This is a genomic window from Streptomyces wedmorensis (assembly GCF_000716445.1).
Lineage (GTDB): Bacteria > Actinomycetota > Actinomycetes > Streptomycetales > Streptomycetaceae > Streptomyces > Streptomyces wedmorensis.
This window is the reverse complement of sequence record NZ_JNWK01000079.1, coordinates 1-108,904: the sequence shown is the minus strand read 5'-3', so window position 1 is coordinate 108,904 and position 108,904 is coordinate 1. Positions and strand designations below refer to the sequence as shown.

The 108,904-nt window shown below is 73.3% G+C and carries 98 protein-coding genes and 2 pseudogenes; 40 read left to right on the top strand and 60 right to left on the bottom strand.

From position 1 onward, the window contains the following. Positions 1 to 244: 244 nt before the first annotated feature. Positions 245 to 1,573: an MFS transporter gene (locus tag OO54_RS37520; RefSeq protein WP_033211447.1), complete on the bottom strand. Its 1,329-nt coding sequence runs from the start codon at positions 1,571 to 1,573 to the stop codon at positions 245 to 247. A 193-nt stretch (positions 1,574 to 1,766) separates the two neighbouring features. After that, complete coding sequence (locus OO54_RS37515; RefSeq protein WP_033211446.1) at positions 1,767 to 3,020, bottom strand: MFS transporter; 1,254 nt, start codon at positions 3,018 to 3,020, stop codon at positions 1,767 to 1,769. Between the two features lie 67 nt (positions 3,021 to 3,087). Here OO54_RS37515 and OO54_RS37510 point away from each other — a divergent pair, with 67 nt between their 5' ends. After that, a complete protein-coding gene (locus tag OO54_RS37510) occupies positions 3,088 to 4,089 on the top strand; it encodes a GlxA family transcriptional regulator (RefSeq protein WP_033211445.1) in 1,002 nt (333 codons plus the stop codon). Here the strand turns inward: OO54_RS37510 and OO54_RS37505 are convergent. The 3 genes from OO54_RS37505 to OO54_RS37495 all read right to left on the bottom strand — a co-directional run bounded on the left by OO54_RS37505 (position 4,044) and on the right by OO54_RS37495 (position 7,366). Beyond that, positions 4,044 to 5,270 carry an MFS transporter gene (locus OO54_RS37505; RefSeq protein WP_033211444.1) on the bottom strand — a complete coding sequence of 409 codons (1,227 nt, stop codon included), beginning with the start codon at positions 5,268 to 5,270 and terminating at the stop codon, positions 4,044 to 4,046. The genes OO54_RS37510 and OO54_RS37505 overlap by 46 nt on opposite strands. 117 nt (positions 5,271 to 5,387) lie before the next feature. Continuing rightward, positions 5,388 to 6,437: a Zn-dependent alcohol dehydrogenase gene (locus OO54_RS37500; protein ID WP_033211443.1), complete on the bottom strand. Its 1,050-nt coding sequence runs from the start codon at positions 6,435 to 6,437 to the stop codon at positions 5,388 to 5,390. Next, entirely contained in the window at positions 6,434 to 7,366 is a 933-nt protein-coding gene (locus OO54_RS37495) for an SDR family NAD(P)-dependent oxidoreductase (protein ID WP_033211442.1), read from the bottom strand. The genes OO54_RS37500 and OO54_RS37495 overlap by 4 nt, the downstream gene beginning before the upstream one ends. 101 nt (positions 7,367 to 7,467) lie before the next feature. Between OO54_RS37495 and OO54_RS37490 the strand changes: the two genes are divergently transcribed. Beyond that, positions 7,468 to 8,394: a cyclase family protein gene (locus OO54_RS37490; protein ID WP_033211441.1), complete on the top strand. Its 927-nt coding sequence runs from the start codon at positions 7,468 to 7,470 to the stop codon at positions 8,392 to 8,394. A gap of 166 nt (positions 8,395 to 8,560) precedes the next feature. On the opposite strand, the gene OO54_RS37485 is transcribed toward OO54_RS37490, so the two are convergent. The 4 genes from OO54_RS37485 to OO54_RS37470 all read right to left on the bottom strand — a co-directional run bounded on the left by OO54_RS37485 (position 8,561) and on the right by OO54_RS37470 (position 12,596). Next, positions 8,561 to 9,004: an ATP-binding protein gene (locus OO54_RS37485; protein ID WP_033211440.1), complete on the bottom strand. Its 444-nt coding sequence runs from the start codon at positions 9,002 to 9,004 to the stop codon at positions 8,561 to 8,563. 351 nt (positions 9,005 to 9,355) lie between these two features. Beyond that, positions 9,356 to 10,252 (bottom strand): acyl-CoA dehydrogenase family protein, encoded by an 897-nt coding sequence (locus OO54_RS37480; protein WP_033211467.1) that lies wholly within the window; start codon positions 10,250 to 10,252, stop codon positions 9,356 to 9,358. A 5-nt stretch (positions 10,253 to 10,257) separates the two neighbouring features. Next, positions 10,258 to 11,394 carry an acyl-CoA dehydrogenase gene (locus OO54_RS37475; RefSeq protein WP_017239413.1) on the bottom strand — a complete coding sequence of 379 codons (1,137 nt, stop codon included), beginning with the start codon at positions 11,392 to 11,394 and terminating at the stop codon, positions 10,258 to 10,260. Continuing rightward, on the bottom strand, positions 11,394 to 12,596 hold the full coding sequence (locus tag OO54_RS37470; RefSeq protein ID WP_033211439.1) for an amidohydrolase family protein: 1,203 nt from the start codon (positions 12,594 to 12,596) through the stop codon (positions 11,394 to 11,396). The genes OO54_RS37475 and OO54_RS37470 overlap by 1 nt, the downstream gene beginning before the upstream one ends. 158 nt (positions 12,597 to 12,754) lie before the next feature. On the opposite strand from OO54_RS37470, the gene OO54_RS37465 reads away from it, so the two are divergent. After that, a complete protein-coding gene (locus tag OO54_RS37465) occupies positions 12,755 to 14,266 on the top strand; it encodes a class I adenylate-forming enzyme family protein (protein WP_033211438.1) in 1,512 nt (503 codons plus the stop codon). On the opposite strand, the gene OO54_RS48930 is transcribed toward OO54_RS37465, so the two are convergent. Then, on the bottom strand, positions 14,235 to 14,750 hold the full coding sequence (locus tag OO54_RS48930) for an STAS domain-containing protein (protein ID WP_106970175.1): 516 nt from the start codon (positions 14,748 to 14,750) through the stop codon (positions 14,235 to 14,237). The two genes, OO54_RS37465 and OO54_RS48930, sit on opposite strands and share 32 nt — an antisense overlap. A 180-nt stretch (positions 14,751 to 14,930) precedes the next feature. On the opposite strand from OO54_RS48930, the gene OO54_RS37455 reads away from it, so the two are divergent. Further along, the gene (locus tag OO54_RS37455) at positions 14,931 to 15,512 is read left to right on the top strand and encodes a sigma-70 family RNA polymerase sigma factor (RefSeq protein WP_033211437.1); all 582 of its coding nucleotides are present in this window, start codon (positions 14,931 to 14,933) and stop codon (positions 15,510 to 15,512) included. Next, positions 15,509 to 16,807, top strand: a complete 1,299-nt coding sequence (locus OO54_RS37450; RefSeq protein ID WP_033211436.1) for a maleylpyruvate isomerase N-terminal domain-containing protein — start codon at positions 15,509 to 15,511, stop codon at positions 16,805 to 16,807. Before OO54_RS37455 ends, OO54_RS37450 begins: the two co-directional genes overlap by 4 nt. A 560-nt stretch (positions 16,808 to 17,367) precedes the next feature. Here the strand turns inward: OO54_RS37450 and purU are convergent. Both purU and OO54_RS37440 read right to left on the bottom strand, forming a co-directional pair. Then, positions 17,368 to 18,219: a formyltetrahydrofolate deformylase gene (gene purU / locus OO54_RS37445; protein ID WP_033211435.1), complete on the bottom strand. Its 852-nt coding sequence runs from the start codon at positions 18,217 to 18,219 to the stop codon at positions 17,368 to 17,370. Between the two features lie 126 nt (positions 18,220 to 18,345). Further along, positions 18,346 to 18,789 carry an SCO4402 family protein gene (locus OO54_RS37440; RefSeq protein ID WP_033211434.1) on the bottom strand — a complete coding sequence of 148 codons (444 nt, stop codon included), beginning with the start codon at positions 18,787 to 18,789 and terminating at the stop codon, positions 18,346 to 18,348. A gap of 203 nt (positions 18,790 to 18,992) precedes the next feature. On the opposite strand from OO54_RS37440, the gene OO54_RS37435 reads away from it, so the two are divergent. Further along, positions 18,993 to 20,291: an ABC transporter substrate-binding protein gene (locus OO54_RS37435; protein ID WP_033211465.1), complete on the top strand. Its 1,299-nt coding sequence runs from the start codon at positions 18,993 to 18,995 to the stop codon at positions 20,289 to 20,291. 57 nt (positions 20,292 to 20,348) lie between these two features. Here the strand turns inward: OO54_RS37435 and OO54_RS37430 are convergent, their stop codons facing one another. Continuing rightward, positions 20,349 to 21,821, bottom strand: coding sequence for a hypothetical protein (locus tag OO54_RS37430; RefSeq protein WP_033211433.1), 1,473 nt, complete (start codon positions 21,819 to 21,821; stop codon positions 20,349 to 20,351). A 155-nt stretch (positions 21,822 to 21,976) separates the two neighbouring features. Beyond that, positions 21,977 to 23,359 carry an NsdA family TPR-like regulatory protein gene (locus OO54_RS37425; protein WP_033211432.1) on the bottom strand — a complete coding sequence of 461 codons (1,383 nt, stop codon included), beginning with the start codon at positions 23,357 to 23,359 and terminating at the stop codon, positions 21,977 to 21,979. 269 nt (positions 23,360 to 23,628) lie between these two features. Here OO54_RS37425 and OO54_RS37420 point away from each other — a divergent pair, with 269 nt between their 5' ends. From OO54_RS37420 to OO54_RS37410, 3 genes are all read left to right on the top strand, one after another. Continuing rightward, complete coding sequence (locus OO54_RS37420; protein WP_033211431.1) at positions 23,629 to 24,315, top strand: bifunctional DNA primase/polymerase; 687 nt, start codon at positions 23,629 to 23,631, stop codon at positions 24,313 to 24,315. Between the two features lie 75 nt (positions 24,316 to 24,390). Continuing rightward, the gene (locus OO54_RS37415) at positions 24,391 to 25,290 is read left to right on the top strand and encodes an ABC transporter ATP-binding protein (protein WP_033211430.1); all 900 of its coding nucleotides are present in this window, start codon (positions 24,391 to 24,393) and stop codon (positions 25,288 to 25,290) included. Further along, positions 25,287 to 26,915, top strand: a complete 1,629-nt coding sequence (locus OO54_RS37410; protein ID WP_033211429.1) for a hypothetical protein — start codon at positions 25,287 to 25,289, stop codon at positions 26,913 to 26,915. The genes OO54_RS37415 and OO54_RS37410 overlap by 4 nt, the downstream gene beginning before the upstream one ends. A gap of 183 nt (positions 26,916 to 27,098) precedes the next feature. Here OO54_RS37410 and OO54_RS37405 read toward each other — a convergent pair whose 3' ends face one another. Together OO54_RS37405 and OO54_RS37400 are read right to left on the bottom strand one after the other, a co-directional pair. Next, positions 27,099 to 27,623: a hypothetical protein gene (locus OO54_RS37405; RefSeq protein WP_033211428.1), complete on the bottom strand. Its 525-nt coding sequence runs from the start codon at positions 27,621 to 27,623 to the stop codon at positions 27,099 to 27,101. A gap of 211 nt (positions 27,624 to 27,834) precedes the next feature. Beyond that, positions 27,835 to 28,716: an aminoglycoside phosphotransferase family protein gene (locus tag OO54_RS37400; RefSeq protein ID WP_033211427.1), complete on the bottom strand. Its 882-nt coding sequence runs from the start codon at positions 28,714 to 28,716 to the stop codon at positions 27,835 to 27,837. 307 nt (positions 28,717 to 29,023) lie between these two features. Here OO54_RS37400 and OO54_RS37395 point away from each other — a divergent pair, with 307 nt between their 5' ends. Further along, positions 29,024 to 29,611, top strand: coding sequence for a GNAT family N-acetyltransferase (locus tag OO54_RS37395; protein WP_051787711.1), 588 nt, complete (start codon positions 29,024 to 29,026; stop codon positions 29,609 to 29,611). Between the two features lie 112 nt (positions 29,612 to 29,723). Here the strand turns inward: OO54_RS37395 and OO54_RS37390 are convergent, their stop codons facing one another. Then, positions 29,724 to 30,377 carry a M15 family metallopeptidase gene (locus tag OO54_RS37390; RefSeq protein WP_033211426.1) on the bottom strand — a complete coding sequence of 218 codons (654 nt, stop codon included), beginning with the start codon at positions 30,375 to 30,377 and terminating at the stop codon, positions 29,724 to 29,726. Between the two features lie 76 nt (positions 30,378 to 30,453). Between OO54_RS37390 and OO54_RS42760 the strand changes: the two genes are divergently transcribed. Together OO54_RS42760 and OO54_RS37380 are read left to right on the top strand one after the other, a co-directional pair. Then, complete coding sequence (locus OO54_RS42760) at positions 30,454 to 31,371, top strand: hypothetical protein (RefSeq protein WP_051787709.1); 918 nt, start codon at positions 30,454 to 30,456, stop codon at positions 31,369 to 31,371. A gap of 83 nt (positions 31,372 to 31,454) precedes the next feature. Further along, positions 31,455 to 32,078 carry a histidine phosphatase family protein gene (locus tag OO54_RS37380; RefSeq protein WP_033211425.1) on the top strand — a complete coding sequence of 208 codons (624 nt, stop codon included), beginning with the start codon at positions 31,455 to 31,457 and terminating at the stop codon, positions 32,076 to 32,078. Positions 32,079 to 32,158: 80 nt separating this feature from the next. On the opposite strand, the gene OO54_RS37375 is transcribed toward OO54_RS37380, so the two are convergent. The 6 genes from OO54_RS37375 to OO54_RS37345 form a co-directional block, all read right to left on the bottom strand. Further along, on the bottom strand, positions 32,159 to 33,289 hold the full coding sequence (locus OO54_RS37375) for a Kelch repeat-containing protein (RefSeq protein WP_033211424.1): 1,131 nt from the start codon (positions 33,287 to 33,289) through the stop codon (positions 32,159 to 32,161). Between the two features lie 119 nt (positions 33,290 to 33,408). Further along, positions 33,409 to 34,446 (bottom strand): hypothetical protein, encoded by a 1,038-nt coding sequence (locus tag OO54_RS37370; RefSeq protein ID WP_033211423.1) that lies wholly within the window; start codon positions 34,444 to 34,446, stop codon positions 33,409 to 33,411. Between the two features lie 60 nt (positions 34,447 to 34,506). After that, positions 34,507 to 35,166: a hypothetical protein gene (locus tag OO54_RS37365; protein ID WP_033211422.1), complete on the bottom strand. Its 660-nt coding sequence runs from the start codon at positions 35,164 to 35,166 to the stop codon at positions 34,507 to 34,509. 194 nt (positions 35,167 to 35,360) lie between these two features. Continuing rightward, complete coding sequence (locus tag OO54_RS37360; protein ID WP_033211421.1) at positions 35,361 to 36,593, bottom strand: FG-GAP-like repeat-containing protein; 1,233 nt, start codon at positions 36,591 to 36,593, stop codon at positions 35,361 to 35,363. A gap of 512 nt (positions 36,594 to 37,105) precedes the next feature. Next, positions 37,106 to 37,957 carry an alpha/beta fold hydrolase gene (locus OO54_RS37350; protein WP_033211419.1) on the bottom strand — a complete coding sequence of 284 codons (852 nt, stop codon included), beginning with the start codon at positions 37,955 to 37,957 and terminating at the stop codon, positions 37,106 to 37,108. Positions 37,958 to 38,534: 577 nt separating this feature from the next. Further along, a complete protein-coding gene (locus tag OO54_RS37345; protein ID WP_017239389.1) occupies positions 38,535 to 39,224 on the bottom strand; it encodes an iron-dependent transcriptional repressor DtxR in 690 nt (229 codons plus the stop codon). Positions 39,225 to 39,374: 150 nt separating this feature from the next. Here OO54_RS37345 and OO54_RS37340 point away from each other — a divergent pair, with 150 nt between their 5' ends. Beyond that, positions 39,375 to 40,130, top strand: a complete 756-nt coding sequence (locus OO54_RS37340; RefSeq protein ID WP_033211418.1) for an SIS domain-containing protein — start codon at positions 39,375 to 39,377, stop codon at positions 40,128 to 40,130. 104 nt (positions 40,131 to 40,234) lie between these two features. On the opposite strand, the gene OO54_RS37335 is transcribed toward OO54_RS37340, so the two are convergent. Then, on the bottom strand, positions 40,235 to 41,110 hold the full coding sequence (locus OO54_RS37335; protein WP_455569920.1) for an NAD(P)-dependent oxidoreductase: 876 nt from the start codon (positions 41,108 to 41,110) through the stop codon (positions 40,235 to 40,237). A 123-nt stretch (positions 41,111 to 41,233) separates the two neighbouring features. Here OO54_RS37335 and OO54_RS37330 point away from each other — a divergent pair, with 123 nt between their 5' ends. Next, the gene (locus OO54_RS37330) at positions 41,234 to 41,584 is read left to right on the top strand and encodes a winged helix-turn-helix transcriptional regulator (RefSeq protein WP_033211416.1); all 351 of its coding nucleotides are present in this window, start codon (positions 41,234 to 41,236) and stop codon (positions 41,582 to 41,584) included. A gap of 105 nt (positions 41,585 to 41,689) precedes the next feature. On the opposite strand, the gene OO54_RS37325 is transcribed toward OO54_RS37330, so the two are convergent. Together OO54_RS37325 and pdxH are read right to left on the bottom strand one after the other, a co-directional pair. Continuing rightward, positions 41,690 to 43,015 (bottom strand): PAS domain-containing protein, encoded by a 1,326-nt coding sequence (locus OO54_RS37325; RefSeq protein WP_033211415.1) that lies wholly within the window; start codon positions 43,013 to 43,015, stop codon positions 41,690 to 41,692. A 360-nt stretch (positions 43,016 to 43,375) separates the two neighbouring features. Beyond that, on the bottom strand, positions 43,376 to 44,002 hold the full coding sequence (pdxH, locus tag OO54_RS37320; protein ID WP_033211462.1) for a pyridoxamine 5'-phosphate oxidase: 627 nt from the start codon (positions 44,000 to 44,002) through the stop codon (positions 43,376 to 43,378). 221 nt (positions 44,003 to 44,223) lie between these two features. On the opposite strand from pdxH, the gene OO54_RS37315 reads away from it, so the two are divergent. Continuing rightward, entirely contained in the window at positions 44,224 to 45,324 is a 1,101-nt protein-coding gene (locus OO54_RS37315) for a citrate synthase 2 (protein WP_033211414.1), read from the top strand. On the opposite strand, the gene OO54_RS37310 is transcribed toward OO54_RS37315, so the two are convergent. Beyond that, the gene (locus OO54_RS37310) at positions 45,303 to 46,346 is read right to left on the bottom strand and encodes an isopenicillin N synthase family dioxygenase (RefSeq protein ID WP_033211413.1); all 1,044 of its coding nucleotides are present in this window, start codon (positions 46,344 to 46,346) and stop codon (positions 45,303 to 45,305) included. The genes OO54_RS37315 and OO54_RS37310 overlap by 22 nt on opposite strands. A 367-nt stretch (positions 46,347 to 46,713) precedes the next feature. Between OO54_RS37310 and OO54_RS37305 the strand changes: the two genes are divergently transcribed. Next, on the top strand, positions 46,714 to 47,751 hold the full coding sequence (locus OO54_RS37305; RefSeq protein ID WP_033211412.1) for a M4 family metallopeptidase: 1,038 nt from the start codon (positions 46,714 to 46,716) through the stop codon (positions 47,749 to 47,751). A 23-nt stretch (positions 47,752 to 47,774) separates the two neighbouring features. Here OO54_RS37305 and OO54_RS37300 read toward each other — a convergent pair whose 3' ends face one another. From OO54_RS37300 to OO54_RS37250, 11 genes are all read right to left on the bottom strand, one after another. Next, positions 47,775 to 48,371: a TetR/AcrR family transcriptional regulator gene (locus OO54_RS37300; protein WP_033211411.1), complete on the bottom strand. Its 597-nt coding sequence runs from the start codon at positions 48,369 to 48,371 to the stop codon at positions 47,775 to 47,777. After that, the gene (locus OO54_RS37295; RefSeq protein ID WP_033211410.1) at positions 48,359 to 49,087 is read right to left on the bottom strand and encodes an enoyl-CoA hydratase family protein; all 729 of its coding nucleotides are present in this window, start codon (positions 49,085 to 49,087) and stop codon (positions 48,359 to 48,361) included. Before OO54_RS37295 ends, OO54_RS37300 begins: the two co-directional genes overlap by 13 nt. Next, on the bottom strand, positions 49,084 to 50,661 hold the full coding sequence (locus tag OO54_RS37290; RefSeq protein WP_033211409.1) for a 4-coumarate--CoA ligase family protein: 1,578 nt from the start codon (positions 50,659 to 50,661) through the stop codon (positions 49,084 to 49,086). The genes OO54_RS37295 and OO54_RS37290 overlap by 4 nt, the downstream gene beginning before the upstream one ends. Before the next feature lie 135 nt (positions 50,662 to 50,796). Continuing rightward, the gene (locus OO54_RS47915) at positions 50,797 to 51,414 is read right to left on the bottom strand and encodes an excalibur calcium-binding domain-containing protein (protein ID WP_051787707.1); all 618 of its coding nucleotides are present in this window, start codon (positions 51,412 to 51,414) and stop codon (positions 50,797 to 50,799) included. A gap of 63 nt (positions 51,415 to 51,477) precedes the next feature. After that, positions 51,478 to 51,942 (bottom strand): hypothetical protein, encoded by a 465-nt coding sequence (locus tag OO54_RS37280; RefSeq protein WP_051787705.1) that lies wholly within the window; start codon positions 51,940 to 51,942, stop codon positions 51,478 to 51,480. A gap of 163 nt (positions 51,943 to 52,105) precedes the next feature. Beyond that, the gene (locus OO54_RS37275) at positions 52,106 to 53,239 is read right to left on the bottom strand and encodes an acyl-CoA dehydrogenase family protein (protein ID WP_033211408.1); all 1,134 of its coding nucleotides are present in this window, start codon (positions 53,237 to 53,239) and stop codon (positions 52,106 to 52,108) included. Further along, positions 53,236 to 55,125 (bottom strand): acetyl/propionyl/methylcrotonyl-CoA carboxylase subunit alpha, encoded by a 1,890-nt coding sequence (locus OO54_RS37270; protein WP_033211407.1) that lies wholly within the window; start codon positions 55,123 to 55,125, stop codon positions 53,236 to 53,238. The genes OO54_RS37275 and OO54_RS37270 overlap by 4 nt, the downstream gene beginning before the upstream one ends. A gap of 49 nt (positions 55,126 to 55,174) precedes the next feature. Then, positions 55,175 to 56,773, bottom strand: a complete 1,599-nt coding sequence (locus OO54_RS37265; RefSeq protein ID WP_033211406.1) for an acyl-CoA carboxylase subunit beta — start codon at positions 56,771 to 56,773, stop codon at positions 55,175 to 55,177. Continuing rightward, the gene (locus tag OO54_RS37260; protein ID WP_234439239.1) at positions 56,770 to 58,593 is read right to left on the bottom strand and encodes an acyclic terpene utilization AtuA family protein; all 1,824 of its coding nucleotides are present in this window, start codon (positions 58,591 to 58,593) and stop codon (positions 56,770 to 56,772) included. Before OO54_RS37260 ends, OO54_RS37265 begins: the two co-directional genes overlap by 4 nt. 62 nt (positions 58,594 to 58,655) lie before the next feature. Next, positions 58,656 to 59,444 (bottom strand): TIGR03084 family metal-binding protein, encoded by a 789-nt coding sequence (locus OO54_RS37255; protein WP_033211405.1) that lies wholly within the window; start codon positions 59,442 to 59,444, stop codon positions 58,656 to 58,658. A 502-nt stretch (positions 59,445 to 59,946) separates the two neighbouring features. Further along, positions 59,947 to 60,132 carry a DUF1272 domain-containing protein gene (locus OO54_RS37250; RefSeq protein ID WP_033211404.1) on the bottom strand — a complete coding sequence of 62 codons (186 nt, stop codon included), beginning with the start codon at positions 60,130 to 60,132 and terminating at the stop codon, positions 59,947 to 59,949. A gap of 216 nt (positions 60,133 to 60,348) precedes the next feature. Between OO54_RS37250 and OO54_RS37245 the strand changes: the two genes are divergently transcribed. After that, positions 60,349 to 60,942 carry a VOC family protein gene (locus OO54_RS37245; protein WP_033211403.1) on the top strand — a complete coding sequence of 198 codons (594 nt, stop codon included), beginning with the start codon at positions 60,349 to 60,351 and terminating at the stop codon, positions 60,940 to 60,942. 78 nt (positions 60,943 to 61,020) lie between these two features. On the opposite strand, the gene OO54_RS37240 is transcribed toward OO54_RS37245, so the two are convergent. The 3 genes from OO54_RS37240 to OO54_RS37230 form a co-directional block, all read right to left on the bottom strand. Next, positions 61,021 to 61,569: a GNAT family N-acetyltransferase gene (locus tag OO54_RS37240; RefSeq protein ID WP_033211402.1), complete on the bottom strand. Its 549-nt coding sequence runs from the start codon at positions 61,567 to 61,569 to the stop codon at positions 61,021 to 61,023. 93 nt (positions 61,570 to 61,662) lie between these two features. After that, positions 61,663 to 62,040 carry a VOC family protein gene (locus OO54_RS37235; RefSeq protein ID WP_033211401.1) on the bottom strand — a complete coding sequence of 126 codons (378 nt, stop codon included), beginning with the start codon at positions 62,038 to 62,040 and terminating at the stop codon, positions 61,663 to 61,665. Beyond that, complete coding sequence (locus OO54_RS37230) at positions 62,037 to 62,939, bottom strand: EamA family transporter (protein WP_234439238.1); 903 nt, start codon at positions 62,937 to 62,939, stop codon at positions 62,037 to 62,039. Before OO54_RS37230 ends, OO54_RS37235 begins: the two co-directional genes overlap by 4 nt. A 427-nt stretch (positions 62,940 to 63,366) precedes the next feature. Here OO54_RS37230 and OO54_RS37225 point away from each other — a divergent pair, with 427 nt between their 5' ends. Beyond that, the gene (locus OO54_RS37225) at positions 63,367 to 64,224 is read left to right on the top strand and encodes a LysR family transcriptional regulator (protein WP_033211400.1); all 858 of its coding nucleotides are present in this window, start codon (positions 63,367 to 63,369) and stop codon (positions 64,222 to 64,224) included. A 9-nt stretch (positions 64,225 to 64,233) separates the two neighbouring features. Here OO54_RS37225 and OO54_RS37220 read toward each other — a convergent pair whose 3' ends face one another. Continuing rightward, complete coding sequence (locus OO54_RS37220; RefSeq protein WP_033211399.1) at positions 64,234 to 64,791, bottom strand: GNAT family N-acetyltransferase; 558 nt, start codon at positions 64,789 to 64,791, stop codon at positions 64,234 to 64,236. A gap of 117 nt (positions 64,792 to 64,908) precedes the next feature. Next, on the bottom strand, positions 64,909 to 67,869 hold the full coding sequence (locus tag OO54_RS37215) for an FAD-binding and (Fe-S)-binding domain-containing protein (RefSeq protein WP_033211398.1): 2,961 nt from the start codon (positions 67,867 to 67,869) through the stop codon (positions 64,909 to 64,911). Between the two features lie 51 nt (positions 67,870 to 67,920). Here OO54_RS37215 and serC point away from each other — a divergent pair, with 51 nt between their 5' ends. After that, positions 67,921 to 69,039 carry a phosphoserine transaminase gene (gene serC / locus OO54_RS37210; protein ID WP_033211397.1) on the top strand — a complete coding sequence of 373 codons (1,119 nt, stop codon included), beginning with the start codon at positions 67,921 to 67,923 and terminating at the stop codon, positions 69,037 to 69,039. A 77-nt stretch (positions 69,040 to 69,116) separates the two neighbouring features. On the opposite strand, the gene OO54_RS37205 is transcribed toward serC, so the two are convergent. Next, positions 69,117 to 70,106: an SdiA-regulated/phytase-like domain-containing protein gene (locus OO54_RS37205; RefSeq protein ID WP_033211396.1), complete on the bottom strand. Its 990-nt coding sequence runs from the start codon at positions 70,104 to 70,106 to the stop codon at positions 69,117 to 69,119. Between the two features lie 107 nt (positions 70,107 to 70,213). Between OO54_RS37205 and OO54_RS37200 the strand changes: the two genes are divergently transcribed. Continuing rightward, positions 70,214 to 71,065 carry an alpha/beta fold hydrolase gene (locus OO54_RS37200; protein ID WP_033211457.1) on the top strand — a complete coding sequence of 284 codons (852 nt, stop codon included), beginning with the start codon at positions 70,214 to 70,216 and terminating at the stop codon, positions 71,063 to 71,065. 59 nt (positions 71,066 to 71,124) lie between these two features. Further along, on the top strand, positions 71,125 to 71,814 hold the full coding sequence (locus OO54_RS37195) for a GDSL-type esterase/lipase family protein (protein ID WP_033211395.1): 690 nt from the start codon (positions 71,125 to 71,127) through the stop codon (positions 71,812 to 71,814). Between the two features lie 7 nt (positions 71,815 to 71,821). Here OO54_RS37195 and OO54_RS47910 read toward each other — a convergent pair whose 3' ends face one another. Continuing rightward, positions 71,822 to 72,019, bottom strand: a complete 198-nt coding sequence (locus OO54_RS47910) for a carboxymuconolactone decarboxylase family protein (RefSeq protein WP_324611636.1) — start codon at positions 72,017 to 72,019, stop codon at positions 71,822 to 71,824. Between OO54_RS47910 and OO54_RS37185 the strand changes: the two are divergent. Beyond that, positions 72,009 to 72,344 (top strand): annotated as a pseudogene (locus tag OO54_RS37185) (MarR family winged helix-turn-helix transcriptional regulator); the annotation flags it as partial. The gene OO54_RS47910 and the pseudogene OO54_RS37185 sit on opposite strands and share 11 nt — an antisense overlap. A 76-nt stretch (positions 72,345 to 72,420) precedes the next feature. Here the strand turns inward: OO54_RS37185 and OO54_RS37180 are convergent. Both OO54_RS37180 and thpR read right to left on the bottom strand, forming a co-directional pair. Beyond that, a complete protein-coding gene (locus OO54_RS37180; RefSeq protein ID WP_033211394.1) occupies positions 72,421 to 73,410 on the bottom strand; it encodes an aldo/keto reductase in 990 nt (329 codons plus the stop codon). Between the two features lie 172 nt (positions 73,411 to 73,582). Next, the gene (thpR, locus tag OO54_RS37175) at positions 73,583 to 74,194 is read right to left on the bottom strand and encodes an RNA 2',3'-cyclic phosphodiesterase (RefSeq protein WP_033211393.1); all 612 of its coding nucleotides are present in this window, start codon (positions 74,192 to 74,194) and stop codon (positions 73,583 to 73,585) included. 33 nt (positions 74,195 to 74,227) lie between these two features. Between thpR and OO54_RS37170 the strand changes: the two genes are divergently transcribed. Further along, a complete protein-coding gene (locus OO54_RS37170; RefSeq protein WP_033211392.1) occupies positions 74,228 to 74,728 on the top strand; it encodes a GNAT family N-acetyltransferase in 501 nt (166 codons plus the stop codon). Positions 74,729 to 74,789: 61 nt separating this feature from the next. On the opposite strand, the gene OO54_RS37165 is transcribed toward OO54_RS37170, so the two are convergent. Together OO54_RS37165 and OO54_RS37160 are read right to left on the bottom strand one after the other, a co-directional pair. Further along, a complete protein-coding gene (locus OO54_RS37165; RefSeq protein WP_033211391.1) occupies positions 74,790 to 76,145 on the bottom strand; it encodes an MFS transporter in 1,356 nt (451 codons plus the stop codon). Between the two features lie 53 nt (positions 76,146 to 76,198). Then, a complete protein-coding gene (locus OO54_RS37160) occupies positions 76,199 to 76,660 on the bottom strand; it encodes a MarR family winged helix-turn-helix transcriptional regulator (RefSeq protein ID WP_017239354.1) in 462 nt (153 codons plus the stop codon). 168 nt (positions 76,661 to 76,828) lie between these two features. On the opposite strand from OO54_RS37160, the gene OO54_RS37155 reads away from it, so the two are divergent. Continuing rightward, positions 76,829 to 77,056 (top strand): hypothetical protein, encoded by a 228-nt coding sequence (locus OO54_RS37155; protein WP_033211454.1) that lies wholly within the window; start codon positions 76,829 to 76,831, stop codon positions 77,054 to 77,056. Here OO54_RS37155 and OO54_RS37150 read toward each other — a convergent pair. Next, positions 77,026 to 78,480: an NCS2 family permease gene (locus OO54_RS37150; protein ID WP_033211390.1), complete on the bottom strand. Its 1,455-nt coding sequence runs from the start codon at positions 78,478 to 78,480 to the stop codon at positions 77,026 to 77,028. The two genes, OO54_RS37155 and OO54_RS37150, sit on opposite strands and share 31 nt — an antisense overlap. A gap of 156 nt (positions 78,481 to 78,636) precedes the next feature. Between OO54_RS37150 and OO54_RS37145 the strand changes: the two genes are divergently transcribed. From OO54_RS37145 to OO54_RS37135, 3 genes are all read left to right on the top strand, one after another. Further along, the gene (locus OO54_RS37145; protein ID WP_033211389.1) at positions 78,637 to 78,924 is read left to right on the top strand and encodes a DUF2530 domain-containing protein; all 288 of its coding nucleotides are present in this window, start codon (positions 78,637 to 78,639) and stop codon (positions 78,922 to 78,924) included. Positions 78,925 to 79,210: 286 nt separating this feature from the next. After that, positions 79,211 to 81,631: an HAD-IC family P-type ATPase gene (locus OO54_RS37140; RefSeq protein ID WP_033211388.1), complete on the top strand. Its 2,421-nt coding sequence runs from the start codon at positions 79,211 to 79,213 to the stop codon at positions 81,629 to 81,631. Positions 81,632 to 81,756: 125 nt separating this feature from the next. Further along, a complete protein-coding gene (locus OO54_RS37135; RefSeq protein ID WP_078905552.1) occupies positions 81,757 to 83,844 on the top strand; it encodes a protein kinase domain-containing protein in 2,088 nt (695 codons plus the stop codon). A gap of 13 nt (positions 83,845 to 83,857) precedes the next feature. Here the strand turns inward: OO54_RS37135 and OO54_RS42000 are convergent. Together OO54_RS42000 and OO54_RS37125 are read right to left on the bottom strand one after the other, a co-directional pair. Further along, positions 83,858 to 86,763, bottom strand: a pseudogene (locus tag OO54_RS42000) (sacsin N-terminal ATP-binding-like domain-containing protein). Positions 86,764 to 87,099: 336 nt separating this feature from the next. Continuing rightward, positions 87,100 to 88,029 carry a DUF3027 domain-containing protein gene (locus OO54_RS37125; RefSeq protein ID WP_078905551.1) on the bottom strand — a complete coding sequence of 310 codons (930 nt, stop codon included), beginning with the start codon at positions 88,027 to 88,029 and terminating at the stop codon, positions 87,100 to 87,102. 610 nt (positions 88,030 to 88,639) lie between these two features. On the opposite strand from OO54_RS37125, the gene OO54_RS37120 reads away from it, so the two are divergent. From OO54_RS37120 to OO54_RS37105, 4 genes are all read left to right on the top strand, one after another. Next, positions 88,640 to 90,016 (top strand): MFS transporter, encoded by a 1,377-nt coding sequence (locus OO54_RS37120; RefSeq protein ID WP_033211387.1) that lies wholly within the window; start codon positions 88,640 to 88,642, stop codon positions 90,014 to 90,016. Positions 90,017 to 90,105: 89 nt separating this feature from the next. Beyond that, positions 90,106 to 90,585, top strand: coding sequence for a hypothetical protein (locus OO54_RS37115; RefSeq protein ID WP_026058241.1), 480 nt, complete (start codon positions 90,106 to 90,108; stop codon positions 90,583 to 90,585). Between the two features lie 7 nt (positions 90,586 to 90,592). Continuing rightward, positions 90,593 to 91,342 (top strand): futalosine hydrolase, encoded by a 750-nt coding sequence (locus OO54_RS37110; RefSeq protein ID WP_033211386.1) that lies wholly within the window; start codon positions 90,593 to 90,595, stop codon positions 91,340 to 91,342. Next, positions 91,339 to 92,193 carry a 1,4-dihydroxy-6-naphtoate synthase gene (locus OO54_RS37105; RefSeq protein ID WP_033211385.1) on the top strand — a complete coding sequence of 285 codons (855 nt, stop codon included), beginning with the start codon at positions 91,339 to 91,341 and terminating at the stop codon, positions 92,191 to 92,193. Before OO54_RS37110 ends, OO54_RS37105 begins: the two co-directional genes overlap by 4 nt. Positions 92,194 to 92,196: 3 nt before the next feature. Here OO54_RS37105 and OO54_RS48445 read toward each other — a convergent pair whose 3' ends face one another. Next, complete coding sequence (locus OO54_RS48445; protein WP_033211384.1) at positions 92,197 to 92,580, bottom strand: cold-shock protein; 384 nt, start codon at positions 92,578 to 92,580, stop codon at positions 92,197 to 92,199. Positions 92,581 to 92,721: 141 nt separating this feature from the next. Between OO54_RS48445 and OO54_RS37095 the strand changes: the two genes are divergently transcribed. Beyond that, the gene (locus OO54_RS37095) at positions 92,722 to 93,000 is read left to right on the top strand and encodes a hypothetical protein (protein ID WP_017239343.1); all 279 of its coding nucleotides are present in this window, start codon (positions 92,722 to 92,724) and stop codon (positions 92,998 to 93,000) included. Here the strand turns inward: OO54_RS37095 and OO54_RS37090 are convergent. Next, complete coding sequence (locus tag OO54_RS37090) at positions 92,988 to 93,611, bottom strand: HAD family hydrolase (protein WP_033211383.1); 624 nt, start codon at positions 93,609 to 93,611, stop codon at positions 92,988 to 92,990. The two genes, OO54_RS37095 and OO54_RS37090, sit on opposite strands and share 13 nt — an antisense overlap. 101 nt (positions 93,612 to 93,712) lie before the next feature. Here OO54_RS37090 and OO54_RS37085 point away from each other — a divergent pair, with 101 nt between their 5' ends. Genes OO54_RS37085 through OO54_RS37075 form a run of 3 tightly spaced genes read left to right on the top strand, consistent with a single transcriptional unit; the run spans position 93,713 to position 96,644 of the window. Next, positions 93,713 to 94,717, top strand: a complete 1,005-nt coding sequence (locus OO54_RS37085) for a FecCD family ABC transporter permease (RefSeq protein WP_033211382.1) — start codon at positions 93,713 to 93,715, stop codon at positions 94,715 to 94,717. Further along, a complete protein-coding gene (locus OO54_RS37080; protein ID WP_234439327.1) occupies positions 94,714 to 95,838 on the top strand; it encodes a FecCD family ABC transporter permease in 1,125 nt (374 codons plus the stop codon). The genes OO54_RS37085 and OO54_RS37080 overlap by 4 nt, the downstream gene beginning before the upstream one ends. Continuing rightward, positions 95,835 to 96,644, top strand: coding sequence for an ABC transporter ATP-binding protein (locus tag OO54_RS37075; protein ID WP_033211381.1), 810 nt, complete (start codon positions 95,835 to 95,837; stop codon positions 96,642 to 96,644). Before OO54_RS37080 ends, OO54_RS37075 begins: the two co-directional genes overlap by 4 nt. A gap of 572 nt (positions 96,645 to 97,216) precedes the next feature. Here the strand turns inward: OO54_RS37075 and OO54_RS37070 are convergent. Then, on the bottom strand, positions 97,217 to 98,311 hold the full coding sequence (locus OO54_RS37070) for a hypothetical protein (protein ID WP_033211380.1): 1,095 nt from the start codon (positions 98,309 to 98,311) through the stop codon (positions 97,217 to 97,219). Positions 98,312 to 98,405: 94 nt separating this feature from the next. On the opposite strand from OO54_RS37070, the gene OO54_RS37065 reads away from it, so the two are divergent. Beyond that, positions 98,406 to 101,039, top strand: coding sequence for a helicase C-terminal domain-containing protein (locus OO54_RS37065; RefSeq protein ID WP_051787700.1), 2,634 nt, complete (start codon positions 98,406 to 98,408; stop codon positions 101,037 to 101,039). A 7-nt stretch (positions 101,040 to 101,046) separates the two neighbouring features. Here OO54_RS37065 and OO54_RS37060 read toward each other — a convergent pair whose 3' ends face one another. Further along, positions 101,047 to 101,400: a hypothetical protein gene (locus OO54_RS37060; protein ID WP_157856585.1), complete on the bottom strand. Its 354-nt coding sequence runs from the start codon at positions 101,398 to 101,400 to the stop codon at positions 101,047 to 101,049. Between the two features lie 212 nt (positions 101,401 to 101,612). Here OO54_RS37060 and OO54_RS37055 point away from each other — a divergent pair, with 212 nt between their 5' ends. Continuing rightward, complete coding sequence (locus OO54_RS37055; RefSeq protein ID WP_017239334.1) at positions 101,613 to 103,253, top strand: DNA repair helicase XPB; 1,641 nt, start codon at positions 101,613 to 101,615, stop codon at positions 103,251 to 103,253. Positions 103,254 to 103,316: 63 nt separating this feature from the next. Here the strand turns inward: OO54_RS37055 and OO54_RS37050 are convergent, their stop codons facing one another. Together OO54_RS37050 and OO54_RS37045 are read right to left on the bottom strand one after the other, a co-directional pair. Beyond that, a complete protein-coding gene (locus OO54_RS37050; RefSeq protein ID WP_033211378.1) occupies positions 103,317 to 103,643 on the bottom strand; it encodes a hypothetical protein in 327 nt (108 codons plus the stop codon). Positions 103,644 to 103,692: 49 nt separating this feature from the next. Next, complete coding sequence (locus OO54_RS37045) at positions 103,693 to 103,881, bottom strand: hypothetical protein (protein ID WP_017239332.1); 189 nt, start codon at positions 103,879 to 103,881, stop codon at positions 103,693 to 103,695. Between the two features lie 249 nt (positions 103,882 to 104,130). Between OO54_RS37045 and OO54_RS37040 the strand changes: the two genes are divergently transcribed. The 3 genes from OO54_RS37040 (at position 104,131) to OO54_RS37030 (ending at position 107,795) form a co-directional block, all read left to right on the top strand. Next, positions 104,131 to 106,185 (top strand): HelD family protein, encoded by a 2,055-nt coding sequence (locus tag OO54_RS37040; RefSeq protein ID WP_033211377.1) that lies wholly within the window; start codon positions 104,131 to 104,133, stop codon positions 106,183 to 106,185. Next, the gene (locus tag OO54_RS37035; RefSeq protein ID WP_051787697.1) at positions 106,182 to 106,643 is read left to right on the top strand and encodes a VOC family protein; all 462 of its coding nucleotides are present in this window, start codon (positions 106,182 to 106,184) and stop codon (positions 106,641 to 106,643) included. Before OO54_RS37040 ends, OO54_RS37035 begins: the two co-directional genes overlap by 4 nt. Before the next feature lie 120 nt (positions 106,644 to 106,763). Next, complete coding sequence (locus OO54_RS37030) at positions 106,764 to 107,795, top strand: saccharopine dehydrogenase family protein (protein WP_033211376.1); 1,032 nt, start codon at positions 106,764 to 106,766, stop codon at positions 107,793 to 107,795. A gap of 25 nt (positions 107,796 to 107,820) precedes the next feature. Here the strand turns inward: OO54_RS37030 and OO54_RS37025 are convergent, their stop codons facing one another. Beyond that, positions 107,821 to 108,615 (bottom strand): helix-turn-helix domain-containing protein, encoded by a 795-nt coding sequence (locus OO54_RS37025; protein ID WP_033211448.1) that lies wholly within the window; start codon positions 108,613 to 108,615, stop codon positions 107,821 to 107,823. Positions 108,616 to 108,680: 65 nt separating this feature from the next. Next, positions 108,681 to 108,904 (bottom strand): hypothetical protein (locus OO54_RS46920; RefSeq protein WP_209440912.1); only part of this gene is annotated, 224 nt, incomplete at its 5' end.

The window sequence follows — 108,904 nt, the reverse complement described above, 5'->3', positions numbered from 1 at the left end:
GACCCCGGGTTGTGGGCAACTGTTCCGCAAGGGCGGAACGGGTGGGCACAACCCACCACGGCGCCGCACCTTCGGCGCACCGTCCAGGCCCGGAAGCCTGGGCCCGGCAGAGGGCGCCGTCCCGTGTGCCCACCCGTCCCGCCCAGCGGGACGATTGCCCACACGGCGGGGGCGCGGGGGCGGGCGCAGCCCACACGGCGGTGGCGCGGGGGCGGGCGCAGCCCACGTGGCGGGCCCTCAGGAGTCAGGGGGTCAGAGGGATCAGGGGGTCAGGGGGGGTTTGGGGGCGGCGGATGACGAGGGACATGAGGGCGGCGGCGGCGCAGAGGGCGCCGGAGGCGTACCAGACGACGTCGTAGCTGCCGAAGACGTCGCGGGCGACACCGCCGGCGAAGGCGACGACGGCGGCGCCGACCTGGTGGGAGGCGAGGACCCAGCCGAAGACGATGGCGGAGTCGTCGCCGTAGTGCTCGCGGCAGAGGGCGATCGTGGGCGGGACGGTGGCGACCCAGTCCAGGCCGTAGAAGACGATGAAGAACAGCATCGGCGGGTGGACGGCGGGGGCGAGGAGCATCGGCAGGAAGAGCAGGGAGACGCCGCGGAGCGCGTAGTAGACGGCGAGCAGGCGGCGGGCCGCGAAGCGGTCGGTGAACCAGCCGGAGGCGATGGTGCCGACGACGTCGAAGACGCCGATGACGGCGAGGAGTCCGGCGGCCGCGGTGACGGGCATGCCGTGGTCGTGGGCGGCGGGCACGAAGTGGGTCTTGACCAGGCCGTTCGTGGAGGCGCCGCAGATCGCGAAGGTGCCGGCGAGGAGCCAGAAGGGGCCGGTGCGGGCGGCCTTGAGCAGGACGGTGACGGCGCGGCGGGCGGCGCCGGTGACGGGCGCGGGCTTGTCGGCGTACGCGCCGCCGTAGGGGGCCAGGCCGACGTCCGCGGGGTGGTCGCGCAGCAGCAGCCACACGAAGGGGACGACGGCGAGGGCGGCGAGGGCGACGGTCACGGCGGCGGGGCGCCAGCCGTGGTGCTCGACCAGCCAGGAGAGCAGCGGGAGGAAGACCAGCTGGCCGGAGGCCCCGGCGGCGGTGAGGATGCCGGTGACGAGGCCCCGGCGGGCGGTGAACCAGCGGTTGGTGACGGTCGCGGCGAAGGCGAGGGCCATGGAGCCGCTGCCGAGGCCGACGAGGACGCCCCAGTAGAGGACGAGTTGCCAGGCCGCGGTCATCAACACCGTCAGGATCGACCCGGCGGCGATGATCGTGAGCGCGACGGCGACGACGCGGCGGATGCCGAACCGGTCCATGAGCGCGGCGGCGAAGGGGGCGGTGAGTCCGTAGAGGGCGAGGTTCACCGAGACGGCGAAGCCGATCGTGCCGCGCGACCAGTCGAACTCGGCGTGCAGCGGCTCGATCAGCAGGCCCGGCAGGGAGGCGAACGCCGCGGCGCCGATGATCGTGACGAAGGTGACCGCCGCGACGAACCAGGCGCGGTGGACGCGGGGGGTGCGGACGGGGGGACGGTCTGATGCGGGTCCGGCGGGGCGCTCGGTTGTCTGGGCCATGCCACCGAGCATCCCGTCCGTGCCACCGCTCCGGCCATTGGCCGGAATGACAGCTTTCCAAAGGATCGGGACACGCCCCCGGGAAGCCTTCCGCACCCGCCCCCAACGCCACCGGCACCGGCACCGGCACCGGCACCCCGCGCGGCACCGCCTACACCCGCGGCAGCGCCTACACCCGCGCCACCGCCTACACCCACGGCACCGCCTACACCCGCGGCAGCGTCCTGATCGGGCGTACGGCGAGCAGTGCCGCCACCACGAGGACCGCGATGCCCGCGCCCGTGAGCAGTACCTGCTGGGTGCCGACGGCCGCCGCGACCGGGCCCGACAGGGTGCGGCCGACGCCCATCATGAGGAGGGAGCCGGCGACGTCGTAGGCGTGCATGCGGTTGAGGGCCTCCTGCGGGACGTGGGTCTGGACGGCGGTGGACCACATGACCAACCAGAAGGCGAAGGCGGCGCCGCCGATGAACTGGCCGGCGCCGAGGAGGGCGACGGGTGCGCCGAGGCCGAGCAGGGCGAGGTTCACGGAGAGGCCGAGGAGGGCGATCGCGCCGGAGGCGAGGGGGCGGTCGGGGCGGAGCCGGAGGGCGAGGAGGCCGCCGGCCGCGCTGCCGGCGCCGTTGACGGCCATGAGCACGCCGTACGCGGCCGATCCGTGGTCCTCGGTGACCAGGCTCGCGGTGAGCGGCACCATGGGGCCGGCGACGGTCAGCCCGTACACGGTCCAGATGGATATGACGCCCCACAGCCAGCTCCGGGACCGGAACTCCCGCCACCCGCCGACGAGTTCGGCGCCCAGGGAGTCCCGGCGGGCGGAGTCGGAGGGAAGCGGGGCGATGCGCAGCAGGGTGAGGCAGAGGGCGCTGATCGCGAACGTCACGCCGTTGACGGCGAAGGCCGCGCCCGCGTTCCAGAGGGCGACGAGCAGGCCCGCGGCGGCCGGTCCCGCCATCGTCATGAGGGCTTCGGCGACCCGCAGGACGGCGTTGGCGCGCTGCACGTCGGGGGCGATGCGGGGGATGGTGGAGGCGACGCCGGGCTGGAAGAGGGCGGCGCCCATGCCGGCGGCGACGGAGAGGGTGTAGACGGCCCAGAGCGGGGGGCTGCCGAGGCTGAAGGAGACGGCGAGGACGGCGGCGCCGGGCAGTCGCAGGAGGTCCGCGAGGATCATCATGCGGCGGGCGGTGAACCGGTCGGCGAGGACGCCGCCGAAGAGCACGAAGAGCGCGAAGGCGGCCGTCCAGCCGCCGAGCGCGTACCCGACGGTGGAGCCGGGGTGGCCGGCTCCGAGGAGTCCGGCGGCGAAGGCGACCGGGACCATGCCCTCGCCGAAGACGGCGACCGCGCGGGCGACGAAGAAGAGCCGGAAGTTGCGGTTCCACAGTGCGGGCGGCTCGGCCGGGGCGGGAATCCGCTCGGCGGCCTCAGACTTGTACGTGTTGTCCGTCACGGACAAGCAGAACTACCGGAAAGTGGTCTGGACCACCACTCCTTTTCCGCCGCCCGCCGAAGGGAGCACCCCCGTGCCGCCGCAGTCCGGCCCCACCCCCCACCGCGTCGCCGTCCTCGCGCTGCCCGGGCTCCTGCCCTTCGAGCTCGGCATCCCGCACCGGATCTTCGGCCGCGCCAAGGACGCAGAGGGGCGGCACCTGTACGAGATCGTCACCTGCGCCCCGGTCGCGGGCGCCGTCCCCACCGACGCCGACTTCGCCGTGTACGTCGAGCACGGGCCGGAGATCCTCGCGACCGCCGACACGGTCGTCGTCCCCGCCTCGTACGAGCTGGGTCCCGTCTACGACGAGGGCAGGCTCACCGACGAGCTGGCCGCCGCGCTCGCGCACATCAGGCCCGGCACCCGGCTCGTCTCCATCTGCACCGGCGGATACGTGCTCGCCGCCGCCGGGTTCCTCGACGGGCGCCCGGCCACCACCCACTGGTCCTCCGCCGCGCACTTCCAGCAGCTCTTCCCGACGGTGCGGGTCGACGCGGACGTCCTCTTCGTCGACGACGGCGACGTCCTCACCTCGGCGGGCGTCGCGGCCGGCATCGACCTGTGCCTGCACATCGTGCGCCGCGACCACGGCACGGCCGTCGCCAACGACGTCGCCCGCAGGACCGTCGTGCCGCCGCACCGGGACGGCGGCCAGGCCCAGTACATCGAGCGCCCGATGCCCGAGGCCGGCACCCACACCACCACCGCGGCGCGGGCCTGGGCGCTGGCCCACCTCCACGAGCCGATCCAGCTGCGGGACCTGGCCGAGAAGGAGTCGATGAGCGTACGGACGTTCACCCGCCGCTTCCGTGACGAGGTCGGCATCAGCCCCGGCCAGTGGCTCACCCAGCAGCGCATCGAACGCGCCCGGCACCTCCTGGAGTCCACCGGCCTCCCTATCGACCGCGTCGCCCAGGACGCCGGCTTCGGCACCGCCCAGTCCCTGCGCGTCCACCTGATGACCGCGATCGGCGTGACCCCGACGGCCTACCGCCGCACCTTCCGCACCGGCGCCGACGCCGACGCCGCCTGAACGTCGCCCGCCACCGCGGCACGGCGGATCAGCCGCCGTTCCCCCACGAAACCGGCCCCGGTGAGCAGCACGGTCAGGACCACCCCGCACAGGATCGCCGTCGACGGCGCCACCACCTTGAGCAGCCCGCCCGCGAGGGTGCCGCTGACCGCGTAACCGGCGCCCACCGCCGCGTACATCACCGAGTACCCGGCGGCGAGCGCGGACGGCGGCAGGACCTCCCGCAGGGCGAGGTTCCGGGCCAGGCCCGAAGGCGCCTGGAGGATCCCTGCCGCGACCAGCGCCACCGCGATCGCGGCCGTCCACGGCAGTACGGCGACGAGCGCGACGCCCGAGGCCACCGCGAGCACGAGCACCGTCGACTGGGCGGACAGCGACCCCGGCCAGTGCCCCCGCAGGCCGTACACGAACCCGCCCGCCGCCGAGCCGATGGAGAACCCGGCGAGCAGCGGCCCCGCCCACCCGATGCCGATCCCCCGCTGTTCGAGCAGGGCGGGCAGCACCAGCTCGGCCAGCGCGAGCAGCGTGAGGCCTGCGGCCCCCAGGACGTACACCGGCCAGGCCCGCAGCAGCATCCGCCGCATCGACGCGCCCTCCTCCTGCGGCTCCGCCGCCCACCCGGCCGGCAGCATCCGCAGCCCCGCCACCGACACGGCCAGCAGCGCCCCCATGAGGAGCAGCGGCACGGCCGGGTCGACGCCGAGCGCGAGTCCGGTCGCCAACGCGGGCGCGGCCGCCCAGATGGCGAAGGTCAGCACCGACTCCATGCTCATCGCCTGGGTGACGGCCCGCTCCGGTACGAGGCTCGTGAGCAGCGCCCGCAGCCCCCCGGGCACGGCGGCGGGCCCGACGCCCGCGAGCAGCGCGAGGGCGCCGAGCACCACCGGGTGGGCGCCCGGCAGCAGCCCGAGTCCGGCGAACCCGGCGGCGCCGACGGCGAGTCCGGCGGCCAGCTGCGGCCTGGCCCGCTCGGCGTTCATCCGCATGCCGAGCACGGGCGCGCCGACGATCTCCCCGAGCACGTACACCGCCGCGAGCACCGCCCCGAGCGAGTACCCGCCGGGCCGCTCCCGTACCAGGAACACGACCGCGAGCGGCGCCATGGCGATGGGCAGCCGGCTGGTGACCATGACGGCGGACCAGGCCAGGACGGGTCGGGTGGCGAGTTCGCGGTAGGACATGGCCGTGACCGTAACCCGCCGACGGTCCTGTCCCCCAGGGAAATACGGCGGGCTCGCACGCCTCGCGGCCCGCCCCGAACCGCCTCCTGTCCGCCGCCTGTCCGCTGTCCGTACGGCTCAGAACGTGAGCACGCCCCGCGCCACCTTCCCCCGCTCCGCGTCCTCCACGGCCCGGGCGAACTCCTCCACGGGGTAGGTGGCCGTGACGAGTTCGTCGAGGAGCAGGCCGCCCGTCCGGTACAGCTCCGCGTAGAGGGCGATGTCCTTCTGGGGACGGGAGGAGCCGTAGCGGCAGCCGAGGATGGACTTGTCCAGGAACATGGCGGCCGGGAGGAAGGTCGCCTCCGCCGCGGGCGCGGTCATGCCGAGGAGGATCGCCTGGCCGTGGCGGTCGAGGAGGTCGACGGCGGTGCGGACGAGGCCGGTGTGGCCGACGCACTCGAAGACGTGGTCGGCGCCGGTGGGCAGGATCTCGCGGACGCCGTCCGTGGAGGCGAGGAAGTGGGTGGCGCCGAACCGGCGAGCCACCGCCTCCTTGTCCGGGTTGGTGTCGACGGCCACGATCGTGAGGGCGCCGGCGATCCGGGCGCCCTGGATGACGTTGAGCCCGATCCCGCCGGTGCCGATGACGACGACCGTCTCGCCCCGGCCGACCTTCGCGCGGTTGAGCACCGCGCCGACGCCGGTGAGGACGCCGCAGCCCATCAGAGCGGCGGAGGTGAGCGGGATGTCCTTCGGGATCCGTACGGCCTGGACGGCCTTGACGACGGTCCGCTCGGCGAACGACGAGTTCGACGCGAACTGGTAGAGCGGCTGCCCGTCCCGTGAGAACGGCTGCCCCGGCATCCCGATCGCCTTCCGGCACATCGTCGGCCGCCCCCGGTCGCAGTCCGCGCACGCCCCGCAGTTCGCCAGCGTCGAGAGGGCCACGTGGTCGCCGGGCACGACGTGCTTCACCCCGGGGCCGACGGCCTCGACGACCCCGGCCCCCTCGTGCCCGAGCACGACCGGCGGTGGGAACGGGATCGTGCCGTCCACGACCGACAGGTCGCTGTGGCAGAGTCCCGCCGCCGCGATGGCGACGAGCACCTCGCCGGGCCCCGGGTCCCGTACCTCCAGGTCGTCGACGACCTGGACCTGCTTCCCGTCGAAGACGACGCCCCTCATGACGCCTCCCCCTTGCCGGCGTTGGGCCGGTCGCCCGCCGCCGCCGCGCGGGCCATCTCCTCCAGGCGGGCGAGCATCGGCATCGGATCGGTGCCGACGGTGCCGGGGAGGAAGTCGGCGATGCGTTCGGGGGTCCAGGCGGCGCCTTCGGCGTATCCGGCGCGGAGCTCGCGGGGCTGGGCCCAGACGGCGATCTTGGGGCCGGCGATCGTGTAGACCTGGCCGGTGATCCTCTCAGCGCGGGCCCGTTCCGAGAGGAGGTAGACGACGAGGGCGGCCACGTCCTCCGGCTCCCCCATCTCCTTCAGCTCCATCGGCACGTTGGCGGACATGCGGGTACGGGCCACCGGGGCGACGGCGTTCGCGGTGACGCCGTACTTGTGGAGGCCGAGCGCCGCCGAGCGGACCAGCGAGATGATCCCGCCCTTGGCGGCGGAGTAGTTGGCCTGGGCGACGGACCCCTGGTGGTTGCCGCTGGTGAACCCGATCAGCGTGCCCGTCCCCTGCTTGCGCATGACGGCGGACGCGGCCCGGAAGACCGTGAACGTGCCCTTCAGGTGGGTGGCGACGACGGGGTCCCACTCCTCCTCGGACATGTTGAAGAGCATGCGTTCGCGGAGGATGCCGGCGACGCAGACGACCCCGTCGATCCGCCCGTACTCGGCGAGGGCGACGTCCACGATCCGCTGCCCGCCCGCCATCGTGGAGATGTCGTCGGCGACGGCGACGGCCGAGCCGCCCGCCGCCTCGATCTCCTTCACGACGGCGAGGGCGATCTCGGAGGTCGGCTCGCCGCCCTCGATCGACACCCCGTAGTCGTTGACGACGACCTTCGCGCCCTCCGCCGCGCACGCGAGGGCCACGGCGCGGCCGATGCCCCGCCCCGCGCCCGTCACGGCGACGACCTTGCCAGCCAAGAAGTTCCCCACGCCCGGCCCCTTCCCGCATTTTCTGACGGTCCGTTAGATTCGTTCGTCGTCAGGATTCTACGGTCCGTCAGATACCGGAAAACAAGACCCCGGAGGCCCCGATGTCTCTCCCCACCGCTTTTCACGAGATCGCCAAACGCGTCAACAACTGGGGCCGTTGGGGCCGGGACGACGAGATCGGCACCCTCAACCTCGTCACCGACGAGGTCGTGCGCGAGGCCGTCGCCACCGTCCGCACCGGCCGACGCGTCCCCCTCGCCGTCGACCTGAAGCAGGACGGGGTGCAGACCGGGATGATCCCCGGCCGGGTGAACCCGCTCCACGTCATGGTCCAGGTCAACCAGGAGCTCTTCGGCCCCGGCACGGTCGCCACCAGCGACGACGCCGTGACCCTCGGCCTCCAGGCCGGCACCCACTGGGACGCCCTGACCCACGCCTCGCACTCGGGCCGCATCTACAACGGCCGCCCCGCCGCCACCATCACCCCGCACGGCCGCTCCGAGTTCAGCGGCATCCACACCGCCCGGCACGTCGTGAGCCGGGGGGTCCTCCTGGACGTCGCCGCCGCGAAGGGCCTCGACCGGCTGCCCGGCGACCACGCCGTCACCCCGGAGGACCTCGACGAGGCGGCGGAGTTCGGCGGCGTCACGGTCCGCGCCGGCGACATCGTGCTCGTACGGACCGGTCAGATGCAGTCGTACCTGGCCGGGGACAGGCACGGGTACGCCTTCCCGTCACCGGGCCTCTCGATCCGCACGCCGGAGTGGTTCCACGCCCGTGACGTCGCGGCCGTCGCCAACGACACGCTCACCTTCGAGATCTTCCCGCCCGAGATCGACGACCTGTGGCTGCCCGTCCACGCGCTCGACCTGGTCGAGATGGGAATGCTCCAGGGACAGAACTGGAACCTCGAAGCCTTGTCCACAGCCTGTGCACAAGAACGGCGCTACGCCTTCCTGCTCTCCGCCATGCCGGAACCCTTCGTCGGCGGCACGGGCACACCGGTGGCCCCGGTCGCCATCCTCTGAGGCACCCGCACCTGCGGGTCGACGGGCGGCGGCGCGCTCGCGCGCGCCCCGAGCACGGCACGGCCGCCGCCACCCGGCCACGACCCGCACACGCCGAGGGCACACGGCCCTCGGCTCCCCTCGCCACGAATCGCTCACACCAGAGTGGGCAAAACGCCACGAATCGTCAACAGTGCACCCGGCCGGGCAACACCACGCCCTGCCCGCGCGAGGGAGCCACCGACACCCGGTCCACCTCGCACCAGATGCTCTTACCGGCACCTTCCGGCTGCCAGCCCCACCGGTCGGCCAGGCCGTCCACCAACTCAAGGCCGCGCCCGTTGGTGTCGTCGCCGTCCGCGTGCCGGGGCCGCGGCGGACGGTCGCTCGCGTCGGCCACCTCGACCCGCACCCCGCCCCCGGCCGCGAACAGCATCCGCAGCACGGCGGGACATCCCGTGTGCACCACGGCGTTGGTCACGAGCTCCGAGATGATCAGCACCAGCGTGTCGGCCAGCGGCTCGTCATCACCTATGCCCGAACCGGCGAGCCGTGACCGCGCCCACCTCCGGGCCCGACCGACCTCCGCCGGGTCGGGCCCGACCTCCAACTGCACCTGAAGCACCTGCACCGCTCACACCATCCGAACCGGCGGACACACCTTTACGGAACGTGATTCCCTTGTGGGACAGCATGGTTGACGTACAGTCACCGCAACAAGCGCTTCGGGCATATTCCAGCGCGAAGGAGTACGCATGGTCCATACTGTGCGACGCACGCTGCGGGTAGTCGAACGCCGAGCGCGAACGGCGGGCATTCCCGGACACGGGGCCACCCCAAGGGCGACACCGGGACGATCCGGGCCGACGTGCACGCGCATCCACGGAGAGTACCGGAGCCGGAGGCCGACTCCGGGCCGTGACGACCCCTCCGAAGGACACAACCCGATATCGACGCTCCGTCACGCATCGGACGCGCAGCGCTACAGGCCCGCCGCCACCACCTCCTCCGCCCGCGCCCCCGTCATCCCCAGCCGGGCCCGCACCCACGCCCTCTTCAGGTGCAGGTGCACGTCCGCCTCCCAGGTGAACCCCATCCCGCCGTACACCTGCAGGCAGTCACGGGCGTTCGCCGTGGCGGCCTCGTCGGCGAGGAGCTTGGCCCCCGCGATCTCCACGCCGTCCCCCGTCACGGCCGCCGCCCGCACGGCCACCCGCGCGAGCTCGGCCCGCACGAACATCCCCGCACACAGGTGCTTCACCGCCTGGAACCCCCCGATCACCTGCCCGAACTGCTCTCTCTCCCGCGCGTACGCCACCGCCATCTCGGTGGTCCGCCCGGCACTCCCGACCTGCTCGGCGGCGGTGAGCAGGATCCCCGTCGAAACCGTCGTGGGCAGGTGTTCCGCAGGGCGGAACGGGTGGGCGCGACCCCCGTTGCCGGGTACGCGGTGCAGTGGGGTGAGCGGATCGACCGACCGCACGGGCACCGCCCCCTCCGCCTCCCCCCGCACCACGTCCGCCTCGTCCAGCCAGGGCACCAGCCCCTCCGACGCGGAGGTCACCACGACAGCCCCCTCCGCGGCCCCCGGCACGACCCCCGCCGCGACGTGCGTGGCGACGAGCGGCCCCGGCAGCAGCGCCCTCCCCACCTCCTCGAACACGAGCACCGCCTCGGGCAGCCCGAGCCCCACCCCGCCGTCCTCCTCGGGAAGCCGCAGCGAGAAGAACCCGGCGGCGCCGAGCTCCCGCCACAGGCCGCGGTCGAGCCCCGGGGAGTCCACGGCGGCCCGCAGCGCGTCCCGGTCGAAGCGCCGCGCCAGCAGTTCCCGCACCCCCCGCCGCAGGTCCCGCTGGTCCTCGGTGAGTCGGAAGTCCATGACGGTCACCGGCCCTTCGGGAGGCCGAGGATGCGCTCGGCGACGATGTTGCGCTGGATCTGGGAGGTGCCGGCGGCGATCGTGTACGAGAGGGACGACAGCCGGTCGAGGGTCCAGTCGCGGTCGAGGTCGAGCGCGTCGGGGCCGAGGACGGTGGCGGCGGCCTCGTACAGCTCCTGGCGGGCGTGCGAGTAGTGGAGCTTGAAGACGGAGCCGCCGGCGCCGGGGACGCCGCCGGTCGCCTGGGCCTCGCTGACGTTGGCCTGGGTGAGCCGCCAGAGGGCCCGGAACTCGGCGGCGAGCCTGCCGAGCCGCCGGCGGAGGACGGGATCGTCCCAGGTGCCGTTCTTCCGGGCCGTACGGGCGAGTTCGCCGAGGAGGCGGCGGCAGGCGACGACCTCGCCGACGAAGGCGGTGCCGCGTTCGAAGGAGAGGGTCACCATGGTGACGCGCCAGCCGTCGTTCTCGTCCCCCACCCGGTTCCCTACGGGTATCCGGACCTCGTCGAGGAAGACCTCGGCGAACTCGGTGGAGCCCGCCAGGGTGCGCAGCGGCCGTACGGTGATGCCGGGCGCGTCCATCGGCATGGCGAGCCAGCTGATGCCCCGGTGCTTCGAGGGCGCGTCGGGGTCCGTGCGGACGAGGAGTTCGCACCAGTCGGCGACCTCGGCGTGGGAGGTCCAGATCTTCTGTCCGGTGACGACGTACTCGTCGCCGTCCCGGACGGCCCGGGTGCGCAGGGAGGCGAGGTCGGACCCGGCGTCGGGTTCGCTGAAGCCCTGGCACCAGACGTGGTCGCCGCGCAGGATCGGCGGCAGCCAGCGCTCCCGCTGCCCCGCGGTGCCTTCGGCGGCGATGGTGGGTCCGGCGTGGAGGAGGCCGACGAAGTTGGCGCCGACGTAGGGGGCGCCGGCGAGTTCGGTCTCCTCCAGGTAGATGAGCCGCTGGGTGGGGGACGCGTCCCAGTGGACGTCGGCGTATCCGGCGTCGTACAGCCGGCGCTGCCATCCGCAGTCGTACGCGCGCCGGGCCGGCCAGTCGAGCGGGTCGGGTCTCGGCGGGAGCGCGGGCAGGGTGGCGGTGAGCCACTCCCGCAGCCGGGCGCGGAACTCCTCCTCCTCGTCGGTGCAGGTGAGGTCCATCAGACGAGGCCCCGGTCGAGGTCGAGGCCGAGCATGCGGATGGCGTTGCCGCGCATGAGCTTGTAGATCGTCTCGTCGTCGAGGCCCCGGACGTGGTCGAGGGCGACCTCCTTGGTGTGCGGGAAGGTCGAGTCGACGTGCGGGTAGTCGGTCTCGAAGGTGGCGTTGTCCCTGCCGACCACGTCCAGCGAGGCGATGCCGTGCTTGTCGCGGAAGAAGCAGCAGAAGATCTGCCGGTAGTAGTACGTGGACGGCGGCTCGGGGATCAGGTCGCGGACGCCGCCCCAGGCGCGGTGCTCCTCCCAGACGTCGTCGGCGCGTTCGAGGGCGTACGGGATCCAGCCCATCTGGCCTTCGCTGTAGGCGAGCTTGAGCCGGGGGAACTTGACGAGGACGCCGCTGAAGAGGAAGTCCATCATCGAGGCCATGGCGTTGTTGAAGCTGAGGGAGGCCTGGACGGCGGGCGGGGCGTCGGGGGACGCGGCGGGCATCTGGCTGCTGGAGCCGATGTGCATGTTGACCACCGTGCCGGTCTCCTGGCAGACGGCGAAGAAGGGGTCCCAGTAGCCGGAGTGGATGGAGGGGAGTCCGAGGTGGGTGGGGATCTCGGAGAAGGTGACGGCCTTGACCCCCCGGGCGGCGTTGCGCCGGATCTCGGCCACGGCGAGGTCGATGTCCCAGAGGGGGATGATGCAGAGCGGGATGAGCCGGCCGCCGCTGTCCCCGCACCACTCCTCGACCATCCAGTCGTTGTAGGCGCGCACGCAGGCGAGGGCGACCTCCTTGTCGTGCGCCTCGGCGAAGGTCTGGCCACAGAAGCGGGGGAAGGTGGGGAAGCAGAGGGAGGCCTCGACGTGGTTGAGGTCCATGTCCTTGAGGCGGGCGGCCGGGTCCCAGCAGCCGCGCCGCATCTCCTCGCGCGTGATGCCTTCGAGGGTCATGTCGTCACGGTCGAAGCCGACGGCGGCGATGTTGCGCTTGTACGGGAACTTGAGGTCCTCGTAGATCCACCAGTCGGTGGGCGGGCCTTCGGGGTCCATCGTGATCTGGTACTTGCCGGCGACGTAGGCGAGCTCGCCGATGCCGGCCGTGAGGGGCCGGGGGCCCCGGTCGCGGTACTTCTTCGGGAGCCAGGTCTCGAAGAGGTGGGCCGGCTCGATCACGTGGTCGTCGACGCTGATGATGCGGGGCAGTTCCGTCATGGAGCCTCTCCCGGATTGGGCGGACCGCTCCCGGCCCGTTTCTGATGACCCGTCAGATCTGACGGGATCAGGCTAGCCCCGCACCCCTGGACCGACAAGCGTCGGACCTCTACGCTCACCGCACTATCTGACGCAACGTCAGCCAGGAGGAGTACGGGATGAACGACACCGCACACGCCCTGGGCGAGTCCCGCACGCTCTGGGAACTCGTCGAACGCCGGGCCGAGCTCACCCCCGACCGGCCCGTCCTGCTCCAGGGCGACCGCGTACTCACCTTCGGCGGCCTGCGGGACCGGGCCGAGCGGTGCGCCGCCGGGCTGTACGACAAGGGCGTGCGCGCCGGGACGGTCGTCGCCTGGCAGCTGCCCACCCGCATCGAGACGGCGGTGCTCACCTTCGCGCTCGCCCGCGTCGGAGCCGTACAGACGCCGGTGATCCCCTTCTACCGGGACAAGGAGGTCGGCTTCGCGCTGCGCGAGTCCCGGGCCGAGCACTTCGCGGTCCCCGGAGTCTGGCGCGGACACGACCACACGGAGATGGCACGGCGGCTCGGCGCGCGCGGGATCTTCGAGGCGTACGAGGACCTGCCCGACGGCGACCCGGCCGTCCTGCCGCCACCGCCCGCCTCGGGCACCGACGTCCGCTGGATCTACTGGACCTCCGGCACCACCTCCGACCCCAAGGGCGTGCTGCACACCGACCGCTCGCTCCTCGCCGGCGGCTCCTGCCTCGCGCACGCGCTGAGGCTGACCGCCGAGGACGTCGGCTCCATGGCCTTCCCGTACGCGCACATCGCCGGACCCGACTACACGGTGATGCTGCTCCTGTACGGGTTCCCCGCCGTCATGTTCGAACAGTTCGCGCTGCCCGACGCCCTGGACGAGTACAACCGGCACGGCGTGACCGTGGCCGGCGGCTCCACCGCCTTCTACTCGATGTTCCTCACCGAACAGCGCAAGCAGCCCGACAAGCCCGTCATCCCCACCCTGCGGCTGCTCGCGGGCGGCGGCGCGCCCAAGCCGCCGGAGATCTACCACGCCGTACGGAAGGAGCTGGGCTGCCAGCTCACCCACGGGTACGGCATGACCGAGGTCCCCATGATCACCATGGGCGCGCCCGACGACACCGTCGAGAACCTCGCCACGACCGAGGGCCGCCCGCCGGCCGGCATGGAGATCCGCATCACCGACGACGGCGAGGTCCGCCTCCGGGGCGAGGCCGTCTGCCAGGGCTACCTGGACCCGGCGCAGACGGCCGCCGCCTTCGACGAGGACGGCTTCCTGATCACCGGGGACGTCGGGCACCTGACCCCGACCGGCCACCTCGTCCTCACCGGCCGGATCAAGGACATCATCATCCGGAAGGGAGAGAACATATCGGCCAAGGAGATCGAGGACCTCCTCCACCGCCACCCCGACGTCGGCGACGCGGCCGTCATCGGCCTCCCGGACGCCGAACGCGGCGAACGCGTCTGCGCCGTCGTCGAACAGCCCCCGGGCGCGGCCCCGCTGACCCTGCCCGCCGTCACGGCCTTCCTGCGGGAGGCGGGCCTGTCCGTCCACAAACTGCCGGAGCAGCTGGAACTGATGGACGCCCTCCCCCGCAACGAGACCCTGCGGAAGGTGCTCAAGTACCGGCTCAGGGAGCGATTCGGTCCGGCGGCCCCGTGAGCGCCCCCGGCACGTCCTCGTACACGTCGAAGAGGCGCCGGACGCCGAGCGCGGACAGCACCCGGTCCACGTGACCGTCCCCGAGGCCGGCCGCCTCCCCGAAGCCGCCTCCGTCACCGGCGCTGCCGGTGCTGCGGGTGCTGCCGCCGACTCCGGTACTTCCGGTGCTTGGGGTGCTTGGGGTGCTTGGGGTGCTTCCGGTGCTTCCGGTGCTTGCGGTGCTTGCGGCGCCGCCCGGGAGGATCAGGCGGAGGCGGCCGCCGCAGGAGCGGAGGAGACGGCGGGCGGCGATCAGGACGCCGACGCCGCTGGAGTCGCAGAACCGCACACCCGACAGATCGACCACCAGGTCGTGCCGGCCGCCCGCGACGGCGTCGTGGACGCTGCGGCGTATCCGGGGAGAGGTGACCAGGTCCAGTTCTCCCCGCACCCGCAGGACCGTCCAGGAGCCGTACTCGTCCTCGTCGACCTCGATCGCTGTCACGGACGCCGCCTGCCCCGTCGGACCGGGCCGAAACCCGCGTTCCCGGGGATGACGCGTTCCTTACCATCCACACCCGCGTCAAGGGCGCACTTGCGGCAAACAGACGTACGCCGTCGGTGCGGCGCACTACTTTGGAAAGAGAAAGGGCGGGATCGGAGACCGGGAGGGGCGGAGGGTCGGATGGCGATGGACACACCACCGCGCTGGGACCGCAAGATGCAGCAGCGGCTCGCGCGCGGCGAGGCCGCCGCCCTCGGCGAGCTCTACGACCGGTTCGCCGCCCTGGTGCACAGCCTCGCCCACCGCGTCCTCGACGACGACGCGGCCGCCGACCAGGTCACCCGCGAGGTCTTCGGCTACATCTGGGAGAACCCCGACGCCTACGACCCCAAGCAGGGCAACATGCGCTCCTGGGTCGCCCGGCTGACCCAGCGGCAGGCCGTCCACCGGCTCCGGCAGGCCGAGGCCACGGCCTACGCGGAGACGGGCCAGGGATCCGCCGAGGAACTGGAACAGAAGGTGCGCCGCGCCTCCGTCGCAGCCCGCGCCGACTACATCGTGACCTCCATGCCCGCCCCACTGCGGGCCGCCCTCGAACTCGCCTACTTCCAGCGCCGCGACTACCGCCAGACCGCCGCCGACCTCGGCGTCACCGACGACGAGGCCCGCCGCCGCCTGCGCCTCGGCCTCCAGCTCCTCTCCACCGCCAACACCCGCCCCCTCGGCGGCTCCTCCCCGCCCGGCTACGGACCCGCCCTGTGAGCACACCCCACGGCGACCCCGACGACCTCGCCCGCGCGCCCTGGATACCGGGCCCGCGCCAGGCGGCCGACGACCACGCCGACCTGGAGGCGGCACCGGGCGCGGACACGGTCCTCCCCGGTTTCGAAGCCTCCGGCGAACCCGGGCCCGCGCCCGAACCCGCCGAGACCGAACCCGCCGAGACCGAAGTGCCCGTACTCACCCACGGCGTGCTCAAGTCCCTGCTCGGCGCGTGGGCGCTCTCGGCGTGCTCCAGCGGGGAGACGAAGGCCGTCGAGGACCACCTCACCTCGTGCGCGCCCTGCGCCGACGAAGCCCTGCGACTGCGCGACGCGGTCGCGCTGCTCCACGAGGACCGCGACCTCGACCTCGACCCGCTGCTCCGCTCCCGGGTCCTGGAGAACTGCCTGGGCCGCCGCCCCGCCCGCATCCCCGTCCCCGAGTGGGTCACGCCCTACGACGCCGAGACCGCCCGGCTCGACGCGCTCCTGCGTGACATCGGCGAATCCGAATGGCACGCGCCCGTACGGCTCAAGTGGTACGAGGAAGACCGCGTCGTCCGCCGCAAGGCCACCGTCGCCGGAGTCATCGGCCACCTCCTGGCCGTCGACGGCCTCGTGTCCGCCGCACTGGGCCTGACGGACCCGCTCGGCACGGGCGTGCCCGAGCTGTCACCGGCCGAGCGGACCGAGGCGTTCTGGGCGGGACTCGACCGGCCGCCGAACCGGGCCCTGCGCGACCCCTGGCGGGAACAGAGCCACACCCTGATCCGCACGGTCTCCTTCGCCGGACGCGGAGTCGCCGACCTCACCGTCACCTACAAGGACTTCGCCCTGCCGCTCCGCGACTCGCTCCTCGAGCGGGCCTTCGAATGCTGGGTCCACGCGGACGACATCGCCAACGCGGTCGCCTACCCCTACGCCCCGCCCAGCGGCGCCCACCTCCACGGCATGATCGACCTGGCGGCCCGCCTGCTCCCCGCGGCCCTCGCGACCCGTCGCCGCGCCGGCCTCGCCTCACCCGCCCGCCACCTCGTCGCCGCGGGGACACCCGGCCGCTCCCTCCACCTCGAAGTCGAGGGCGCGGGCGGAGGCCACTGGTACATCCCCCTCGACTCCCCCGCCGCGGTCGGCTCCGCCGAACAATCCGTCGCCCAGGTCGCCATGGACGGCGTCGAATTCTGTCAACTCGTCGCCGGCCACATCTCCCCCGAGGAGGCCGCCGCGGGCCAGGACGGCGACCGCGAAGCCATCCGCGACGTCCTCTCCGCCGCCGCCTCCCTCAGCCGCCTCTAGCCGAGCCCCGCCCGTTGCGGGCTGCGCCCGCGCCCCTCCGCTGTGGGCGATCGTTCCGCCGGGGCGGAGCCCACCCCCGCGCCTGCGCCCCGCGTTGTGGGCTGCTCCCCGCCTCCTTGTAGGCAATCGTTCCGCTGGGGCGGTGCCCACCCGCAACCCCCGGCCCCGCCTCGTTGTGGGCAATCGTTCCGCTGGGGCGGTGCCCACCCCCGCGCCTGCGCCCCGCGTTGTGGGCAATCGTTCCGCTGGGGCGGAACGGGTGGGCACAACGGACGGCGCCCCTTGAGGCGCCGCCGAGGGCGCCGTCCCGTGTCCCCCCCCGTCCCGCCCCAGCGGGACGATCGCCCACACGGCGGTGGGCGAAGGCCCACACGGCGGAGGGCGAAGGCCCGCACGGAGGTGGGCGACGGGCGGGGGCCCGCACGGGGGTGGGCGACGGGCGGGGGCCCGCACGGGGCGGGGGCCCGCACGGGGCGGGGGCGCAGGCCCACACGGGTGCGGTGGGCGCAGGCCCGCACGGCGGTGGGTGCGGGGCCGCATGGTGGGGGGCCGCTCGGGGGTCAGGTGAAGACGACGGTGCGGCGGCCGTTGGGGAGGATGCGGCGTTCGGCGTGCCATTTGACGGCTCGGGCGAGGGCCTGGCATTCGACGTCGCGGCCGACCGCGACGAGCTGGTCGGGAGTGACCTCGTGCCCCACGCGTTCGACCTCCTGCTCGATGATCGGGCCTTCGTCGAGGTCGGCGGTGACGTAGTGCGCGGTGGCGCCGATGAGCTTGACGCCCCGGGCGTGGGCCTGGTGGTACGGCTTGGCGCCCTTGAAGCTGGGGAGGAAGGAGTGGTGGATGTTGATGATCCGGCCGGAGAGTTCCTTGCAGAGGTCGTCGGAGAGGACCTGCATGTAGCGGGCGAGGACGACGAGCTCGACGTCCTGTTCGCGGACGAGTTCGAGGAGCTCGGCTTCGGCGGCGGCCTTGGTGTCCTTGGTCACGGGGATGTGCCGGAAGGGCACTCCGTAGGAGGCGACGAGTTCGGCGAAGTCGGTGTGGTTGGAGACGACGGCGACGATCTCGACGGGCAGCGCGCCGATCCGGGAGCGGAACAGCAGGTCGTTCAGGCAGTGGCCGAACTTGGAGACCATGAGGACGACCCGCATGGGCTCGTCGGCGAGGTGGATCTGCCAGTCCATGGCGTAGGAGTCGCCGACCGCCGCGAAGCTCGCCCGCAGCTTGTCCACGTTCACCGGCGCCTCGGCGGAGAAGTGGACCCGCATGAAGAAGAGACCCGTGTCCCGGTCTCCGAACTGCTGGCTGTCCTCGATGTTGCACCCGGTGATGAAGAGGTAGCTCGACACGGCGTGCACGATGCCCTTTTTGTCGGGGCACGAGAGGGTGAGGACGTACTGATCGGTCATTCCGGCAGCCTGCCATACCGGGAAGCGCCGGGTGAGCCCCCGTCCGGCAGGCGGAACGGTTCGCGGACGGTTCGCGAGCACCGCGCGGGTGGTGCGCGAGTCGGGCGCGAGCGGAGCGGCGGCCGTTCAGGACCGGGTCATGATGCGGATCACGTCGAGGGTGCGCGGGGGTGCGTCGGGGTCCTCGCCGTCGGCCTGCGCCATCCGTACGTGTGCCTCACGGGCGGCGCGTACGGCTTCGGGCCAGCCGTGGTGTTCGAGGTAGGCGGAGACGGGGGCGTCGGGTCCGACCTGGTGCATGATCCGCAGGACGCGGAGGACGGCGACGTCGACGAGGGCGGCCTCGCCGGCGTCCCGGAAGACGGCGCCGACGTATTTCTCGGCGGACCAGTTGTCGAGCCAGGTGTCCTCGACCAGGCGGTAGACGGCGTCGGTGACGTCGCCGTACCCGTCGAGGCCGGCCAGCCAGGTCGTCTCGTGGAACCCGGGATCGGAGAGCATGTGCAGCGCCGAGCGCACGTTGATGCGCCAGCGCCACCACGGCATGTCGTTGAGCGGCATGCCGCCCATGGTGGAGGAGCGACGGCCGCGACGGGAAGAGTTAACCGAACCGGAGACTGGACTGGACACGTTTCGATCGTACGTTCCCTTGCAAAATAAGCGGACTCACCCCCTCCTCATCGAGACCCAGCCCCCGTAATTCACCTTCACGTCACCCACCGTTGAACCGTGCTCACTCCCGCGTTACCCGTGAGGCGGAAATGTGCATGCCCATGACCGGTAGGCGACTGACCTCACTCCTCGCGTACGTCACGACCGCGGCGACCGGAGCGTCGCTGCTCACCGGGTGCGGCGTGCTCCCTGGGGCCACGGGGGGCTCCAGGGAGCCCGTCACCGTGATGACCTGGGCGCCCGACCAGACCCGAGCGACCAACATGCCCGGAATGCCCGCCATGGCACAGGCCTACGCACGGTGGGTCAACTCCCAGGGCGGCCTCGACGGCCACGAACTGCGCGTCATCACCTGCAACGAACAGAACACCTCCGCCGGCGCCGCCGACTGCGCCCGCCGGGCCGTCCGCGAGAACGCGGTCGCGGTCGTCGGCTCGTACAGCCAGAACGGCCGGGCCTTCATGGCGCCGCTGGAGGCCGCGGGCATCCCGTACATCGGCGGCTACGGCATCTCGGAGGACGAGTTCACCAGCCCCCTCTCGTACCCCGTCAACGGCGGGCAGGCCTCCCTCATCGCCGGGCACGGCATGCAGCTCGCCGAGTCGTGCCGCAAGGTCTCGCTCGTCCGACCCGACACCATCGCCGGCGACAAGCTCCCCGGACTCCTCAACTCCGGCCTCCGCAAGGCCAGTCACCGCAGCGCGATCGACATCCCGGCCCTGGAGGACGCCGCCGAGTACTCCCAGCAGGCCGACCGGGCCCGCGCCAAGGCGGGTCGCGAGGACGGCTGCGTCACCGCCGTGCTCGGCGAGCGCACCCAGACCTTCTTCGACTCCTTCCGGCGCCTCCCGACCGGCGCGGCCGACGGCGACGCGAAGGGCGAGGAGGACGGCAAGGACGGCAAGGAGCCCGCCGTCCGCATCTCCTCGGTCCTCGGCAGCGTCGGCCAGCCCGTGATCGACCGCACGGGCGGCGCCCACAGCCCCTTCGAGGGCGCGTACGTCACCGGCTGGTACCCGGAGGCGGCCGACAAGAGCTGGGCGCCGATGCGCAAGGTCATCCAGGAGCACGCGTTCGCCGACAACCGGGTCGACCCGGCCGACGCCGGCGTCCAGACCACCTGGATCGCGTACACGGTCCTCAAGGAGGTCGTCGAGGGCCTCGACCAGGACACGATCACGGCCTCGAAGATCAGTCACGCCCTCGACCGGGGCGCGCGCATCGACACCGGCGGCCTCACCCCCACCCTGCGCTGGAAGTACGAGGACCTGCTCGGCGCTCCCGGCTTCCCCCGGATCGTCAACCACGAGGTGACGTTCCAGGTGGTCCGCCAGGGCCGGCTCGTGGCGCAGAAGCCCGGCTTCGTCGACGTCGGCGAGACCGTCCTCAGCGCTCCCTGACCCACCTGGCGCGGCCCGGATCCCCGGGCCGCGCCGGCCTGATCGGCAGGGCCCGCCCTACAGCTGGGAGTAGGTCCGCTTCTCCAGTCCGTACTTCGCGGCGGTCGGGTTCCACAGCCCGGCCGCCTCCTTCTTGGCGGTGGTGGCCTCGCCGCTCTTCGCGTCCCCCGCGACCCGGTGGTTGGTCGAGCGGGCCCTGCCGTCCTTGCAGGCCTTCTTGGCCTTCATCTGGTCGGCCCAGGCCGCGTAGTGGTCGTCGGCGGAGGCCGACGCCTGCCAGGCCTTGGTGAGCGCCGCCGTCAGCGCCGCGTTGTCCGGGATCTGGTCGACGGACAGCGCCTGGAGCTTGGTGATCAGTCCGCGGCGCTGCTCGGCGGCGCCCCGCAGGTCGTTCGCGGCCTGGTCGAGGTTCTTGCACTGGTTGATGGACGCGACCGAGCTGATCACCGTCTCCCGGCTGCTGCTGCTGGTCGCGAGCAGCTTGCTGAGCTCCTGCGCCTGCGGCTCCGCCGGGTCGGCCGGCTTCTCGGAGGACGTCGCTCCGCCGGAGGGCGCGGCGGAGCTCGCCGCGACGTTCTGGCCGCCCTTCTTGGGGTCCTTGTCCTCGTCCCCGCCGCTCAGCAGGGCCCCGGCGCCGAGGCCGACGACCGCGCAGCCGATGACGACGGCGGCGATCAGCGCGACCGGCGACTTGCGGCGCGGCTCGGGCTCGTCGTCGTAGTAGGCGTCCTGGTAGCCGTACTGCTGCTGCGGGGGCTGCGGCGGCTGGTAGCCCTGCTGCGGGGCCTGCTGGTGCTGCTGCCGGTACGCCGGCGGGGCCGGCTGCTGGTAGCCCTGGGTCGGCTGCGGCGCCCGGGGTGCCTGCGGCGCCTCGGTGCGGAAGAGGCTGTCGAACTCCGCGGGAGGCTGCCGCTCACCGGGCACCTGCCCCGGTACGGGGGCGATGTACTGGGTCGCGTCCGACGCGCCCGCGACCCCGGCACCCTGTCCGGGTCCCGCGCCCTGCCCGGGGCCCTGCTGCGGGAGCGGGCCCGTGCCGAGGAACTGGGTCGCCGCGCCCCCGCCCTGCTGCGGCGGCACCGGGGCCATGAACTGCGTGGCCTGCATGTCCCCGGCGGCCGCGGCGGCCGGCGGCGGGTACCCGTACCCGGGCTGCGGCGCCTGCACCGGCGGCATCGCGCCCGGGACCGGCGCGATGTGCTGGGTCGCCTGCATGTCGGCGGCGGCCGGGACACCCGGCTGCGGGTAGCCGTACCCGGGCTGCGGCGGCGCCTGCTGCGGGAAGGCCTGCGGGGCCTGGGGCGCCTGCTGGGGCGGGATCGGCGGCAGGTACTGCGTCGACTGCATGTCGGCGGCGCCCGGCGCCGCCTCCGGGGGCAGCGGCTGCGCGGGCGGCAGCGGCTGCCCGCCCGGCTGACCGCCGGCGGGACCCCAGGCGCCGTCCCACGGCTGCGCTCCCCCACGGGCACCGTCGTGCGCGGGGGGCACCGCCGGGTACTGCGGCTCCGGACCCTGTCCGTTCTGCGTCACCGGGACTCCTACTGATAAACCTATGGAATCGTCGGCTCACGCTACCGGGTGCGCCCGGGCCTCCGCACACACGTGTGAGGCCGGTTACACAACCTTCCTGCGTCACGACAAGATCCGCTCCCGGCCCGATCGGCGGGACACCCGCCGGACAGGCCCTAGGCGGCCGCGAGGTCCATCCGCGCCTCGAACTCCCGCACCACCGCCTCCCCCGCGTACGGCTCCAGGCGCTCCCTCAGATCCTCCAGGTACTCCACGCCACGCGACGACCGCAGCGTGCCGAGCAGTTCGAGCGCGCGCGTCCCCGTCCGGCAGGCCTGCTCGACCTCGCGCTGCTGGACCTGCGCCGACGCGAGGAGCGCGAGGCCGATCGCACGCCGCCGCGCCCGCGTCTCCGGGTGCCCGGCGATCGACTCCTCCGCCGCCCGCGCCGCCGCGTCGGCCTGCCCCAGGTCCCGGTGGCAGTGCGCCAGTTCGTCCGCCAGGTACGCGTGGTCGAAGTGGGCGATCCACACCGGATCGTCGCCCGACTCCGGATCGGCCTGCTCCAGGGCCCGTACGGCACGGCCCGCCGCCGCGTCGAAGGCGACGGCGTCCCCGAGCAGCGCGTGGCCCCGCGCCTCGGCCGCGAGGAACATCGCCTCCGCCCGCGGCGGCACCTTCCCGCGCGCACCCTCCTGCGCGGCCCGTGCCAACTGGGCGATCTCCCGGGGGTTCCCGAGCTGCGCGGCGAGGTGGCTCATCGAGGCGGCCAGCACGTATCCGCCGTAGCCCCGGTCGCCGGCCGCCTGCGCGAGGCGCAGCGCCTGGATGTAGTACCGCTGGGCCAGGCCGGGTTCGCCCGTGTCCACCGCCATGTACCCGGCGAGCTCGGTCAGTCGCGCGACGGCCGCGAAGAGCTGCCGGCCCACCGCCTCCCGGTAGGAGCCGGACAGCATCCCCGAGACCACGCTGTTGAGGTAGTGCACCACCACCGGGCGGACGTGCCCGCTGCCGAACCGCCGGTCGAGGTCGACGAGCGCGCTCGTCATCTCCCGTACCGCCGCCACGTCCGCGACCCCGACGCGGGCCCCCGCGTGCCGGGCCACGTGCGCGTCCGGGACCGTGATCAGCCAGTCCCTGCTGGGCTCGACGAGCGCGGAGGCCGCCACCGCGGAACCCGAGAGGAAGTCCCGGCGCCCCACGTCGCTGCGCCACAGCTCGCAGACCTGCTCGATCGCCCCGGGCACCGTCGGCGCGAACTGGAGGCCCACCCCGGCGGCGAGGTTCCGGCCGTTGGCCATGCCGACCTCGTCGATCGTGACCGTGCGGCCCAGCTTGCGGCCCAGCGCCTCCGCGATGATGCCGGGGGCCCGGCCGCGCGGCTGCTGCCCGCGCAGCCAGCGCGCCACCGACGTCTTGTCGTACCGCAGGTCGAGGCCGCGCTCGGCGCCGACCATGTTGACCCTGCGGGCGAGGCCGGCGTTGGAGCAGGCCGCCTCCTGAATGAGCGCCTGGAGCCGTTCGTTGAACTGACGCGGAACGAGTGGCCTGGCTGCCATGAGTACCCCCTGAGGCCGTGCGGCGATCACCGAAGAAGTGATCACTGCCCGGTGGATATCCGGTCAATGCCGATGTGAACACGCGAAACCGGACACGTCGGCCGCGCGGATGAAACCACCCCGCCGCCGGCGCCCCCACCTGTGCGTACCCACCCCCGCTCCCCGGCCCTCCACGCGCCCCCGCGAGTGCACCCATGCGCCCCGCGTGCAGGATCGATGCGTCAACACGGCCGCCGCCGCGCCCGTAACCCCAGGTGGCGGGGGGAGTTGTGCTCACCGTGGAAGAGACCATCGGAGTCACGGAAGCCGCACAGATCCCCCAGCAGCGAGGCGAGCAGCTACTGGACAGCGCCGTGCGGTACGCGGAAGAGCGGCACTGGGACGTGTTCCCCGGGACCTGGCTTGAGGCCGTCGAGGGCAGGGAGCGCTGCTCCTGCGGCGCGGAGGCGTGCGCCGTCCCCGGCGCCCACGCGGTCAAGCCCGACTGGTCGACCCAGGCCACCGGCAGCGGGGTCGGGGCGCGGCGCATGTGGTCGAAGACACCGAAGGCGTCGATCCTGCTGCCGACCGGCCGGACCTTCGACGCGATCGAGGTGGCCGAGTCCGCCGGGTTCCTCGCGCTCGCCCGCATGGAGCGGATGGAGCTGACGCTCGGCCCCGTGACCTGCACCCCGGACCGCCGGATGTTCTTCTTCGTGCTGCCGGGCGCCGCCGCCAAGGTGCCGGACCTCGTCCGCAAGCTGGGCTGGACGCCGACCGCCATCGACCTCGTCACGCGCGGCGAGGGGTACTACGTGGCGGCCCCGCCTACCCGGATCGGCGGCTGCGGCGCGGTGCAGTGGGCGCGCCGCCCCACGCCCGCGAACCGCTGGCTGCCGGACGCCGAGGAGTTGATCAGCGCCCTCGCGTACGCGTGTGGCCGGGAAGCGGCGGAGGCGAGGAGTCGCACGTCGTGACCCTGGGGGCCGGTCGACCTCGCCCGTAGGGTGTTCCCGTAAAGATTACGGGGACAACCGAAGGGTTGACGGACCATGCCTGACCAGGCATTTGACGGAGCGTTCGAAAAGGCGGGTGCCGCAACGGGCACCGCACCGGCCGCCGGTGCGGTGCCCGCCGTGCGTATCGAGGGGCTCTGGAAGCGTTTCGGCCAGCAGATCGCGGTGAACGGGATCGATCTCGTCCTGCCCGCGGGGAAGTTCATCGGGCTCGTCGGGCCCAACGGAGCGGGCAAGACCACCACGCTCTCCATGATCACCGGCCTGCTCCGGCCCGACCACGGCCGCATCCTGGTCGCCGGACACGACGTGTGGGCCGACCCGGAGTCGGTCGCTGAGGTCAAGGCGCGCATCGGCATCCTCCCGGAGGGCCTGCGGATGTTCGAGCGGCTCTCCGGCCGCGAACTCCTCGCGTACAGCGGCCGGCTCCGGGGGCTGCCGGGGGCCGAGGTCGACAAGCGGGCCACGCAGCTCCTCGACGTACTCGACCTGACAGGCTCGCAGAACAAACTGGTCGTCGACTACTCGACCGGCATGCGGAAGAAGATCGGCCTCGCCGCCGCGCTCCTCCACAACCCCGAGGTCCTCTTCCTCGACGAGCCCTTCGAGGGCGTCGACCCGGTCTCCGCGCAGACCATCCGCGGCGTCCTCGAGCGGTACACCTCCTCCGGCGCGACCGTCGTCTTCTCCAGCCACGTCATGGAACTCGTCGAGTCCCTCTGCGACTGGGTCGCCGTCATGGCCGCCGGCAGCATCCGCGCCCAGGGCCCGCTGGCCGAGGTGCGCGGCTCGGCCCCCTCCCTCCAGGCCGCCTTCCTCGAACTCGTCGGCGCCAACGGCCGCGCGGCGGCCGGGGACTCCCTGGACTGGCTCGGCGGCGGGGCGGGACCGGCCGCCACGGGCGCCACCGGCGCGACGGGCGGGGTCGAGGGATGAGCGCCGTCACCACCCCGACCGCTCCCGCACCCTCGCTCACCTCCGTCTTCGTACGGCTCAAGCTGTCGCTGCTGCGCAACGGGCTGCGCCAGTCGGGTGGGCGAACCGCCGCGTACCTCTCCACGATCGTCTTCGGCACCGTCTTCGCCGCGGCGATAGTCCTGGCCTTCGTCCTGATGCGGGGCAGCGCGGACGCCGACAGCATCGCGATCCTCGTCACCGGGTTCGTCGCGCTCGCCTGGGCGGTGATGCCGCTGTTCATCCCGAGCGGCGACGAGACCCTCGACCCGTCGCGGCTCGTGATGCTGCCGCTGCGGCCCCGGCCGCTGGTCAGGGCGCTGCTCGTGGCCTCCCTCGTGGGCATCGGCCCCGTCCTCACCCTCATCCTGGTCCTCGGCGCGGCCCTGTCCGTCGCGCACGGCGCCGCCGGCACCGTCGTCGCCGTCCTCGCCGTCCCGCTCTCGGCGGTCACGTGCGTGGCCCTGTCCCGGGCCGTGGCCGCCGCCAACGTCCGGCTGCTCACCTCCCGCAAGGGCCGGGACCTCGCGCTGCTCAGCGGCCTGGTCATCGCGGTCGGCATGCAGCTCGTGAACTTCGGCGCCCAGCGCCTCGGCCAGGCCGGCGGCCTGGAGTCGCTCGAACCGGCGACGGCCGTCGTCGGCTGGCTGCCGCCGGCCGCCGCGATCGGCGCGGTGGACGCCGCGAGCAAGGGCGACCACGCGGTCGCGGCGGCCCGGCTGCTGCTCACGGCGGCCGCGCTCGCCGCGCTCGTGTACTGGTGGCAGCGGAGCCTCGTACGGCTGATGGTCGAGCCCGACGGCTCCACGATCGGCGCGGCCTCCGACGCGGGCACCCGCGACAAGTCCGACGGCGCGGGACGGCTCGGCCGGCTCCTGCCGGGCGGCCGCACGGGCGCCGTCATGGACCGCAGCCTGCGCTACATCGGACGCGACCCGAAGACGAAGGCGGCCTGGGTGACCTCGCTCGCCATCGGCCTGATCGTCCCGATCTTCAACGCCTTCCAGGGCACGGGCTCGATCTACTTCGCCTGCTTCGCCTCCGGCATGCTCGGCATGCTCATGTACAACCAGTTCGGCCAGGACGGCTCGGGCTTCTGGATGGTCGCCCAGACCATCTCGACGACCGCCGACGCGTATGCCGAACTCCGCGCGCGTGCCCTCGCGATGCTCGCCATCACCCTGCCGTACACCGCCCTCGTCACGGCGGTCACCGCCGGCATCCTCGACGACTGGTCCCGGCTCCCGGAGGCCCTCGGCCTCGCGCTCGCCCTGCTCGGCGCGATGACCGGCACCGGCGCCGTCACCTCGGCGGTCTTCCCGTACTCGATCCCCCAGGACAGCGGCTACAAGAACGTCGCTCCCGGCCAGGGAGCCCTGGCCTGGGGTTCCATCCTGGGCGGCATGATCATCGGCGGTCTCCTCTGCGCCCCGCTCATCGGCGCCAACGTCTACCTCCACGTCTCCGACCAGCACTCCCTCCTCTGGCTCCTCCTCCCCGTCGGCGCCCTCTACGGCTGGCTCCTCGTCCTCGCGGGCCTCAAACTGGCGGCCCCCCGCACGGCGAACCGCCTCCCGGAGATCCTGACGGCGGTCAGCAAGGGCTGACCCACCCGCAATCACCCCCTGCCCGTACGGCCCGATGGCTCAATGGCCCGATGGCCCGATGGCCCGATGGCCCGCTCATCGTCTGAGCGGGCCATCGGCGTGCGGAGGGGGAGGAGGAAGGGAGGGGAAGAGAGAGAAAGCGATTAGGGGGGCTGGCGTCCTGGAGATCCGGTGGCCGCGCGGTCAGTGGCCGCCCAGGCCCGGGAGGCAGGTGCCGTCGAGCGTGCGGCCGGTGACCTCGGCCGCGGCATGGCCCTCACGCCCCATGGTGCCGATGACGCAGACCTTGCCCGAGCCGCCGCCGACGAGAGCCTCGGGCCGCCGCAGTTGCCGGTACTCGATCCTGTCCGGTTCGAGGCCGAGGGCGGTGGCGGCCGCCGCCACGATCTCGGCCTCGCCGACCGGCTTGCCCGCCAGGCCCTCCAGTGCCTCGGCCAGGGCCTCCGCCTTGCCCTGCGCCCCGGCGCGCTGCTCCGCCGTGATCTCCTGCTCCCGCCGGTAGCCGTGGTTCTCCTGGTACTTCAGGTTCGGGTCCTGCGAGATGCACGGCGTCCCCGGCGGGAGCCTCGGCTCCTGGGGGCTCGGGCAGTACCGCATGCTGTCGCGCGGGTCGTCGGCGACGGCGAGGGCGTAGCCCCCGGCCAGCATGGCGACGGCGACGAACAGGAGCGAACCGATGACGGCGGTACGGGAACGTTGACGGCGCATGCCCCTCATCCTGCGGGAGGGAACCGAACCACCGGGCGGCGCACCGTAGATGTGACCGAGCCGTAGCCCGGGCGCGGTCGTGGTCGCGGCTCGCTGTACGTGGTCACGGTCGTGGTCGCGGTGGGCGGTGGGGGGACGCGGTTCGGGGCTTGGGCTTGGGGCTTGGGCTTGGGGCTTGGGCTTGGGGCTCGGGCTCGGGCTCGGGCTCGGGCTATTCGTCCGCCAGTACGCGGGCGAGTGCCGCCCTGCCCGCCGGGCCCCAGGTGGGTTTGCCGCCCGGCAGGCCCTCGTCGCCGGCGCGACCGATGGCGATGAGCCCGGACGCGCGGAGGAGGGCCCAGCCGCGAGCCCGCCGGACCGTGGGGCCGTCGGCTCGCCCGTACGCCTCGAAGAAGCGACGGGCCGAGCCGTCGGGAAGCAGGAGCCAGGCGGCGGAGAGATCCGTGGCCGGGTCGCCGGCGCAGAGTTCCCCGAAGTCGACCACGCCGGAGAGCGTGCCGTCGGTGACGACGACGTTCGCCGGGTGCAGGTCCCCGTGCAGCCACAGCGGCGGCCCCTGCCACGCGTCGGCCGCCAGGGCGTCCTCCCACACCCGCCGTACCGCCGCCGGGTCGGCGCACCCGGCCAGGAACGGGAACCCCCGCTCGAACCCGTCCTCGTGGGCCGCCAGCGGAACGCCCCGATCCGGATTGGCGGGGGCATCCTCGGGCGCCGCCCGGTGAAGAGCCCGCAGAAAGCCCGCCAGCACCTCTGCCGCGTGACCGCCCCGGGTGACGGGAACCGCGTCGCTCGGCGTGCCCGGGACCCAGCGGGCCACCGTCCAGAACCGCGGGAAACGGGCCGACGGTTCCCCGCCTCGTACGGGAACGGGCGCGGGCAGCGGAAGCAGCGGCGCCAAGGCGGGCAGCCAGCGGTACTCCTTGCGCAGCAGCTCCGGAGCCCGCTCCGTACGGGGCATCCGTACGGCCAACTCGTCGCCGACCCGCCACAGTTGGTTGTCCCAGCCACCCGGGACCTCCCGGATGGGCAGCTCCGCGAGGTCCGGGTGCTGCTCCCGGAGCAGCGCGCGGATCAGGCCCTCGTCGAACTCCACGGAATCTCCTCGTCCTCGTCCTCGTCCTCGTCCTTGCCCGTGCCCGCGCCCCTGTCCGGGCGTTCAGCCGCGGTCCGGTGCGCGGCCGGGCGTTCGGCCCCGGCCCGGTGCGCGCCGCAACCTGCCCTGGGCGATGCGATCACGTCGGCAACCGTCGCAGGTTCGGCCCGCCCGGGACAACCGAACCCCGCGCCGTCCTCCCCGACGTCCGTTCCTTCGCTCCTTCGCTCCTTCGCTCCTTCGCTCCTTCCGCCGGCGGGACGGAAATGCCTTGCGAGGCGCCGACGAGGCGAAGGATCCTCGCGGCATGGACACTCCGCAGCACGGGCCACAGCCTCAACCCCTCCCGCAATCCTTGCCGCAGGCACGCATCGAGCTCGACGGCGGGCTGACGCTGCGGGCGTTCGAAGGCGAGGCGGACCTGCCGGAGTTCTTCCAGGTCGTCGAAGAGTCCGTGGAACACCTGCGGCCGTGGATGCCATGGGTCGCCGAACACAGCCTGACCAGGACGGCCGACTTCCTCGTCGACCGGGCGGAGCTCTGGGCGAACGGCGACCAATACAGCTACGCGATCGAGCTCGACGGGGCCATCGTCGGCAGCTGCGGCCTGCACCGGCACGAGGACACCCCCGACGACACCCTCGAGATCGGCTACTGGCTGCACCCCGCCGCCACCGGACGCGGCATCGTCACTCGCGCCGCCCGCGCCCTCGTCGAACAGGCCTTCCAGCTGCCCGGGATCATCGCCGTCGAGATCGTCCACGACGTCGCGAACCATCCCAGTGGCGCCGTTCCCGCGCGGCTCGGCTTCACCCCCCACCTCCGGCGGCCCCACACCCCCACGGCGCCCGCCGAAACCGGCGACGACCAGGTCTGGCGCCTCCCCCGCCCCTGACTTCCGGCCCTCGCGGGCCCCCACCCTGCGCACCCGCGCCTCTTACGGGCCTCCGCCCACCGCACCCCCGTGTGGGCCTCCCGCCCGCTGCCGCGTGGTGCGGGCCCGTGGCTCAGCTGGGGCGCGCGATGGGGCCGTAAAGGGCGGTGGGGGTGGGGGTGGTGAGGGCCCAGTAGCGGTCGCCGTAGGACCAGTGCCACCACTCGGTGGGGTAGTTGACGAGGCCGACGGCGGTGAGGACGCTGCCGAGGAGTTCACGGTGGGCGCGGGCACGCGGGGAGATGCCGGGCGCGTGGGTGTAGCAGGCGCCGCCGCTTTCCTCCGGGTCGGCGTTCATCCGGGTGCCGAGGTCCAGTTCGTGGCCGTCGGCGTCGGCGAGGGTGAGGTCGACGGCGGCGCCGGCGCTGTGGGGGGCGATGTCGGGCGGGGAGACGTATCGGCTGGTGGCGATGTGCAGCCGGTCGGGGGTCCAGTCGGGGTGGGCGGCGCGGAGCTGGTCGGCGTACTCCTCGAAGTACCGGCGCTGGAGCGAGGGGGGCCGGTAGCCCTCGACGAACAGGAGGCGCAGGCCGTCCGGGAGGAGTCGCTGTGCCTTGAGGAGCCGTTCGAGGACGCCTTCCCGGAGGTGTGCGTAGGCGTTGTCCGGGTCCTGTTTGCGCGGGTCGACCAGCAGCGCGCTGTCGCGGACGTCCACGAGGCGTTCTCCGCATTCCACGACGGGTACCGCGGCGACCCTCGGATCGGCCATCAAAACGATCTCACTCATGGGTCGATCATCCCTCCGTGGTGGTGCATGATGACCACCGGAGGGGATTTGAATGCGTTCAGAAATGCAGAGTCGGGTGCCGGAGCCGAGACAGGCGCACCCGAACGACCGGTTCGGCGCGGTCGTGACGGCCTGTGCCACAGTGCTGTTCACCGAGGCCGTGATCGGGCTGATCGCCGCCTACGTGTGGGGACAGACCCAGGAGGGCCCGCCCACGCCGATCAACCCGATGGCGCTGCTCCTGCTGGTGGTCGCCGCGCCCTTCCTGGTCGCCGCCGCATACGTCTTCAGCGCCTTCCTGACCGTGAGCGCGGTGTCGCCGCTGCTGAGGGCGGCGGCCTGGCTCGGCCGCCGCTTCTCGGGGCGCGAGGCGTGGTGGTGGGTTCCGGCGGCGACCGCCGCCGTGACCGCCCCTCCGGTCCTCGCCGGGGCGATCCTCACGGACACCGGCCCTCTCGCCGGCCTCGCCGGATGGCTCGCGGCGACGGCCGCGCTCACCGCCCCCGCCCTCGTCGCCCGGCGTCTGCTGCTCCCGAACCGGCCGCGGCTCTCCGGCCGGGCGATGTTCTGGCGGGTCGCGGCGTTCGGCACGCTCGCCTCCGTCAGCGCCTTCACCCTCGCCGGCATCGCCCTGTCCGCCGGAATCGGCTACGAGCCCCCGCTGCTGAACGCGGAGCAGGCCGCCGGCACCTACTCGGACGGCCGGGGCGGCACCCTCACCCTCACCGCCGACGGCAGAGCCACGGCCTCCCGCCTCCACACTTTCGACTTCTCCAGCCCCGGCGAGCCCCTGGTCCGCGAGTGCTCCGGCATCGGCGCCTGGAGCCAGGGCCCCTCGGACGGCCCCTACGTCCAGCAGGTCGACGTCTCCGTCGACGCCTGCCCCGTCGACATCGACGGATTCGACGTCTACGGCACCCGCGAGGCCCCGAAGCTCTACGCGACCGTCGGCGACCCCGACGCGGGCGAGTTCTACGTCCTGCGCCGCGACTGAAGCCCCGCCCTCCGGAACCGGACCGCACCGGGGCGACGTCCCTCCGGGAACCTGCAAGATCGACTCCTCCGGAGGGCCCGACCATGCCCGGAACAGCCGCCCGCTACCTCTACCTCACCCGCCACGGCGAAGCCTCGGCGGACGAGAGCGAGCTGACGCCCGCGGGCCGCCGCCAGGCCGCCCTGCTCGGCGAGCGGCTCCGCGGGGTTCCCCTGACGGCGATCCACCACGGCCCGCTCGCCCGCGCCGAGCAGACGGCCCGGCTGATCGGCGAGCAGCTCGACGGGGTGCCCGTGCGGCGCTCCGAAGCGGCCGGCGACTACATCCCCTACCTCCCGGCGCGGGAGGAACTCCCGCCGGAGACCGCGGACGCCATGCTCGGCTTCCTGTCCGGCTTCCCCGCCGAGGAACGCGAGCAGGGCCCTGCGCTCGCCGCCGCGGCCGTCAAGCAGTTCACCGGACCCGTCGCCGGTGACACTCCGCGCCACGAGCTCGTCGTCACCCACAACTTCCTCGCCGCCTGGCTCGTACGCGCCGCACTCGACACCCCGCAGTGGCGCTGGATGGGCGTCAACCACGCCAACGCCGCCCTCACGGTCCTCCGCTACGCCCCCGGCCGCCCCCCGTCGCTCCTCCTCTTCAACGACACCGGCCACCTCCCCCGCGACCTCCGCTGGACCGGCTTCCCGCCGGAACTGCACGTCTAGGGCCTGTCCGACCCTGTCGGAGCCCGTCCGACCCGTTCCGCCGGACAGGCCCCAGAGCGTCTTGTCGATCGGGCGCCGCTTCAGAACGTCGACGGATCCGGCGGGTCGAGGGCTTCCAGGGTGGCCCTGACGTCGCTGATGCCGGTCGAACCGCCGATCGCGTAGACGCAGTTGCCGGCGACGCCGACGGGGCACACCGTGGCGGCCGCGGTGAGGCCGAAGCGGGGGGTCGGCAGCGGGGGCAGTTCCGTCCAGAGGTTCGAGACGGGGTTGTACGACTGGGCGCTGCCCAGCGGGGGCCCGTTCACGCCGCCCTGGCCGCCAACGGTGTAGAGGCAGGTTCCGGTCTGCCCGGGCGGGCAGGTGGTCGCCGTGGTGGCCGCGCCGGTCCGGGGCGTGGGGAGCGACGCCGCCGGGCTCCAGGCGTTGGTGGCCGGGTTGTACGACTCCACCGCGCCGAGGATGCCTGCGCCGAAGCCGCCGACGGCGTACACGCAGGTGCCCGTCTGCCCGGGCGGACAGGCCGCGGCCGCGCCGCTCAGGTAGCCCCTGCGCGTGGGCATCGCCGTCAGCGTGCTCCAGGTGTTGTTCGCGGGGTTGTACACCTCCGCCAGGTTCAGCAGCATGCTGTTGCTCTCACCGCCGAACGCGTAGACACAGGTCCCGGTCTGGCCGGTCGGGCAGGGGGCCGCCGCGGCCGCCAGGCTGGTGCGCGCCGTCCGCAGGGGTGCGACCGTGCTCCACGCGTTGGTCACCGGGTTGTAGGACTCCACCGCCGTCTGCGGGGTGAACGCCGTCGGTTCGAAGATCCCGCCGCCGATGACGTAGACGCAGGTCCCGGTCTGGCCGGGCGGGCAGGTGGCGGCCACCGCCGCCGCGTTCGAGCGCCGTGTCGGCAGGGGCGGGAGCGTCGACCAGGCGTTGGTGAGCCGGTTGTACGACTCCGCCGTGGCCACGGTGGCGAGGGTCGTCCCGCCGCCCATGCTGTAGACGCAGGTGCCGGTCTGACCGGGCGGACAGGGCGCGGCGGCCGAGGCGGCGCTTCCCCGGGCCGTGGGCATGCTCGACAGGGTGGTCCAGATCGTGCCGTTGCCGGCGTGGGCGGGCAGCATCCCGGCGAGGACCGCGGCGGCGGCCAGCCCGACCGCGGTGAGCCGTCCCCGCCACCTCCTCCAGGGGCGGGCGTGGTGTGGTGTGCGCGTGAGCGGCACTCTTCCCTCCTTCGGCGAGCGGGGGCATCCCACGGGATGTTCCACGCCGCGCCGGCGAACCCGGCCGCTACCGGCGAGTCACCCACCGATGGCCCCCCAGCGCCTGGTGATCAATACACCTAGGCGGTGTCGACGAACCTGCGCAGGCGGGGGGATCGTACGGCGGGCAGGCCGACGAGGGTCCACTCGAAGGCGTTGCGGTGCGGGGTCAGGGGGTACCAGGGGGGCGGGAGGAGGGAGTAGTCGTCGCGTAGGACGCCGTCCGGGATGACTCCGGTGGCGGGCGTCGGCGAGGTCTCGCCGGGATGGACGAGGTACGCCCATACGCCGCTGTCCAGCGGCACCACGGGCCCGTCGTCGCCGGGCGGGCGCCAGGGCTCGCCCGTCAGGGGATGCCGGGGTACGAGGAGGATGTCGGGACGGGGCCGGGGCGTACGGACACCCGGGCCGGCCAGGCCGACGGAGCGGGTGTCGGGCCCGGCGGGGAGGCAGCGGCCGACCGCGGGGCCGAACAGTTCGGAGACGGGCCCGGCGGGAAGGGTCACCGGGCGGTCCTCGGTCACTACGACCAGGTGCGCGAGCGCGACGCCGAGCGCGGCCTCCCAGCGGCGGCTCCACCCCCCGTCGGGTTCGAAGGGCGGCACGCGGTGTTCCGCGCGTTCCACGTCGTCCCAGTCGGGCGGCGGCACGGGCGGGAGCCCCGAGGGGCGGCGTACGACCGCGTCGGGCTCCAACCACACCGTCTGCCACGACCCGCAGTCGTCCACGCGCGTCGCCACCGCCCGCCCGCACCCCTCGCACGCCAGATTGGGGCCGTCCCGGCCGTCCACCCCCCGGCAGTACCCCTCGCACTTCTCGAGGATCAGCGTCATCGACCGTGAGTCGCCCGGGGCGATGACGATCCTGTCCCGCGCGCCGAACGACACCCAGTACACCGGCGCGTACACACCCCGCCGGGCCGCCTCCTCCTCCCCCACTTCCTCCCACAGCCGCCACGGCGGTCCGGAGGGCAGGGGGTCGACGGCGTACGTCCCGGGATCCATCAGCGGCGGATGGAGTTCCTCCCACCCCCCGAAACGGGTGTGCACCGGAAGCGCGACCCTCGACACCGGCGCCGTCAGCTCCGTGCCGCACCCGGCACAAGCGAACAGGTCCAAGCAAGCTTCTCCTAGCCCCCGCCCGTGCCCGGCCCGGACCCGACGGGAATCGTCGGACACTCAGCCCCGGGGCGTGCCGTCCCAGCGCCACTTCGTCAGGCGAGGCCGCCCGTCCAGTTCCGCCCGTCCGGTCGCCCACAGCAGCGTGTCCCAGGGATCCGTGGACGTCGGCGCGTCCGGGAACAGCCGGGCCAGCACCCGCGCGCAGACGCCCTCCGGCGGACTCCACACGAGCCCCAGCCCCTGCGCCAGGTCGTACGTGTGCACCACGGTCTCCACGATCCCCATCGCCGCGAAGCCCTCCGGGTCCGACACCCCGAACCCGTGGTACGCCCGCGTCTCCGGCGACGCCGTCCGCACCATCGCGACCAGCAGCGCGCCGCTCGCCTCCAGGACCTGCATCAGGCCGGCCGGGCCCGCCTCCCGGTCCGCGTGGATGGCGTTCGCCGGGCCGCCCGGCCGCCTGCTCTCCCACACGAACGGCACCTCCCCCTCCAACGGAGGCGACTTCGGTCCGAGCTGCACCGCGTACGCGAACAGGTCGTCACTCAGGTGCTCGACGGTCTCCCAGCAGTCCCACTCCAGCGAACCGGCCTTCCCCTCCCACGCCGCCGCGGGCGCCGTACCCAGGACCTCCACGGCGAGCCGCACGGCCAGGTCGAGGTCGTCCGCGGTGACGGGAGGTCGGGAGAGGCGCTCGTTCTTCTCTGATGAGGACATGACTCGACCTTAACGCGGGACGCGCCGCCTCCCTCGACTACGGGACTCAGTAAGGCAGTTCTTGCACATTGCCCCGTGAGCTGGGCGGATCCCCGGTCCGGCGGGACCGGGGGAGCGGATGGGGAACGGTGAAGGCCCCCCTGAGGCGGGGGCCTTCACCGTCGTCGGCATCACCGCGTCAGGACGTCACCGCGTCAGAACGTGCCGCGGAGGTCGGACCAGTCGACGTGCCGGCTCTCGGGGAGGCCGGGGTCGAGGAAGCCCGTGCCCTTGCCGCTGTAGAGGACGAGGCAGCCGACGCCGCGGCAGCCCTCGCCGACGTAGGAGCCGGTGGTGATGGTGGCGAGGTCGTTGAGGCCGTCGCCGCCGAAGTCACCGAGGGCGAGGAAGGAGGCCATGACGTTCCAGCCGCCGGAGCCGATGAGGACGCGGGGGCCGAAGGAGCCGGTGGCGGTGGCCGGATAGAGCCAGAGCTTGCCGGTGGAGGCCTCGCGGGCGATGAGGTCGGCCTTGGCGTCGCCGTTCATGTCGCCGGGGGCGACGAGCGCGTTCATGGCGTTCCAGCCGCCGGAGCCGAGGAGCTTGCGGGCGCCGAGGGTGCCGGTGGAGGTGCCGGGGTAGAGCCAGAGCCTGCCGGTCGTGGGCTCCACGGCGAGGAGGTCGGAGCGGGCGTCGCCGGTGAGGTCACCGTAGGCCGTGATCCTGGCCATGGCGTTCCAGCCGCCGGAGCCGATCAGCCTGCGGGTGCCGAGGGTGCCGGTGCCGGTGCCGGGGTAGAGCCAGAGCTTGCCGGTGGCGGTCTCACGGGCGATGACGTCCTCGCGGGCGTCACCCGTGAAGTCGCCGTGACGGGTGAGGGCGTTCATGGCGCCCCAGCCGCCGGTGCCGACGAGGCGGCCGGTGCCGTCTCCGGGCAGGAACCACAGGCGGCCCGCCTCGTCGCGTACCAGAACGTCCGGCCTCCGGTCCCCGTCGAGGTCGCCGAAGCCGGCCTTCACCGGAGAGACCGCGGCATTCCACGGCGGGTACGCGAGGCCGCTGCACTCACGCTCGGTCGGCACGAACTTCAGCGAGCTCACCGAGTTGCTGCCGGGGCCGCCCCACTCGGTGCCCGCGGGGTCGGGGGGAAACACGCTCGCCCCGGCGGGGCCGGTGTAGTTCGCTTCGTCGTACAGGCAGAGGTACTTGTTCGTGTGGTTGACGACCGAGCGGAACTGGTTGTCCCAGCTCCCGAGCGTCGCCTGGTTCACGCTCGTCTTGTACATCGTGCCGGTGCCGTTGTCGGTCTTCCACGCACAGAAGTAGCCGGACGGGCAGTCGCTGATCGCGGCCTGCGCGGGCGTCGCGCCCGCGCCGAGGAGGCCGAGCGAGGTCAGGCCCAGCGTCGTGGCCGCCGCGGCCAGGCGTCGCAGCAAGGAATTACGCATCGAGTTCCCTTCAGCGGCGCGGAGGCGTCCGTGCTCGACGCGCCGTGGCAGGGACGCTACCGCGCCCCTTCCCCCCGCCCTCCCCGGGGGTTCCCCCACGCGGCGCCCCACAGTGCGGTCCCGCCCCCCTGGGCCTCCCCCGCCCGTGCGGGCCTCCCCGCCCGTGCGATCGTCCCGCTGGGGCGGGACGGGTGGGCACACGGGACGGCGCCCTCGGCGGCGCCTCCGCCCCTTGTGCCTGGACCCGCACCGATACGGCGTCGCACTCCGGGTGCGGGTTCGGGCGCGGAAGCCTGGGCCCGGCAAAGGGCGCCGTCCGTTGTGCCCACCCGTTCCGCCCCAGCGGAACGAATGCCCACAACGCGGGCGGTGGCGCGGAGGGTGGGCACCGACCCAGCGGAACGATTGCCCACAACGAGGCGGGGCGCAGCCCACAACGCGGGGCGCAGGCCCACAACGGGCGGCGGGGTGTGGGCGCGGCCCGCAACGCGCGGGCGCGGCCTGGGAGGGGGTCAGGGGGTGAGGAGGCCGGTGAGGAAGGGGTGGAGGGCGAGGTGCCAGTCGTGGGGGTGGGTGTAGTGGAGGAGGTGGCCGGCGTCGGGGATCTCGGCGTAGGAGCCGTGGGGGAGGACGCGCACCATCTCCTGGGCTTCGGCGCGGCCGAGCTCGCCGTCGAGCCCACGGACGACGAGCGTGGGGCAGCGGACTTCGGCGAGGGAGTCCCAGTGGGCGTCGTGGACCCAGGTCTCACGGGAGGTCAGCATGTGGGCGGGGTCGAAGACGGGGCGCCAGCCGTCGGGGTGTTGGGCCATGACCTCGGCGAAGAAGGCGCCGCGGGCGGGGTTGGGGCGCTCGACCCAGGGGTCGTCGTAACCGAACCAGCGGCGGGCGGCGTCGAGCGTGGGGAAGGGGGTGGGCCAGCGGCGGAACCAGTCCTGCCACTCGCGCTGGGAGGCCGCGCCGAGCGCGGAGGCGCGCATGTCGCAGATGACGAGGGCGCGGACGAGGTCGGGGCGTTGGGCGGCGAGCTGCCAGGCGGTGAGGGCGCCCATGGAGTGGCCGATGAGGGTGGCGGGGCCGAGGCCGAGCTGCTCGATGGCGGCGGCCGCGTCGGCGACGTACGCCTCGCGGGTGAAGACGCCGTCGGGCGGTCGCTCGCTGTGGCCGTGGCCGCGCTGGTCGAGGGCGATCGTGCGGGTGCGGCCGGTGAGCCGGCCGATGGCGGGGGCCCAGTGGGCGGCGTGTCCCATCAGGCCGTGGAGGAGTAACACTCCGGGGCCGGTCCGCCGGGCGGTCCCGTCGGTGAAGTCCCAGGCCGCCAGCCGTACGCCGTCGGCCCCGGTGACGTCGAGTCGTCGCGCCATGTCCCTGGCACCCCCTCTTTGCGTCGAACCCCGCCAGACTATCGAACTTGCATTCGAAAATGCGCTCCTGCCACCCAACACCCCTCGTTCGAGTGACAGGACTCAAGGATTGACTCCCGCCGCCGAGGGGAGATCTTGAACGGGAGGCGGACCGCTCGGGGAAAACGGTCCGAGGGGATTGACCTTGAGAGCTCGGGGCTCCAGGTCAGCACAGGGGAGGACAGGCCCCGGCGCCCTAGGGCGCCGGGGCCCTCTGTCGTCCGTGGCCCTCATGGCAACACCCCCTCCACGCCCGGCTCGTACCAGCGTGGCACGGCGAGGGCGCGGGCGTGACCATTCCGGCGTAAACGGGGCGCACGACGAGGATCCGTCCGATCCGTCACCCCGTCAAACCACTCCGCGCCGGAGCGATTTCACGATCATCGACCGTCACGGAGCGCGTCCTGGGCGCGGCCGTCCCGCCGGCGATCCCGGCACTCGCTCTGTGAGGGGCCTCGCTCCGTGCCTATGGCGGAAACACGAAGGAGGGGCGCCCGGCCAGGCCGGGCGCCCCTCGATCACGTGTCGGAAGGAGGCGTCAGCGCTTCGCGACGAAGACGTGCGCCGCGACCTCCGCGTCCAGCTCGGCGGCCTCGCCGCTGCTGCCGACGAGGACACCGCCGGGCGACTCCGTCACCGAGACCACGGAACCGGGCTGCACACCCGCCCTGCGCAGCGTGTACATCAGCTGGGCGTCCGTCTGGATCGGCTCGCCGATCCGGCGCACGATGACGGTCTTGCCGCCGCTCGCGTCCAGGTCGGCCAGGGAGACCATCGAGTCGTCGAGGAACGCCTCCGCCTCCGCCTTCTCGCCCAGCTCCTCCAGGCCCGGGATCGGGTTGCCGTACGGCGACTCCGTCGGGTGGCGCAGCAGCTCCAGGACGCGGCGCTCCACGGCCTCGCTCATGACGTGCTCCCAGCGGCAGGCCTCCGCGTGCACCTGCTCCCACTCCAGGCCGATCACGTCGACCAGCAGACACTCGGCGAGCCGGTGCTTGCGCATGACGCGGGTGGCGAGGCGGCGGCCCTCGTCGGTGAGCTCCAGATGGCGGTCACTCGCCACGGCCACCAGGCCGTCGCGCTCCATCCGCGCCACCGTCTGGCTCACGGTCGGGCCGCTCTGGTCGAGCCGCTCGGCGATCCTGGCACGCATCGGGACCACACCTTCCTCCTCAAGCTCGAGGATGGTGCGGAGATACATCTCCGTTGTGTCGATCAGTCCGGACATACGTGCCCCTCGATGAGTCGTGCGCTGGCCCTCCACCAATTCTGACGCATCACGGCGACAACCGGGCCTCACCCGGGTGAGGCGGTATTGACAGAGCAATGGTCCAGACCGCACCGTGATCCGCGACCACGACGAGAAGGAGCCGCCGCCATGGGCGAGAGCAAGCTGGCCGGACAGTTCTTCGACGCCGCGATCGGCCTGCTCCAGCAGGTCCGCGACGAGGACTCCGCCGAGATCGCCGCCGCCGGGGCCGCGATCGCCGAGGCCGTCGAGAACGGCAACCGGCTCTTCGCCTTCGGCGCGGGCCACTCCTCCCTCGCCGCCCAGGACGTCGTCTACCGGGCCGGCGGCCTCGCCCTGATGAACCTGCTCGCCGTCCCCGGCGTCGTCGGTGTCGACGTCATGCCCGCCACGCTCGGCTCGGCCCTGGAGCGGGTCGACGGCCTCGCCGGCGCCGTCCTCGACTCCTCCCCCGCCAAGGCCGGCGACGTCCTGATCATCATCTCCCTCTCCGGGCGCAACGCCCTGCCCGTCGAGATGGCCATGAACGCCCGCGCCCTCGGCCTCACCGTCATCGGCGTCACCTCGGTGGCGTACGCGACCGAGACGAAGTCCCGGCACGTCTCGGGCTCGTACCTCAAGGACCACTGCGACATCGTCCTCGACTCCAGGATCGCCGTCGGCGACGCCGAACTCACCTACGAAGGCATCGAGGCGCCCTTCGCCCCCGCCTCCACCGTCGTCACCAGCGCCCTCATGCAGGCCACCATGGCCGCCGCCGCCGAGGACCTCGTCCGCCGCGGCATCGAGCCGCCCCTGCTGCGCTCCGGCAACGTCGACGGCGGCCACGAGTGGAACGGCCGCGTGATGAACGAGTACGGGGACAGGATCTTCTTCAAGCACTAGGCTCCGTCCGCCCCCGATCCGCCGCACCGGCCTTGGGACCGGGGCGTCCCCGACCCGCTGCACCGGCCTTGGGACCGGGGCGTCCCCGACCCGCCGCACACCCCCTAGGACGCCTCCACGACCTGCGTCACGCGGGTGAAGCCTTCGGCGCCGTGGCCGCGGTCCACGGCGCGGACGGCGAGGGCCTCGGCGGCGCGCATGACGCTCGCGTCGATGCCGTGGGCCTCGGCGGCGTGGACGACGTGGGACATCGTGGAGACGGCCGAGGTGAGCGGGTTGCCCTCGCCCGTGTACGAGCCGCTGTCCACGTCGTCGGCCCACTCCTCGAACAGCGGCGGCAGGATCGCGCCGATGCCGGCCGCGAACGGCGCGAGTTCGCGCGCCGAGATGCCCTCCGCGCGCGCCAGGGCCAGGGCGTGCACGTACCCCGTCATCGACGTCCAGAAGATGTCGAGGAGTGCGACGTCGTACGCCGCCGCCCGGCCGATGTCCTCGCCGAGGTGGGTGTGGAGACCGTCCAGGGCGTCGAGGACCGGCCGGTGCTCGCGGTAGAGCGGCTCGGGCCCGCTGTGCAGGAACACGCCGGCGGGCGTCCCGATGCTCGGGGTCGGGGTCATGATCGCGCCGTCCAGATAGCCGATGCCGTGCTCGGCGGCCCAGCTGCCGGTGTCCCGCGCGCGCTCCGGAGTGTCGGCGCTCAGGTTCACCACGGTCCGGCCCTTGAGCGCGTCCGTGACCTCGGGCCGACGCAGGACGGAGTCCGTGGCGTCGTAGTTGACCAGGCAGATCACCGTCAGGGCGGCCGCGGCGACCGCTTCCTCGGCGCTCCCGGCCAGGACCGCGCCCCGCTCGACGAGGTCCCCTTCGCGGCCGGGGGTCCGGTTCCACACGGTGGTCCGGACACCGGCGTCCAGGAAGGCCCCGGCCAAGGCGCGCCCCATCGGCCCGAGTCCGAGAACCGTGACGGAGAGCGGGGGCACGGAGGAGGGGGCGGACGAGGAAGGCACGGACGAGGAGGCGGAAGAAGACATGGCGGAACTCCCTTGTACTGAGATGAGGTGGAATACAGCGGTGACCGTGACCGACGAACGAGAGGGACGCGCATGACACGCCTCCGGGCCCAGGACACGAACGTCTGCGGGGTGACGGCGGCGATCGCCGTGATCGACGGCAAATGGAAGACGTCGCTGCTGTGGCTGCTTGAATCCGGCCCGCACCGGCCCGGCGAACTGCGCCGCAGGCTCCCCGGGATCAGCGAGAAGGTGCTGACCCAGGCGCTGCGGGAGATGGAGGCCGACGGTCTCGTGGACCGCGAGGTGCACGATGTGGTGCCCCCGAAGACCGTCTACTCCCTGACGGCGCACGGGCGCGAACTGTCGGAACTGCTGGGCCCGTTGTCGGACTGGGGCCATCGCCGGCTGGACCGGCTGACGGAAGCGGCCGCCGCTTCCTGAGGCCCTGTCACTCCCTCGCGCTCCGGGCCACCACCAGGTTCTCCCGGACGGCGGACCCCTACAAGTACCCACAAAAAAGTGGGTGTACGGGGCGCCCCCCGGGCCTCAGCCCTTGTCGCCGAGGTCCAGGAGCGCGGCCACCCGGGCCGCCACCGTCTCCCCGAACACCACGTCCTCCCGCTCGAAGGGCGAACGGCAGGAGGCCCGCAGGAAGGTCAGCACGCCCACCGTGCGGCCGCGGGAACGCAGCACCAGGCACAGGGCGTGCGCCGCGTCCCCCGGCCACTGGTGGGCCTCCGCCCAGACCTCGGCGGTGCGGCCGGCGGTGGCCCGCACCGAGCCGAGGCGGTCCCAGGCCTGGAGCGCCGGATGCCTCGGCCCGTACCGGAGCGGGATGCCGCCGCCGACGACGGGGGACGACGGGCCGGGGGCGCCGGCGGGGGTGGCGAGGGCCCGTGTGAGGCGCCGCTCGCCGGCCACCCGGTCGACGAGGGCGTGGTCCGCGAAACCGGCCAGCGCGAAGTCGAGCAGGACCGTCGCCGCCTCGTCCGGGTCCTCGCACTCCGAGGCCGCCGCGCCCGCCCGGTGCAGCTGGCTCCACCGGAACCGCATCCGGTCCGCCTCGCGGGCCGCGAGCCGCTCCTCCGTCACGTCCTGGAACAGCCACGCCACGCCCAGCGGCACCGGCTCCTCCGCCATCGGCGACGGCAGCAGCAGGAAGCCGCTGCGCCAGCACCGGCGCTGCTCCCCGGAGGCCGTCCGGAGCGTCACCCACACCTCGGCGGGCGCGGTCGGCGTCCCCTCGGCCAGCACGTGCTGGAAGGCCGCCTCCAGCTCCTCCGCGCCGTGTACGACGACATCGCCGAGCGGCCGCCCGAGCAGGGCCGTGCGTCCGGTGCCGAGTGCGCGGGCCGCGTGGGTGTTGACCATCGCGGGACGCAGGTCGGCGTCCACGAGGACGACCCCCCACGAGGCGTCGTCGAACAGTGCCTCGCTCAGCGCGACCGACCGCTCCAGATCCAGTTGTACGTGGACCTCGCTGAACGCGACGTACACCCCCGCCGGGCCGCCGTCCGCACCCCGCACCCCGGCCGCCTGGCTCCGCACGAGCACCCGCCCGCCGTCCTTGCGCAGCAGTACGAACTCGTGGACCTGCCGGCCCGGCCCCTTCATCGCCCCCATCAGCCGGCCCAGGGCCTCCTCGGCGTCCGCGCTCCGCGCCGCCCACCCCGCGAACCCCCGCCGCCCGACCGCCTCCCCGGCCGACCATCCCAGGATCCGCTCGGCCTCCCGGTTCCAGTGCGTCACCGTCCCCTCGGCGTCGAACGCGCACAACGCCGCGTCCATCCCGTCCAGCAGCGCTGCCAGCAGGTCTCCCCCCGCCCCCGGCACAGAAGCGGTCTCACTCGCGGACCCCGTGAACGCACTCATGCGGCACTCCCCCCATACTCCGGCCATTCAACTGGAACGTGACGCAGAGCACACCCCCGTTCCGCGATTTGAATAAATGGGTTGAGGCACGCGGGGGCGCTTCCTAGGGTGTGAGTACACGCGAAAGGAGGTGATCCGAAAACATGGTTTCTTTTCGGACTCGTGAGGTGACTGCGGGCTAAGGCCTGCCAGTCGCACTCTGTGCACCTCGGCAGGCCTTCTGCCGAACACCAACGCAGTCACCCGACCCGTGAGTCGCCGGCAGTCCGGCCGGCAGGCTCCGTCCGAACCTAGGCGGACGGTGCCAAGACTCACGGGTCGTCTGCGTTCCCGGACCCGGGTGGCCGTCGGAGGGTGCCGTCAGGGCGCCAGGCGCTCCACGTGCCAGGTTTCGCCGTGGCGGTGGTAGCGGAGGCGGTCGTGGAGGCGGTTCTCGTGGCCTTGCCAGAATTCGACGGTGTCGGGGATGACGCGGATGCCGCCCCAGTTCGGGGGAACGGGGACCTGTTCGGGGTCGGGGTAGCGGGCGGCGAGCTCGTCGTAGCGGGCGAGGAGGTCGGCGCGGGAGGGGATGACGGTGGACTGGGGGCTGGCCCAGGCGCCGAGCTGGGAGCCGTGGGGGCGGGTGCGGAAGTAGGCGACGGTCTCGTCGCGGCCGGTGGGGACGGCGCGGCCGGTGATGATGACCTGGCGGGCGAGCGGGTGCCAGGGGAAGAGCAGGGAGGCGTGGGGGTTGGCCTCCAGTTCCCGGCCCTTGCGGGATTCGTAGTTGGTGAAGAAGACGAAGCCGGCCTCGTCGTAGTGCTTGAGGAGGACCGTCCGGGAGGACGGGCGGCCGTCCGGGGCCGCGGTGGAGACGATCATCGCGTTCGGCTCGTGGATCGCCGGGTTGGCGGCGGTCTCCTTGAACCAGCGGGTGAACTGCTCGACCGGCTCGGGTGCGAGGTCGGCCGCGAGGAGCTCCGTGGTGCGGTACTGCTCGCGCATGTCGGCGGGGTCCAGGGCGTCGGTCACAGGGTCATCCTGCCGCAGCGGCCGAGTCTGCCCGGCACCCCGTGCGGCTAATCCTTTGTCGCCGGGTCGGCGCAGTGTGCCGGATGTCACCTTTCCCCGCATCATCGAAACCGTACAGACTCTTCCGCTGGATGACTGTTGATTCCCCCCATCGATCGCACGCTTGATCGATCATCGATTAGAGGAGCCGCCTGATGTCCGACTTCGTACCCGGGCTCGAGGGAGTCGTCGCGTTCGAGACGGAGATCGCCGAACCCGACAAGGAGGGCGGCGCCCTCCGCTACCGCGGGGTCGACATCGAGGATCTCGTCGGCCACGTCTCGTTCGGCAACGTCTGGGGCCTGCTCGTCGACGGCGCGTTCAACCCGGGCCTGCCGGCCGCCGAGCCGTTCCCGATCCCGGTGCACTCCGGTGACATCCGGGTCGACGTGCAGTCCGCGCTCGCGATGCTGGCGCCCGTGTGGGGCCTCAAGCCGCTCCTCGACATCTCCGCCGAGCAGGCCCGCGACGACCTGGCCCGCGCGGCCGTCATGGCGCTGTCGTACGTGGCGCAGTCGGCGCGCGGCCAGGGCCAGCCGATGGTGCCGCAGAGCGAGATCGACAAGGCCCAGTCGGTCGTCGAGCGCTTCATGATCCGTTGGCGCGGCGAGCCGGACCCGAAGCACGTCAAGGCCGTCGACGCCTACTGGACGTCGGCCGCCGAGCACGGCATGAACGCGTCCACGTTCACCGCCCGTGTCATCGCCTCGACCGGCGCGGACGTGGCCGCGGCGCTCTCCGGTGCCGTGGGCGCCATGTCGGGCCCCCTGCACGGCGGCGCGCCCTCCCGCGTCCTCGGCATGATCGAGGAGATCGAGCGGACGGGCGACGCGACGGCGTACGTGAAGCAGGCGCTCGACAAGGGCGAGCGTCTGATGGGCTTCGGCCACCGCGTGTACCGCGCCGAGGACCCCCGCGCGCGCGTGCTGCGGCGTACCGCCAAGGAGCTGGACGCGCCGCGCTACGAGGTGGCCGCCGCGCTGGAGAAGGCCGCCCTGGACGAGCTGCACAACCGTCGCCCGGACCGGATCCTGGCGACGAACGTGGAGTTCTGGGCGGCGATCGTCCTCGACTTCGCCGAGGTCCCGGCGCACATGTTCACGTCGATGTTCAGCTGCGCCCGTACGGCCGGCTGGTCGGCGCACATCCTGGAGCAGAAGCGGACCGGGCGTCTCGTGCGTCCGTCGGCCCGCTACACGGGTCCCGGCAAGCGGGACCCGCGCGACATCGAGGGTTACGCGGACATCACCGGCTGACCCTCGGGGTGCAGCAGGAGCTCCGCGTGGTGGCGGGCGGCCACCGACGGGTGGGCGCGGAGCTTCCCCTTCAGTTCGTTGCGGCCGTACTCGGCGAACAGCGGGTTCGCCGGGTCGACCGTGACGCCGGGGGCCCGGTCGGCGTACGGGAAGGCCAGCGGGGAGATGCGGGCGTCGAGCCGCGGGTTGTAGAAGAACGGGACGGAGTAGCGTTCCGTCGCTCCGGGCGGGGAGACCACTCGGTGGTTGGTGGCGATCAGGTAGCCGTCGGTGGCCACTTCGAGGAGTTCGCCGAGGTTGACGACGAAGGCTCCCGGCAGCGGGGGCACGTCGTGGAAGTTCCCGTCCTCGCGCTGGACCTGGAGGCCGCCGACCTGGTCCTGGAGCAGCAGGGTGAGGAAGCCGTAGTCCTTGTGGGCGCCGACGCCCTGGTCGTCGCCCTCGCCGCTGCTGCCGGGGTAGCGCACCAGCTTGAGGTGCGGGTGGGCGCGGGGGCCGAAGATGTCGTCGTAGAAGTCCGCGGGCGCGCCGATGGAGGCGAGCAGCTCGTGGAGGAGCCGCTCGGCGACGCCGCTGAGGCGGTCGATCCAGTGCAGGGCGGCGGTGCGGAGCTCGGGGAGGGCGGCGGGCCACTGGTTGGGGCCTTCGAGCCACCAGTAGGGGGCTTCCCAGGGTGCGGGGGCGTGGGCGGGGCGCTCGGCGCCGATGTCGAGCTGGTCGCGCCAGTCGCGGGCGCCGGCGGTGCGTTCGTCGCCGATGCGGGTGTAGCCGCGGAAGTGCGGCGAGTTGATGTTGTCGAGGGCGAGCCGGTCGGCCTCGGGCAGGGCGAAGAAGGCACGCATGGCGGTGGTGAGGGCCTGTGTCTCGGCTTCGGTGATGCCGTGCCCGATGAGCTGGAAGAAGCCCACGTCGTGGGCGGCCGAGTGCAGCTGGGCGTGGAGGAGCCTGCGGGCCCGGGGGCCCCGGTCGGCGGCCGAGAGGTCGACGATGGGGAGCTGGGAGGGGTACGAGCTGTTCGTCATGGGTGCGTCCGCGGGGTTACGGGTGCCCGGGGCGGCCGCGAGGGTGGTGCGGGGGCCACGGGTGCCGATCGGCTGGGGGCTGCGACGAGGGACCGGCCGGGGTGTGGAGTGGTACCCGGGAAGGTCAGGCGGAGCGGCGACAGCTCATGCTCGTGACGCGGACGAAGTCCACGTGGCGGCGGCGTACGAGCAGAGGCATGCGACCAGAGTACTGCGGGTGTGCGAGATGGACTGTGGTCCGGCTCACGTGCCGGGCGGGGCTCTCGGGGTCTGTTCAAAACGGTGGGCGTACGCGAAGATCGCCGCCATTGCGTGTTGAGTACACGCCAAGCTTCCCGTCGCAGCATCCCATCGCAGGAGGATGTCCATGACCCGCCGCACCTCTCGTGGCCTGGCCGCCGCGGCAGCCGTCACCGTGGCCACCGCCACCGCGGCGCTGCTCCCGTCCGCGGGGGCGTCCGCCGCGTCCGCGCCGCAGGCCCGCGTCTTCATGGTGAACCCGGTCCAGTCCTCGGGCGACCAGTCCCTCACCGACCACAAGGACGCGGTGAGCGACGTCCCCGCCTCCGCGTACGCCACCGTCGCGCTGCGCAACCTGGACGCGAGCGGCGCCCTGTCCGGCAAGTGGGTCGCCGTCCGCTCCGAGACCGGCAACCCGGCGAAGGCCGCCGACGCCGCCTCCTTCGACCGCTCGGACGACGAGTTCGAGCAGGTCATGGCGTACTTCTGGGTCAACGAGTCGCAGGAGTACCTCCAGAGCCTGGGCTTCGGCACCGAGCTGCGCGGGGCGAACGACCGCGTCCAGCCGGTCCGGCTGAACCAGTGGGGCTCCGACAACTCGTTCTTCACCGACAAGAAGGCCGAGATCCGCTTCGGCAAGGGCGGGGTGGACGACGCCGAGGACGCCGAGGTGATCGTCCACGAGTACGGTCACGCCGTGCACCACGCGCAGGTGCCGGGCTTCGGCACCTCCCCGGAGGCCGGGGCGATCGGCGAGGCCTTCGGCGACTACCTGGCGGTGGCCGTCGGCACGAACGCGGTCGCGAAGTACGGCTGGCCGATGAAGGCCGACCAGGCCTGCGTGGCCGACTGGGACGCGACCGGCTACAGCGCGGCCCCGCACTGCCTGCGTCGCATCGACGGCACGAAGACGTACGCGGACCTGGAGGGCGAGGTCCACGCCGACGGCGAGATCTGGTCCCGGGCCCTCTTCGACATCCGGGGCAAGCTCGGTGCCCGTACGGCCGACCGGATCATCGTGAACGCCCAGTTCGGCTTCACCGCCGACACCAGCTTCCAGGCCGCGGCCCTCACGACGGTCGCGACCGCGCAGAAGATGTACGGCACGGCGGCGGCGGACGCGGTGCGCGACGCCTTCCGGGCGCGGGCGATCCCGGGCGTCTGATCCGTCCGGCCGCGGTCACGCGGTCAGGCGAGCGCCTCTTCCACGAGCCGCGCCCACTGGGAGACGACACGTTCCCGGCGGGCGCGGTCGTCCGTGAGGAGGGTGGCGAGGCCGAGGCCGCGGGCCATGTCGAGGAGGCCTTGGACGGTCTCGCGGACGCCGGGCCGGGACTCGTCCGCGCCGAGCACCTCGACGGCGATGCGGTGGGACTCGCGGCCGACGCGGGCCTCCAGTTCGGTGACGCGGGCGCGGAGCTGGTCCTCGTCGGAGGCGGCGACCCAGAGGTGGAGCGCGGCCCGGAAGAGGGGGCCGGTGTAGAGGTCGACGAGGGCGGCGACGGCTTCCTTGCGGTCGCGGGACGGCAGGGCGCGCAGCGCGTGGGACCGTTCCTCGGCGACGTACTCGACGGCGGCCGTGAACAGGTCCTCGCGGGTCGGGAAGTGGTGCTGGGCGGCGCCCCGGGAGACGCCGGCGCGTTCCGCGACGACGGCGACCGTGGAGCCCGCCCAGCCGCGCTCGGCCAGACAGGCCACGGCGGCCTCCAGGAGCCGCTGCCGGGTGGCGCGGCTCCTGTCCTGCTTGGGGTTGCGGTCCGGCTTGGGTGCGGTCACAGCCGCCATGCGGGGTCCCGTCGTTCGAGGAAGGCCGTCATCCCTTCGCGTGCCTCGGCGGAGGCGAAGAGCGTGGCCGACCTCTGCACCAGGTCCTCCGCGTCGCGTTCGAAGGTCTCCAGGACTTTAGCGGTGACCAGTCGTTTCGCCTCGCGCAGGCCCTGCGGGGAGCCGGCGCGGAGGGCGTCGAGGACGGTGTCGAGCTCGTCGTCGGTGGCGGTGACCAGGCCCATGGTGACGGCCTCGGGGACGCCGAACCGTTCGCCGGTGAGGTAGTGGCGGGCGGCGGCGCGGGGTTCGAGGCGCGGCAGGAGGGTGAGGGAGACGACGGCGGGCGCGACCCCGATGCGTACCTCCGTGAGGGCGAAGTCGGCGCCCTGGCCGGCGAGGACGATGTCGGCGGCGCCGAGGAGTCCGAGGCCGCCGGCGCGGGTGTGACTGCCGGCGGTGACGTGGGCGACGACGGGTTTCGGCAGCTCGAGGATCTGCCGGAGCAGGTCGACGAAGGCGTACGGGCTGGGCGGGGCCTTCAGGTCGGCGCCCGCGCTGAAGGTGGTGCCGGTGTGGGTGAGGACGACGGCGCGGACGGCCGGGTCCTTGCCGCAGACGGTGAGCGCGTCGGCGAGTTCGGCGACGAGCGGGGCGGAGAGCGCGTTGCGGGTGTCGGGGGAGTCGAGGGCGAGGGTGGTGATGCCCCGTTCCTCGGTGGTGGTCACCAGGGTCATGCGCGGTCCCTCAACTCTCTGCGGAGGATCTTCCCGGACGCTGCCCGGGGGACGGTGTCGATGAACTCCACGGCGCGGACCTTCTTGTACGGGGAGACGCGCGCGGCGACGTGCGCGAGGACCTCCTCGGCGGTGAGCGCGGCCGCGGCGGGCTGGCGTACGACGAAGGCCTTGGGGATCTCGGTGCCGTCGGCGTCGGTGACGCCGATGACGGCGGCGTCGGCGATGCCGTCGTGGGTGAGGAGGAGGGCTTCGAGTTCGGCGGGGGCGACCTGGAAGCCCTTGTACTTGATGAGTTCCTTCACCCGGTCGACGACGAACAGCCAGCCGTCCTCGTCGACGCGGCCGATGTCGCCGGTGTGGACCCAGCCGTCGGCGTCGATCATGGCGGCGGTGGCGTCGGGCCGGCCCAGGTAGCCCTTCATGACCTGGGGTCCCCGGATGGCGACCTCGCCTTCCTCCCCGGGTGCCGCGTCCTTCGTGGGGTCGTCGAGGGACAGGATCCGCATCTCGGTGGAGGGCAGCAGGCGTCCGACGGTGCCGGGCGGGGGGTTCTGGGCGTCGAGCGGTACGACGTGGGTGCCGGGGGACAGCTCGGTCATCCCGTACGCCTGCCGGACCGGCGGCAGTCCGAGGCGGGCGGAGCAGGCCTCGGCGAGGGCCGCGTCGAGCGGGGCGGCGGCGCTGACGATGTACTCGAGGGACGACAGGTCGTAGTCGGCGACGGCCGGGTGCTTGGCGAGGGCGAGGACGATCGGCGGGGCGACGTACAGCCCGTTGATGCGGTGTTCCTGGATGGCGCCGAGGAAGGTGTCGAGTTCGAAGCGGGGCAGTACGACGACGGTGGCGCCCTGCCGCAGCGGGGCGTTCATGAGAGCCGTGAGGCCGTATATGTGAAAGAAGGGCAATACCGCCAGAATCCGGTCTCCCGGGCCCATCGGGACGAACGGCTCCAGCTGCGCCAGGTTGGTGGCGATCGACGTGTGCGTGAGCATCACGCCCTTGGGGACGCCGGTGGTGCCGGAGGAGTACGGGAGGGCGGCCACGTCCTGGTCGGGGTCGATCGCGTGGTCCGGGACGGGACCCGTGCTCGCCAGGAAGCCCTGGAGGGAGCGGACGTCCTCGCCCTCCGGTGCCTGGTCGCAGACGAATACCTCCTCGATCCCGCCGGCGAGTTCGGCGGCGGCGCGGGCGGCGGCGAGCAGCGGGGACACCGTGACGATCCACCGCGCGGACGAGTCCTTGAGCTGCTTGGCGAACTCCTCGGGCGTGGCCAGCGGGTGCACGGTGGTGACGGCGGCCCCGGCGCGGGTGGCGGCGTAGAACGCGATCGGGAACAGCACCGTGTTGGGGCTGTGCAGGGCGAGGACGTCCCCCTTGCGCAGCCCCGCCTCCGCGAGCCCGGCCGCCACCCTCCGGTGGAAGCCGTCCACCTGCCCGTACGTGAGCGAGAGCTCCCCCGCCCCGTCGACGAGCGCCGGGGTGTCGCCGTACTCGGCGGCGCGGCCGAGTACGGCGTCGTGGATGGGCAGGGAGAGGGTGGGGACGGCCTCGTAGTCGCTGTGGAACACCATGCGTTGACCCCCTGGAGAGGTGAGAGGTGGACGCCAGGATCGCTGCTGCGCGCGGGACTTGGGGAGACCCTGTCAGCACTCCGAAAAACAATCAAGCATGCCTGCATGGTTTACCGCGACGGCCGGCGCGGCGGCTCAGCCCTCGCAGGCGACCCCGTCGCCGTCGCGGTCGAGGTGCCTGCCGTAGCCGGGCTCCCCGACGTGGATGGGGGCGGCACCGGCGGCCCGGACGGCGGCGCAGTTCTCGTAGTAGACCTCCGGCTCCGGCTCGGCGGTCTCCGGCGGCCGGGTCGTCTGGACCGGCTTCGGCTTCACGGGCCTCGGTGTGGTGCGCGTCGGCTCCGGCGCCCGGGTGGTCGGCGCCTCGGTGGTCGGCTCCGGGGCCTCGGTGGTCGGGGCCTCCGTCGTCGGCTCCGGGGTGGGCGACTCGGTGGTCGGGCTCGGTTCCGGCGTGGTGGCCGTGGGGCTCGGCCCGGTCGGCGTCGCGGGGGCCGTGGCCGTCGTGGTGGGCTTCGGGTCGTCCGTGCCGTTCTTCTCCGGGTCGTCGACGGCGAGCGCGATGACGAACCACAGGGCCGACAGGACCGTCGCCACGATCTTGGCCCGGCTGCTCCAGCGGCTCAGCCAGGCCAGGGCTATGCCGCCCGGCGGGAAGAGCACCAACAGCGTGATGACCAGGGCGGGATGCTGCCACCAGCGGCGGGTCGGCACCCACGGCGGAGGAGCCTGGTACGGGCCGGGCTGCTGGTACATGCGCGTCTCCCTGACTCGTGGCGCTCGAATGTGAGCGAAACGAGGGGATCGTATACGCGGTCTTCACAACCGGAGGCGTGATTGGCCGAGATGAGACGTGAGGCGCCGGTCCAGGGCACGCTGGCCCCCGGCGAGCCAGCGCACCGGCCAGTGCAGCAGCACCGCGAGGCAGAGCAGCCAGCCCAGCCCGTGCACCGCCCAGACACCGGCCATGGTCGGCCCGCCCCAGGCCTGGTGATAGTCGGTGTCCAGGTACCAGAGGGGGTAGCCGAAGTTCCGCACCGAGTTGAACAGGGCGTACCCGACCAGCACGAAGGCCGCCACGTCCAACGGCAGCCCGAGCACGGCCCGGCCGAGCACCCCGCGCCCGGTCCACCCGCCGCCGCCGAGCCGCGCCCGCACGCGTCCGGCCCGGCCCGGCTGCCCGGTCAGCGTCAGCACGACCGCCGCGAGCCCGATCGGCAGCGCCAGGAACGCGCGGGTGGCGGTGTGGACGGTGCGGCGGATCGCGGGCATCGACGGCGGCATCGACGGCCTCCTCGACTCGTTCGGCGGATGCCCGCACTCTCACCGCCCCTCGCCACCGTCGTCGTCACACCCCGGAGCCAACTGTCCCGTCATACCCGGGTACCACCCCCGCACCGGGCCGGCAGGACGCGTCCCGAGAGGCCCCGCACGACCGCCTCCGCGATCAGTACGACTTGGGCAGCCCCAGGGTGTGGCTCGACACGTAGTTCAGGATCATCTCGCGGCTGACCGGGGCGATCCGGGCCACCCGGGCGGCGGTGACCAGGCGGGCGAGGCCGAACTCGCGGGTGAGTCCGTTGCCGCCGAGGGTGTGGACGGCGGTGTCGACGGCCTTCACGCAGGCCTCGGCGGCGGCGTACTTCGCCATGTTGGCGGCCTCGCCCGCGCCGACGTCGTCGCCCGCGTCGTACAGCCTCGCCGCCTTCTGCATCATCAGGCGGGCGAGTTCGAGCTCGATGTGGGCCTGCGCGAGGGGGTGGGCGATGGCCTGGTGGGAGCCGATGGGCGCCTTCCAGACCTGGCGCTCCTTGGCGTAGGTCACCGCACGCTCCAGGGCGTGGCGGCCCATGCCGATCGCGAACGCGGCGGTCATGATCCGCTCGGGGTTGAGGCCCGCGAAGAGCTGGAGGAGGCCCGCGTCCTCGTCGCCGACGAGCGCGTCCGCCGGCAGGTGCACGTCGTCGATGGTGAGCTCGAACTGCTTCTCGTCGGCGGCGAGTTCCATCTCGATGTGGCGGCGGTCGAAGCCGGGCGCGTCACGCGGGACGATGAAGAGGCAGGGCTTCAGGTTGCCCGTGCGGGCGTCGGAGGTGCGGCCGACGATGAGGGTCGCGTCGGCGATGTCGACGCCGGAGACGAAGACCTTGCGCCCGTTCAGGACCCAGCCGTCCTCGGTGCGGGTCGCGGTGGTGGTGATGCGGTGCGAGTTGGAGCCCGCGTCGGGCTCGGTGATGCCGAACGCCATCGTCTTCGAGCCGTCGGCGAGGCCGGGGAGCCAGGCCCGCTTCTGCTCCTCGGTGCCGAAGCGGGCGATCACCGTGCCGCAGATCGCGGGCGACACGACCATCATCAGGAGCGGGGCCCCGGCGGCGCCCGCCTCCTCCAGGACCAGGGACAGCTCGGCGATGCCGCCGCCCCCGCCGCCGTACTCCTCGGGAAGGTTCACGCCCAGGTAGCCCAGCTTCCCGGCCTCCGCCCACAGGGCGGCCCGGTCGAAGCCGGGGCCGTGGCGGCGGCCGAGGGCGGCGACGGCGGCACGGAGCTCGGTGTGTTCCTGCGGCTCGATGTCGGTGCTCATACGGGGTCTTCCTCCGTTGCTTCGGTCTGTACGACGGCGAGCAGGGCGCCGACCTCGACCTGGCGGCCGGGGACGGCGTGGAGCGCGGTGAGCGTGCCGGAGGCGGGAGCGGAGACGCGGTGCTCCATCTTCATGGCCTCCAGCCAGAGCAGGGGCTGTCCGGCGGTCACCCGGTCGCCGACGGCGAGGCCGTCCGCGACCCGGACGACGGTGCCGGGCATCGGGGCGAGCAGGGAGCCGGGCGCCGTCTGCTCGCTGGGGTCGGTGAAGCGGGGCCGGGGGACGAGGCGGTGGGGACCGGAGTGGACCGTGCCGTCGCCGTACCGGTCGACCGTGAAGTCCCTGACGACTCCCGCCACTTCGAGCCGTACGCGGTCGGGGGCCGCCGCCACGACCCGTACCCCCTCGGGGGCCGTGACCTCGTACCCGCCGCCCCTGGCCGGCCGGTAGCGGACCTCCTGGTCGCCGTACGTCCGCGTCTCGTCCTGGGAGCGGAGGTTGCGCCAACCGCCGCCGAACCGGCCCCGGTTGGCGGCCGCCTCGGCGAGGGCGGCGGCGACGGCCGCGTACCGCTCGCCGTCCGGCGCGGTGGTCAGGGCGGGCAGGTTGCGCTCGTAGAAACCCGTGTCGAGGACCTCCGGGGAGGTGTACTCGGGGTGGCGCAGCGAGGCGACGAGCAGCCCCCGGTTGGTGACGGGGCCGTGGACGCGGGTCCGCTCCAGGGCGTGGGCGAGTTTGCGGGCGGCTTCGGCGCGGGTGGGGGCGTGGACGATCACCTTGGCGAGCATCGGGTCGTAGTGGACTCCGACGGCGTCCCCGGAGGCGTACCCGGTGTCGACCCGGACGCGGCCCTCCCCCGGCACGTCGAAGCGGTGCAGGACGCCCGTCTGCGGCGCCCACTCCCGCGCCGGGTCCTCGGCGTAGAGCCGGGCCTCGATGGCGTGTCCCCGGGGGGCCGGGGGCTCGGTCGGCAGGGCCCGGCCCTCGGCGACCGCCAGCTGGAGGGCGACGAGGTCGACCCCGTACACCTCCTCCGTGACGGGGTGCTCGACCTGGAGCCGGGTGTTCATCTCCAGGAAGTGCGCCCGGCCGTCGGCGACGAGGAACTCGACCGTGCCCGCCCCCACGTAGCCGACGGCCTTCGCGGCGCGCACGGCCGTGTCCAGGAGCGAGGCCTCCAGGGCGGCGGGCAGGCCCGGCGCCGGAGCCTCCTCGATCACCTTCTGGTGGCGGCGCTGGAGCGAGCAGTCGCGGGTGCCGAGCGCCCAGGCCGTGCCGTGGGTGTCGCAGAGGAGCTGCACCTCGACGTGGCGGCCGTCCTCGACGTACGGCTCGACGAACACCTCCCCGTCCCCGAAGGCGCTCGCGGCCTCGGCGGACGCGGCCTTCAACTCGCCGGGCAGCGCGTCGAGTTCTCGGACGACCCGCATGCCGCGACCGCCGCCGCCCGCCGCCGCCTTCACCAGGACGGGCAGGTCGGCCCCGGTGACGTCCTCCGGGCGGAGCGGCGTGACGCCGAGGAGTTCCTTCGCCCGGGTCTTCGACGCCATCGCCTCGATCGCCGCCGGCGGCGGCCCGATCCAGAGCAGGCCGGCGTCCGTGACGGCCCGCGCGAAGTCGGCGTTCTCGGAGAGGAAGCCGTAGCCGGGGTGGACGGCGTCCGCGCCTGCCGCGAGCGCCGCCTTCACGATGAGGTCGCCGCGCAGGTACGTCTCCGAGGGCGTGGCCCCCGGCAGCCGTACGGCCGTGTCGGCGTCCCGGACGTGCAGCGCGTCGGCGTCCGCGTCGGAGTACACGGCGACCGTGGAGATGCCCAGCTCACGGCAGGTGCGGAAGACGCGGCAGGCGATCTCGCCACGGTTCGCGACGAGGAGGGAGGTGATCAAAGTGTGCCTCGCACGAGGAGGAGGGTGATCATCGAGGTCATCTGGTGCCTCACATTCGGAAGACGCCGAAGCCGCCGCGCGCGCCCTCGACCGGTGCCGTGTGGATCGCGGACAGGCACAGCCCGAGGACCGTGCGGGTGTCGCGGGGGTCGATGACCCCGTCGTCGTAGAGCCGGCCCGACAGGAACATCGGCAGCGACTCCGACTCGATCTGCGCCTCGACCAGCGCCCGCAGCCCGGCGTCCGCCTCGTCGTCGTACGGCTGCCCCTTCGCGGCGGCGGACGCCCGCGCCACGATCGACAGCACGCCGGCGAGCTGCTGCGGGCCCATGACGGCCGACTTCGCGCTCGGCCACGCGAACAGGAAACGCGGGTCGTACGCCCGGCCGCACATGCCGTAGTGCCCTGCGCCGTAGGACGCGCCCATCAGGACCGACAGGTGCGGGACCTTCGAGTTCGACACCGCGTTGATCATCATCGCGCCGTGCTTGATGATGCCGCCCTGTTCGTACTCCTTGCCGACCATGTAGCCGGTCGTGTTGTGGAGGAACACCAGCGGAATGTCCCGCTGGTTGGCCAGCTGGATGAACTGCGCCGCCTTCTGCGACTCGGCCGAGAACAGCACGCCCTGCGCGTTGGCGATCACACCGACCGGATAGCCGTGCAGCCGCGCCCATCCCGTGGTCAGCGAGGTCCCGTACAGCGGCTTGAACTCGTCGAAGTCCGAGCCGTCGACGATCCGGGCGATCACCTCGCGCGGGTCGAAGGGGGTCTTGAGGTCCCCGGGGACGATGCCGAGGAGTTCGTCCTCGTCGTACTTCGGGGGCTCCGCCGGGCCCGGATCCGCGTGGTGCTTGCGGTGGTTGAGGCGGGCGACGATCCGGCGGGCCTGACGGATCGCGTCGGCCTCGTCGACGGCGTAGTGGTCTGCGAGACCGGAGGTACGGGCGTGCATCGCGGCGCCGCCGAGGGACTCGTCGTCGCTCTCCTCGCCCGTCGCCATCTTCACGAGCGGCGGTCCGCCGAGGAACACCTTCGACTGCTCCTTGATCATCACGGCGTGGTCCGACATGCCGGGCACGTACGCGCCCCCCGCCGTCGAGTTGCCGAAGACGACCGCGACCGTCGGGATGCCCGCGGCCGAGAGCCGGGTGAGGTCGCGGAACAGCGCCCCACCCGGGATGAAGATCTCCTTCTGGGAGGGCAGGTCGGCGCCACCCGACTCGACGAGCGAGATCACGGGCAGCCGGTTGGCGTACGCGATCTCGTTCGCCCTCAGCGCCTTCTTCAGCGTCCACGGATTCGACGCCCCGCCCCGCACGGTCGGATCGTTCGCGGTGATCAGGCACTCGACGCCCTCCACGACCCCGATGCCGGTGATCAGCGAAGCGCCCACCGCGTAGTCGCTCCCCCAGGCCGCCAGCGGCGACAGCTCCAGGAACGGCGAATCGGCGTCGACCAGCAGCTCGATCCGCTCCCGCGCGAGCATCTTCCCGCGCTTCCGGTGCCGATCCGTGTACTTCTCACCGCCCCCCGCGAGGGCCTTGGCGTGCTCCGCGTCGAGCGCGGCCAGCTTGTCGAGCATCGCGGCACGCGCGGCCGCGAAGTCGGACCCGCCGGTGTCGAGGGCGGAGGCGAGGACGGTCATCGGAGTTCCTCCGGTGGGTGGGGCGGGAGGGGGGCCGGCGTGTCGGGGGCGGAGACGCCGGGCGCGGATGGTGCGGCGGCGTCGGCCCCGGGGTCGGGGTCGGGGTCGGGCGGCGGGGGTGCGGGGCCCGGGTCGGGGTCGGGCGCCGGAAGCGCGGCGCCTGCGGCGTCGGGGTCGGGCGGCGGGGGTGCGGTGCCCGCCTCCGGCAGGAGCCCGGCCGGGATGTCGAGGCGGCGGGAGCGGAGCCACTCGCCGAGGGCCTTCGCCTGGGGGTCGAAGCGGGCCTGGGAGGCGACACCCTGGCCGAGGATCCCGGCGACGGTGAAGTTGAGGGCCCGCAGGTTGGGCAGGACGTGCCGGACGACGCTCGACCCCGCGGTCTCCGGCAGGAGTTCACGGAACCTCTCCACGGTCAGGGCGTGCGCGAGCCAACGCCACTCCTCGTCCGTACGGACCCACACGCCGACGTTGGCGTCGCCGCCCTTGTCGCCGCTGCGGGCCCCGGCGATCCGTCCGAGGGGCACACGCCGGACGGGCCCCTCGGGATACGGCGGCGGAAGCTCCGGATCGGTTACGGGTACCAGGTCGAGGACCCGCCCCGGCGCCGGGACCTCCCGGCGGGTCCCGTCCGGGAGGACCGCCGTGTGCGGGACCTCGGCGGCCGGCACGTACACGGCCTCGAAGACGCCGTAGGGAACGCCCTTGCCCGGCGGCGCGGTCACGTGGAAGCCGGGATAGCTCGCGAGGGCCAGCTCGATGGCCGCACCCGTCACCGCCCGCCCCACGGGCTCCGGGGCCGGGTCACGCACGACGAGCCGCAGCAGCGCGCTCGCCGTCTCCTCGGTGGCCGCGTCGGGGTGGTCGGTGCGGGCCAGCTCCCAGCGGACCTCCGCCGGGCGGCCCGTCGTCAGCGCGTCCTCGACCTGGTCCCGCACGAGCCGCGCCTTGGCCTCCACGTCGAGCCCGGTGAGGACGAACACGACCTCGTTGCGGAAGCCGCCCGACCTGCTGCGCCCCACCTTCAGCGTCGGCGGCGGCGCCTCCCCCCGCACCCCGTCGATCCGGACCCGGTCGGGGCCCTCCTGGGTGAGCCGTACGGTGTCGAGCCGGGCGGTCACGTCGGGGCCCGCGTAACGGGCTCCGGCCGTCTCGTACAGGAGCTGGGCCGTGACCGTGCCGACGTCGACGAGGCCGCCGGTGCCGGGGTGCTTGGTGATGACGGACGTGCCGTCGGCGTACAACTCGGCGAGCGGGAAGCCGGGACGGCGCAACACCTTCGGGTCGTGCTCGGCGAAGAACGCGTAGTTCCCGCCGGTGGCCTGCGTACCGCACTCCAGGACGTGCCCCGCGACCACCGCCCCCGCCAGCCTGTCGTACTCCTCCGGCCCCCACCCGAACCGCCACTGCGCGGGCCCCGTGACGAGAGCCGCGTCCGTGACCCGGCCGGTGACCACGACATCGGCGCCGGCCGCCAGACAGGCGGCGATCCCTGCCCCGCCGAGATAGGCGTTCGACGTCAGCACCCCGTCCGCCGCCGGCAGCCGGTCCCCCTCGACATGGGCCACCCGGACCGGCAGACCCAGCTTCCCGGCGAGCGCACGCAGCGCCTCCGCGAGCCCGGCCGGATTCAGACCGCCGGCGTTCGCGACGATCCTGACCCCCCGGTCATGAGCCAGCCCCAGCCCCTCCTCCATCTGCCGGAGGAACGTCCTCGCATACCCGGCCGACGGATCCTTCAACTGGTCCCTGCCCAGGATGAGCATCGTCAGCTCGGCCAGATAGTCACCCGTCAGGACATCCAGCTCACCCCCGGTCAGCATCTCCCGCACCGCGTCGAACCGGTCGCCGTAGAACCCGGACGCATTGCCGATACGCAGCACCACTACGCCCCCCGAGCCGCACGACCCGCACCCGCCGGACCCGCGAACGCCTGCGCGATCCCCAGCCACCGCTCGGCCTCGGCACCCTCCGCGACCAGACCCGTGTCCGCACGATGCACGCGCTGCGTGACGAGCAGACAGAAGTCGAGCGCCTTGCCGGTGACCCGCTGCGACGCCCCCTCCGACCCGTACGCCCACAACTCCCCGCCAGGCGCCTCCAGTTCCACACGGAACTGCTCTGCAGGCGCCGGAACACCCCGCACCAGGTAGGCGTAGTCGCGCGCCCTGACGCCGATCCACGCCACATGCCGCAACCGAGCCGTGGGCGCCCGCACGACCCCCAGCGCGTCAGCCACGTCCTGGCCGTGCGCCCACGTCTCCATCAGCCGCGCCGTGGCCATCGCCGGCGCGCTCATCGGCGGCCCGTACCAAGGAAACCGGGCACCCGGCTCCACCGCCCGCAACGCCGCCTGAAGCGCCTCCCGCCCCTCCCGCCAGCGCGCGAGCAACTCCGCGGGAGGCAGCTTCGCCCCCTCCTCCGCCCCCTCGTCGACGAACCTCTCGGGCGCCGCCATCGCCTTCCCGGCCTCGACCGCGAACGCCTCCGCGTCGGTCGCCGCCAGCACGGCGGCCCGGTCCGTCCACGCCAAGTGAGCGATCTGGTGGGCGATCGTCCAGCCGAGCGCGGGCGTCGCCGCCCCCCACTGCTCCTCGCTCAACCCACCGACCATCACGTCGAGTTCTTCACTCTCACCACGTAGGTCGTCGAGCACGACGGCAGAGTCGGACACGGTGCGCTCCCCTCGGGGACGGGCGTTCACGGGCCTTCGCCAGGAGCATGGCAGCGCCACCAGAAACAATCAAGCACGCTTGCTTTAGTCCTTCCCGCCACCCCTACGAGCCCCGGCCACCCCGTCGCGGCCCGCGGGCGGAACGGGTGGGCACAACGGACGGCGCCCCTTGCCGGGCCCAGGCTTCCGCGCCTGAACCCGCACCCGGTGCGCGCCGACCCAGTGGTGCGGGTCCGGGCGCAGGGGGCGGAGGCGCCGCCGAGGGCGCCGTCCCGTGTGCCCACCCGTCCCGCCCCAGCGGGACGATTGCCCACACGGTGGCGGGACGATTGCCCACACGGCGGTGGGCGAGGGCGAAGGCCCGCACGGCAGCGGGCGACGGGCGCAGGCCCGCACGGCAGCGGGCGACGGGCGCAGGCCCGCACGGCAGCGGGCGACGGGCGCAGGCCCGCACGGGGCCCGGCGTGGCGGCCCGCAGCGGGGTGGCGGGCGAAGGTGCCGGCTAGTTCGCGGCGCGGCGCGTCGGGCGGGCCACGAGCTCTCCACCGCAGTTGGGGCAGGTCCCGTTCATCTGCTCCGCGCAGGGCACGCAGAAGGTGCACTCGTAGGAGCAGATGCGGGCGGGCCCGTCCGCGGTCAGCGCCGCCGTCTCGCACCGCTCGCACCGGTCTCGCATTTCCAGGGCCATGATTCCGCTCCCTCTGCCTCGGGGTACTCCGAGGCGCTCTCGAACGACTGCCGACACCCTCATCGTGCGGGTCCGTCTCCACCACCCGAAACAGGCCGATGGCCAAAGATCAACAGGATCGGGTCGGCGGGGTCGGTCATCGGCATTCTGCCGACGGGCGCGGTCGCCGGCGGCCACAATGCACGAGCCAGGCATCCGACGACTTGGGGGAACCGCATGCTCACCGGCATCGTGATCGACGCGCTCGACGTCACGCGCATGGAACGCTTCTGGCGGGAGGCGACCGGGGGCCGGACGGACGGGTTGCGCTTCCGCTTCGCCGCGACCACCGAGCCGAAGACCGCACTCAAGAACCGGCTCCACCTCGACCTCGCCGGCGGCCCCTCTTGGGAGAGCGAGGTGGAACGCCTGCTGGCCCTCGGCGCCACCCGGACCGACATCGGCCAGGGAGATGTCCCCTGGGATGTGCTGGCCGACCCCGAAGGCAACGAGTTCTGCGTCCTGCGCCCCGGCCATCCCGGCGTCTTCGCCGACTCCGGCCTCGTCGCCCTCTGCCTCGACACCACCGAGGAAGACCGTCACGCCCAGTCGGACTTCTGGCAGTCGCACACCGCCTGGCACGCCCTCGAATCCCACGAGTGGGGCGTCAGACTGCGCCGGACCCCCACCAGCACCGTCTCCATGGTGATGGGCCCGCCCTCCGCCGCCAAGCCGGAACGGAACCGCGTGCGCCTCGAAGTGACCCTGAGCGACCGCCGCCCCGGCGAGTTCCTCGACACCGCCGGCAACGAATTCCACATCGCGCACTGAGTCGAGCCGGGCACGGGCGCGTCCCGTGCCCGGCTCGACTCAGTTCACTTCGATGTCGACTCGACTCGACTGCGCGGTTCAGCCGGCGGAAGCGGCCGAGGGCCGCACGCCGAACCACTGCTCGGCCCCGTACTCCTCGAACGTCTCCACCTCGGTGAAGCCCAGCTTCGACGCGAGGCGCATCGCGCGCTCGTTCGCGCTCTGGGTGGTGAGGACGACCGGCTCCCCGGGGTGCGCGCCGGTGAACCAGTCGAGCGCCGCCGCGCAGGCCTCGGCGGCGTAGCCGCTGCCCCATGCCCGGGGGAGGAACATGTAGCCGAGCTCGGCTTCGCCGCCCTCGGGGCGCACGCGCTGCGGACGCTCCGTGTCGCGCCGGTCGAGCGTGATCATCCCGATCATCGCGCCGTCGCGCTCCACGACGAAGAGTCCCAACCGCCGCCCGGGCACCTCGGGCATCGCGCTTTCCAGCTGGTCGCGCGGGCGGGCACCGCCCACGTACACCCCGACTTCCGGCGACGAGAACAGTTCGACGAACCCCGCTCTGTCCCGCGCCTCTGACTCACGCAGCACGAGCCGTTCGGTCTCGATCGGGGCAGGCGGCCATACAACGGAACCGAGTTCAGTCATGTCGAGCAACCTATCGCACGCCCGAAAGAACGACCGGAGATCCGGTTCCAGGGCGCAACTCGTCCTGCCCGAGGGGCAGTCCGCGCCCGTCCCTCAATGCCGCACGAGGCAGAACGGATGCCCGGCCGGGTCCGCGTACACCCGCCAGCTCCGCTTGCCGTCCCCCTCGTCGAGGACCGTCGCGCCGTGGGCGAGGACCTGTTCCTGCGCGGCGTCCAGATCGGCGACGCCGAAGTCGAGGTGGAACTGCTGGGGGCGCTCGGGGTCCGGCCACACCGGCGGACGGTGATCGGCGACCCCCTGGAAGCAGAGGACCGCCCCGGCGGGAGTGTGGAGCGTGGACCAGGCTTCGTCGAGGGACCAGCGGCGGTCCGGACGGTCGACCTCACCCCCCAGCACGGCGCGGTAGAACTCGGCGAGTTCCCGGGGTGCGGGGCAGTCGATCACGAGGCATTGCAGTTCGGCGATCACGCGCGGGAGTCCAGGGCGTCGGGCAGGGCGGTCGGGTCGGCGTGGGGGCGGCGTTTCGCGGCGCGGGACTGGGTGCGGACGGCACCCATGCTGGCGGCGATGACGAGGGTGATGGCGAGGGTGTCGAGGAGGGAGAGGGCCTGGCTGAGGATGAGGAAGCCGGCGGTGGCCGCGATGGCCGGTTCGAGGCTCATGAGGATGGCGAAGGTGGGGGCGGGAAGGCGGCGGAGGGCGAGGAGTTCGAGGGTGTAGGGGAGGACGGATGACATCAGCGCGACGGCGAGACCGAGGGCGATCGTCGACGGTACGAGGAGCTTGCCGCCCGCTTCCACGATGCCGAACGGCAGGCTGAGGACGGCGCCGAAGGCCATGGCGAGGGCGAGTCCGTCGGCCTGCGGGAAGCGCCTGCCGGTGCGGGCGCTGAAGACGATGTACGCCGCCCACATGGCGCCCGCGGCGAGGGCGAACGCGGCTCCCGCCGGATCGAGGCGGTCGAAGCCGCCGCCGCTGAGCAGGACGACGCCGCCGAGGGCGAGTCCGGCCCAGAGCAGGTTCATCAGCCGGCGGGAGGCGACCACCGAGAGGATCAGCGGGCCGAGGACCTCCAGGGTCACGGCGGCGCCCAGCGGTATCCGGTCGGCGGCCTGGTAGAAGAGGATGTTCATCGCCGCCATGGCGGCGCCGAAGATGAGGACCGTCCCCCAGTCCGCGCGCCCGTAGCCGCGCACCCTGGGCCGGCAGACGATCAGCAGCACGGCCGCCGCGAGGACGAGCCGCAGCGTGACGACGCCGAGGGCGCCCGCGCGCGGCATGAGCAGCACCGCGACGGCGGAGCCGAACTGTACGGAGAGCCCGCCGGCGACGACGAGCGCGACGGGCCCGAGACGGTGCCCCGCCATCCCCTTCCGGGCGGCGACCCCGGCACCGGGCGTCCCGGCCTCCGGTACGGCCGCGCCGGGGGCGGAGCCCGCGACGGCAGCGGGGGCCGGGGCGACCACATCCTTGACCGGACTGTCCACCGACTACTCCTCCGAACGACTCGCTTCACATGACCGGCTGACCGGAACAACGACCGACCGACTGACCGGAAACCCGGCTGACCGACGCACCGGCTCACCGACGCACCGACGCACCGACGCACCGACTCACCGGCTGACGGCTGACGGCTGACGGCTGACCTGGAAGTCCATGACACTGAACTACAAGTTCAGAATAATGCACTACCGGTCGGCCGTCCCCCTGATTCCCCTCCCCCTCACCGACCACGCTACGAGCCCCCGCGCGTCACCGGAAATGCCGATTGCCCTGCGGTTATGCTCCGGACGCATGAGCATCGAGCTGCGTCACCTCCGCTGCTTCCTGGCCATCGCCGACGAATCCAGTCTGACCAGGGCGGCGGCCCGGCTCCACCTGACGCAGCCCGCCGTCTCGCGGACGCTCGCGGCGCTCGAACAGCACCTCGGCGCGCGGCTCGTCGAGCGGTCGACCCATCACCTCGCCCTCACGGCCGAGGGCCGGGCCTTCCGGGACCGGGCCGCCGCGGCCCTGGCGGCCTTCGAGGACGCCGTGGACCCGGCGCGGCTCCGCCACCGCCCTCTGCGCCTGGGGCACGCGTGGTCGGCCTTCGGCCCGTACACCACTCCCCTGCTGCGGCGCTGGCAGCGCGAGCATCCCGACACCCCGCTCGAACTCCTCCGCGTCGACGACCGCACCGCCGGGCTCGCGCGGGGCGAGGTCGACGCGGCCCTGCTGCGCGGTCCGGTGGACGCGCCGGGCCTGGTCACCGAGGAGCTGACCGCCGAGTCCCGGGTCGCCGCCCTCCCGGCCGACAGTCCCCTCGCCGGGCGGTCCCGGCTCACGCTCGGCGAACTCATCGGCGAGACCGTCGTCCTCAACACGGTCTCGGGCACGACCACGCTCGCCCTCTGGCCGCCCGCCGCCCGTCCCGCCGCCACCCTCACCGTCGCCAACACCGACGACTGGCTCACCGCCATCGCGGCCGGCCGCGGCATCGGCGTCTCCTCCGCCTCCACCGCCGCCCTGCACCCCCACCCGGGCGTCGCCTACCGGCCCCTCCCGGACGTGCCCGCCCTCCCGGTGGTCCTGGCCTGGCGCGACGCGTTCCCCCACCCGGCGACGGCCGCGCTGGTCGCGATGGCACGGGACATCGTCGGCGGCGGGTGAGCCCACCCTCTAGGGGGTGTCCCACTCCTCGCGGAGGATCCCGTACGTGATCGAGTCCCGCCAGGCCCCTCTGACGTACACGTGGCCCCGGATCCGGCCCTCTTCCGTCAGGCCCGCGGCGAGCAGCGTGCGGGCCGACGCCGTGTTGAGCGGGGCCCGCGCGGCCCAGACGCGGTGGAGGTCGAGTTCGGTGAAGGCCAGTGCGAGGAGCAGTGCGACGGTCTCGCGCCCGTAGCCGACGCCCCATGACGCCGGACGCAGGGCGAAGCCGATCGTCGCCGCGCGCTGCTGGTGGGGGTCGAGGGCGAGCCGGGCGAAGCCGACGAGGTCGCCGGTGGCGCGCTCGACGACTCCGAGGGCGTGTTCCTGCCGGGGGACGGTCCGTGCCGACGCGATCGACCGCTCGACGATCGCCCGGACCTCGTCCACGGAGCGGGGCGTGAAGCTCAGGTGCTCGGTCGCGGCCTCGGAGCCGTAGACGTCGTGGACGGCCGGTACGTCACCGCTCTCCAGCTCGCGCAGGACGAGCCGCCGTTCGCCGGGAGGAGGGGAGGGAGACCGCCGCATCCGGCGAGCGTATCGGGACCCCCGCCGGGCCGGCAGGGGTCAGGGCCACGCCGTCCTCTCGGGCCGAAGCGTCCTGCCGGGGGCGGGGCGTCATCCCGATGCCGGGGCGGGGTGTCGTCACGACGCCGGGGCCCGGGGGCTCCCTCCGCCCTCCTCCAGGCCCTCCTCCAGCCCCTCCGCGAGGAGTTCCGCCAGGTGGTGGGCGCGGGTGCCGGTCAGGTCGGTGATCTGGGTGCGGCAGGAGAAGCCGTCGGCGAGGACGGGGGTGGCGGGAGGGGCGGCGCGGAGGGCGGGAAGGAGCTGGTCTTCGGCGCAGGCGACGGAGACGTCGTAGTGGCCGGGTTCGAAGCCGAAGTTGCCGGCGAGGCCGCAGCAGCCGCCCGCGAGGTCGCCGGTGAGGCCGGCGCGGGCGCGGAGGCGGCGGTCGGCGGCGTCGCCGAGGACGGCGTGCTGGTGGCAGTGGGTCTGGCCGGTGACGGCGCGGTCGAGGCGGGGTGGGGTCCAGTGGGGGGCGAGGGTTTCCAGGGCTTCGGCGAAGGTGAGGACGGAGGCGGCGAGACGGGCGGCCCTCGGGTCGTCGGGGAGGAGCTCGGGGAGGTCGGTGCGGAGGGTGGCGGCGCAGGAGGGTTCGAGGACGACGACGGGGCCGGTCGTCTCCGCCGTCACGTCGAGGGTGCGGCGCATCACGCGCCGGGCCGCGCCGAGCTGGCCCGTCGAGACGTAGGTGAGGCCGCAGCAGACACGGCCCGGCGGGAGCTGCACGCCGAGGCCGGCGTCCTCGAGGACGCGGACGGCCGCCTGGCCGACGTGCGGTGCGAGGTGGTCGGTGAAGGTGTCCGGCCAGAGGGTGAGGGCCGGGGGGCGGTTGGAGGCGCGGTCGGCGAACCAGGCGGCGAAGGTCCGCTCGGCGACACGCGGCATGGTGCGTTCGGGGGTCACTCCGGCGAGGCGGGCGGCGAACGGGAGGCGCATCGCCGTGTTGAGTCCGCGTCCGAAGCGGGCGAGCCAGCCCGGCAGGCGGCCCATGGTCCAGTGCGAGCGCGGACGGCGCCACGCGCCGGCCGGTCCCGCGTAGTGGCGGTCGAGGAACTCGGCCTTGTACGCGGCCATGTCGACGCCGACGGGGCAGTCGCTGCGGCAGCCCTTGCAGGAGAGGCAGAGGTCGAGGGCGTCGCGGACCTCCTCCGAGCGCCAGCCGTCGGTGACGACCTCGCCGAGGGCCATCTCGTGGAGGAGTCGCGCGCGGCCCCGGGTCGAGTGCTTCTCGTCCCCGGTCGCCCGGTACGAGGGACACATCACGCCCGGCCCCGAACTCGGCCCGTCGACGCGGCACTTGGCCACGCCCACGCAGCGGGCGGCCTCCCGCCCGAGGCCCACCAGGGGAAGGCTCTCGAAGCGCAGGCCGGAGTCCAGCGGCTTCGGCCGGACCAGCATCCCCGGGTTCAGGCCCCCGTCGGGGTCCCACACGTCCTTCACCGCGCCGAAGAGGGCGACGAGTTCGTCGCCGTACATCCTGGGCAGCAGCTCGGCGCGCGCCTGCCCGTCGCCGTGTTCGCCGGAGAGGGAGCCGCCGTGGGCGACGACGAGGTCGGCGACGGCTTCCGAGAAGCGGCGGAAGTGCCGTACGCCCTGGTCGGTCCACAGGTCGAAGTCGATGCGGACGTGGACGCAGCCGTCCCCGAAGTGCCCGTACGGGACGCCCCGGAGGCCGAATTCGGCCAGCAGGGCGCGGAATTCGCGGAGGTACGCGCCCAGCCGGGCGGGCGGCACCGCGCAGTCCTCCCAGCCGGGCCAGGCCTCGCCGCCGCCCGGCATCCGGGTCGCCGTTCCGGCGGCGTCCTCCCGGATCCGCCAGAGGGCCCGCTGCCCCGCCGGGTCCCGTACGACGACTGCGTCCACGGCGTCCGCCGCCCGGACGAGCGCCCGCGCCGCGCCCTCCCCGTCGACCTCGCAGAACAGCCAGGCCCCGCCCCGTGGCAGCCCCGTGGCTCCGCGCACGAGATCCGCCGCCATGCCCTCCACGGTCAGCGGCCGGTGCGGCAGCAGCCCGGCCGCCGCGTCCGCCGCCGCGCCCTCGTCGGCGTATCCGAGGACGACGAGGACCGGTTCGGCGGGCAGGGGGACGAGCGCGACCGTCGCCTGGGTCACCACGCCGAGCGTGCCCTCGCTGCCGCAGAACGAGCGGACCACGTCGAAGCCCCGCTCGGGGAGCAGCGCGTCGAGGGCGTATCCGGAGATGCGGCGCGGGAGTCCGGTCGGGTAGCCGGTCCGCAGCAGGGCGAGGTTCCGGTCGACGAGCTCCCGGAGGCCGGCGGGGGCGGGCAGCGGGCCGGGCGCGGCCGGGACACCGGGACCACCAGGGCCACCGGGACCACCAGGACCACCGGACCCACCAGGACCACCGAGACCACCGAACCCACCGGGACCACCGAGACCACCGAGACCACCGGGACCACCGGACCCGCCAGGGCCACCGGACCCACCGGGGCCGCCACCTCGCCCCAGTGTCAGTTCCGCACCGCGGTAGGTCATCACATCGAGTGAGCGCACGTTGTCCGCGGTGGTCCCCCAGGCGACCGAGTGCGCCCCGCAGGCGTTGTTGCCGATCATGCCGCCGAGGGTGCAGCGGCTGTGGGTGGAGGGGTCGGGGCCGAAGGTGAGGCCGTGGGGGCGGGCGGCGGCGCGGAGCCGGTCGAGGACGAGGCCCGGCTGGACGACGGCGGTGCGCGAGGCGGGGTCGAGGGAGACGATTCCGTTCATGTGCCGTGTGAGGTCGAGCACGACGCCGGTGCCGGTCGCCTGGCCTCCGATCGAGGTGCCGGCGCCGCGTGCGACGACCGGGGTGGTTCCGTGGGCGCGGCACACCTCCAGGGCCGCGGCGACGTCGGCGGCGTCGCGCGGGGCGACCGTACCGGTAGGAACGCGGCGGTAGTTGGAGGCGTCCATGGTGGTCAGGGCGCGGGCGGTGACGGAGAAGTCGACGTCTCCGGCGACCGCGGCGCGGAGGTCGGCGGCGAGGTCGGACGCGTGTTCCTGGTGTGTTCCCACAACCCCAGGATGTCCCAGTCCTCGTCTCATCCGGCGGACATCGGGCGACCGGCCCCTTCGCGACCCGATACTCTCCGCCTCGTGGCTGATATCCAGATTCCCGCTGACATCAAGCCCGCCGACGGCCGTTTCGGCGCGGGCCCCTCCAAGGTGCGTACGGAGGCGCTGGACGCCCTGGCCGCCACCGGCACCTCTCTCCTCGGCACGTCCCACCGCCAGGCTCCGGTCAAGAACCTGGTCGGCGAGGTACGCACCGGCATCAGTGACCTGTTCTCGCTGCCCGAGGGCTACGAGGTGATCCTGGGCAACGGCGGATCCACCGCCTTCTGGGACGTCGCGACCCACGGTCTGATCGAGAACAAGTCGCAGCACCTCACCTTCGGCGAGTTCTCCTCCAAGTTCGCGAAGGCGGCCAAGCTGGCCCCCTGGCTCGCCGACCCGACCGTGATCTCCTCCGACCCGGGCACCCACCCGGAGCCGGTGGCCGAGGCGGGCGTGGACGCCTACGCGTACACCCACAACGAGACCTCCACCGGTGTCGCCGCCCCGATCAAGCGGGTCGCCGGCGCCGACGAGGGTGCGCTCGTCCTGGTCGACGCGACCTCCGGCGCGGGCGGTCTGCCCGTCGACATCACCGAGACGGACGTCTACTACTTCGCCCCGCAGAAGTCCTTCGCCGCCGAGGGCGGTCTGTGGCTCGCGGCCTTCTCGCCGGCCGCCCTGGAGCGCGCCGCCCGCGTCCACGCGTCGGGCCGGCACGTGCCGGAGTTCTTCTCGCTGCCGACGGCGATCGACAACTCGCTGAAGAACCAGACGTACAACACCCCGGCGCTCTCGACCCTCTTCCTGCTCAACGAGCAGCTGAAGTGGATCAACGGCCAGGGCGGCCTCGACTGGGCCGTGGCCCGGACGAAGGAGTCCTCGGACGCGCTGTACGGCTGGGCCGAGGAGTCCAAGTACGCGTCGCCGTTCGTCACGGACGCGGCGAAGCGCTCGCAGGTCATCGGCACGATCGACTTCGCGGACGAGATCGACGCGGCGGCCGTCGCGAAGGTGCTGCGCGCCAACGGCATCGTCGACACCGAGCCGTACCGCAAGCTGGGCCGCAACCAGCTCCGCATCGCGATGTTCCCGGCGATCGACCCGGCGGACGTGCGGGCGCTGACGGCCTGCATCGACCACGTGATCGAGAAGCTCTGACCTTCCGGTCGTACGAAGGGCCCGGCAGCGGACGTCGTCCGCTGCCGGGCCCTTCGGCGTGCCGGGCCGCCGTGGGTTCAGCCCCGCCGCAGCAGCCGCTTGACGCCGAGGACGAGGACGGTGGCTCCGGCGAGGACGAGGAAGCCGGTGGTGGCGCTGCCCTGGCCGCCCTCGGCGGCGGACGCCGAGGGGGACTTCGGCGCGCCGCCCGGTGCCTCCGTCGGCTTGTCCGACGGGGGCTGGGCGCCGGGCCGGTCGACGCGGACGACCCGGCTGCCACGGCCCTCGGAGCCGAACATGAGGGCCGAGCCGTCGGCCGTGTACGTCACCGACTCCGCCTGGCCCTGGAAGGGGGCGGAGACGGAGGTGCCGTCGTCGCCGAGGCGGCCGTCCTTCCAGGCGTACTCCCTGGCGCTGAAGTAGCCGCGCAGGACGAGCCGGTCGCCGTCCGGGGAGAAGGCGCCGTCGGTGACCCAGGGGACCTCGTCGACGCGGCGGAAGACGTTGGTGCCGGACGGGGTGAGGCGTTCGGGGCCGGCGTAGAGGCCGCCGCCGTCCTCGTTCTTGCTCGCGATGTAGACCCGGCCGGTCTTGGGGTGGACCATCAGGGCCTCGGCGTTGCGCGGTCCGTCGGCGTACTTCACGTCGTACTGCGCGGCCGTCACCGTCCGGTCCCCGAGGGCCTTCGGCTCGGGGAAGCGGTAGATCCAGACGTGGTCCCAGGAGCCGTCGAGGTTGTCGCCGATGTCGCCGACGTAGATGTCGCCGTCCGGTCCGACGGCGATCGCCTCCATGTCGCGGGGGGTGCCGACGCCCTTCATCGTCAGGGTCGCGACCGTCTCGCCGGTGCGGGAGTCGATGCCGTAGATCAGGGGCGCGTCCTGGTCGTTGTGCGTCCAGTAGATCCCGGGGTGGGCCCGGCTCGCGGCGAGGCCGCTGGACTCGGTGACGCGGGTGTCCTGGATCGTGAAGTCCCGGTCGGGTTCCTGCCCTTCGGCACGGGCATGACCGGCCGGGAGCAGCACCAGGGCCGCCGCCGCGCCGAGGGCGCACAGAGCAGATCGCATGGGCCCAAGCCTGCCACGGCGCTGACGCGGACGCCGGGTGGCGTGGGGCGTCCGGCGGCGGCGAAACGTTGTTGACCTGGGACGGGAGCACTGCCATGGTCGCGACCATGTCTACTTTCCCCGCTCCCGACGGCACCCTGCTCGCGTACCACGAGTCGGGCTCCGCGACCGGAGCGCCGCTGGTCTGTCTGCCCGGCGGCCCCATGCAGGACTCCGTGTACTTCGACGGGCTCGGCGGGCTCGCCGCCCGCCGCCGCGTGATCCGGCTCGACCTGCGGGGCACGGGCGCGTCGGCGGTGCCGGAGGACGCGTCCTCGTACCGCTGCGACCGGCAGGTCGAGGACGTGGAGGCGCTGCGCGTCCACCTCGGGCTCGACACGATCGACGTCCTCGGGCACTCGGCGGGCGCGAACCTGGCCGCGCTGTACACGGCCCGGCATCCGGAGCGGGTGGCCCGGCTCGTCCTGGTGACCCCGGGCACGGCCGCCGTCGGCCTCGACACGACGGGCGAGGAGCGGCTCGCGGCCGCGCGGCGGCCGTGGCGCGAGGCGGAGCCGTGGTTCGCCGAGGCGTACGCGGCCCTGGAGGACCTGGCGGCGGGCCGGGGCGGGCCCGACACGTTCCAGGCGGTCGCGCCGTTCTTCCACGGGACGTGGGACGAGGCCGCGCGGCAGCGTCACGCCGACAGCCACCGGCAGCGGAACGGCGAGGCCGCCGGGGTGTACGGCGGCGAGGGCGCGTTCGAACCGGCGGCCACGCGCGCCGCGTTCGCGGAGTTCGACCGTCCGGTCCTGGTCGTCGCCGGAGAGGGCGACGCGAACACCCCGGTGCCGACGGCGACCGCGTACGCGGAGCTGTTCCCGGCGTCGACGCTCGCGGTCCTGGACGGGGCCGGGCACTTCCCGTGGCACGACGACGCGGAGTGGTTCGCGAAGACGGTCGACGCGTTCCTGAGCTGAGCGCGCGGGTGTCCCGGATCACGTCGCCGGTGCCGCGCGTGGTCCGGGATGATGTGACCATGCGTTTTCTGTTCGTCGGCGACAGCATGACCATCGGACGCGTCGGCGACTGGACCTGGCGCCACCGGATGTGGCAGCACCTGGAGGCCACGCTGCCGGGCGGGTACGAGATCGTGGGCCCGCGCACGGGTCTCCACGACCCGACGGCCCCCGACGAACCGGCCGGCGTCGAGGCGTACGCCGACCCGGACTTCCCCGCCCCCGCCCGGCGCCACCTGGCCGGCTGGGGCGAGGGCTGGCTCCACATGGCGCCGCTGATCGGCGAGACCGTCACGGCGACGGGCGCGGACGTCCTGCTCGTCTCCCTGGGCCTGATCGACCTCGGGTTCTACACGAACAGCGACCAGACGGAGGAGAACGTCCGGGCGTTCGTCGCGGCGGCCCGCGCCGCCAACCCGCGCGTGCGGGCCGTCCTCCTGCCGGTCATTCCCAATGTCCGCGCCGGCTACGACGCCCCCTTCGCCGCCGAGTGCGCCCGCTTCAACGAGCTCCTCGCCAAGGCGGTCGCGGACCTGGACACGGCGGCCTCGCCCCTGCTCCTGGCGACGATCCCGGAGTCGTACGACATCCACACGGACACGTACGACGGGACGCACCCGGGCGTGACGGGCGAGCACAAGCTGGCCGCAGCCTTCGCCACGGCGATGCACCAGGCGTGGGGCCTGGGCGGCCCGTACGCCGTTCGCTGAGCGCGCGTCAGGCGGCGAGGACCCGGAGGGTGAACGTCCGCACGGCGGCGAGGCGTTCGGGGTCCGGGGCCGGTCCGAGGGCGGCCTTCTTCGCCTCGTGCATGTCGACACAGAGGTGGCACTGGTTGCGTTCGGCGACGGTCAGGACGACCGTCTCGCGGGAGTGCGGGTCGAGGGTGGCGGACTCGAAGATCGCGTTGAGCACCCAGGGCGCGACGGCCAGCGAGACCGGGCGGCGGCTCGGCGTCTCCAAGCAGGCCGCCGGCAAGACCGTGGACCGGCTGCTCGCCCTGGGGTACGCGGAGCGCGCCGACGACCCGACCGACGCGCGCCGCAAACCGGTCCGCCTCACGCCGCGCGGGTACGACGCCCTCGCCCGGTCCGCGGCGATCTTCGACGAGCTGCGGGCGGAGTGGGTCGCGGCGCTCGGCGCGGAGCGCGTCCGCGATCTGGAGGGCGCCCTGCGGAACGTCGTCCCCGCCGACACGGCGTTCCGCCTGGACGCGACCAGCCGGCTCGGCGCCCCCTGACCGGCCCGGGCCGGTCAGGGGGTGTCCTGCCGATCACGCCGCGAGTCCGGCCTGATCGGCAGGACCCCCCTGGGGGTCACCAGGCGAAGGCCTCCGGCGAGGGGCCGGGGCCGGGGAAGATCTCGTCGAGGCCGGCCAGGACCTCGTCGCCGAGCTCGGTCTCCAGGGCGCGCAGGGCGCCCGCGAGCTGGTCGGGCGTGCGAGGGCCGACGATGGGGCCCGTGACGCCGGGGCGGGTGAGGAGCCAGGCGAGGGCGGTCTCGCCGGGCGCGAGGCCGTGCTTGTCGAGGAGGTCCTCGTAGGCCTGGAGCTTCGCGCGGGAAGCCGGGTCGGCGAGGGTGGCGGCGGCGCGGCCCTCGGTGCGGCGCTTGCCCTCGGCCTCCTTCTTGAGGACGCCGCCGAGCAGGCCGCCGTGGAGCGGGGACCAGGGGATGACCCCGAGGCCGTACTCCTGGGCGGCGGGGATGACCTCCATCTCGGCGCGCCGCTCGAAGAGGTTGTAGAGGCACTGCTCGCTGACGAGGCCGACGGAGCCGCGGCGGGCGGCGGTCTCGTTGGCCTGGGCGATCTTGTAGCCGGGGAAGTTCGAGGAGCCGGCGTAGAGCACCTTGCCCTGCTGGATCAGGACGTCGACGGCCTGCCAGATCTCCTCGAAGGGGGTCGCGCGGTCGACGTGGTGGAACTGGTAGACGTCGATGTAGTCGGTGCCGAGCCGCTTGAGACTGGCCTCGACGGCGCGGCGGATGTTGAGCGCCGAGAGCTTGTCGTGGTTGGGCCAGGCGTCGCCGTCGACGCCCATGTTCCCGTACACCTTGGTGGCGAGGACGGTCCTGTCGCGGCGGCCGTCGCCCTTGGCGAACCAGGAACCGATGATCGACTCCGTCCGCCCCTTGTTCTCCGCCCAGCCGTAGACGTTGGCGGTGTCGAAGAAGTTGAGTCCCGCGTCCAGCGCCGTGTCCATGATGGCGTGGCTGGTGGGTTCGTCCGTCTGCGGTCCGAAGTTCATCGTCCCGAGGACGAGTCGGCTGACCTTGAGTCCGGTGCGTCCGAGCTGCGTGTACTCCATGGACGTCAAGCCAACTGCTTCGAGTGCGCTCGAAGCAAGGGCCTTCCCACGGGGTGGCAGGGCGCGCGAGGGGCTACTGTCCGGCCACCGCCGCCACCGCGATGATCGCGAACATCAGTACGAGCACGCCGGCCATGATCCGGTTACGGGTCTTCGGGTCCACCCTTCGAGGTTAACCCGCCCGCCCGGGCGGCCCGTCCCCGGCCCGGCCGCTCTCCGCCCCCTCCAGGGGCCAGACCGCGACCGTCTCGTACCGCGGCTGCTCGCCCCGCACTCCGCTCACCGGCAGGTTCGACCGTACGAGTGCCAGCTCGGCCACCTCCCAGCGGCCGCCCTCGAAGGCGCCGAGCTCCTCCTGGAACGGCCGCAGGTCCACCTCGTCCGCCCGCGCCCGGGCCAGCGTCAGGTGCGCCTGGTAGCGGCGGTGCTCCTCCATCGCGATCCCCGTCCGGCGCGCGGCGGCGTCCGCCCGCTCGGCGAGCAGCCGCAGCTCGTCCAGGCCTCCGGCGACGCCCGTCCACAGCGCCCGCCGCCCGAAGTGGCCGCCGCCGTGCAGCCGCAGCGGGAACGGCGGCGTCCGGTGGGCGGCCCTGCCCAGTCGCTCCCGCAGCTCGGGCAGCAGCTCCTCGTCCACCTCCCCCATGAAGGCGAGCGTCAGGTGCCAGGCGGGCCGCGAGGTCCAGCGCAGCCCGTCGGCCCCGGGCAGCCGGTGCAGCCGGTCGACGACGTGTGCGAGCTCGGTGAGCCGCTCCGGGGGCGGCAGAACGGCGGCGAAGAGCCTCATGGGGAGATTCTGGCAGTGGTTAGCCTCGACGGCATGAAGATCCGTAAGGGCGGGGCGGACGACCTCCCCGCGATTCTCGCGATACTCGACAGCGCCGTGGTGTGGCTGAACGGCAAGGGGATCACCGCCCAGTGGGGCACCGAGTCGTTCTCCGAGCGCCCCGAGGCGGTGGAGCAGGTGCGGCGGACCATGGGCGAGGGCGACCCCTGGATCGTCGAGATCGACGGCGTACCGGCGGGCACCATGACGCTGACCCCGCACCCCGGCCGGTACATCGCACCGGCCGACGAGCCCGAGGTGTACGTGCGCCTCCTCGCCACCGACGCCCGCTTCCACGGCCACGGGGTGGGCGCGGCGCTCCTCGCGCACGCCGTGGAGGAGACCCGCCGCCAGGAGGTCTCCCTGCTGCGGGTGGACTGCTTCGCGGGCAGCGAGGGTCGGCTGGTCTCGTACTACGAGGGGCAGGGCTTCACCCGTACGGAGACGTTCGCGGCGGGCGACTGGCCGGGGCAGGTCCTGGAGCGGCGGGTCTGAGCGCGCGTACGACGAAGGGGCGGGCCCTGCCGGGACCCGCCCCTTGTTCACATCCGTACCGTCAGGCCGCCGTCGCCAGCCGCTCGCGGGCCACGAAGCGGACCTGGGGGTGGCCGTGGCGCCAGGCCATGGCGACCTTGAGGCCGCCGACGCGGGCGAGGACGAGGCCGACGACGACCGCGGCCGCCAGGGAGATCGCACCGCCGGCGGCGAAGCCGACGCGGGCGCCGTAGGTGTCGGTGACCCAGCCGAGGAGCGGTGCGCCGATCGGCGTGCCCCCGGCGAAGACCATCATGTAGAGGCTCATCACCCGGCCGCGCATGGCCGGGTCGGTGGCCATCTGGACGGCCGAGTTCGCGGTGACGTTGATCGTGAGGCCGATCATGCCGATCGGCACGAGCAGCAGCGCGAACAGCCAGAACGCGGGCGACAGGGCCGCCGCGATCTCCAGGACGCCGAAGACGGCCGCCGCGATCACCAGCATCCGCAGCCGCGTCGAACCGCGGCGGGCCGCCGCGAGGGCGCCGACGAGGGAGCCGGCCGCCATCAGGGTGTTGAGCAGGCCGTACGTGCCGGCGCCGACGTGGAAGACGTCGCCGGAGAAGGCGGTGAGCCAGATCGGGAAGTTGAACCCGAAGGTGCCGATGAAGCCGACGAGGACGATCGGCCAGATCAGGTCCGGCCGCCCGGCGACGTACCGCAGCCCCTCCCTCAGCTGGCCCTTGCCGCGCGGGGCGCGCTCCACCTTGTGGAGTTCGCTCGTCCGCATGAGCAGGAGGCTCACGAGCGGCGCGAGGAAGGAGAGGCCGTTGAAGAGGAAGGCCCAGCCGCTGCCGACCCCGGCGATGAGGACGCCGGCGAGGGCCGGGCCGACGAGCCGCGCCGACTGGAAGTTCGCCGAGTTCAGGGAGACGGCGTTGCGCAGCTGCTCGGGGCCGACCATCTCGGAGACGAAGGACTGCCGGGCCGGGTTGTCGACGACGGTCACCATGCCGAGGAGGAAGGCGATCAGGTAGACGTGCCAGACCTGGACGGAGCCGGAGAGGGTGAGGACGGCGAGCGCGAGGCCGCACAGTCCGAGGGCGGCCTGGCTGACGAGGAGCAGGTGCCGTTTCGGGTAGCGGTCGGCGATGACACCGCCGTACAGCCCGAAGAGCAGCATCGGCAGGAACTGCAGTGCCGTCGTGATGCCGACGGCGGCGGCCGAGCCGGTGAGGCTCAGGACCAGCCAGTCCTGGGTGATCCGGGCCATCCACGTACCGGTGTTGGAGACGATCGCCCCGGTGAAGAACAGCCGGTAGTTCCGGATCCCGAGCGAGGAGAAGGTGTCCCCGAAGAGGGTTCCTCCTCCCCGCCCGCGGGTGTCGAGGGTGGGTTTATGGACGGGTGCGGAGTCTGCTCCGTGTCCCGTACTCAAAGTGCGTCGCCTCCTTGGCGCGTCGGATTCCGGGGGCGCCCCCGGCGTGCGGCCTACCCACGGGATGCCGGGGGCAGGTGGGCGAGCTTCTCCAGGACCGGGGCGGCCGCGCGCAGCTTGGCCCATTCGTCCTCGTCCAGTCCTTCGGCGAGGGCGGCCAGCCAGGCGTTCCGCTTGCGGCGGGACTCGTCGAGCATGGCCGTGGCCTGCTCGGTCTGGCTGACCACCTTCTGCCGGCGGTCGTCGGGGTGCGGCTCCAGCCGGACCAGTCCCTTGGCTTCGAGCAGCGCGACGATGCGGGTCATCGACGGCGGCTGGACGTGCTCCTTGCGGGCCAGCTCACCGGGGGTGGCCGAGCCGCAGAGCGACAGGGTGCCGAGCACCGACATCTCGGTGGGGCTCAGCGACTCGTCGACGCGCTGGTGCTTGAGGCGTCGGCCCAGTCGCATGACGGAGGAGCGGAGCGCGTTCACGGCCGCGGCGTCGTCGGCGGTGCCGTGGGACAGGTCAGGCATGTTTGTTAGCCTAACTCATTACTCTGCCTAAATACCAACGGGAACACGCCCACGTCACACGAATCACATCCGGTCAGGTCACGCTCGCATATCCATGGCTCACCCAAATGAGTGAGTCGGATCCGGAAAGTGACGCAAAGGGGCCCCGACTGCCCCGACCCTGACGGCATGGGATCGACAGTGCTCAGCCTGCGCATCGACAGTGAGCTGCTCGACCGGCTCAAGAGTCACGCCGCGAAAAGAGGAATGAGCGTCCAGGACTATGTCGTCCGGACGCTCATTCGGGAGGACTTCGACGCGCGGTTCAAGACCGCCGTGGAGGAGACGGAGAAGTTCTACGGGGCCTCCGACGAGCCCCGCGACGATCAGGTCAGGCCGAGCGCCGGCATCGCGTAGTAGAAGACGAACACCGCCGACACGACGTACATGGCCACCGGGACCTCACGGCCCCGGCCGGCCGCCAGACGCAGCACGCTGAAGGCGATGAAGCCGATGCCGATGCCGTTCGTGATCGAGTACGTGAACGGCATCATCACCATGGCCAGGAACGCCGGCACCGCGATGGTGAAGTCGCTCCAGTCGATGTCCTTGATCGAACCGGCCAGGATCAGGAAGCCGACCGCGAGCAGCGCCGGCGTCGCCGCCTGGGACGGGACCATCGTCGCCAGCGGCGTGAGGAACAGCGCGACCGAGAAGAGACCACCGGTCACGACCGAGGCGAGGCCCGTGCGCGCGCCCTCGCCGACGCCCGCCGTGGACTCCACGAAGCAGGTGGTGGCCGAAGAGGAGGTCGCGCCGCCGGAGGCGACGGCCAGGCCGTCCACCAGCAGGACCTTGTTGATGCCGGGGAAGTTGCCGTCCTTGTCGATCAGCTTGGCCTCGTCGCCGACGCCGAGGATCGTGCCCATCGCGTCGAAGAAGCAGGACAGCAGCACCGTGAAGACGAACAGGACGCCGGTCAGCATGCCGACCTTGTCGAAGCCGCCGAACAGGCTGACCTCGCCGACCAGACCGAAGTCCGGCGAGGCGACCGGGTTGCCCGGCCACTCCGGCGTCGTGAGGCCCCAGGACGGGACGGTCGCGACCGCGTTGATCACCATCGCCACGATCGTCATGACGACGATCGAGATGAGGATGGCGCCCGGCACCTTGCGGATGATCAGGGCGAGCGTGAGGAGCGTGCCCAGGATGAAGACCAGGACCGGCCAGCCGGTCAGGTGACCGTCGCCGCCGAGCTGGAGCGGGACGGTGGTGTGCGCGGCGTCGGGGATGCGGGAGACGAAGCCCGAGTCGACGAGGCCGATCAGCATGATGAAGAGGCCGATGCCGATCGCGATGCCCTTGCGCAGGCCGACCGGGACGGCGTTCATGACGCGCTCGCGCAGACCGGTCGCGACGAGCAGCATGACGACGATGCCCGCGAGGACGACCATGCCCATCGCGTCCGGCCAGGACATCTTCGGCGCGAGCTGGAGCGCGACGACCGTGTTGACGCCGAGGCCGGCGGCCAGGGCGATCGGCACGTTGCCGATGACGCCCATGAGGAGCGTCGTGAACGCCGCCGTGAGGACGGTCGCGGTGACGAGCTGGCCGCTGTCGAGCTGGTGCCCGTACATGTCCTTGGCGCTGCCGAGGATGATCGGGTTCAGCACGATGATGTAGGCCATCGCGAAGAAGGTGGCGAAACCGCCCCGGACCTCGCGGGCGACGGTCGAACCGCGCTCGGAGATCTTGAAGTAGCGGTCGAGGCCGGAGGTGGGAGTTCCCGGGTTCTCGGGATTCTCCGGGGAAATGGCCTTGGCGGTGGCCGTGGTGCTCATGGGGTTCCTCTTCGGAAGAAGTCCTTTTTTGGCGGTTCATACGAGGGAAACCCGCCAGAGGCAAACCGTTTCAGTATGAACACATGAGCGATCGAGCGTCCATCTCCGCGCGTAGACCGTGCGGGGGCACGAATTCGCGCCACCTAGACTGACCCCATGGCGAAGTGGACACCGAAGCACGAGGCACCCGAGCCCCTGGAAGGGCCCGTCGTCGCCACCATCACCGGCGGAACGATCCTCTGGTTCGTCCTCTTCCTCGTCCAGGTCCCCTTCTACGGCTGGTTCGCCGACCGGGACCTCACCTCCTGGGTCTGGACCTGCCTCGCCGGCGCCGGCCTCGGCCTGATCGGCATCTGGTACGTACGGAAGCGCGACGCCGCGATCAAGCGCCACGCGGCGGCGGAGGCCGCGACCCAGCGGACCACGGACAGCGACGACGCGTAGCGCGGGGTGACGATGGGCACCGCCGCCGCTCCGGGGGTGCGCGCGGCACCCCGTCACGCCGGTGCGCGCGGCACCCCGTCACGCCGGGCAGGCGGCACGCCGTCACACCAGGCAGACAGCACGCGGTCGCTCCGGTGCGCGCGGCACCCCGTCACGCCGGGGGGCGCGGCACCCCGTCACGCCGGGGGGCGCGCGTAGCACCCGGGGACGATTCCCGTCCTCCCCCGGTCTGATCTTCGCCCTTCTCGGCAGGTGAACGGCCGGATACGGCCGTACCGTCGAAAACATGACTCAGCGGTCGAAGATCGACACGGACGGCGGCGGGACAGGGGCCGGCACCAGGGCCGTCGAGCCCCCGGTCGTGCACCACCCCGCCGGACTCACCTCCGCCGAGGTCGCCGAACGCGTCGCGCGCGGCGAGGTCAACGACGTACCCCTGCGGAGCTCCCGCTCCACCGCCGACATCGTCCGCGGCAACGTCTTCACCCGTTTCAACGCGATCATCGGCGTGCTCTGGGTGATCATGCTGATCGTCGCCCCGATCCAGGACAGCCTCTTCGGCTTCGTGATCGTCGCGAACACCGGCATCGGCATCGTCCAGGAACTCCGCGCCAAGAAGACCCTCGACGGCCTCGCCGTCATCGGCGAGGCCAAACCGACCGTCCGGCGCGACGGACGCGCCGCCGAACTCTCCACCTCCGAGATCGTCCTCGGCGACCTCATCGAGCTCGGCCCCGGCGACAAGGTCGTCGTCGACGGCGTCGTCGCCGAGGCCGACAGCCTGGAGATCGACGAGTCCCTGCTGACCGGCGAAGCCGACCCCGTGGTCAAGAAGCCCGGCGACCGCATGATGTCCGGCTCCTTCGTGGTCGCCGGCGGCGGCGCCTTCACCGCCACCAAGGTCGGCCGCGAGGCGTACGCCGCCCAGCTCGCCGAGGAGGCGTCCCGCTTCACCCTCGTCCACTCGGAGCTGCGCAACGGCATCTCCACGATCCTCAAGTACGTGACGTGGATGATGGTCCCGACCGCGATCGGGCTCGTCATCAGCCAGCTCGTCGTCAAGGGCGACGACTTCAAGGACGCCGTCGCCCGCACCGTCGGCGGCATCGTCCCGATGATCCCCGAAGGCCTCGTCCTCCTGACCTCCGTCGCCTTCGCCGTCGGCGTGATCAGACTCGGCCGCAAACAGTGCCTCGTCCAGGAACTCCCCGCCATCGAGGGCCTCGCCCGCGTCGACGTCGTCTGCCTCGACAAGACCGGCACCCTCACCGAGGGCGGCATGGACGTCACCGAGCTCCGCCCCCTCAACGGCAGCGACGAGTCGTACGTACGGAAGGTCCTCGGCGCCCTCGGCGAATCCGACCCGCGCCCCAACGCCTCCCTCCAGGCCATCATCGACGCCTACCCGGACACCGTGGAGTGGCGCTGCACCGAGAGCCTGCCCTTCTCCTCCGCCCGCAAGTACAGCGGCGCCGCCTTCAGCGAAGGCGACGGCGAGAACTCCACCTGGCTCCTCGGCGCCCCCGACGTCCTCCTGCCCGCCGACGACGCGGCCCTCACCGACATCGACCACCTCAACCAGCAGGGCCTCCGGGTGCTCCTGCTCGCCCGCACGGCCCACGAACTCGACTCCCCCGACGTCGCCGCCGACACCCGCCCCACCGCCCTCGTCGTCCTCGAACAGCGGCTGCGGCCCGACGCCGGCGACACCCTCGCCTACTTCGCCGAGCAGAACGTCGCCACCAAGATCATCTCCGGCGACAACGCCGTCTCGGTCGGCGCCGTCGCCGGCAAGCTCGACATGCCCGGCGCCGCGAACACCGTGGACGCCCGCACCCTCCCCACCGAACGCGAGGAGATGGCGAAGGTCCTCGACGACAACGCCGTCTTCGGCCGCGTCACCCCCCAGCAGAAGCGCGACATGGTCGCCGCCCTCCAGTCGCACGGCCACACCGTCGCCATGACCGGCGACGGCGTCAACGACGTCCTCGCCCTCAAGGACGCCGACATCGGCGTCTCCATGGGCTCCGGCTCCGAGGCCACCCGGGCCGTCGCCCAGATCGTCCTGCTGAACAACTCCTTCGCCACGCTCCCCTCCGTGGTCGCCGAAGGCCGCCGCGTCATCGGCAACATCACCCGCGTCGCCACCCTCTTCCTCACCAAGACGGTCTACTCGGTCCTCCTCGCCGTCCTCGTCGTCTGCTCCCAGGTCGAATACCCCTTCCTCCCCCGCCACCTCACCCTCCTCTCCACCCTCACCATCGGCGTCCCCGCCTTCTTCCTCGCCCTCGCCCCCAACAAGGAACGCGCCCGACCGCACTTCGTACGGCGCGTCATGCGGTACGCCATCCCCGGCGGCGTCATCGCCGCCGCCGCCACCTTCACCACCTACCTCATCGCCCGCCACCACTACAGCGGCGAAGGCGCCCTCGAAGCCGAGACCAGCGCCGCCACCCTCACCCTCTTCCTCGTCTCCCTGTGGGTCCTCGCGATCGTCGCCCGCCCCTACACCCTCTGGCGCCTCACCCTCGTCGCCACCATGGCCGGCGCCTTCCTCCTCGTCCTCGTCGTCCCCTGGCTCCAGCACTTCTTCGCCCTCAAACTCGTCGGCGTCACCATGCCCTGGACCGCCGTCGCCATCGCCGCCGTAGCCGCCCTCCTCCTCGAACTCGCCTGGCGCTGGGTGGACCGCCGCTTCCCGGCCTAGGGGTGTCCGGAAAGTGGAGCCAGGCGGGACCCAGGAGGTGCCATGCGCCTGCCCCAGGAGGCCCGGCACCGCTAAGGTGGCCGATCGGTCGCACATGATCATCGTTCGACGGGGGCGGGACGAGGATGACTTCCGGGGAGACAGGTCTCACCATGCTCGGCCACTACCAGGTGGCGGAGCTGCTGGGCGCCGGCGGCATGGGCGAGGTCTACCTCGCCCACTCGCCGTCCGGCCGAGCCGTCGCCGTGAAGGTCATCCGCGAGGACCTCGCCGCCAAGCCCGGCTTCCGCGAACGGTTCGCCCGCGAGGTCCAGGCCGCCCGCCAGGTCAGCGGAGCCTTCACGGCCCCCGTCCTCGACGCGGACACCACCGGCCCCACCCCCTGGATGGCCACCCAGTACGTCGACGGCCCGACCCTCGCCGAAGTCGTCGCCCAACGCGGCCCCCTCCCCGCCGACGACGTCTGGCGCCTGGCCTCCGGCCTGTGCGAGGCCCTCCGCGACATCCACCGCGCCGGCCTCGTCCACCGCGACCTCAAACCCGGCAACATCCTCCTCGCCGACGACGGCCCCCGCGTCATCGACTTCGGCATCTCCCGCGTCGTCGACGCCACCGCCCTCACCCAGAGCGGCCAGATCCTCGGCACGCCCCTCTTCATGGCGCCCGAACAGTTCCGCACCCCGCGCGACGCCGGCCCCGCCGCCGACGTCTTCGCCCTCGGCTCCGTCCTCGTCTACGCCGCCACCGGCCACGGCCCCTTCGACGCCGACACCCCCTACGCCATCGCCTGGAACGCCGTCCACGAGGCCCCCGACCTCACCGGCCTCCCCGACTCCCTCCACCCCGTCGTCACCCCCTGCCTCCACAAGGACCCCACCGCCCGCCCCACCCCCACCGACCTCCTCACCCTCCTCTCCTCCCGCCGCCACCGCCGCACCACCGCCCGCGCCACCGCCCTCGCCCACACCCGCCGCACCCGCCTCCGCCACACCACCCTCGCCCTCGCCGCCCTCACCTCCGCCGCCCTCGCCTTAGGCATCTGGACCTGGTTGCCGGGCGCGAACACCGACGGCAAGCCGCACAAGCCCCTCGCGACGGCGACGGGCCCCCGCTCCACACCCACGCCGGTACGGCTGCCGGGGTGGAAGCCGTGGACCGCGCAACTGGCCTCGGACGGGTTCACCTCACCGGAGCAGATGCTCGACTGCCACTACAACGCGTCGGCCCTCTGGTGCACGGGCGAGAACATCCTGGCGGCGCGCCTGGATCCCCTCACCGGAAAGGTGCTCTGGCAGCAGCAGGCCCCCGCCCGTCTGGGCACGCCCTGGATCTCCACAACCCACCAGACGGTCTACACCGGTGCCTACGAGGGGGACGGGCTGAACAGCTCGTACAGGTTCTGGGCATTCGACGCGGCGACGGGGAAGCAACTGACGGAACGGCTCGTCCCCGGCGCCGGGGCATGCACGATGGCCGTCGAGACCCTGGTCTGCGACCAGGACGGCGGGATCAAGGCATGGGCGCCGACCGACATGAGCCCCATGTGGACCGCCGCGCAGGGCTGGCAACCGTTCTCCCTGCCCGGAGGCAACAATCCGGACTGGATCCACGCGGAGGTTCTGGGTCCTCACGGCGCCACGGAGGTCGGCGCGATCAACCAGGGCAGCGGCACGTTCGAATGGCGCCGCAAGATCCCCCAGGGATACGAGGTCGTCACCATCTCCGGAGAGGGTTCCGTGTACCTCGCGTCCCCCGCCGCGTCCCGGGCGACCAAGCTCATGCGCATGGACCGCAGGACCGGAGCTCGGAAGCCCCTCGCCCTGGCCGCTCCGGAACAGGTGCTGGGCATCGCGGGCGACGTCTCCTACAGCCACCGCGCCGGCGTCATCAGCGCGTACGACCTCTCCGCGGGTCGGCTCCTCTGGTCCTCCACCACCCTCCACGAGGCCTTCTCGGCCCCCGCCGTGGCAGGGGACCGCGTCCACTTCACCACCGAGGACGGCACCGTGATCGCTCTGGACCGGAAGAGCGGCAGCGCCCTCTGGCAGCACCGGCCGCCCAAGGGCGACCACGACATCGAGCGCTCGGGACCGCCCGGCGGCCGCATCCCCTCACCCGTCGTCATGGGGGACGTCATCATCGCCTCCGTCCCCGAATCCCGCATCCACTCCTTCCTCGCCCCGACGCCGGGCACCACCCCGCCCGGCGACTGAGCCCCGGCAACGGTCAGTCGAACCAGCGGTCCCTGGCCAGTTCCGTGGTGCGGGAGGGGTCTTCGAGGAGGGCGGCCACTTCGAAGCGGCGGGGCCATTGGCCGGCGGCCCAGGCGAGGCCGGCGGCGACGCCTTCGAGGGTGGAGGCGTGGAGGACGCCGTCGGGGGTGTGGCGCCAGTCGAGTTCGGTGCCGGCGGCGCGGAGTTCGTCGTGCTCGATGTAGGAGGCGGGGGTGGCGGGGCCGAGGAGGGCGTGGACGGACGGGGGGACGTCGTGTTCCTCGCCGACGGTGGTGACTTCGGCCTCGACGGCTTCGCTGAGGCGGCGGACCTGGAAGAGGTCGGCGAGGTCGGCGGCGCGGGAGGGGGCGACGGGCAGGAGGGGCGTGCCGGCCGTGAGGGGGAGGAGGTCGGGGGCGTCGGCGACGAGCGCTTCGGACGCGTCGACGACGACGAGGGTGCCGTCGACGACGGCGCGGAGCTCGTCGGGGAGGGTGACCTGCTCGGGGTCGAGGTCGGCGAGGGCCGTGTAGAGGGCGTGGAGTTGGACGGCCGTGACCTCGCGGGCGGGGTCCGCGAGGCGGGTGAGGAGTTCCGCCGCGCCGCCGGGTTCGTCGAGGAGGGCGGCGACGGAGGTGCGGACGCCGAGGGCGCGGAGGACCTGTTCGTCGTCGAAGCCGGTCGCGTCGGCGGAGTCGTAGAGCCCGGCGAGCAGCGGGTCGGAGCCTTCGGCGCGGAGGCCGGCGGGGCGGCGGCCGTCGAGGACGGGGTGGTCGCGGAGCCACCAGGCGGTGTACGGGCGGACGGTCTCGGTGGTGCCGTCCGGGAGGAGGACGCGTACGGGCTGGGTGAGGGCGTCGCGCAGGGGCGGCTGCGCGAGGAGCGCGAGCGCCTGGGGCCAGCAGTCGTCGTCGACGAGGTCGAGGTCCCGTACGGCGACGATCTCGGTGGCGACCGGCGGCACGTGGGTGGGGGGCAGCCGGTCGAGGACGTCCTCGCACCACACGTCGACGGCGTCGAGGAGACCGGCGTCGTCGGGCTCCGGGTAGTCGCTTTCGCGGGGTTCGACCTCGTCGGGGTCGAGGACGACGTCGGTGGCGCGGACGAGGGCGAAGGTGGCGAGGACGCCGCACGCGGCGAGCGGGCGTTCGCCCCAGCGGGCGGCCAGTTCGGTGTCGACGTAGGCGAGTTCGTCGGGGCGCATGACGGCGGCGAAGGGCGAGGCGGGGAGGACGAGTTCGCCGGCCGGGGAGAGTTCGCCGTCCTCGTCGGGGAGGGCGAGGGCGCCGAGCCAGGGCTCGTCGCCCGGTTCGAGTTCCGCGTCCCGGACGAGGGCGAGGACGGTGTCGGCGAGTTCCTCCGCGTCGAGGGTGTCGGCGTCCTCGTCCCAGATCTCGCCGACGTCGAGGGAGGCGGCGACCGCCGCCCGTACCTGTGGGGTCGTGAGGACGGCGCGGGGCGTGGCGGGCAGGGCGCCGAGCTTCTCCAGGAGCGGGTGGGCGGCCTCGGGGTGGGCGACCTTGAGACCGAGGCGGGTGAGTTCGGCGGGGGTGCGGTCCTGCGGGAGGAGGACCTGGCGGGGGCCGATCGTGGTGCGGACGCGGGCGCCTTCGGCGGTCTCGGCGAGCGGTACGGGGAGGCCGGTGAGACGGTCCGGGTCGACGCCGGCGAGGGAGTCGTAGAGGCGCCACCACCAGCTCGGGGCCCGGTCGACGCCGGCGAGGCGGTCGATGGCCTCGGTGAGGGGGACGCGGCCGATGCCCAGGGTGCGGAGTTCGGGGCGGCGTTCGAGGCCGGCCGGGAGGAGCGTCGGGAAGACCTCGGCGAGGACGGCGACGGTGTCGGCGCCCGCGCCCTCCGCGACCTCGGCCTCGATGGGGCGGAGCGCGGGCAGGTCCTCGGACGGGACGGCGGGGGCGAGGAACGCGACCCGGGGCAGCCGGTCCAGGATCGCCTCGCGGAGTGCACGACGGGGGTCGTGCGGGGGTAGCGGGGGGCTCCTTCGCCGTCCACGGGTACGGCCCAGGTGACGGACCAGTGGGGGCGGAGGCGTTCCTCGACGGGGCGGTCCTTGAGGAGTTCGGCGTCGGTCGGGCCGCCGTGGGTGACGGTCCGCCAGCGGTGGGTGCCGGTGGCGGTGTCGTCGATGCGGACGTAGCCCTCGTCCTCGGAGCGGCGGAGGGTCCGCACGCCGTCGGCCGTCTCGACGACGATCTCTGCGAGGCCGGGGAGCGTGAGGAGCAGGGCGTCGTCGACGGAGCCGAGGAGGCGTTCGGCGAGGTCCTGGGCGGCGGTGTCCCGCAGGGGCAGGACGACGACGGTGTCGTAGCCGTCGGGGGCGGTGCCCTCGGCGGGCAGCGGGAGCCGCAGGAGGGGTACGTGGCCGTCGCGGCGGCGCAGTTCGTCGCCGAGGCCCGGGCTGTACCGGGCGGTTTCGGCGGCCAGTTCGCGGGCCTCGGCGAGGGACCAGCGGACGCCGCCGTGGCGGCCGAGGACGGCGGGCTCGTCGCTCACGGCGAGGACGGCGGCGAAGCCGACGCCGAAGCGGCCGACGGCGCCGGGGCCTTGCTCGCGCTTGGCGGAGGCGCGGAGCGTCGACAGCGATTCGGCGCCCGTCGCGTCCAGCGGGGCGCCGGTGTTGGCGGCGGCGAGGACGGCGGGGCCCTCGTGGTCGGCCGGGTGCAGGGTGAGGCGGAGGCGGCCGGTGACGCCAGCGCGGTGGGCGGCGTCGGCGGCGTTCTGCGCCAGTTCCACGACGAGCCGGTCGCGGTAGCCGCCGAGCGCGAGGTCCTCTTCGGCGTTCGCGTCCTCGCGGAACCGGGCGGGTGAGGCGCCCCAGGCGTCGAGCACGCCCCGCCGCAGCCGTGCGGTGCCGAAGGGATCGGTTCCGTCGGTCGTCGTCCGGACGCTGACGCTCACGTCTGACTCCACTCTGCGGGGCGGTTCTGCGGGCGGTGGTGCCGGACCCGAAGGTCCGGGGCCCGAAGGTATCGCGCTCCGCCCTGCCCCGAACGCCGGGGCACGTCCGGGCCCCGGGGCGCGCGGAAGCACATCCCGGGGAACCCGTGAGAGCCGTGTTGACCGGGGCCGTCGCTCGTGTGCGCCGGGCACCGCGAGGCGGGACCCCTGGGCCGTCTCTTCCGGATCCTGCCCGACCCGCGCCGCCCGGCAAGATCCGGAAGGGACGGTCCAGGGTCTGTCCGGCGGATCAACGCGCGGACCCGGCCGGACCCGACGGGAATTTTCAGACAGGCCCTAGGAGTGGCCGAGGTCCTCGGAGGCGGCGTCCGGTTCGGTGGTGGAGCCGGAGTCCTTGGCGGGGCGGAGGGGGAAGGCGTCGGCGGCCATGGAGTCGAGGACCGGGGGCGCGGGGCGCGGCGGCTTCGGCATGATCGCCGCTTCCGAGTGGCCTCCGCAGCCGTAGGCGAGGGAGACGACGCGGCCGTCCGCCGGGGCGAACTCGTTGGCGCAGATGCCGAAGGCCTGCTTCAGGGAGCCGGCCAGCGGCACGAGGAAGGCGCAGGACTCGCAGGAGGCGGGGGCCGCCTGGGCCATGGGCGTCTTGGCGCCGAAGGCCTCGTCCCAGCGGTCGGCGGCCGTGTGGAGGCCGTAGCGGGACAGGACCCGGGCGCGGCGCATGCCGAGCTCGTCGGCGACCGCGGCGATCGCGCCCCGCGAGGGGGTGCGGGTGACGATCTCGGCGTCCTCGGCGTCGAGGTGGTCCGCCAGCTCCTCCGAGACGACGGAGTTCGGCGGCGGGGCGTCCTCGCCGGAGTAGCCGGGCTCCAGGCGCAGGTCGTCCTGCTCGGTGGGGAGGAGGTCGCCGGGGCCCATGTCGCCGGGCCGGAGCCGCTCGCTCCACGGCACCCACTCGGGCGCGAGGAGGGCGTCGGAGCCGGGAAGCAGGACGGTTTCGTCAAGGGTGACGTTCTTGGCGCGGGAGGCGCGGGTGACCGTCACGGCCCAGCGCCAGCCCCGGTAGCCGGCTTCCTTGGACTCGAAGTAGTGCGTGACGACGCGGTCGCCCTCCGCGACCACCTCTACGTGCTCGCCCACGATGCCGGGCGCGGCCGCCTCCTCGGCGGCCTCTCGCGCGAGGTCTACGGCCTCGACGCACAGGCGGTCGGGGGTACGCGTGGCTCGCGGGGTACGCGGGGTACCGCTTCGCGTCGTCGCAGCACTCACAGGTCTCGCTTCTCTCCTACGCCGTCTCACGGGTGCGCCGGCCGAGGGGCGGGAGCGAAGTCACGGGCGGCGGGCGGAGCGGACCTGTGGGCCGCATCGACGTCCGCGCACCCGACTTGATCTCGCGTGTCTCGGGCACACCTATCGTCATCCATTCTGCGGGATGCCGAAGAGGCGCGCGGCCGAGAGCTTCCGCCGGTGACGCGCTACGCACGCTACCCCGTTCGCGGGCCTCCGCCCACCTGCCCGCCCCAAGTGGCCCGGATCGCGGACGTCCGGGACGGGGCGGAGAGCCCGCACGGAACCGGATCCAGGATGGCCCACGGGCCCGTACGGAACCGGTTCCAGGACGGCCCACGGCCCGTACGGAACCGGATCCCGGGCGGCCCGCAGGCCCGTACGGAACCGGATCGCGTACGGCCGGCGGGCCCCGTACGGAACCGGATCGCGTACGGCCGGCGGGCCCCGTACGGAGCGGGATCGCGTACGGCCGGCGGGCCCGTACGGAATCGGCCGTCGGGTCCGGAAGCGGTCGGGTCGCGGTGGTTCCGTGGGGGCTTCGCCGTCGTGGCACGGTTCGTCACGGCTGTGGGTGGGGCACTATGACGGAGTGGCAGCCGCACGGTCTTCCGCACGATCCGAAGATCATGCCGGACCGCTCCGCCGAGCGGGCCGGGCGATCGGGCGTGCCCTGCACCTTCCGTTCACGGGGACGGCGAAGGGGATCCGGAGGGCCACGCACGCCCACGGGGCGGGCGAGTCGGGGCTCGGGAAGCTGATCGAGCTGCACGCCGTGAACGGCGCCGGCGACGTCATGATCACCGTGGCGCTCGCGTCCACGGTGTTCTTCTCGGTGCCCACCGACGAGGCCCGCGGCCGTGTCGCGCTCTACCTGGCCGTCACGATGGCCCCCTTCACGCTCCTCGCGCCGGTGATCGGACCGCTCCTGGACCGCCTGCCGCACGGCCGGCGCGCGGCGATGGCGGGTGCGATGCTGACCCGCGCGGTCCTGGCGATCATGATGTCGGGCGCGGTGGCGACGGGCGGCCTGGAGCTCTATCCGGCGGCGCTCGGGGTCCTGGTGGCGTCGAAGGCGTACGGGGTGGTGCGCAGCGCGGTGGTGCCGCGGCTGCTGCCACCGAACTTCTCGCTGGTGAAGGCGAACTCGCGGGTCACCCTGGCGGGGCTGCTCGCCACCGGGATCGCCGCGCCCATCGGCGCGGGGCTCCAGATGATCGGGCCGGGCTGGCCGCTGTACGGGGCGTGCGCTCTGTTCCTGCTCGGCGCGTTCTGGGCGCTGCGGATGCCGCCGAAGGTGGACTCGGCGAAGGGCGAGGGGCGGGCGCACCTGCTGACGCACGGCGAGCGGAAGCCGAGTCTGCGGACGGTCGGCCCGTCGGTGCTGCACGGTCTGCAGGCGAACGCGGCGCAGCGCATGCTGTCGGGTTTCCTGATCTTCTTCCTGGCGTTCCTGCTGCGCGAGCATCCGCTGTCGGGGCAGAGCGCGGCCGTGTCGCTGGGGATCGTGGGCGTCGCGGCGGGCGTGGGGAACGCGTGCGGCACGGCGGCGGGCTCGCTGCTCCGGGACCGGGGCCACGGACCGGAAGTGATCATCGCCACCATGATCAGCATCGTGCTGAGTACGGCGATCTGCGCGGCGATCTTCTTCGGCGGCCTGATGGTCGCCGTCCTCACCGCGGTCGCGGGCCTCACCCAGGCCCTGTCGAAGCTGTCCCTGGACGCGTTGATCCAGCGGGACGTGCCGGAGGTGGTGCGGACCTCGGCGTTCGCGCGGTCCGAGACGGCCCTGCAGATGGCGTGGGTGGTGGGCGGCGGGATCGGCATCGCCCTGCCCCTGAACGGCACCCTCGGAATGGCCGTGGCGGCCGGGATCCTCGCCGTGGGCGCGGCCCTCGCGGTCCGCGGCCTCCTCGGCGCGGCCCGCCGCCCCGGCCCCACGGGCCGCGCCAAGACGCGGGTGGCGTAGGGCCGGGTGGAGGGGCTGGAGGGGTACCGGGGGGCGGCACGCCGTACCCCCGCGTGGCGCGGGCGCGGCGGCCCGATAGCCTTCGGCTCATGACCGTTGCGTTCTTCTCCGGCTCGCGCCGCCGGGCCGCCGTCGCCCTCGGGGCCGTCTCCGCCGGGCTCCTCGTTCTCTCCGCCTGCGACAAGCCGACTCCGATCGCGACCGTGACGGTCGGGACCGACTCGATCCACTCCGAGGCCGCCTGCTACAACAACGGCGACGCCATCAAGGAGTCGCAGATCCAGCAGTGCCTCAACAAGAAGGCCGAGAAGTCCATCACCGTGGCGATGGACGACAAGATCCGCTTCGGGGTCGACCCCGAGATCGCGGACAACGGCTGGACCATCTTCCTCGGCGGCCAGCAGGCCGAGCCCGAGCCGTACAAGAAGACGTACCGGACCATTCCGGCCAGCGCCTTCTTCTCGTCCCAGACCGGCGAGGCCACCGACAAGACCCAGGTGACCATCGTCGAGAACACCGGCAAGAAGCTGACCGGCATCTGGCACTTCCAGCTGAAGAAGGAATCCTGATCCGCCGGTGGTCCACCGGATCCTGATCGTGACGGCCGTGGCGGCGGAGGCCGACTCCGTGTCCGCCGGCCTCGGCGTCAGCGGTCTCGACGGCCCTGAGCACCTCCCGCTGCCGGGGGGCTTCGCGCTGCGCCGTCACACCGGCGGTTCCGTCCGCGCCGACGTCCTGGTCGGCGGGGTCGGCCCCGCCGCCGTCGCCGCCGCCACCGGTACGGCCCTGGCGTCCGCGTCGCTCAAGGACGCGGACGGCGGCTACGACCTCGTCGTCTCCGCCGGGATCGCCGGCGGCTTCCCGCCCGTGGCGCCGCTCGGGACCGTCGTGGTCTCCGGGGCCGTCGTCGCGGCGGACCTCGGGGCCGAGACGCCCGACGGCTACCTGACCGTCGAGGAGCTCGGCTTCGGGCGGTCCTCGCATCCCGTGGCGGAGGCGCTGACCGGCCGCATCGCCGCCGCCCTGGCCGCCGGGGGCCTGGCGCACACCGTGGGGCCCGTCCTCACCGTCTCGACCGTCACCGGCACCGCCGGGCGCGCCGCCGCGCTCGCGGAGCGGCACCCCGGGGCCGCCGCCGAGGCGATGGAGGGCTTCGGCGTCGCCGAGGCCGCCGCCGCGTACGGCGTGCCCGTCGTGGAGGTCCGGGCCGTGTCGAACGCCGTCGGGCCGCGCGACCGCGCCGCCTGGCGCATCGGGGAGGCCCTGGACGCGCTCCGGCGCGCCTTCGCGCTGCTCAGCCGCACCGACCTCGTGGAGCCGTCGTGACCAAGCTGAAGATCGCCTACTCGCCCTGCCCGAACGACACGTTCGTCTTCGACGCCTGGGCGCACGGCCGGGTGCCCGACGCGCCCCGGCTCGACGTGACCTTCGCCGACATCGACGTCACGAACGGCTGGGCGGAGGGCGGCACCGACGACCACGACGTCCTGAAGGTGTCGTACGCCGTGCTGCCGTGGATCCTCGACGAGTACGCGCTGCTGCCCTGCGGCGGCGCCCTCGGCCGCGGCTGCGGGCCGCTCGTCCTCACCCGGGAGGCCGGGGCGGGGGCGGACCTCGCGGGGAAGACGGTCGCGGTGCCGAGCGAGCGCTCGACGGCGTACCTGCTGTTCCGGCTCTGGGCGGCCGAGTCCGTGCCGGGCGGGGTCGGGGACGTCGTCGTGATGCCGTTCCACGAGATCATGCCCGCGGTGCGCGACGGCAAGGTCGACGCGGGGCTCGTCATCCACGAGGCCCGTTTCACGTACCGGAACTACGGCCTGCACTGCCTCGCCGACATGGGCGAGCACTGGGAGTCGACGACCGGGCTGCCGATCCCGCTCGGCGCGATCGTCGCCCGCCGCTCGCTGGGCGCGGAGACCCTGCTGCGGCTCGCCGAGGCCGCCCGTACGTCCGTGCGGATGGCCTGGGACGACCCGGAGGCCTCCCGTCCGTACGTCCTGGAGCACGCGCAGGAGATGGACCCGAAGGTCGCCGACCAGCACATCGGCCTCTACGTCAACGAGTTCACGGCCGACCTGGGCGAGCACGGCTACGCGGCGGTCCGCGGGTTGCTCACCCGCGCCGCGGCCGAGGGGCTCGTACCGCCCCTCGCGCCGGACGCGCTGTCGTTCCCGTAGGACCTAGACGTCGAGCTGGTCCGCCACCGCGCGGAGCAGGCCGGCGATCTTCTTGCCCTGGGTCTTCTCGGGGTAGCGGCCGCGCTCGAGCGCGGGCGTGATGTTCTCCAGGAGCGTCGTGAGGTCCTGCACGATCGACGCCAGTTCGTCGGGCTTGCGGCGCTGGGCCGCGGCGACCGACGGGGTGGGGTCGAGGATGGCGACGGACAGCGCCTGGTCGCCGCGCTGACCGGCGACCACGCCGAACTCCACCCGCTGACCCGGCTTCAGTGCGTCGACTCCGGCAGGGAGCACCGACGAGTGGACGAAGACGTCGCCGCCGTCGTCCCGGGAGAGAAAGCCGAAGCCCTTCTCGCTGTTGAACCATTTGACCTTGCCGGTAGGCACGTCTGTCCTCGTCCTCGTACTCGTCGCTGGGGATGGCAAACGGCGGGTCGCACGACCCGCCGACGCCAAGGCTAGTGCTCCGGGGACCGCCGACACGACGTCGCCGGAGTGTTCCTCCGGCCTGGGAACTACCCTGGCCGGATGCGTAGTGAAACCCCCGCCGTGCCGGTGAACGACAGTGCCCCCGGTGACGGCCTCGTGAAGGCCGGTGTCGTGCTGTTCGCCATCGGCGCGGTAGCGACGCTGGTCACGGTGGCTCCGCTGTTCCTCGGGAGCGAGCCGTTCCCGACGGTGGCGTACACCGTCTCGATGCTGATGGGCGTCGGTTTCCTGGTCGCCGCCGCCGGGGTGCTGCGGTCGATCGCGGCCCAGCGGCGGCAGGCCCGTGAGGGTTCCGTCGCGGCCGCTCAGCCGCGGTAGGCGTCCCACCAGGCACGGAAGTCCGTCAGGTCCGTGAGGACCACGTCCGCGCCCGCCTCCCGGAGCTCCTCGGGGGCGCAGGGGCCGGTGGCCACGGCCACCGAGACGGCGCCGGCGGTCCTCGCGCCGCGGACGTCGCCGACGTGGTCGCCGACGTACACCTGGGCGCCGTGGGCGCGCAGGGCCTCCGCCTTGCCCTCGGCCCACAGGCCGCCGACGATCGCGTCGGGCTCTATGCCGAGGTGCTCGAAGTGCAGTTCGGCGTGCGGGCCGTTCTTGGCGGTGACGACGATGGTGCGGGCGCCCGCCTCGCGCACGGCCTCGATGGCGTCCCGGGCACCCGGCATCGGGAAAGTGGGCTCGATCGCGTACGCCGGGTAGAGCGCCCGGTAGCGGGCGGTCATCTCGGTGACCCGGTCCGCGGGGAACCAGTGCGCGATCTCCTGTTCGAGGGGCGGGCCGAGCCGGCTGACGACGAGGTCGGCGTCGATCGGGACGCCCGTCTCGGCGGAGAAGGCGGTCCAGGTCGCCTTGATGCCGGGCCGGGTGTCGAGCAGGGTCAGGTCGAGGTCGAACCCGACGGTGAGCGGCTTCGGGGGCGTGGTCGTCATGGGGCCATTCTGGAGGACTTCCGGCCCGGGGTGCCCGGATATATGTGCTGCTTACACTGAGGCGAGCCTTACCGAACCCGCACTCCCCCGATGGGCCCCGTATGACAGCCGCTTTCCCCTCCAGACGGGTCCTCGCGACCTCGGCGGCCGTCGTCGCCCTGCTCCTCGCCGTGCTCCTCAGCCTCGCCGTGGGCGCCCGGGCCATCGCGCCGTCGACCGTGCTCGACGCCCTGCTGCACGGCGGCACGAGTCCCGACACCGAGGTCGTACGGCAGCTCCGGGTGCCCCGCACCCTCATCGGGCTGATGGTCGGCGCGGCCCTCGCGCTCGCCGGGACCGCCCTCCAGGGCATCACGCGCAACCCGATCGCCGACCCCGGCATCCTCGGCATCAGCCAGGGCTCGTCGGTGGCCGTCGTCTTCGCGATCGCCTTCTTCGGCGTGCACGAGCTCTCCGGGTACGTGTGGTTCGCGTTCGTGGGCGCCGCGCTCGCCTCCGTCGCCGTCTACGCGATCGCGTCCGGCGGGCGGGGCGGCGCGACACCCGTGAAGCTGGCGCTCGGCGGCGCCGCGATCAACGCGCTGCTGCTGTCCGTCACCACCGGCATCCTCACCACGAAGGCGTCGGCGCTCGACGAGTTCCGGTTCTGGCAGATCGGCTCGCTCGACGGGCGCGACGCCCAGATCGTCGGCCAGATCTGGCCCTTCCTGCTGCTCGGCGCGGCCCTCGTCCTCTCCGTGGCACGCGGCCTCGACGCGCTCGCGCTCGGCGAGGACGTCGCCAAGGGACTCGGACAGCGGGTCGCGACCGTCCGGATCGTCGGCGGGCTCGGCGCGACCGTCCTGACCGGCGCCGCCGTGGCCGCCGCCGGGCCCGTCGCCTTCGTCGGCCTCGCCGTACCCCACATCGCGCGGGCCGTGGTCGGCACCGACCACCGCTGGGTGCTGCCGATGGCCGCGCTCATCGGACCCGTGATGCTGCTCGTGGCCGATGTCGCCGGCCGCGTGGTGTTCCCGCCGGGCGAGATCCCGGCCGGAGTGATGACCGCGCTCATCGGCGTGCCGTTCCTGGTGACCCTGGTGCGCCGGAAGGCGGTGCCGGCATGACCGCCTCCGCCCCCTCGGAAACCCTGCCCGACGCACAGCCCGACGCACGGCCCGCCGCCCGGTCCGCCGCCCGGTCCGGTGTCCGTCCCGCCGGATACGGGCTGCTGCGCGCCGGCAAGGGCTCGTTCCTCGTCCACCGGCGCTCGGCCGTCGTCGCCGCGGCCCTGCTGCTGCTCCTGGCCGCGGCCTCGGTGGCGTACCTCTGCGTCGGCGAGCGGTTCGTCGCCCCCTCGGAAGTCGTACGGATCCTCCTCGGGCAGGCGTCGCCGTCCGCCTTCGTGGTGGAGGAGCTGCGCGAGCCCCGGCTCGTCGTCGCCCTCGCCGTCGGCGCCGCCTTCGGAATCGCGGGCGCGCTCGTCCAGACCGTCGCCCGCAATCCGCTCGCCAGCCCCGACATCATCGGCATCAGCCAGGGCGCGGGGGCCGTCACCGTCGCCGCGATGACCTTCGGCCTCACCTCGTACGCCGTCCTGCCCTACCTGTCCATCGCGGGCGGCATCCTCGCCGCCGCACTCGTGTACGCCTTCGCCTGGCGCGGCGGGCTCCACGCGACCCGGTTCGTACTCATCGGCATCGGCATCGCGATCGCCCTGCGGTCCCTGATCACCCTCTTCATGACGAAGGGCGACTACCTCGTCGCCCAGCAGGCCCAGATCTGGATGACGGGCTCCCTCAACGGGCGTGGCTGGGACGAGTCCGCGCCCATCCGCTGGACGCTGCTCCTCATGCTGCCCGCCGTGCTGTGGGCGGCCCGCGCACAGCGGACCGTGTCCCTCGACGACGACACCGCGACCGCGCTCGGCATACGGCTCGGCCGGGTCCGGCTCGGGCTCGTCACCGTCGGCGTCGTCCTCGCGTCGGTCGCCACCGGCGTCGCCGGACCGGTCGACTTCGTCGCCCTGCTCGCCCCGCAGATCGCCCGCCGCATGACGAGGACGGCGCAGATCCCGCTGCTGTGCTCCGCCCTCGCGGGCGCGGTGGTCGTCGTCGCCGCCGACCTCCTCGGCCGGCGGCTGTTCTCCCCCGTCGAACTGCCCGTGGGCGTCCTCACGGCAGCCGTCGGCGCCCCGTATCTGATCTGGCTCATCGTCCGGAGCCGCACCGCAGGAGGCAACACGTGAGCAGCAGGCTGACCGCACGCGGGCTGACGCTCGCCTACGAGGACCGGACCGTCGTCGACACGCTCGACCTCGCGATCCCCGACGGCCGGGTGACCGTGATCGTCGGCCCCAACGCCTGCGGCAAGTCGACCACCCTGCGGGCCCTCGGCCGGCTCCTCAAGCCCGCCGGCGGCGCGGTCCTCCTCGACGGCGAAGAGCTCGCGAAACTCCCCACCAAGCAGATCGCCCGCTCCATCGGACTGCTGCCGCAGACGCCGGTCGCGCCCGAGGCGATCACCGTCGCCGACCTCGTCTCCCGCGGCCGGCAGCCCCACCAGGCCTGGTGGAAGCAGTGGTCCGAGGAGGACGAGCGGGCCGTCGTGGACGCCATGGCCCGCACGGACGTGACCGCGCTCGCCGACCGGTCCGTCGACGAGCTGTCCGGCGGCCAGCGCCAGCGCGTGTGGATCGCCATGGCCCTCGCCCAGGAGACCGACCTCCTTCTCCTCGACGAACCCACCACCTACCTCGACATCTCCCACCAGGTCGAAGTCCTCGACCTCGTCCGCCGCCTCAACCGGCTCCGCGGCCGCACCGTCGTCCTCGTCCTCCACGACCTCAACCAAGCCGCCCGCTACGCCGACCACCTCGTCGCCATGAAAGCCGGCCGGATCGTCGCCGAAGGCCCGCCGGACGAGATCGTCACCGCGGCCCTCGTCCACGACGTCTTCGGCCTCGACTCCGTCGTCGTCCCCGACCCCGTAACCGGCTCCCCCCTCGTCGTCCCCGGAACCCCCTGGCACACGGACACCCCCGCCCCCCACTGACCCAAGCCCCCGGCTGCCGCACCCGCCGCCGTGCGGGCCCGCGCCCGCCGCCCGCCGCCGTGCGGGCCTCCGCTCGCCGCCGTGTGGGCCTGCGCCCATCGCACCCCCCGTGTGGGCCTGCGCCCCCGCCCCGTGCGGGCCCCCGCCTGTCGCCCACCCCCGTGCGGGCCTCCGCCCGCCCCCCGTGTGGGCAATCGTCCCGCTGGGGCGGGACGGGTGGGCACACGGGACGGCGCCCTCGGCGGCGCCTCCGCCCCCTGCGCCCTGACCCGCACCGATACGGCGTCGCACTCCGGGTGCGGGTTCAGGCGCGGAAGCCTGGGCCCGGCAAAGGGCGCCGTCCGTTGTGCCCACCCGTTCCGCCCCAGCGGAACGAATGCCCACAACGCGGGGGCGGGGCGTGGAGGGTGGGCACCGCCCCAGCGGAACGAATGCCCACAACGCGGGGGCGGGGCGCGGGCGCAGCCCACAACGCGCGGGCGCACAACGGGCGGGGCGCAGGCGCGGAGGTGGGCACCGCGCAGCGGAACGATTGCCCACAACGCAGGGGCGCAGGCCAGGCGCGTGGGCGGTCAGGGGCGGCGGGAGCGCCAGAGGAGGAAGAGGGCGGAGGAGACGGCGGCGGCTTTGAGGGTCCAGGGCCAGGCCTCGGAGATCGCCGCGCCCAGAGCCTCGCCGCCGGGCGCCACCGGCGCGCCCCAGCGCCCCCCGACGCGGCCCCAGAGCCAGACGGCCGCGGCGGTGGCGGCGAGGCCGGGGATCACGAGGACGGCGGTCTTGGCTTCTGTGGGGGTGAGGCGGCGGGAGGCGTACGCGAGGAGCCAGCCGGCGGCGAGCGCGACGAGCGAGCCGAAGACCGCGCCGCCGAGCAGGAGCAGCGCGGCGAGGACGACGAAGGGGCTGCCGATGCGGAGGCGTGGCCGCGCGGCGGGCTCGGCCGCGGCCTCCGGCTCCTCGTCGACGGCGGGGGCGGTGTCCTTGCGGAGCCGTAGGACACGCGCGAGGAGGCGGCGCTTCGCCGGAGGGGGTTCCTCGGTCCGCTCCTCGTCGTCCTCTTCGACCGGCGGCGCGAAGAGGTCGGGCCGCTCGAGTCCGCCGGAGAACAGCGGAGGCCGTTCGGGGTCGTCGTCGTCCGGCTTCCGCCACCAGTCCGGCTTCGCCGCGCCGGGTCCGGTGGCACCGGAGGCGGGGGCGTCGGTACGGCCGGGGGCTGTGGAACCCGGGACCGTACGGCCGGAGGCGGTGCGGCCGGAGGTCGCGGGGCCGGAGGCGGTGCGGCCGGAGGCGGTGCGGCCGGAGGTCCTGGGGTTCGGGACGTCGCCGGTGGGGCGGTCGGCGGGCGGCCGCGGGGCGCCGGTGCGGCGCGGGCGGGTCGCCGTGTCCGCGTCGTCGGCGGGGCGGGGTTCCGGGACCGGGGGCTGATCCGGGGACGACGGGCCGGGGGCGCCGGCGCGGCCGACGACCTCGTCGGGGGTGCCGAGGGAGCCGAGGATGCCGCGGACGGCGGCGGGGCTCTCCTCGCCGTGGGTGGCGCGGCGGCGGTCGATCTCGTCGCGGAGGCCGGAGACGAGGCGCATGCGGTCGCCGGCGGGGAGGTGCTGCTGCTGAGCCAGGTCCCCGACCCGGCTCAGATAGTCGTAGACCAGCTGGTCGCTCTCGATGCCCACAGTGCCCCCTCCACGGCCGGTTCGCCCGGTACGGGCCGACGTTAGCGCCTGCACGGCGGGCTCAGGCGTACGGATTGGGGCTAACGTGGGGCGGATGGGGATCGGTGAGCTCGACCGGGAGGCGCACGTGCCTGAGGCAACTGGCACCGTAGGCGCGCCGCGCACGCTCGCGGAGGCGCTGCGGGCGCGGGGCGACGACGGGCTGATCGCGCTGCTGCGTGCCCGGCCCGACCTCCTGAACCCGGTTCCGAACGACCTGACGCAGCTGGCGACGCGGGCCGGCACGCGGGGTTCGGTGGTACGGGCCCTGGAGCGGCTCGACCGGTTCGCCCTCCAGACGGCCGAAGCGCTCGCGGTGGCGCCGGACCCGGCCCCGTATCCCGTACTCCTGGCGCTGCTCACCGGCGACGAGGGCGATCCCGTGATCGAGGCGGCGCTGCCGGGCGCGGTGGCGCTGCTGCGCGAGCAGGCGCTGGTGTGGGGCGAGGACGACCGGCTGCGGCTCGTGCGGACGGCGCGGGAGCTGCTCGCGCCGTCGGCGCAGCATCCGTCGCCGACGGGCCTCGGGCCGACGGTCGCGGAGGCGACGGCGGGGATGTCGCCGGGGCGGGTGCAGGAGATCATCGCGGCGGCCGGGCTGACGGCGACGCACGACCCGGTGTCGGCGGTGGCGGCCCTCACGGAGCTGTTCACCGACCGGACCCGGATGGGCGAGCTGCTCGACACGGCGGCTCCGGAGGCGCTGACCGTCCTCGACCGGCTGGTGTGGGGTCCGCCGTACGGCGAGGTGACGGCGAACCCGGCGCCGCCGGTGCGCTGGCTGCGCGACCGGGGCCTGCTGCTGCCGGTGTCGCCGCGGACGATGGTGCTGCCGCGCGAGGTGGCGCTGCACCTGCGGGGCGGGCGGGCGCACCGGGCGCCGGAGCCGCTGGCGCCGGATCCGGCGGTGCTGCGCGAGTACCGCCCACAGGTCGTGGACAGCGCCGCCGCCGGGCAGGCGCACGCGGCGCTCGCGACCGTCGAGGAGCTGCTGAAGTCCTGGGACCAGGGCGGCCCGCAGGTCCTGCGCGCGGGCGGGCTCGCCGTACGGGACCTCAAGCGGACCGCGGCGGCCCTGGACGTCACGGAGGAGACCGCCGCGTTCTGGCTGGAGCTCGCCTACGGGGCGGGGCTGCTCGCCTCGGACGGCGCGGCCGACGAGCGGTACGCGCCGACGCCCGCCTACGACGACTGGCTGGACCTGCCGCCCGCCGAACGCTGGGCCCGCCTCGTCACCCCCTGGCTCTCCGCGACCCGCACGCCCGGCCTGATCGGCGACCAGGACGCGAAGGGCCGTACCCTCGCCGCACTCGGCCCCGACCTCGACCGGGCCGCCGCCCCCGAGGTCCGGCACCGGGTCCTCGAACTCCTCGCGACGCTGCCGCCGGGCTCCGCCGCCGAACCCGAGACGCTGTTCGCCCGGCTCCGCTGGGAACGCCCGCTGCGGGGCACGGCCCCGGCCGGCCCGCCACGCCCGACGACCGGCGGGACGGGCGCTCCCGGCGTCGGCGCGCCCGGCGGCTCCGGCGCGCCCGCCGCACACGACACGGCGGACGGCGCACGCCCCGGCCCGCAGGCCCCCACCGACCTCAGGTCGCGGCTCGCGCGCTGGACGCTCGCCGAGGCCGAACTGCTCGGGCTCACCGGCCGCGGCGCCCTGTCGGGGCCCGCCCGCGCGCTGCTCAACCTGCCGCTCGCGGAGGCCGCGGCCCCGGCCGACCACGGCGGCGGCGTCGAACTGGAGGTGGCCGCCGCGCGGGCGGCGACCCTGCTCGCGCCGCTGCTCCCCGAGGCCGTCGACCACGTCCTGCTCCAGGCCGACCTGACGGCCGTCGCGCCCGGCCCGCTGCGGCGCCCGCTCGCCGACGCGCTCGCGGTCCTGGCGGACGTGGAGTCGAAGGGTGGCGCCACGGTCTACCGGTTCACGCCCGGTTCCGTACGGCGGGCGCTCGACTCCGGCCAGACCGCCTCCGACCTGCACGCCTTCCTCACCGCGCACTCCCGCACGCCGGTGCCGCAGCCGCTCGCGTACCTGATCGACGACGTGGCGCGGCGGCACGGCCACCTCAAGGTCGGGGCCGCGTCGGCGTACCTGCGCTGCGACGACGACACCGTCCTCGGCGAGATCCTGGCCGACCGGCGCTCCACGGCCCTCGGCCTGCGCCGTCTCGCGCCGACCGTCCTCGCCGCGCAGACCGACCCGGCCTCGCTGCTCGCCGGGCTGCGGTCGATGGGGTACGCCCCGGCCGCGGAGTCCGCCGAGGGCGACGTCCTCATCACCCGCGCGGACGCCTACCGCACGGCCGCCCGCACGGCCCCGGTCCCCGTCCCCGACGGGCCGCCCGCCCCCGACACCACCCTCCTCGGCGCGGCCGTGAAGGCCATCCGCGCGGGCGACCGGGCCGCGACGGCGGTCCGCAAGGAGCCCGCGGCGGCCACCGCCGCCGGCGGGCTCCCCCGCACCTCCGCCGCCGAGACCCTCGCCACCGTCCAGGCCGCCGCCATGACCGGCTCCGCCGTCTGGATCGGCTACGTCAACGCGGACGGCGCCGCCAGCCAGCGCGTCATCGCCCCCGTCCGCGTCGAGGGCGGCTTCGTCACCGGCTACGACCACACCGCCGACGAGGTCCGCACCTACCCCCTGCACCGCATCACGGGCGTGGCGGAGCTCGCCGACGACCAGGTCTGACCACGGTTCAGCGCGACAGCGCCTCGGCCGCGCGCACCAGCACCGGATAGGCGATCCCCACGGCACACGCCAACCCCGCCGTCACCCTCCGCACCCGCCGTCGCCCCATCGTCCGCGCGATGAACCAGGTGGGCGCCGCCACCACGACCGGCAGCAGCAGACTTGCGGCGATCACCACCGGCCGCGCCGCCAACAGGTCCACCATGCTCCCGGTCAGCACCACGAGCAACGGCCCGCCAAGCGTCCCCGTCATCACCCCCGCCCACCAGTTCGGGTCGTGTGCTGCGGGGTCGGACCGGGAAACGCATGCGGCGACGGGCGGCGACACCGACCGCTTCCCACTCCCGGCGGTCTGTGTCATGCCTTCCACCCCACCGCTCCCCGGACGGCCCCGTCCACCCGCTCGCATACTCATCCGACATGTGCCGGGTACTCATGTCGTGGCCCAGCCGGCCAGGCGGCGTCCACTCGGCGCGTCGAGATGTCCGGGCGCACCCCGGCGACAGCGGCGGGGATCGGGCAGACTGGAGGATTGGCCGTCGTGGGTGCGGCCCGGGAAGGACCTGATCGCACGTGAATGGGCCACTCATCGTCCAGAGCGACAAGACTCTGCTGCTGGAGGTCGATCATGAGCTCGCCGAGGCGTGTCGGCGGGCGATCGCGCCGTTCGCGGAGCTGGAGCGGGCGCCGGAGCACATCCATACGTACCGGGTGACGCCGCTGGGGTTGTGGAACGCGCGGGCCGCCGGGCACGACGCGGAGCAGGTGGTGGACGCGCTCGTCGAGTACTCGCGGTATCCGGTGCCGCACGCGCTGCTGGTGGACATCGCGGAGACGATGGCGCGGTACGGGCGGCTGACGCTGTCGAAGCATCCGACGCACGGGCTGGTGCTGACCAGCACGGACCGGCCCGTCCTGGAGGAGATCCTCCGGTCGAGGAAGGTGCAGCCGCTGGTCGGTGAGCGGATCGACGCGGACACCGTGGCGGTGCATCCGTCGGAGCGCGGGCAGATCAAGCAGACGCTGCTCAAGCTGGGCTGGCCGGCGGAGGACCTCGCCGGGTACGTCGACGGGGAGGCGCACCGGATCGACCTGGCGGAGGACGGCTGGAGCCTGCGGCCGTACCAGAAGCAGGCGGTCGACGGGTTCTGGCACGGCGGCTCCGGGGTGGTCGTGCTGCCGTGTGGTGCGGGGAAGACGCTGGTCGGCGCGGGCGCGATGGCACAGGCCAAGGCGACGACGCTGATCCTGGTGACGAACACCGTCTCGGCGCGGCAGTGGAAGCACGAACTGGTGAAGCGGACCTCGCTGACCGAGGACGAGATCGGCGAGTACAGCGGTACGCGCAAGGAGATCCGGCCGGTCACCATCGCCACGTACCAGGTGCTCACGACCAAGCGGAAGGGCATCTACCCGCACCTGGAGCTGTTCGACTCCCGCGACTGGGGTCTGATCGTCTACGACGAGGTGCACCTGCTGCCCGCGCCGGTCTTCAAGTTCACGGCGGACCTCCAGGCGCGGCGGCGGCTCGGCCTGACCGCGACCCTGGTCCGCGAGGACGGGCGCGAGTCGGACGTGTTCTCGCTGATCGGGCCCAAGCGGTTCGACGCGCCGTGGAAGGAGATCGAGGCGCAGGGGTACATCGCGCCCGCCGACTGCGTCGAGGTCCGGGTGAACCTGACCGACTCCGAGCGGCTGGCGTACGCGACGGCCGAGGCGGAGGAGAAGTACCGCTTCTGCGCGACGACCGCGACGAAGCGGAAGGTCACGGAGGCGCTGGTCAAGAAGTTCGAGGGGCAGCAGATCCTCGTCATCGGCCAGTACATCGACCAGCTCGACGAGCTCGGCGAGCACCTGAACGCGCCGGTCATCAAGGGCGAGACGTCGAACGCGCAGCGCGAGAAGCTCTTCGACGCGTTCCGTACGGGCGAGATCAGCGTGCTCGTCGTCTCGAAGGTCGCGAACTTCTCGATCGACCTGCCGGAGGCGACGGTCGCCATCCAGGTCTCGGGCACCTTCGGGTCCCGGCAGGAGGAGGCACAGCGCCTGGGCCGGGTGCTGCGGCCGAAGGCCGACGGCCACCAGGCGCACTTCTACTCGGTGGTCGCGCGCGACACGATCGACCAGGACTTCGCGGCGCACCGGCAGCGGTTCCTGGCCGAGCAGGGGTACGCGTACCGGATCGTCGACGCGGACGAGTTGCTGGCTCCGTAGGGGCGGGTGGGCCCCTCGGTCCGGGGTCTCCTCGGTCCGGGGTCTCGTCAGTCCAGGGGCTCGTCAGTCCAGGGTCTGGAGGAAGACTCCGGCGACGCCGAGGGCGTACTGGGCGATGACGAGGGCCCGGCGGGGGGTGGTCGGCATCAGGCTCCGGGGAGTGACGAGGGCGGCGAGGCCGGCCGCCGCGGCGAAGGGGAACATCCAGAAGGCGGCGTCGGTGAAGGCGCCGCTCGCTCCGTCGCCGCTGACGGCGTCGCCGAGGGCCAGCATCGCCGTGAGGACCAGGAGCGCGGCGAGGACGAGGAAACCGCCGAGGGCCGTGAAGCGCAGCTTCCGGGTGGTGCGGACGAAGTCGTCGGTCGTGGGCGTGGGCGTGGTCGTCGTCATGAGGTGATCACATCAGGCGGCGGCCCGCCCGCGGCAGGCGTCGCCGTACTCAGTCGGGGCCGGGCGCGTACTCAGGGCGAGGGTTCCTGACGCCCGCCTCGGGCGGGCCGTAGTCGCCGAGGAGGACGACGCCGGCCGCCGCGCCGCCGAAGGCGCGTATCGCGCGGAACGCGGTGGCGAGGGGGCGGGTGCGGGGTCGGGGGACGGTGGTCACGAGGGTGAAGGTCGTCGCGGTCATGCTTCCATCATGGAATCCGGACATTCCGAACACATCGGCCTGGGGGTGGAACCGGGGTCCCTCTCGCGACGGACCCCGACCCCTACGGGTAGGCGGCCGGGCGGAGAGCGCGAAAGCGATTCGCCTCGCGTGGCCCGCCGGAGTTACACTCGCCAGCTTCCCCGCCTCCCCCGTGGAGAGCCGCCGCCCGGCCGGTAACCGGCGGCCACCTCGTCGTGTCCGTGTATCCACCTGCTCGGAGGCTTCATCGTGCCCGTTTCCGATCCGCTCGATCCGCTCGCGCGTGAGCGCGCCCATCTGACCGAGTCCCGCTCCGCCCTCCGCGCGATGCGCGAGGACGTCGAGGCGCTCGACATCAAGGACGTCACGGCGAACTGGGTCAACTCCCTCGTGCTCGGGCGCCAGATCGAGGACCGGATCAAGGCGCTGGCCGACCTGGCCGACACCCCGCTGTTCTTCGGGCGGCTCGACTACCTGCACACCACGCAGGAGGGGCAGCGCTTCTACATCGGGCGGCGGCACGTCCACGACGCCGACGGCGACCCGATGGTCATCGACTGGCGTGCCCCGGTGTCGCAGCCGTACTACCAGGCGTCGAAGAAGGACCCTCAGGACGTCGGCCTGCGGCGGCGCTTCGGGTACACGGGCGGCGACCTCACCGCATACGAGGACGAGCACCTCTCCGACCCGGCGGCCGAGACATTTTCCGGCTCCGCCGAGGGGTCGACGACGAGCCGGCTGCTCCAGGCCGAGATCGAGCGGCCCCGCGTGGGTCCGATGCGGGACATCGTGGCGACGATCCAGCCGGAGCAGGACGGGATCGTCCGCTCCGACCTGTCCGGGACGGTGTGCGTGCAGGGAGGCCCCGGGACCGGAAAGACGGCCGTCGGCCTGCACCGTGTCGCCTATCTGCTGTACGCGCACCGGGAGCGGCTGGCCCGCACCGGCACCCTGGTCATCGGGCCGAACCGTTCCTTCCTCCACTACATCGAGCAAGTCCTTCCCGCGCTTGGCGAGTTGGAGGTCCAGCAGGCGACCGTGGACGACCTCGTGGCGCACGTCGAGGTGCGGGGCACCGACGAGGCGGCGACGGCGGTCGTCAAGGGCGACGCCCGGATGGCGGAGGTGCTGCGGCGGGCGGTCCGTTCGCACGTCTCGCTGCCGAAGGAGCCCCTGATGGTGGTGCGCGGGTCGCGCCGGTGGCGGGTGCCCGCGTACGAACTGGAGGAGATGGTCCGGGAGTTGCTGGACCGGGACATCCGGTACGGGGCGGCCCGCGAGGCGCTGCCGCAGCGGATCGCGCACGCGGTCCTGGTGCGGATGGAGGAGGCGGGCGAGGCGCCCGACGACCGCGTGCAGAACGCGGTCGCGCGGAACCCCGCGGTGAAGGCCGTCGTGAAGGAGTGCTGGCCCCTGGTGGAGCCCGCGAAGCTGGTGCTGCGACTGCTCGGCGACGCCGACTTCCTGGCGGAGCACGCCGAGGGGCTGCTCACGGAGGACGAGCAGAAGCTGCTGCTGTGGGCGAAGCCGGCCCGCAGCGTGAAGGCGGCGAAGTGGTCGGCGGCGGACGCCGTCCTCGTCGACGAGGCGAAGGACCTGATCGAGCGGACGCACTCGCTCGGGCACGTGGTCCTCGACGAGGCGCAGGACCTGTCCCCGATGCAGTACCGGGCGGTGGGCCGCCGCTGCACGACCGGCTCGGCGACGGTCCTGGGCGACCTCGCGCAGGGCACGACCCCCTGGGCGACGGAGAGCTGGGCGCAGGCGCTCGGGCACCTGGGCAAGCCGGAGGCCGTGGTGGAGGAGCTGACCGCCGGTTTCCGCGTGCCGCGCGAGGTGATCGCGTACGCCTCGCGGCTCCTTCCGCACATGTCGCCGGGGCTCGCGGCGGTGGAGTCGGTGCGTGAGAACCCGGGTTCGCTGGCCGTCCGCCCCACGGACGACCTGGACGCGGCCGTCGTCGCGGCCTGCGTCGAGTCCCTGGCCCACGAGGGCTCCATCGGTCTGATCGCCGCCGACGCCCGCATCGCCCCCCTCGCGGAGGCGCTGACCGCCGCCGGGCTCGCCCACCTCTCCCCCGGCGAGGAGACCACCGCCGAATCCCGTCTCACCCTGGTCCCCGCCTCCCTCGCGAAGGGCCTGGAGTACGACTACGTGGTGCTCGACGACCCCGCGGCCGTCGTCGACGGCGAGCCGGACGAACGGACCGGCCTGCGCCGTCTCTACGTGGCCCTCACCCGTGCCGTGTCCGGCCTGACGATCCTTCACTCTGCGCCGATCCCAGCCCAGTTGGGCGCACCGTGAGCCGAGTCGGAGCGCTGCACCACGTCGAGATCTGGGTGGGCGACCTGGACGGCGCCGAGGCGAGCTTCGGCTGGCTCCTCGGCGCCCTGGGGTACGAGCCGTTCCAGCGCTGGGACGGCGGGCGCAGCTGGGCCCTCGGCTCCTGCTACCTCGTCCTCGAACAGTCCCCCGCCCGCACTTCGGACCACCACGACCGCCTCCGCCCCGGCCTCAACCACCTCGCCTTCCACGCCGGCGACCGCGCCGCCGTCGACGCCCTGACGGCCGAGGCCCCGGCGCACGGCTGGCGACTCCTGTTCCCCGACCGCCATCCGCACGCGGGCGGCGAGGGCGTCTACGCGGCCTATCTGGAGAACACCGACGGCTTCGAGGTGGAGCTCGTCGCGAGCCCTCAGGGGGCGTTCCGTACGCCGGAGCGGGCCGAGGAGCGGGAGTCCCCGGAGAAGCCGGTGCGGTAGTCCCGGCGGTCGGGGCGCGTGTCCGAAAGTGTGCGACGCGTGGCACTCCTCGTACTCGTACGGGCAGGCCGCCACCGACAAGATGGTTCACAGTTGAACCAACGAGGGCGGGAGAGAGCGATGACTTCGGGGCACGCGGTAGTGGTGTTCGGCGCGTACGGGCACACCGGACGGTTCGTGGTGGCGGAGCTGCTGGGCCGGGGGTTCACGCCGATCCTGTCCGGGCGGGACGCGGGCCGGCTGGAGGCCCTCGCGGCGGAGCACGGGGGGCTCGGCGTACGGCCGGCGACGGTCGACGATCCGGACGCGCTCGACCGGGCGCTGGTCGGCGCGGACGCCGTGGTCAACTGCGCCGGGCCGTTCGCCGTGACCGCGGCGCCGCTGATCGAGGCGGCGCTGCGGGCGAAGGTCCCGTACGTGGACGTCGCCGCGGAGATCGAGGCCAACCTCGACACGTTCGCGCACTTCGCGGACCGCGCGAAGGCCGCGGGGACCGTCGTCGTCCCCGCGATGGCCTTCTTCGGCGGCCTCGGAGACCTGCTGGTCACCGCCGCGATGGGCGACTGGGAGACGGCCGACGAGGCGCACGTCGCCTACGGGCTGAGCGGCTGGCACCCCACCGCGGGAACCCTCGCCGCGGGCACGGTCTCCCGCGAGCGCAGGGACGGCCGACGGGTCGTGTTCGGCGACGGACGCATCCAGTACCGCGAGGACACCGCGCCGACCCTGGAGTGGACCTTCCCCGAGCCGATGGGACCCCGGTCCGTGATCGGGGAGTTCACCATGGCCGACGTCGTCACCGTCCCCAGCCACCTCGCCATCCCGGAGGTGCGTACCTACATGACCGTGGAGGCGGCCCGGGAACTGGCGGACCCGGACTCCCCGGCACCGGCCGCGGTCGACGCGCGCGGACGGTCCGCCCAGACCTTCCTCGTCGACGTCGTCGTCCGCTCGGGCGGCGAGGAGCGGCGCGCGGTCGCGACCGGCCGTGACATCTACGCCGTCAGCGCGCCGCTCGCCGTGGAGGCGTTGCACCACGTGCTGACGGGACGGACCAGGACGGTCGGCGTCGCCTCCGCCGGCGCGGTCTTCGACGCGCCCGCCTTCCTCCGCGACCTGGCCCCGCACATCACCGTCGAAACGACCGGCTGACCCGGCCGCACGGCCCTTCGGACCCTCAGGACGCCTCCGGCCCCCCGCCGGTGGCGTCCTCCCGCGTCTCCGGCCTCGCGGATTCCGTCCCCGGCCTCGCGGATTCCGTCTCCGGCTTCGCGAAGAGGACCTCACGGGCCTGCTCGGCGGCGCGCAAGATGCTCTCGGAGACGAAGTCGAGGAAGCGGGCGACGTTCTCCATGCGGACGGCAGCGGGGGTCTCGGGGCCGAGGACGCCGACGCCCTGACGGGCGATCTCGACGATCTGCGCGGTGGACCGGGCGCTGGCGATCATCGACTGGTACCAGATGTCGTCGTCGACGACGTAGCGGTCGCGGCGACGGTCGTCGCGCTCCCGGCGGACGAAGCCCTGGCTCTCCAGGAAGGCGATCGACTTGGAGATGGACGCCGGGCTGACCTGGAGGCGCTCGACGAGTTCGGCCGCGGTGAGGCTGCCCGCGTCCGTGAGGGTGAGGCAGGCCATCACCCGGGACATCATCGTCGGCATGCCCGAGCCCGCCAGGACGGCCGTGAACGTCTCCTCGTACGCGCGCATGGCCTCGGGATCGCGCCCGTGGGCCTGCGGGAGCGCCTCCGTCCCCTTGGGCGCGGGCTGCTTGCGGCGGTGGGCGCGGCGCTCGGTGGCGCGGTGGGCGGTCTCGGCGCGGTAGGCGGTGGGGCCGCCGTTCCGCATCACCTCGCGCGTGATCGTCGAGGTCGGCCGGTCGAGACGCCGGGCGATCTCCGCGTAGGCGAGGCCGTCGGCCAGACCGAGTGCGATCTGCTGGCGTTCGGGCTGGGTGAGTCGGCCTCCCGGCATCGCGGTCTCCTCCGTGGTGCTGCGCATGTGGCGGTGCGTGCTTCGTGACGGCTTCAGCATAGCGTTCACTCCCAGTTCATTGCAATGAGCAACGCGGTCGTTGTTGCATTCCATTCAGGATCATTGCAATGAATTCTCGGCTCTGACCTGCATCTTCCATGTTTCTGCGCAACGAACTCGTTGCCAGAAACTCGAACGCAACGTAGCTTTTCCTTCATCAGAAACAGCGGGCCGACAGGGAGCCCGCCACTGGACAAGGAGCAGGACATGCAGAAGTTCGCCACCCCCG

Bases quoted from the DNA above. Each gene is read 5' to 3' on its own strand.
- OO54_RS37245 (WP_033211403.1), top strand. From the start codon at position 60,349: ATGCTCACCGGCATCGTGATCGACGCGCTCGACGTCACGCGCATGGAA.
- OO54_RS37405 (WP_033211428.1), bottom strand. From the start codon at position 27,623: ATGCGCCGTCAACGTTCCCGTACCGCCGTCATCGGTTCGCTCCTGTTC.
- OO54_RS37140 (WP_033211388.1), top strand. From the start codon at position 79,211: ATGACTCAGCGGTCGAAGATCGACACGGACGGCGGCGGGACAGGGGCC.
- OO54_RS37315 (WP_033211414.1), top strand. From the start codon at position 44,224: ATGTCCGACTTCGTACCCGGGCTCGAGGGAGTCGTCGCGTTCGAGACG.
- OO54_RS37325 (WP_033211415.1), bottom strand. From the start codon at position 43,015: ATGAGTGCGTTCACGGGGTCCGCGAGTGAGACCGCTTCTGTGCCGGGG.
- OO54_RS37150 (WP_033211390.1), bottom strand. From the start codon at position 78,480: ATGAGCACCACGGCCACCGCCAAGGCCATTTCCCCGGAGAATCCCGAG.
- OO54_RS37360 (WP_033211421.1), bottom strand. From the start codon at position 36,593: ATGCGTAATTCCTTGCTGCGACGCCTGGCCGCGGCGGCCACGACGCTG.
- OO54_RS37025 (WP_033211448.1), bottom strand. From the start codon at position 108,615: ATGCCGGGAGGCCGACTCACCCAGCCCGAACGCCAGCAGATCGCACTC.
- OO54_RS37465 (WP_033211438.1), top strand. From the start codon at position 12,755: ATGAACGACACCGCACACGCCCTGGGCGAGTCCCGCACGCTCTGGGAA.
- OO54_RS37160 (WP_017239354.1), bottom strand. From the start codon at position 76,660: ATGCCTGACCTGTCCCACGGCACCGCCGACGACGCCGCGGCCGTGAAC.
- OO54_RS37170 (WP_033211392.1), top strand. From the start codon at position 74,228: ATGAAGATCCGTAAGGGCGGGGCGGACGACCTCCCCGCGATTCTCGCG.
- thpR (WP_033211393.1), bottom strand. From the start codon at position 74,194: ATGAGGCTCTTCGCCGCCGTTCTGCCGCCCCCGGAGCGGCTCACCGAG.
- pdxH (WP_033211462.1), bottom strand. From the start codon at position 44,002: ATGCGCGAGCAGTACCGCACCACGGAGCTCCTCGCGGCCGACCTCGCA.
- OO54_RS37155 (WP_033211454.1), top strand. From the start codon at position 76,829: ATGGGATCGACAGTGCTCAGCCTGCGCATCGACAGTGAGCTGCTCGAC.
- OO54_RS37425 (WP_033211432.1), bottom strand. From the start codon at position 23,359: ATGGCAGCCAGGCCACTCGTTCCGCGTCAGTTCAACGAACGGCTCCAG.
- OO54_RS37345 (WP_017239389.1), bottom strand. From the start codon at position 39,224: ATGTCCGGACTGATCGACACAACGGAGATGTATCTCCGCACCATCCTC.
- OO54_RS37060 (WP_157856585.1), bottom strand. From the start codon at position 101,400: ATGACACAGACCGCCGGGAGTGGGAAGCGGTCGGTGTCGCCGCCCGTC.
- OO54_RS37030 (WP_033211376.1), top strand. From the start codon at position 106,764: ATGACTTCGGGGCACGCGGTAGTGGTGTTCGGCGCGTACGGGCACACC.
- OO54_RS37085 (WP_033211382.1), top strand. From the start codon at position 93,713: ATGACAGCCGCTTTCCCCTCCAGACGGGTCCTCGCGACCTCGGCGGCC.
- OO54_RS37330 (WP_033211416.1), top strand. From the start codon at position 41,234: ATGACACGCCTCCGGGCCCAGGACACGAACGTCTGCGGGGTGACGGCG.
- OO54_RS37395 (WP_051787711.1), top strand. From the start codon at position 29,024: ATGGACACTCCGCAGCACGGGCCACAGCCTCAACCCCTCCCGCAATCC.
- OO54_RS37090 (WP_033211383.1), bottom strand. From the start codon at position 93,611: ATGACGACCACGCCCCCGAAGCCGCTCACCGTCGGGTTCGACCTCGAC.
- OO54_RS37260 (WP_234439239.1), bottom strand. From the start codon at position 58,593: ATGCTGACCGGGGGTGAGCTGGATGTCCTGACGGGTGACTATCTGGCC.
- OO54_RS37350 (WP_033211419.1), bottom strand. From the start codon at position 37,957: ATGGCGCGACGACTCGACGTCACCGGGGCCGACGGCGTACGGCTGGCG.
- OO54_RS37080 (WP_234439327.1), top strand. From the start codon at position 94,714: ATGACCGCCTCCGCCCCCTCGGAAACCCTGCCCGACGCACAGCCCGAC.
- OO54_RS47915 (WP_051787707.1), bottom strand. From the start codon at position 51,414: ATGTACCAGCAGCCCGGCCCGTACCAGGCTCCTCCGCCGTGGGTGCCG.
- OO54_RS37280 (WP_051787705.1), bottom strand. From the start codon at position 51,942: ATGCCGCCGTCGATGCCCGCGATCCGCCGCACCGTCCACACCGCCACC.
- OO54_RS37300 (WP_033211411.1), bottom strand. From the start codon at position 48,371: ATGGCGGCTGTGACCGCACCCAAGCCGGACCGCAACCCCAAGCAGGAC.
- OO54_RS37480 (WP_033211467.1), bottom strand. From the start codon at position 10,252: ATGGACTTCCGACTCACCGAGGACCAGCGGGACCTGCGGCGGGGGGTG.
- OO54_RS37240 (WP_033211402.1), bottom strand. From the start codon at position 61,569: ATGACTGAACTCGGTTCCGTTGTATGGCCGCCTGCCCCGATCGAGACC.
- OO54_RS37310 (WP_033211413.1), bottom strand. From the start codon at position 46,346: ATGACGAACAGCTCGTACCCCTCCCAGCTCCCCATCGTCGACCTCTCG.
- OO54_RS37380 (WP_033211425.1), top strand. From the start codon at position 31,455: ATGCCCGGAACAGCCGCCCGCTACCTCTACCTCACCCGCCACGGCGAA.
- OO54_RS37520 (WP_033211447.1), bottom strand. From the start codon at position 1,573: ATGCTCGGTGGCATGGCCCAGACAACCGAGCGCCCCGCCGGACCCGCA.
- OO54_RS37390 (WP_033211426.1), bottom strand. From the start codon at position 30,377: ATGAGTGAGATCGTTTTGATGGCCGATCCGAGGGTCGCCGCGGTACCC.
- OO54_RS37145 (WP_033211389.1), top strand. From the start codon at position 78,637: ATGGCGAAGTGGACACCGAAGCACGAGGCACCCGAGCCCCTGGAAGGG.
- OO54_RS37050 (WP_033211378.1), bottom strand. From the start codon at position 103,643: ATGACGACGACCACGCCCACGCCCACGACCGACGACTTCGTCCGCACC.
- OO54_RS37435 (WP_033211465.1), top strand. From the start codon at position 18,993: ATGACCGGTAGGCGACTGACCTCACTCCTCGCGTACGTCACGACCGCG.
- OO54_RS37045 (WP_017239332.1), bottom strand. From the start codon at position 103,881: ATGACCGCGACGACCTTCACCCTCGTGACCACCGTCCCCCGACCCCGC.
- OO54_RS37180 (WP_033211394.1), bottom strand. From the start codon at position 73,410: ATGGAGTACACGCAGCTCGGACGCACCGGACTCAAGGTCAGCCGACTC.
- purU (WP_033211435.1), bottom strand. From the start codon at position 18,219: ATGACCGATCAGTACGTCCTCACCCTCTCGTGCCCCGACAAAAAGGGC.
- OO54_RS37470 (WP_033211439.1), bottom strand. From the start codon at position 12,596: ATGACGGAACTGCCCCGCATCATCAGCGTCGACGACCACGTGATCGAG.
- OO54_RS37115 (WP_026058241.1), top strand. From the start codon at position 90,106: ATGACCGTTGCGTTCTTCTCCGGCTCGCGCCGCCGGGCCGCCGTCGCC.
- OO54_RS37440 (WP_033211434.1), bottom strand. From the start codon at position 18,789: ATGGGCGGCATGCCGCTCAACGACATGCCGTGGTGGCGCTGGCGCATC.
- OO54_RS37455 (WP_033211437.1), top strand. From the start codon at position 14,931: ATGGCGATGGACACACCACCGCGCTGGGACCGCAAGATGCAGCAGCGG.
- OO54_RS37295 (WP_033211410.1), bottom strand. From the start codon at position 49,087: ATGACCCTGGTGACCACCACCGAGGAACGGGGCATCACCACCCTCGCC.
- OO54_RS37265 (WP_033211406.1), bottom strand. From the start codon at position 56,773: ATGACCGTCCTCGCCTCCGCCCTCGACACCGGCGGGTCCGACTTCGCG.
- OO54_RS37490 (WP_033211441.1), top strand. From the start codon at position 7,468: ATGTCTCTCCCCACCGCTTTTCACGAGATCGCCAAACGCGTCAACAAC.
- OO54_RS37195 (WP_033211395.1), top strand. From the start codon at position 71,125: ATGCGTTTTCTGTTCGTCGGCGACAGCATGACCATCGGACGCGTCGGC.
- OO54_RS37305 (WP_033211412.1), top strand. From the start codon at position 46,714: ATGACCCGCCGCACCTCTCGTGGCCTGGCCGCCGCGGCAGCCGTCACC.
- OO54_RS37275 (WP_033211408.1), bottom strand. From the start codon at position 53,239: ATGAGCACCGACATCGAGCCGCAGGAACACACCGAGCTCCGTGCCGCC.
- OO54_RS37500 (WP_033211443.1), bottom strand. From the start codon at position 6,437: ATGAGGGGCGTCGTCTTCGACGGGAAGCAGGTCCAGGTCGTCGACGAC.
- OO54_RS37205 (WP_033211396.1), bottom strand. From the start codon at position 70,106: ATGCGATCTGCTCTGTGCGCCCTCGGCGCGGCGGCGGCCCTGGTGCTG.
- OO54_RS37230 (WP_234439238.1), bottom strand. From the start codon at position 62,939: ATGGCGGGGCACCGTCTCGGGCCCGTCGCGCTCGTCGTCGCCGGCGGG.
- OO54_RS37200 (WP_033211457.1), top strand. From the start codon at position 70,214: ATGTCTACTTTCCCCGCTCCCGACGGCACCCTGCTCGCGTACCACGAG.
- OO54_RS37215 (WP_033211398.1), bottom strand. From the start codon at position 67,869: ATGAGACGAGGACTGGGACATCCTGGGGTTGTGGGAACACACCAGGAA.
- OO54_RS37225 (WP_033211400.1), top strand. From the start codon at position 63,367: ATGAGCATCGAGCTGCGTCACCTCCGCTGCTTCCTGGCCATCGCCGAC.
- OO54_RS37415 (WP_033211430.1), top strand. From the start codon at position 24,391: ATGCCTGACCAGGCATTTGACGGAGCGTTCGAAAAGGCGGGTGCCGCA.
- OO54_RS37505 (WP_033211444.1), bottom strand. From the start codon at position 5,270: ATGTCCTACCGCGAACTCGCCACCCGACCCGTCCTGGCCTGGTCCGCC.
- OO54_RS37340 (WP_033211418.1), top strand. From the start codon at position 39,375: ATGGGCGAGAGCAAGCTGGCCGGACAGTTCTTCGACGCCGCGATCGGC.
- OO54_RS37410 (WP_033211429.1), top strand. From the start codon at position 25,287: ATGAGCGCCGTCACCACCCCGACCGCTCCCGCACCCTCGCTCACCTCC.
- OO54_RS37290 (WP_033211409.1), bottom strand. From the start codon at position 50,661: ATGGTGTTCCACAGCGACTACGAGGCCGTCCCCACCCTCTCCCTGCCC.
- OO54_RS37095 (WP_017239343.1), top strand. From the start codon at position 92,722: ATGCGTAGTGAAACCCCCGCCGTGCCGGTGAACGACAGTGCCCCCGGT.
- OO54_RS37220 (WP_033211399.1), bottom strand. From the start codon at position 64,791: ATGCGGCGGTCTCCCTCCCCTCCTCCCGGCGAACGGCGGCTCGTCCTG.
- OO54_RS37475 (WP_017239413.1), bottom strand. From the start codon at position 11,394: ATGGACCTCACCTGCACCGACGAGGAGGAGGAGTTCCGCGCCCGGCTG.
- OO54_RS37065 (WP_051787700.1), top strand. From the start codon at position 98,406: ATGGGGATCGGTGAGCTCGACCGGGAGGCGCACGTGCCTGAGGCAACT.
- OO54_RS37250 (WP_033211404.1), bottom strand. From the start codon at position 60,132: ATGGCCCTGGAAATGCGAGACCGGTGCGAGCGGTGCGAGACGGCGGCG.
- OO54_RS37135 (WP_078905552.1), top strand. From the start codon at position 81,757: ATGACTTCCGGGGAGACAGGTCTCACCATGCTCGGCCACTACCAGGTG.
- OO54_RS37365 (WP_033211422.1), bottom strand. From the start codon at position 35,166: ATGTCCTCATCAGAGAAGAACGAGCGCCTCTCCCGACCTCCCGTCACC.